We start from the raw sequence: 115,343 nt of genomic DNA on the forward strand, positions 1-115,343 counted from the left end.
GATCTGAATGCTGCAATTAATTTATCGCGTTTGGCTAAAGCGTGAAAGTCTACCGAGGGATAACTGCTCCCATGCTCCCGTTGAAGTAGAAAGTAAAGTCTAGTTTTGTCTAGGTTTTATATAGCAGGTAGTCAAGAAGGATGAATATCACAGGTTGTTTAATCAGGGGTTGCTGAATAAATCTGAAAACTTTACAGGTAAAGGGTTTTAGCTAGGGCTTGCTGAATAAATGTAAAACCCAGATAAATCAAAGAGTTGAGGCTGATACACAGAAAAATAAGTGCAAGGATTTTAAAGGATGTACCATCAAAAGCGTGCATTTTGGGTCTGATAAATCAGGAAATTATAGGATGACAGATAGCTGAAACTGTTCCCTGTTAAGAGTTCCCTGTTCCCTTGCCTTCACAGATAACTTTCTCAGCAAACCTTAGTTAGCTTTTTTGTATCGGTTTTGGCAAAGATTGAATCTAATACAAGATTGTAAATCTATCAAGCCATCACAATAACTACCGTTATGGACTTCAAAAACTACCAGTTCATCCACCCAGTCATAACTTACCCCTGTTTCGGAATGTATACCCACCGTAATCGTATAAACCCCCTTATTCATTAAGCAGGGGACTTGAAACACTACTTGTAATTGTTGATTTTGTTGAATATCCGGTAATTTAATCTGCTGTAAGTGGGTGTTAGTGCCATAAATTACTAAACCCATGAGATTTCTTAAGGATATACCAACAACTAAATCAGAAAGTTCTGCTTGAGCTTGGATTAATATACTAATTTCAAAACTCTTACCTGTCTCTAGTTTGGTGACTGCTTCACCCTGGTAGTCTAGAATAGTCACCTCTTGAATGAGTGCTAACTGATTACCATGTCTACTGATATTTTCATGGTGATTATTTTGACTAATGCTATCAGGCTGGTCAATTAATTGGGCGCTCTGAGTAATTCTGGTTTCGATTTCCGGCTGATCATCTGCGCTTAACAAGGCAATATAATGGTTAACTACATCCTTAGGATTGCCTATTTCTAGCATTCTGCCACAATTCATCAATATAGCGCTATGACATAACATTTTGACACTACTGGCATCATGGGAAACAAATAATATAGTTACGCCCTGTTCTTTGAGTTGACGAATTCGCTTCATACAGCGAGCTTGAAACTTTGCATCCCCCACAGCTAAAGCTTCATCTACTATCAAAATACTCGGTTCTGTATGAGCGACTACCGCAAAAGCTAACCTGACCACCATCCCACTAGAATAAGTCTTCACAGGATGGTCAATAAAATCCCCAATTTCCGCAAAAGCTGCTATGTCATCAAACTTAGCTGTTATTTCTTCTCGACTTAAGCCTAAAATTTGACCGTTAAAAAATACGTTTTGTCTCCCAGTAAACTCTGGGTTAAATCCGCTACCTAGCTCCAGGAGGGCGGATACCCTACCATTAACAAATACTTCACCTGTGGTTGGGGTGAGGGTTCCGGCGATAATTTGTAAAAGTGTGCTTTTACCAGAACCATTTTGACCAATAATTCCTAGAGTTTCCCCCTGGGGAACCTGTAAATTAATATCCCGGAGCGCCCAAAATTCTTGGGCGTAGTTTTTATTTGGTAGTAAAATTTCCTTGAGCTTATCTACTGGACGAGGATAACGCTTGTAAGATTTGGAGATGTTCTTTAGTGAAATGGCAATTTCCTCACCCATACGATCCTAATTAATTGGTAAAAACTTGGCTACAAGACATCAGCAAAAGCCGGACGCAGCTTTTTATAAACGGTAAACCCAAAACCAAATATAATCAAGGCGACTAAACTAGCAACCGCCCATTCTCCCCAATGTTGCACCTTTCCCACTAAAATTAAATCACGATATACTTCGGCGATCGCCGTTAGGGGATTTAACCAAAATACCCAATTGCGCCAATTTTCGGGAATTGCTGATGCGGGATAAATAATTGGTGTTAAATACAACCAGATATTTAAAACTACCCCCAGGGTTTGGGGAACATCACGCAAAAAAACCGTCAACCCAGCAGCTAAATAACCCAAACCGGTGGTTAACAGTAATTGGGTTAACCAAACTAAGGGTAACAACGCCAGGGTAGTATGTAATGTGTGAGTTTGGATAGCCACAAATACAATCAACGCCATCAAACCAAAGGAACTTTCAATGAAAGTAGATAAAATTGGTACTAATGGTAATAAAGCCAGGGGAAAGACTACCTTTTTAACTAAATTTGGCTGTCCTACCACGCAACCGGCAGACTGGAGTAGTCCCCCAGAAAAAGCAATCCAGGGAAGCAAACCCGCAAATAACCACAATCCAAAGGTAAAATTATTTTCCGGTAGACTGGTGATGGTTAACTTGACCCTCAAAACAATGGCAAATACGTAAGTATAAATTAGCAGTTGTGAAAGCTGATTTACCAATGGCCACAAATTCCCCAGTATTGATCCCTTATACCGCGCTTCTAAGTCTCGCCTGACTAGGGTTCTGAGTAAATCCAATTTAGCCCTTAACTGCTGATTTATTGGCAGTATATTCCTCAGCTTTCGAGGGTATCCCATAATTCCCACTAATTATTCCTTACTTATGAATGATTACTAATAGCGTTTTCTGATTATAAAGCCCAACACTGTCTAAACCATAATCTGTTTCCTCCTTTTCATAGACAACTTCTACTACATAATGATCAATTTTGGGAACAATTCTGACTTGATTGAGATCACAATAGTCTACTTTTGTAGGAATGTGAATCTGACTATATATGACTATATTTTTGTTATTCAAACCCAATACTCGATTTCTATAAAAAATTGGGTATATTTTTGAGAAAACGTCAGTGCGATCGCGATCAGTGAGAAGAGTTAACTACTGCCAAAATTTAGCTAAAATTACTGAGATTTTCTCTAGAAATGATATATTTAAACCACACCTATCTTTAAGGTAGAGCTAGAACTAGTTTTTTTTAAACCATGTTAGTCACTGTTCATCTGATGATAGGATAAGGATACATCTTAATTCAATACTGTTCGGTTAAGGATTTTTGTAGGTTGGGTTGAACAAAGTGAAACCCAACAAATGTCTAGGACTTACGCACTGTACAAATTCACCATGATGTGCATGAACGAGAATCCGTCGTTTCAGGCTTTTAGCGATTAACTTCCGATCAATAGCGAACTGCTTGCAGCAGCGCTTCGCTATCGCCCAAAAATAATTAAAAAATCACGTTAAAATGCCCGAAACCCATACATCATATTTGGTTGATGCTGTCAATGCGTAAGTCCTAATGTCTATAAATGTTGGTTTTCGTTCCTCAACCCAACCTACAGAATTTTATTTTTTGGGCTTAACCGAAAAGTATTGCATCTTAATTTAGTTATATCTGTTGAGCCATGATCGGAGAAAACAATCCTGAAATTAACGTTGATGAATTAATGGCTAAGATCCGCGATGAGGTGGCTAAACGAAAAGGTCGCCCTCAAGGAGTCATAAAATCATCTGATGCAGATACAAGTAATCTGACATTACACCTGAGTTATATTGAATCTTTCCTCAAAAATGCTGAGAATAGGGCATATACTCGCACCAAATGGCCTGATAAACTCAACCGCTTTCCTTTTAATCTGAGCAAAAAGTTACAAAAAGCGACTTTAAAGTTATTAAATTTTCTCTTCAAAGACCAAAGAGAAATAAATTTTAATTTGCTCCAAGCTCTCAGAGAATCTGTATTTATTAACGGACAACTAATAGCAGAAATCTCTAGCTTAAAAACACAGATTAATGAAAATTTAAAAACAGTAGACACTAAACTACAAAGTAACCATGAGTATCTACAAACAGTAGACAATAAACTACAAAATAATTATGAGCATCTACGAATAGTAGACACTAAATTACAAACCACCCATGAGCGCCTAGAGACAGTAGATGCTCAAATACAAAGTAACTACGAGCATCTACGAGTATTAGACACTAAACTACAAACTAGCCATGAGCGCCTAGAGACAGTAGATACTCAACTACAAGCCACCCATGAGAACTATATCAGAAATGACAGCTATGTGAAAAATGATCTCTTGCAGCAGAAGTGGTTAATAGGATTATTTTTAGAGGAAGCACGGCGACGATTACCCGCACCTTTTGATCAAGAACAGCTGCAAACCTTTGTCAATGAAGATGAACATTTGTTAGATGCTTTCTATGTGGCTTTTGAAGATTATTTCCGGGGTAGCCGTGAGGATATATTAAATAGATTAAAAGTATATTTACCTCTGATTGAGCAAGCCAATATTGGCACACCAGACGCGCCTATTTTAGATGTAGGCTGTGGGCGGGGTGAATGGTTAGAATTACTCAGGGACTCTGGATATATATCTAAAGGTATAGATATCAATAGAGTGATGATAGAGCAATGTCAAGCTAGAGACTTGGATGTTATGGCCGCAGATGTCATCGATTATTTACAAACTTTACCAGAAAACAGTTTGGGTGCTATCACAGGATTTCATATTATTGAGCATTTACCCTTTAAACTATTGATGCGGTTATTTGCAGAAACAGTTAGGGTGCTGAAACCCCAGGGATTAGTAATTTTTGAAACCCCCAATCCTGAGAATGTTTTAGTAGGTAGCAATAATTTTTATTTAGATCCCACCCATCACCATCCATTACCTAGTGCTACAATTCAGTTTATGGCTGAAATATCTGGTTTATGTAATATCCAAGTGATGAAATTACATCCATATCCAGAGAATCAACAAGTTGCAGGTGAAGATTTAGCCCAACGCTTTAATCATTACTTTTATGGTTGCCAAGATTATGCAATTATAGGTTATAAACATGAGTAGCTATAAAATTGCAGTTGTAGTACCACGTATGCTCAGTGGGGAAACTGGAGGCGCAGAAAGGTTTTTTACAGGTCTTGTCAATTCCCTCAATACCACAACTACATCCGCAGATATGGTTGAGGTCTTAATTAATGAATCTAGCTTTGAAACCATACAAGAATCATATTTACGTTGCTATGATTTAGACCTTTCTGCTTATGATGGGGTAATTTCTACCAAAGCTCCTACTTTTTTGCTGCGTCATCCTAATCATATATGCTATTTGGTTCATACAATCAGAGTATTTTATGATATGTTTGAGCAGGAATTTGGTAAAGGGAATCAAGTTTTAAAAACTCAAAGAGAAACTATTCAACAACTAGACACAGGAGCCTTACGACCTCCAAGAACTAAAAAAGTTTTTACTATTGGTAACGAAGTTAGTCAAAGACTAATGCAGTGGAATGGTGTAAAAAGTGAAGTTTTACATCCAGCACTAGTATTAAACAATTTTAGCAGGGGGAAATATGACCATATATTTTTACCAGGAAGGCTACACCGCTGGAAGCGAGTAGATTTAGTGATTAAAGCAATGACTCACCTCCGGTACCCCATGAACCTGAAAATTGCCGGTACGGGAGAACAGGATCAAGAATTACGCACACTCAGTGAGACAGATAAGCGGATAGAATTTTTAGGTCGAGTTTCCGATGAAGAACTGTTAAACTTATATGCGAATGCTTTAGTAGTACCCTTTGTACCCATCAGAGAAGATTATGGCTATGTAACTTTAGAGGCTTTTTCTCATTTTAAACCAGTGATTACTTGCCAAGATTCTGGAGAATCTTTACAGTTTGTTAAGGACGGTATAAATGGTTTAGTGGTTCCGCCTAAACCCAAGGAAATCGCTAAAGCCATAGAATACTTTATTAAAAACCCAGAACAAGCTAAAATCATGGGGGAGCGAGGAAAAGTTGCCATTAGTCACATTAACTGGTTAAATATATCTCAGAGGTTATTAAGTGTTTTGCAAAATAACAATGAATAAGAAAAGTTAATCAAAATGACGCAAAAACAAATTTTCCGAGTGACTGTTTTAGATATGCAACCCATTGATCCACCTATTGGGGGTGGGAGACTGCGCCTACTAGGACTATATCACGGCATGGGTGACTGTCTTCCTACTACATATATCGGATCCTATGACTGGGAGGGAGAAAAATATCGACATCATCGGTTGAGTAAAAATTTAGAGGAAATTGATATTCCTTTGAGTGAGCAACACTTTGTTGAATGTGCTAAATTGCAGTCCCGCTTGGGTGGTAAAACAATTATAGATTCTTGCTTTAATTTGCTAGGGCATTATTCTAGTGAATTTGTCGAAACAGCAAAAAGCAAAGTCGCTGAATCAGATATTGTAATTTTCTCTCATCCCTGGGTTTACCCATTAGTCAGGGATTCATTACGACACCCTTCCCAGCTTGTCGTTTACGATTCTCACAATGTAGAAGGTTTATTAAGAACAAGTTTATTAGATGATGGTGGATTAGGAACTGAAATTGCTCAAAATGTAGTGAGCATAGAATATGCTCTGTGTCACAACTGCGATTTAATTCTGGCTTGTTCCCAGGAAGATAGAGAATTATTTAATAAATTATATAATATTCCCTTTAGTAAAATAGCTATTGTTCCCAATGGTGTATTTACAGATAAAATTCCCTATGTAAGTGGTAGTCACAAAAAAATAGCCAAGAAAAAATTAAATTTAGGAGATACTCCACTGGCTATTTTTATGGGTAGCTCTTATCTACCCAACATTGAAGCAGCCAGGTTTATTATTGATGAATTAGCTCCAGCTTTACCTAATATACAGTTTGCCATCTGTGGCGGTGTCTGTGATCAATTTAGCAACGGCGAACTAGAAAAAAGAAATATTAGTAATGTTATTCTCACAGGGTTTTTAAAGGAGAGTGAAAAACTTAACTATTTAGCTGCATCTGATATAGCCATTAACCCTATGTTTTCCGGTTCAGGTACAAATATCAAGATGTTTGACTTTATGGCTGCTGGGTTACCTGTCATTTCAACACCAATTGGTGCTAGGGGTATTTTTCAAGGTTCAGAAACAGCCATCCATATTTGCACAGCAGAAGAGTTTAGGAGTAGTATCCCAGCAATTATTGAAGATAAAGTCTATAGCAATGTTCTGGGTACAGTAGCCAGAAGTGTAGTAGAAAGAAAGTATTCTTGGCAAAAAATCTCCCATGATTTAGGTTTTTTGCTTCATAGAACTATGTTAAATATAAGTAACAATATTCCCTTTTTTAGTGTCATTGTTCCTACCTATGAAAGACATGATAAATTAGCAAAATTATTAGAGCTACTACAAAATCAGAGATATAAAGAATTTGAAATTATTATAGTTGACCAAAGTAGAACATCATGGAAAGAAAAAGACAATTATCCTAATTTAGACATTGTTTATATTCATACTAATATTAAAGGAGCAGTAATAGCGAGAAATACAGCAGCCTACTACGCTAGAGGAAAAATTATAGCTTTCACTGATGATGATTGTCAACCCAGATCGGATTGGCTGATAAATAGCATAAAATACTTTGAATCTCAGGATGTAGTTGGCGTAGAAGGACTGATTATTTCTGATAAAGTTTACGATATAAATTACCGTCCTGTAACAAATTTAGGATTTGAAGGAATCGGGTTTATGACAGCAAATTTACTAGTTAGACGCGAAGTATTTATGGCTGTTGATGGATTTGATGAACGTTTTGATAATCCACATTTTCGTGAAGATACTGATTTAGGTTGGAGAATTGCCCAGTATGGTAAAATTCCTTTCGCTCATGATGTTTGTGTGTTTCACCCTCCTCATCTCCGCACTAATAAGGGTGAAAGTCTGGAAGAAAGAAACCGATTTTTTGAGAAAGATGTTTTATTGATGCAAAAACACCCAGAAAGATACCGAGAACTGTTTTTAAGTGAGTCTCACTACAAAAATACTCCGGGTTTCCGGGAAAACTTCCTCAGAGGGATGAAAAAATATAATGTAAAAGTTGATGATTTTTATTTGAAGTTTTTAGGAGTGACTCATGAAATTTACACAAAAGATTAGTAACATTATACGTCACTTATTTTCCGATGATAAGATAAATTTAAATTCATCAAACATGGTAAAAGTTGAAAGAGAGAATAAACGAAATTTTCAGGATTTTACTTTAGTGGAGCAAATTCTTTTACATTCTCAAATTAGTTCCTTATTATCAACAGATATCCCACCAATAATTCAAACACATTTGAGTTCATCTCAAAAGTTATTGAATGAAATCAAAGATATAGTTGGTAGCAAAGGACATGGTGAGTATTTTCAAGCATCAGTGCCTAGATACTTGCATTACTTGGCAGCTGCAATGACACTAAAAGATAAGTCATTAATTTTAGATGTGGGTTCTGCTCCAGGACATGTTGGTATTGCCTTACATTTACTCGGTATGAAGGTTTTCGGTATCAATTTGAATGAAGATTGGCGCCATACATATCCTTCCCTTGAGTGGGTGGAAAAGTTAGGCGTAATAGAACATAATTTTGAGCAAGAAATTCTTCCCTATGATGATAATTCTTTTGATGCAGTGTACTTCACTGAAGTTTTAGAACATATAGCACTAAAAGATCCGTTAGAAGTATTATCAGATTTAAGAAGAGTTCTAAAAAAAGATGGTTTGTTGATTTTATCAACACCAAATGTATGCAATATTTCCAATATATATGCACTTCTGAATGAAGTTAATATTTTTTGGCAGCCTGAAATATTTTATGGTAGTTTAGATAGGCATAACCGTGAGTATACTCCAAAAGAAGTTTACAATGTTGTAGAAAAATCTGGTTTTCGAGATATCCAAATGTATGGGATTAACAGTTATTGTAACTGGCGTTCTGGTACAGAAGATTATCCTTATAAAATAATTGATGCCCTTGGAGATAATCATCCGTTATTAAGAAATACAATAATTGTTTTAGCAAAAAAATAAAAAAATGTATAACCAATAGAGTAAATTACTACGTTTATTATTAATATCAGTTTTAACAAGTGTTGCTGGGTTACTTTATTTTTAAAGAAACAATTCCTCTCACTCGTCTAATAGGTTTGAGTTCTATTATCGCTGGAGTGATTTTAGTAGTTTGGCAAAAATGACCTATTAATTTGATAAGATTTGATAAAATTTGATGCTGAAAATCCTCATTGATGCTACCCCAGTACAACCCCAACCGAGTGGGATTGGGTTTTATGTAGCTAATTTAATATCTGCTCTGAGTGCAATACAAACAGAAGATAATTTTGAGTTAGGAATAGTTTATCAACCAGGTTTAAAAAAGTGGTTACGGGGTGATTTGGGCTTCCCTGATACTCTGAAACATTACCCCCATCGTCATGTATTCCCCTTACCGGTAAGACTATCAAATTTACTCTTAGCTTCAGGGTTTAAACCTGGTTTATCTTACTGGGAAAAATATTTTGACTCTCCAGATATCTTACACGGTACTAATTACTCAGTCTACCCTTGTCAAAATAGCCTCAAGGTGATGAATATATATGATTTGACATTTATCAAATATCCTCAGTATGTAGATTCAGTTGTCACAACATATACAGAAAGAGTGCGGCGCTGTTTACAGTGGACAGATTTAGTATTAACAATTTCCGAAAGCTCTAAACAAGATATTATCGAATATTTGCACGTAGCACCGGAAAAAATTTATGTAACTCCCTTAGCTAGTCGTTATAATCCATCCTTCTTAGATCAAGCAAATATTCATAAATGGGAAAAACAAATTAAATATGATTTTTCTCAACCTTATATTCTGTTTGTCAGCACCATAGAACCCAGAAAAAACATTGAGAATATCATTACTGCATTTAATTTATTAAACCAAAAATATCAAATTCCTCATCAATTAGTCTTAATAGGTAATAAAGGATGGAACTACAAGCCAATATTTGCAGCGATTGAAAATTCACCTTGGCAAAACAAAATTCACCATTTACAATACCTCAATAACCAATTAGTAGGATTATTTTACTCCCAAGCTGATGTATTTGTTTATCCATCCTATTATGAAGGATTTGGTTTACCTGTCTTAGAAGCAATGACTTTAGGCGCACCTGTGGTCACTGGGAATACTTCTTCCCTCCCAGAAGTTGCGGGAGATGCAGCTATATTAATTGACCCCAAAGACCCGATGCAGTTAGCTGAGGCTATTCTACAAGTAATTAGTAATTCTCAGTTACGCCAAGAATTAATTAATAAAGGTAGAGACAGAGCCAAATTATTTTCCTGGGAAAGAACAGCAAAAGCCACATTACAAGCCTATCAAAGTATTATTTAATCATCAATAAGTAGGGGATGCTGAATAAGGGTATACCCTTCAAAACCGTGCATTTTGAAACCAAGAAATCCCAAAATGGGGGGATGACAGATAGCTAAAACTGTTCCCTGTTCCCTGTTCCCTGCCTCCACGAAAAGACTTTCTCAGCAACCCCTAATTATTAACCCCAAATTCAAAATACACCCACCTTATCCAACTTTTCCCAAGGTAATTCTATATCAATTCTACCCACATGACCATAAGCAGCAAGCTTGCGATAAAACCCACCTTTAGTTAAAGAAGGTAAAAACCTTAAATTAAATTGTTTAATAATTCCTGCTAACCGAAAATCAAAATGTTTCTCTAAAATTGCCGTTATTTCCTCATCAGAAATCTTCCCAGTGCCAAAAGTTTCTACCTGTACACTCACAGGTCGAGAAAGTCCGATAGAATAACTTAATTGTACTTCGCACTCATCAGATAATTTAGCAGCAACAACATTTTTAGCTGCATATCTAGCAACATAAGCCCCAATTCTATCTATTCTAATGGGGTCTTTACCACTTAACGCCGAACCGCTATGTTTAGAATATTCACCATAGGTATCAATAGCGTTTTTTCTACCAGTTAAACCTGCATGGGTAGTAGGTCCACCAATAATAAATGGTCCATCAGGATTAATAAATATTCTAGTTTTAGCATCAGGTTTAATTGCTTCATTTGCAAACACAGGAGCAATTACAGTTTCTCTAATATCATCATGTAATTGTTGTAAATTTGGTTTTGCCGATTGATTTTGACTAGCGATAACTGTAATACTGTGAATCCTATAAGGTTGACGATTTTTATATTCAACACCTACCTGAGTTTTACCATCTGGGGTAAGATAAGGGAGAATTTTTTGCTTTCTCACTTCACTAATTTGTCTAGCTAATTTATGTGCTAACCAAATCGGTAAAGGCATAAAATTATAAGTTTGATTGCAAGCAAAACCAAAAACTGTAGCTTGATTTTTGACAGTAATTTTCTCTATTTCCGCATTAGATAAATTCTTTTCATCAAATAAATGATGTTCTTCAGGAGGCAGTTCTGTTAAGCTGGTTAAAATACTGCAATTCTTACCATTAAATTCTGTTTGTTGATAACCAACTTGTTCAATTATCTGCCTAGCAATATTAGTAAAATCCACATTGGCACTAGGTTCAAATCTCGCAGCAATAAAAACAATTCCTGTCGATACCGCACATTCTGTAATAATTCTCCCATAGGGATCTTGTTGTAAAAACCTATCTACAATAGCATCACTAATTTGATCGCAAAGTTTATCAGGATGCCCTTCCGTCACAGATTCCGACGTAAACATAAAATCCTTTTTCATAAAAAAATCCTCTCTTTTCTCTGCGTTCTCTGTGCCTCTGTGGTTCGTTATCAAATATCTTATCAACTGATTTTTTTAGTTCCTTCATTCACTAATAGCGGCAACAAAGCACCACCAGAAATTACAGCAGTATCAACCATATTCAACGGGGCAATTTTCAACAAACTCCGTAACTGTGGCACAACCAAAGCCAAAATTTGAATACCAAAAGAACCAACAACAGCAGTCGTTAAATAAGGATTAGGTGGTAATTTTTCCTGACTAAAAATACTGTGTTTTTCAGAACGACTGCTAATAGTATGTAATAACTGCCCAGAAGTCAAAGTCATAAAAGCCAAGGTACTAGCTTGAGGACTAATTCCATATTTAAAAATACCGTAACCATAAGCAGCTAAGGTACTAATAGAAATGACAGCAGATTCAAACACAATTCTCCCAAAATCGGTATTTTTAATAATTGGTTCATTCGGGTTACGAGGAGGTTGATTTAATACATCTGGTTCTGGTGCTTCCATAGCTAAAGAAAGTCCAGGGAAAATATCAGTTACTAAGTTCAACCATAGCAGTTGAATTGCGTTTAAAGGTTCACCAATACCGACTGCGGTAGCGGTGGTCATGACCATAATTTCGCTGAGATTTGTAGCTAAGAGAAAATGTACAGATTTTCTGATATTGTTGTAAATTGTTCTGCCTCTACTAACCGCAATCATCATTGTTTCTAATCTGTCATCTTCTAAGACAATATCAGCAACTTCACGGGCGACATCTGTACCTTCTTTACCCATTGCTACACCGACTTGGGCAGCTTTTAATGCAGGTGCATCGTTAATACCATCACCGGTCATAGAAACAACTTTGCCCGATGTCTGCAATGCTTGAACAATTTGCAGTTTATTACTAGGACTAATGCGGGCAAAAACGTCTACTTTGTCACTGAGTGCTGCTAATGCTTCCGGGGTGAGATTATTGAGGTTATTAGAGTCAAGAATTTCTAATTGAGGATGTCGATTTAATTCTAATTCTTTGGCGATCGCATAAGCTGTAGGACTTTGATCACCAGTAATCATCACCGTATTAATTCCCGCTTCATGAAAGTCGGCAATTAGTTCTTTTGCACCTTTTCTAATTGGATCAGCCATCCCCACCAAACCCAACCAAATTAAATCTGATTCATGATTATTTTGATAATTATTATTATCTACTTCCTCAATATAACCATAAGCTATACCCAAAACTCTTAAAGCTTTTCCTGCTAAACGATCATTTTCTATTTCTATTTTCTGCCGATCTTCTACTGTCAAAGGTACAACTTCACCATTTTTCATCCACCGATGACAAAGTTGTAAAACTTCCGCAGGATTTCCTTTAACTGCCACCATTTGCTGACAATTATGAGTGGCATGAATTGTACTCATGAGGTTGCGATTTTCTGAACGCAAATTAGTTTGCAGCAAAGGATATTTTTCTTTCAATGCCATTACATCTACACCCGCACTAATCGCTGTGTAAATCAAAGCATTTTCTGTAGCTGAACCTGTAACCAGATATTCACCATCATGATTTTTAATAACTTCACTTTCATTACAAAGAATTGCCACATGAATTAATTTTAATAGTTCATTACAGGTGTATGGGTTGATAGTTTCTTCCCCAGTAATAAATTCACCTTCCCTGACTTGAATATATTTACTGTCAGTGACAATTTCTACTACTGACATTTTATTTTCTGTGAGAGTTCCGGTTTTATCTAAACAAATAGTTTGCACAGAACCCAAAGCTTCTACTGCATTTAAACTGCGAACAATAACTTTATTTTTTCGCATATCACGAATGCCTAAAGCAAGGGTTGTGGTAGCAATTGTTGGTAAACCTTCGGGTACTGCTGCAACTGCTAAAGATATAGAAGATTGCAAAATTGCTAATAAATTATATCCCCGTAAAACTCCCATTCCAAACACTAAACCACATAATCCCATACTAATAAAAACCAGTTGACTACCCACTTGATCTAATTGTTTAGCAAGGGGAGTTTGGGTTATTTTTGCTTCAGTAACTAATTGCTGAATTTTACCCATTTCGGTAAATCTGCCTGTAGCAACTACCGCTGCTAAACCCTGTCCATTAATAACTAATGTACCTTTATAAATCATATTCAAACGATCAGCTAAAGGTACATCTTCACCATGTAATAATGTGGGATTTTTAGTAACGGGAACACTTTCCCCTGTTAAAGCAGATTCATCAATAGTTAAATTATCAACTTCAATAATTCTCGCATCTGCGGCAATATAACTACCAGGTTGAAGAACTAAAATATCTCCTAAAACTACATTTTCTGTAGGTATTTCTTGTAGTTTATTATCTCTAATTACCCAAGTTGATTTTTCTGAGCAATTTTTTAGAGAATTAATAATGCGTTCTGACTGACTTTCTGTAACATAACCAATAGCAGCATTTAAACCAACTACACCCAAAATAACGACAGCATCAATAATTCCCCCAGTGAAAATAGAAATTCCCGCAGCCACACCTAATAAAGCAACTGGTAATGATTTAAACTGCTCAATTAACATACTAATTTCTGAGCGTGTTACTGTTGCTGATAACAGATTTTTACCATATTTATTCAGGTATTTATTGGCAGTTTCATTAGATAATCCTGAGCAATGGGAAGTATTTAATGATTGCAGAACATTATCCGCTGTCATTAAATGCCAATTTTCGGTTTTTTGCTCATACTTGGATACAGTTAACTTATCTTTTTTGGTAGGTTTTGCTAATGTTTTAACATCAGTAAATCCAGCCTTATCTTTATATGCCGATAAAGCTTTATCAATAAAATATGCAATTTTTCTATAGCTAACATCTGGTTGAAAAATAACCAAAATATTGCTAGTTAACACATTAGCAGCAACAGAAATAATTTCTGGGTAATTAGCAAGCGATCGCTCCAAATATATCTTTAATGACTGCGAACGATAAAGTTCATCAATTTTATATCTAGCTCTCCCTTTGACACTGCTGTGTATTATTTGAATCACTACTTTGTTGCTCCTGAAATTCCATTGAAACAGTATTAATTGATAAATTTGTTAATTGAGTTTCATCCTCAAAATTTAGTCTGGTAAAAATATCAAAAGCATACCAAGCCAATATATACCAAGGTATTTCTTCTAATTGAAATCCTTTTCTTAACAATTGTTGCAGCGAAAGTAAACCAATTCCTAAAGGTAATATTACTCGTAAATCAGCAACACCATTAGTCATTCTTGCCACATCTGTATTAATATCAGAGATGACATTGATAAAATCTTTTGCTGCTTCTGATTTACCATTTGTGAAATAATTTCCATAAGTTCTAGATGGAAAACTTTCTGGTTTCTCCTTTCTTGCATCTGCGGTTACTTTTTCCACCGTTTCACCCATTTCGGCAACTGCATCCTTAACTTTTTCTGATAACAGAATACTATCTTTAATAGTATTTTGGACTACAGGTTGTTTCATTGCTGATGCAATCGGTAAAATCACAGGTGAAAAGACAATTGCTGTCAAACCTTCAATAATTGTGTCTAATGTAGATGCCATTTTTACATCTCTCCTATTATCAATTTATCCAGTCAATCACTAAAATAGTATAAAAATTACTAGCTATTGCCATCATCCTCAAGTTACATAATTATTTGTAATTCCTAAACAAAATTATCATTTCTCTCTAATTTTTTATAAAAATATTCCTTTAGTTATACACTAAGTAACTTAATTACTAAGGTGAGAATTACACCTATAGACTAATGTAATAGCAACCTAAAAACATTAATACTAAAAAAGATATGAGCTAACCATTACTAAATAAAAAAATACCTAAATGGCAAATTCACAAGAACACAATCAAAAAACTCAGCAGTTGCGTACACTGATTAAAGACATTGACAATGCCATGTTAACTACAGTCGATGATGATGGTAGTTTGCATAGTCGTCCTATGTCAATTTTTAGCGACATTGATGCAGATGGTAAACTTTGGTTTTTTACCTTTGCTGATTCTCATAAAGTCTTAGAAATTCAACGTCGTCAACAAGTAAATGTGAGTTTTTCTTCACCTGATCAACAGCGATATATTTCTATTTCCGGTACAGCAGAACTGGTGAGAGATAGAAATAAATTACAAGAAAAATGGCAACCCGAATTACAAACTTGGTTTCACCAAGGAATAGATGAACCGAATATTGCCTTGCTAAAAGTCAATATTACCAAAGCAGATTATTGGGAAAGTCCATCAAGTTTTAGACCACAAACAATTAGTTTTTTAGAACTCTCTCACCGTTAAGGTAGAATCTATTAGGGGCGAAGCATTCGGAAAATAGCCTGGGAGAAAAATTGATCATTGTTCGCCTGCATGCTTCGCCATTGGAGAAAAATTAATCATTTTTTTGAACTATTTTTGTCAATCTGCTCAATTAATTTCTCTGCCATTTCTACAGATGCAATAATTAATTTCTGTTCCAAATTTCCATAACCTCCCTCATCACTAACTTGAGGGTAAATGTGAGGATTAGATAGCATTGCTGCCAGTAATTGAGATGCTGTTTTTTTCAATTCATTAATTTGTGTATTCATATCCTTTCCAGCCAATAAGTGATCAATTGATAATTGATATTAACAGTTGATAATTGACTATTGTATTCAAACTTGAAAACCTCTCCTTTGAAGGTGAAAAAATCAAAAAATCTGCTGTTTTTATTCTCTTACAGGGAGAGGCAATAATTAATTATCAATTGTTCATTGTCAATTGTCCATTATTAAATCCTACCAATCTAAAGGAGTTTCCACCAATTTTTCTGAAGATTTACCAGCACGCACACCAGGTTTATCAACTATTTTTACAGTGCTTGCTTGCGGTCCTTCTTCCCCATCTTCTAAGGAAAAATGCACACCAGTACCAATTTCTAAACGGTCAAATTCGTGATGTAAAACACTATTTTGGTGAAAATATATTTCCCGTCCATCTAAAGTTTTCAGAAAACCATAGCCATCTTCTCGAAATAATTTTGTTACCAAACCTGTACTTTCTTGAGCTTCCTCATATCTGCCAGATTGTTCACTTGCACGTTGCAGTTGAGTCAGTTTAACTAACTGCTGACGCATAGCATCAAAAGTTTCTCTCACTACTGCATCTAACGGTTGATATTGAACACCCTCACCAGGATTTTTTTCCGCTGCTAGTTCATGGCCAGGCGGAACAGTCAAATCAATTCTCACTCGATAAGGAGAACCACTACGAGGACGATCATGGATTTTTTCAATAGCAATATGACAGCTATTGATGTAATTACAAATATTCTCTAGTTTGGCAATTTTTTCATGAACTAAATTATCAATTGCCTCTGATTTATCTAAATTACGATAGGTAATTTCTGGTTGAATTTTCATACCTTTCTAATCCAAATACTCTCATCCAAATACAAACAAAATACAAAAATGTCGCAACTTACTGGATAGATCCTCAACTTATTTATTTAAGAAGTCGGGGATCTGGATATTAAGTTCTTTAAGCTTGAGTTACTTATCTTTTTATATTTATTGTACATTAATCAATTCTAAACAAAAAAATAATTATTTTTCTTCAACCCAAGGCTAGATATTTTTCAACTAAGTATATACCAAAAGTATGATTTGACTGGTCAATAGGCAAGAATTTTATTTATAATAAAATTATACTTTATACTAAAATTTGTTGTTAAAATAGGTCAAACATTGCATTTTAATTCCAACTTAATTTGGTACATAATCTGGCTCATTGGCGGATTTATCCTGGTTTTATTGGTACTGGTTTTATTCATCCTGTATTTAAGAATTGCTTGGCATAAAAAAGTTAAGTACAGAATGGTAGATGTTCCCAGTTTGGATGAACCTCATTTTCTGCCAGCAATGATGAGTGTGTCAAATTCACTCATTACATCTGGTTATTTACAACAATTTTGGTTTGATATAGATGCTATTTATAAAGCTAGACTAGAGGCAGTAAAACGCGCTCAAAAAACAATTCATTTTGAAACATTTTTCATGACTCCTGGCCAGCGGACTGATGAATTTGCTACAGCATTAATTGAGCGATCGCAAGCTGGAATAGAAGTGCTATTTATAGCAGATTGTATGGGGGTAAACTCAATTTCTCCGCAATATTGGCAACGTTTAAAAGCTGGAGGTGTTGCAGTCAGATTTTTTCATCAATTTAATTGGCAAGCACCCTTTACTTATAACATCCGCACCCACCGCAAATTATTATTAATTGATGGAGAAATTGCCTTTGTTGGTGGTATGGGAGTTTCTGATCATTGGGATGGCATCATGCCTAAAAAAATTATCCCCCCTTGGTTAGATTTGGAAATTTGTTTTACCGGGCAAATTGTTGTTATCCTAGAAGGAATTTTCATGCAACATTGGTTGTATGAAGGTGGTGTAGCCAGTCTCAGAGCAGAACTATTTAAAACTCCAGATGTCGGTGGTTTAAATAATAGTTTAAATAATAGTTTAAATAATAGTTTAAATAATAGTTTAACTATGCTAGTAACCCCTAGTAGTTCACCATCTCCAAGTTCTTCTATCTGCGCCCTTTTTTATACAGCTTTCCTAGCCGCAAAAAAACGCATTTGGATAGCTAGTCCCTACTTTTTACCTGATAGTAACTCTTGGCGAGCTTTATTACAAGCAAAAAAAAGAGGCGTTGATCTTCGTATTCTCACAATGGGATCAAGAAATGATAAACCCTTAGTCTATTATGCAGTACGTCAAGGTTATGGAGATTTATTAAAAGCAGGAATAGAAATCTATGAATATCAACCCAGCATGATGCACGCCAAAGTTTTACTTATTGATGATAATTTTGTCAGTACAGGTAGCACCAACTTAGATCCCCGCAGTATGTTTCATAATGATGAATTGAATATTTCTTTATCTGAGTCTAAATTAGCTCAATTTGTGGAACAGTTTTTTATGAATGGTTTCTCTCGCAGTCATCAGATTAATATATCAGAATGGAGAAAAAGAAGTATTAAACAAAAGTTGTTAGGTAGATTAATGTTATTTTTGCGTTGGCAATTATAAAAGGTAATAATTCAGTATTCAGGAGTCAGTCGTAGGGGCAACCCCCTGTGGTTGCCCTATTGATTCAGGAGTCAAAAGTTAGAATAATAGTATTGAATATAATTCGCCCTTTTAATAAATCATCAACATTGAGTAAATATGATCAAAATACTTTCAGAACCATTAAGCATAGAATCCTTAAATGTAAAAATAAACGGATTACCTAAATATCTACAAAACACTAAAATTGTACAACTTTCAGATTTTCATTATGATGGTTTATTACTAGCAGAAGATTTACTCGCACAAGCAATAGATTTCACCAATCAACTCAAACCAGATTTAATAGTATTAACAGGCGATTTTGTTACTCATAATCCCCAACCAATTTATCAACTAGCCAAACAGTTAAAACATCTGCAAAGTCGCGCTGGTGTTTATGCTATTTTGGGCAATCATGACCTTTATTATACTCACTCCCAAACAGAAATTACTAAAGCTTTAACAGGTGTAGAAATTGAGGTACTTTGGAATCAAATCGCCTATCCTTTAGGTTCACATTTAGCATTAGTAGGACTCGCTGATTTCTGGTCTCCAGAATTTCATCCAGCACCTGTAATGAATTCCTTAGATATTCATATTCCCCGTATTGTTTTATCACATAATCCTGATAGTGCAGTAGTTTTGCAAAATTGGCGCGTAGATTTACAATTATCAGGACATACTCACGGTGGTCAAATTGTGATTCCCGGTGTAGGTTCTTTACCAAATTGGATTTCTTCTTCCCGTCACAAAATACCTGAATTGTTTTGGCCTTGGATACCTTTTATGAAGGGTAAATGGCCAAAAGTCGTAGAAAATTGGCAATGGAGTCAAGGACTACATCAAATAACGACAAATCTAGGTACAAATCAATTGTATGTCAATCGTGGTTTAGGAACTTTCCCCCCCGGACGTTGGTATTGTCCACCCGAAGTAACAGCTATTACACTGGTTTAAAGGAGTCAGGAGTCAGGAGTCAGGAGGATGAACAAATAATTTTCTGTTCCCAATTCCCTATTCCCAATTCCCAATTACCTTTCCAAAAATTCTTTCTTATGGTATAATTAAAAATCTTAGATTTGGGAAACTCCGGTTAAATTCCGGGACTGTGCCGCAGCTGTAAAGCAATGTCAGATTTTAGATTGCTGATTTTAGATGATTGATACTGAGAAAAACCTTGTAACAAAATAAGGGTAATCAGAAAATCCAAAATCCAAAATCTAAAATCCCAAATTGAACAAGTCAGAATGCCAACTCTAGGAAATTTATCCCTGTTCTGTCTCCGCGTCGCACGGGGAAGGAGTGACCATTTTGTTAAGTCCATTTACAGCTTGTCCAGGTTTATTTTACACCACACCAGCCCAAGATGGGATCTTATCTCGCCTAAGAATACCTGGTGGCATTTTGAATAGTGAACAGCTACACGCGATCGCCAATATAGCGGATAATTATGGAGGCAGCTATGTTGATGTTACCAATCGCGCTAATTTACAAATCAGAGAAATTAAACAAGAAATAAATATTGATATTCTCCAGCAATTACAAAAAATGGGATTAGGTTCTATTAATCCTGCTGTAGACCATATTCGCAATATTATGACGAGTCCCATTGCGGGTATAGACTCTCAAGAATTAATAGATACTCATCCTCTAGTGAAAGCTTGGGATGAATACATCACAAAAAATTCCCATTTAGGTGGACTTTCGGCAAAATTTAGCGTTGGCTTTGATGGTGGTGGTAAACTTTCTCTGCAACATTTCCCCAATGATATCACTTTTACTGCTGTTCAGGTTTATCAGGGGGGTAGGAAAGAACCGAAGTTCTTTCCTACGGGGAAATGGGGACATGAATTAGTATATCTCATTTTGCATTTTTGTGGTGGTGAAAAAGAAAAATTTTTTATAAATACAGAAATTTTATTAACACCCGCACAATGTATACCATTTTTAGGTGCTTTAGCAGAGGTTTACTTACAGCATACAGATCCTAGTAGCCGACGTAAACCACGCTTGCGGGAGGTTATTGATAATTTGGGCTGGGAAAATTATTTACAACAAGCTACAGAGTATTTAACTGCAAATAGTTTCCAGGTAGCCAAAGAAATAGCATCTCAAAATCTCACACAAATAAGCAAACTCGCAAATTTACATGATGAAGCTAAACATAATAATCATAAAATCTACCATATTGGCATACATCAGCAAAAACAATCAGGATTATATTATATCGGTGTTGTTTTACCCTTGGGACGGTTGCAAACTTGGCAAATGCGGGGTTTAGCTGATTTAGCCGCCAAATATGGTAATAGTAATCTCAGACTCACACCTTGGCAGAATTTACTAATCACAGATATTGCCCAAGAACACATTGCACAAGTGCAAAGAGAAATTGCCCATCTAGAACTGAGTTATTCAGCTACCAATATTAAAAGCGGGTTAGTTTCCTGTTCAGGAAAGCGGGGTTGTGCTGCTGCTGCGACAGACACCAAAACTCACGCTTTAACATTAGGAGAATATTTAGAAACTCACATCACCTTAGATTCTGCTATTAATATTCATTTTAGTGGGTGTGTTAAATCTTGCGCTCAACATCATCAAAGTGATATTACATTGCTAGGAGTGAAAATTGAGGCAGAAAATGAATCCAGGGAAGGATATCAAGTGTATCTTGGTGACGATACCTTACAACAATTTGGTCGTCCAATTTATGAAAATGTGACTTTTGCCGAATTACCTCAACTCATGGAACGAATGTTAAAAGTGTATCAAATGAAACGGGTTAGTTCTCAAGAATCATTTAGAGAATTTGCCAATCGTTATGATATATCTGAACTCAAACAATTGTTCACTGTTCAATCCATTTAAGTCTCAAATTCCAAATATCGAAGCTATGTATAATTATATACGCGATGCTGAAGAAATATACAGAAAATCTTTTGCCATTATTCGCTCAGAAGCTAAATTAGATACCTTACCGGATGATGTAGCGCAAATTGCTGTTCGTTTAATTCATGCCTGTGGAATGCCGGATATAGTTCCAGAGTTAGCATATTCACTTAATGCCGTGGATGCAGGTAGAAAAGCCTTAGCATCTGGCGCACCAATTTTATGCGACTGTCACATGGTTGCACAAGGCATTACCAGAAAAAGATTACCCACCAATAATGCAATTATTTGTTCTTTGAATGATCCAGAAGTACCAACAATAGCCAAACGCTTGGGAAATACCCGATCAGCAGCAGCTTTAGAACTGTGGCGGTTTCATTTAGATGGGGCAGTTGTGGCTATTGGTAATGCACCCACAGCCTTATTTAGATTATTGGAAATGCTAGATGAGGGAGTACCACGTCCGGCATTAATTTTAGGTTTTCCCGTAGGGTTTGTCGGTGCGGCCGAATCAAAAGTCGCTTTAGCAGAAGATAGTCGTGGTGTGCCATTTATGACTTTACATGGGCGACGGGGTGGCAGTGCGATCGCCTCTGCTGCCATTAACGCCATAGCAACCGAGGAAGAAATATGAACTCAAAAGGTCGTCTGTATGGAGTTGGTGTTGGTCCTGGAGATCCAGAACTATTGACATTAAAAGCATTACGCTTAATACGTTCGGCCTCTGTTATTGCCTATCAGTCAGCAATAGACCGGGAAAGTATCGCCAGAAAAATCGTGTCGCCATACTTACCCGGTAATCAAATAGAAGTTTTGTATCATCTTCCCCGCGCCCTAGAACCAGAAAAAGCCAAAGCCATTTATGACAAAGAAGTTGAACCCATAGGTGAACATCTAGCTGCCGGTCGGGATGTCGTTGTATTGTGTGAAGGCGATCCGTTTTTTTACGGTTCTTTCATGTATATCTTCACTCGTTTATCTGAGAAATATCAGACGGAAGTTGTCCCTGGCATTTCTTCCTTAATGGCCTGTCCAGTATCCTTGGGTGTACCCTTCACCTACTACAACGATATTCTCACAGTTCTACCTGCCACCCTGCCCACAGAAATGCTAACTGCCCAACTGCTGGCCACAGATGCAGCCGCCATCATGAAACTTGGCCGTCATTTTGTTAAAGTGCGTGATATCCTGCATCAATTAGGACTAGCTTCACGGGCAAAATATATTGAACGGGCAACAACCACACAGCAAAGAATTGTACCTTTACATGAAGTAGATCCCGCAAAAGTCCCCTATTTTTCTATGATAGTTATACCGACGAAGCAAAGACTTTAATGAGTCAGGAGTCAGGAGTCAGGAGTCAGGAGGCTGGGGAAGAAAGGGAGCTTGTCCTAAGTTGACAATTTCATAGACAAAACTATACTTATATTGACAAAAATCAATATATTTTCCGGAAAAAATCAACTACTTGATATATAATACGGTGATATCAAGTATTGAATTGAGACTATTGCCGACGCGAAAACCAAGCAATGATGGTGGTAGTCTTTTTCAGAAACTTAATTGGAACACAATCGCGTTGGGCTACAGCGTGAAGGTCTACAGAGGGATAACCGCTCCCATGCTCCCGTTGAAGTAGAAAGTAAAGTCTAGCTTTGTCTAGGTTTTATATAGCAGGTTAACCCAGTCACCAGTCAATACTTTTTGGTTAAGCCCAAAACAACGAAATAACGTAGGTTGGGTTGAACGAAGAGAAACCCAACAAACCCTTGTAAATGTTGGGTTTCGTTCCTCAACCCAACCTACAAAAATCTTTAAGCAGTCACCAGTAACCGCGCAATAGTAAGTTAAGAGTCTTGACTTCAGCCTGAAAACCTGATATTGTATATCTTGATAAGGAAGAACTATCTTAAAATAAGTAAAAAATAAGTAAATAAGTTTAAATATTAAATGAAAACAAGGTTTCCACCTGCCGTTGTCATACTGGGTCAAAATAGTATCACAGTAGCAAGGCAAATAATAAATATTTTACCAGGTGCAAAATTATACGGTTTAGCAAGTCGTACCTGTGATGTGGATGTAAGTTTTACAAACTTTGGCGATACACTACGCGAGTTGTTCGCCGCTGGCACACCGATAATTGGTATATGTGCGGCTGGGATTATAATTAGAACTTTAGCACCACTGATTACAGAGAAAAGTCAAGAACCACCAGTATTAGCAGTAGCTGAAGATGGTAGTGCTGTTGTCCCGCTTTTGGGTGGACTAAGTGGGGTAAACGAATTAGCACGTCAAATAGCAGCAGCTTTAAAAGTACAACCTGCCATTACAACTACAGGAGATTTGCGTTTTCGGACAGAGTTGTTATCTCCTCCTTTTGGATATCATTTAGCTAACCCAGAAAATGCCAAAAAATTTATATCTGACTTATTAGCAGGGGCAAAAGTTAAATTAGTAGGAACAGCACCTTGGTTGAGTGAAAGTAAGTTACCGATAGATGAAAATGGGGAGTTAACTATTGAGGTGACAGAAAAAAACGTAATTCCTCAACCTGACTGTTTAGTTTATCATCCCAAAAAAGTAGCGATCGCCATTACTTCCCCCAACTCAGGAACACTTAGCGACATTTACGAACTACTAGAAGAAGTGCAGGTTTCACCCAAAGCAGTCGCAGTTATTCTTGCACCTCTTTACCTCGCTGCTGATCCCATAGTTGAAAACATCGCCCACATTTTTCAAGTACCTATTCGGTTTTTTGCAGTCAGTCAACTGACAAAATTTACCACCCAAGGATACTGTTTTCATGAAGCAGTTGTTTGTGCAGGTACAGAACCAAATAACAAATTTTTGTGTTCTGCATTTTCCCAGATTACTCTGAGTATTTCTCCAGAAATTATCAACCCCGAAACCATCGGACAACCACAGGGAAAATTAGCCATTATTGGTACTGGACCTGGTGCATCAAAATGGATGTCACCCGAAGTTAAAGAAATTCTCAATCATGCTACTGACTTAGTAGGTTATAAAACTTATATCAATTTAATTGGTACATTAGCTGACGGTAAAAAAATTCATGAATCTGATAATAGAGAAGAAGAAGCACGGGCAAAAATGGCCTTAGACTTAGCAGCAACAGGTAAATATGTAGCAGTAGTTTCTTCAGGAGATCCCGGTATTTATGCAATGGCCACCGCAGTTTTTGAAGTCATAGATAAATATCAACAACCAGAATGGCAAACAATTGATATTCAAGTATCCCCTGGTATTTCCGCCATGCAAGCCACCGCAGCAGCTATTGGCGCACCTTTAGGACATGACTTTTGTGTAATTTCTCTTTCTGACATTTTAAAACCTTGGGAAATTATCGCCCAACGTATTACAAACGCAGCCCAAGGTGATTTTGTAATTGCATTTTATAATCCTATTTCCAAAGAAAGAACTTGGCAATTAGAAGAAGCGAAAAATATCTTGCTCAAATACAGAAAACCAGATACTCCAGTAATATTAGGGTGGAATATTGGCAGACCAGGACAAACGGTAAAAGTCATTACTTTGGAACAATTAGAACCAACAGATGCTGATATGCGAACCTTGATTATTGTTGGTTCTTCCCAAACTCGGAAAATTGAAAACAGTGATAGTGATAAAGATATACGGGTTTATACACCACGTCGTTATCAATTGATAATTGACAATTGATAATTGACAATTGTTTCATTCCAGGTTCATTGTTAATTGTCCATTATTGCAAATTCGTGATCCTAAATAAAGCCCCAAGAATAACAGATTATTCTCAGGGCTTGTCATACCTGACCACCTTTACCTTTTTAATTTAATTTAATTTATAAAGAGCATAAATATTAAGAAATTAAAGACATAAATATCGGAATTATGTCCTAAAAATAAGTGACTGATTTTAGTAATTTTTGCTATGCTATTAGACAAATTGTTTTATATAAACAACCAAAATATTTATCAGGTGATTTTTCTGTTGATATTTCCTAGAAAATCGTCAAGATTCAGAAGATAGAATATCCTTAACCCAAGTTGTGCTAACAAAAGTCAAAATCATCATCGGTGTTAAAGTCAGACTTGATAATTTATCTACAAAATTGTTTCTCTGTAATTACAAATTTGACAAAAATTACGTACAAACATTCCGGTAAAGGTCTTTAATCACTAATCAAGGCTTATATAAAAAGATAAAATTCAAGTAGTTATGTCTAGTCTAATGCTTGTAAACTCTTGATTTTTTGGTTTTTATCATCAACAATAAAAGCATCATGTTTCATACATGATTGTAGCCAATAAAAGTGACAGAAGCCCTGATATATGTCCGCTCTTGCGGACATTTTATTATTCATTTTTTAATAGTTAATTTTCAGTCAATATCTAAATTGATTGAATAACTAAAACCCGTCTTTCCCAGGGGAAACGCATCTAAATCTTATTGACAAAATACCGTTTTAATGTATAGACCAATAAATCCCTATTTATCGTTTGATTGATTTTTTCAGGATCATGGTAATGGACTAAAATATTGTCAATAAGTGGTCGTTAATGCGAATATTTTGGTCGTTATTGAGATTGAATCGCCCTTATTGATAAGATGCGTTTCCCCTGCCGTCTTTCCTGTTTCCTTATCCTTGCTGTTTCCTGCCTACACAAATAAATAGGGCTATGACTTCCGTCAGGGATACACAAATCAAACCGAATTACTATATTTACTATATTATTTTTGATGATGCAAAATAATTACGCAGTTTCCTGGTGAGGTGAGATTGTCAAAGTCAAAAGACATAACTACTACAATTATGTCCAAAAAATTAAATAACTGGTCAGTGACTAATACTGACACTCTATAGCACCGGAATCAACTATTATTATTCCTGATAGCTGTTCTCTTGAATTGAAAGATTTAATCGTGTATCCTTAGCAGTCAAGAACATTTATCAAGCAAGATGATGAACAAATTTATACTAAGCCTCTTTTCTTCTCCTGTATTGATTAGCTCCTGGTTGACTATGGGAGTGATGCTCAAGCAAGCCCAAGCGATAGAACCAACAGTTAAAAATACATCCCAGAATACAGCCCAAAGTAAAGATAATTTGTCCTGTATTCGCAATAAACATAAAGTTGGTTTAGTATGTGCTAGAGCTTCTGTATTAGCTCAAATTCCAGCTTATCAAGCCCAAGCAGAAGATTTTGATACTCCTGATGATATTAAGATGCTAGAGTTCAATGTTGAAGAAAGCAATATGGCCGTTGATTTATTTGGCTGTGACTGCCCAGCTTGTATAAATTCTTTACGAGCAATGCGTGGTGTAACACCTTTAGTTTATTAAGGAGTGGTGACTGGTGAGTGGGGAAGAAAATTTTAGATTTTAGATTTTAGATTTTAGATTTTAGATTGGAGATGACAAAAACAATCCAAAATCCATGACTCCTATTCCCCATTTCCCCTTTCCCCTTGAAAAATCAATAACTTCCAGCCCATGTGATCCATGTATGGGATAAACCTATATGCAGAACTTCCTCAGTCATCTCTGGTTCAGAAATGATTGCATTAGTTAAATCTGCATCATAGAGTTCTGATTCTTCAATATTGCTACCAATCAAATTGGCTTTTTGAAGATTAGCACTGCTGAAATCAGCACCACTGATATCTGCTTCACTGAGGTTTGCACCCAGTAGATTAGCTGACGTTAAATTTGCGGCTCGCAAGTCTGCACGACTGAGGTTAGTTTCCTGGAAATTAACTCTTGTTAAGTCAGCACCAATCAAATTTACTTCACTCAAGTTTGCACCTTGCAAATTTGCACCATTGAGATCGGCATTGGTCAAATTTGCTCTAGATAGATTAGATTTACTCAAGTTTGCTTCACTTAAATCAGCACCACTCAAGTCAGCTTCAGATAAATTAACACCAGTTAATTCAGCTTGAGTTAGCTGTGCCTGATGCAGAATTGCTCCCTGAAAATTCCGTTTTCCTGATGTATATTGACTCAGGAAGCTATTAGCGTCCATAATTTTACCTCTCTGTGTCTTTAGATAAGTTCAACTCCTCAAACCACAGAAAATACGATTAGGTTATTCTATTCTATTGTGCTAAAGATTTTTAGATTTGGAATCTTTCCTGAGTAGAAAGATAGCAGAAGTCAGGAGTCAGGAGTCGTAGGGGCGAAGCATTCGGAAAATAACCTGGGACAAAAATTGATAATTGGTCGTCCGAATGCTTCGCCCTTATTGTGGTCTAAAGACATGAAAACTGCTATAATCTGCAATCTGCTGTATTCATGCCATCAGCTATCAGACAGATTACCAATTTTGGGAGAAGTTGGGTAGCTTGTTGATCAAGGTTAAAATCTATTTAGACATAGAAAAAACAACTATTAACATGACGGCTGATTTGACATCTACTACCATGCCTGATTTTGTCAGTATCTTAACTCAAACTGCGATCGCCTATCGAGAGGGAAATAAACCTCCCGCTGCGGAAATAGTTGTCAATGCTTTACTAGCAGCAGAAAAATCTGCCAAGCAGCAACGCCTAAATTATCCGTTTGAATTTTTGATGGGTAAATGGCGGCTTTGTTTTGCTACTGGTACTAAGAAAGTTAGACAGCGTGGGGGAATTATTTTGGGTAAGGGTTTTTATTTACCAAAGTTTGCCGCAGTTTATATTTCTTTTAGTGCCAGTTTAGATGATGCCAGTTTACAACAATCGGCGAGTAAGGGTGAAATTGCTAATCAGGTTCAACTGAGTCCGATGTTGTTAAAACTGACGGGACCAGCGCAATATTTAGGGAAGAAAAATCTCTTGGCTTTTGATTTTACCCAGATGCAAGTTAGTTTATTTAATCGTGTTGTTTATCATCAGCGGATTCGTTCTGGTAAAGTTCAATCAGAGGATTTTTATAGTCAATCTATTGCTAAATTACCTTTTTTTGCTTTCTTTTTAGCAACGGAAGATTTTATCGCTGCTCGCGGTAGAGGTGGGGGTTTAGCTATTTGGATTCGAGAAAATTCAAACAATTAAATACAGCACTTTCCGGTCTAATAAGGTACACTATGGGCGGGCAAGACTTGTACTGAGCGGTTAGTGAGCGCAGTCGAACTATGTCGAAGTATGCCCACCCCACAAGAGTTTTATTATTATGATTTGTATCTCATAGCAATGAAATCTGCTGTATTATAGCTGTAAACAAAGTATATAGGACATCTATTGATAATTAAACTCCCGCTAAAATCAGCCTTTACTCCTGAATCATGTAGGGGTTTAGCATTGCTCCCACCCCTACTTTCTATTTGATTTTAAATTATGTGATATAAGCTTTGGGGGTTATCAATTGAGTCTAATTATGGTAAAAAATCTAGATAATTAATTTGCTGTTCTTTGGTAAAATCAGATAAACGTTGACGAGCAAAAATTTCATAATCACGGGGTTTTTGTTTAATTAAATAACGCTGCAAAAATTATATAATTGCTAAAGGCAGTTTATGATCGTTTCCCATTTTGCGAGTGCTTTGATTGGGTGCTAATAAATAACCAATTTGTTCATCACCAATGTAAATGAGAGGATTAGCAAAACCAAACAGCGATACCTTCGGTAAGCTTCGCTAACTCAAACCCAACTCGATCACCGCCAACAACCCCACAAATACCGCCAAAATCACCATCAACACTGTTTTCACCTGCAATACCTTTCATTGAATAGTATTTAATGATACTATACATTCCCCAATCACCAATCACCAATCACCTATTCCCAAAATAATAATGTGAATTTAACATCATTAGGTGAACAGAAGGACTACAATCAAATCGGACAGACTGGGAGTGTAACAAAGGAGGCTTACAAAAGTATGTCCGACTTAAATCGCGGAATTATGAAATTTGAAGGTGCAGATTCACCAAAAGTAGTCACAATCTCTACTGTGCTAGTTTTGGGATCTATAGCAGCACTCATCCTGTGGGCGTTGCAATCTGCCTATGCGTTAAACTAGGATCTAAACTAGGATCATTGATAGGCTTAAAGGACACTGACAACGAAGGTTAACCTAGCTGCTCAGTGTCCACAAACACATAAATCAAACAGTCAAACAAACAGTCAAAAAAAATAATTAGAAATAATTCAAATTTAGATTTGCGATTTGCAATTTTAGATGGAAGATAAATCTAAAATACAAAAACAATAATAAATGTTTCAGCTTTGGGGTTTATTAGTTATTTTAATTACTTGCCCACTCTTAGGGGCAATGCCGCTAATTGCTTGGATTACATACGCTATCAAGCGTCAGCGATTAGGACAAATGGGTACAGGAAATATTAGCGTCTCTGCTGCTTTCTACCACGGTGGTAAACTGGTGGGTATTTTAGCAGTGCTGTCGGAAGCTTTTAAAGGAATTGCAGCAGTATCAATTGCCCGTATTTTTTTTCCTGAAGGTTCATTTTGGGAATTGATAGCTTTGATCGCCTTAGTAATAGGTAGATATTCTTTAGGGAGAGGAGCAGGAACAACAAACGTAGTTTGGGGATTTTTGATGCACGACCCCCTGATCGCCGGATTTGTGAGTTTAGTAGCAGCTATTGGTTTTATCATTTTGCGCTCTAAACAAGCGATTAAATATGGGGTTTTGATTTTATTTCCCGTATTTGTAGCAGTCTTACATTTTAATGATTTGCCAAAAATTCTTGCTGCTTTTGCATTAGCGGGATTAGTCGGTTGGATTTATCAACAAATGCCTGATGACATGGATCTGCCAGTGGCAGCAGCAGACACAGAATCACAACCGATGATGCAATATTTAAGCGGTGGTGAGCAAACGATTATCACTTTAGATGATGACCTAGAACCAGAGGTATTTGGAGCTAAGGCAGCTACATTATCACAAATCAAACGCTGGGGTTATCCCGTGCCAAAAGGCTGGATTTTAGCGCCCTTTGATGATCCTGCCCTGTTGATTGATTTTCTGCAACCATCATCCCTGTCACCCTTAGTAGTGCGTTCTTCTGCGATTGGGGAAGATTCTCAACAAGCGTCTGCGGCTGGACAATACGAAACAGTATTGAATGTTACTAATAAACAAGAGTTAGAACTTGCGATCGCCCAAGTTCAAGCCTCCTATAATCATCCTACGGCTGTAGAGTATCGCCGCAATCTTGGTGCTAAGGATGCGGCCATGGCCGTATTGATTCAACCCCAAGTCCAAAGTGTATATTCTGGTGTGGCCTTTAGTCGTGATCCCATAGCCCAACAAGGTGATGCAGTCATCATTGAAGCAGTATCAGGTAGTCCTACTCAAGTTGTTTCTGGGAAAATTACACCAGAACAATATCGGGTGTTTGTTGCAGGTGAAGATAAATTATCTACAGTGAAATTTGAGGGAGAAGGAAAAATTCCCCAACCATTAATTAAACAAGTAGCATATTTAGCCCGAAGATTAGAAAAACGTTATCATGGCGTTCCCCAAGATGTAGAGTGGAGTTATGACGGACAAACTCTCTGGGTATTGCAAGCAAGACCAATTACCACCTTACTACCAATCTGGACAAGGAAAATCGCCGCTGAAGTCATTCCCGGTGTGATTCATCCCTTAACGTGGTCAATTAATTTACCCTTGACTTGTGGGATGTGGGGAGAACTGTTCACGATAGTCTTAGGTGACAAAACCCGCGAGTTAGATTTCACCAAAATGGCAACGCTGCATTATTCTAGAGCTTACTTTAATGCTTCCTTTTTAGGTGAAGTGTTTCTGGAGATGGGTTTACCGCCAGAAAGTTTGGATTTTTTAACCAGAGGCGCGAAAATGAGTAAACCGCCTCTAGCTTCCACCTTGGAGAACTTACCAGGATTGACAAAGCTGTTACAGCGGGAAATCAGCTTAGAAAAGGAATTTAAGCGAGATTATCGTCAAAGGTTTATTCCGGGGTTGACAAAATTATCACATGAAATAATTGAGGAATTATCAGCACCGCAGTTGTTAACCAGAGTTGACATGATTCTTGATCTGCTCAACCAGGGTACTTACTACAGTATTTTATCTCCCTTGAGTGCTGCTATCCGGCAAGCGGTGTCTGGGGTGAAAGAGGAGCAAATTGATCACAGTATTACTCCTGAAGTAGCATCATTGCGATCGCTGAAACTTTTAGCCGCAGATGCCCAAGAAATCTTACCGGAGATTGAGCCAGAAAGAGTTTTTGAGCAATTGGAACAAATTCCAGAAGGACAGCGAATTTTAGATGATTTTGCCGAAATATTGGAAGATTATGGTTATTTGAGTGAAGTGGGAACTGATATTTCCGTCCCCAGATGGAAAGAACAACCTCACCTAGTCAGACAAATCTTTGTCCAGTTCATCCAAGCACATGAAAGTGCAAATGCGGATGAGTCCAAACAACGTCACCAAGGTTTTGTACAAAGCCGTGTGGATCTTAAAGGAAGAGTCACAGAAGTTTATTCTCGCTTATTGGCGGAATTACGCTGGACGTTTTTAGCTTTAGAAAAGCTTTGGCTCAAAGATGGTTTATTAAAGCAAACAGGGGATATCTTCTTTTTGAAATTGGGAGAAGTGCGACGTTTAGCAGCAAACGCTGATCCAGAACTGAGAGATAAAGTTGCTGAGTTATTGCAAAAGCGGCGATCGCAATTTCTCGAAGATAGCCAAATTACTCAAATTCCGCCTCTCGTTTACGGCAACAATCCCCCCCATCCTATCGCTGCACCCATTGATACCTCTGACCATATTTTACTAGGTATTCCCGCCAGTCAAGGACAGGCCGCAGGACAAGTTAAGGTGGTGAGAAATTTACAGGAAGCAGGGGAAATTAATAAACAGACAATTCTGGTTGTACCTTATACCGATTCTGGTTGGGCGACTATTTTAGTTAGAGCCGGGGGAGTCATAGCCGAAGCTGGTGGTAAACTTTCTCATGGGGCGATTGTTGCTCGTGAATACGGGATTCCCGCAGTTATGGATGTACGCGGTGCTACCTATCTTCTTCAGGATGGTCAACAAGTACGCATTGATGGTTCTAAAGGTATTGTTGAACTGGAGGAATTTTTAGCGTGACAGGTGACAGGTGACAGAAGAAGCAGGGGGGGCAGGGGAGAAGAGTTACTGACTCGTTCCCATGCTCTGCATGGGAATGAAATAAGAAGGCTCTGCCTTAACCTCAAATCGTCACCAGGTAATGGTTAAAAAATGTGTTTCCAAGGAGTAGGTATCTTAATGCGTGTTGGGGAGCGCATTTCGATAGGGTTTGCTGAAAAAGTTATCTGTGAAGGACCAGTGACAGGTGACAGGTGCTACGCCACGGTGACAGTTTCAAGAGTTGGATAGGAACGATTTTTTCTTTAAGTAGGAATTAAATGCAAGGTTTTTAAGTTTCCACCCTGTAAAAGCTTGCACTTTTTTAACTTCCAGCAGGCTAAGACCCTTTACCTGTAATCTTTTCATGTTTATTCAGCAAGCCCTCGATACTTGATAATACCAAGGATGAGTAGATTTGATGGCTGCTACTAACCATTTATGTAAATCTGCTATATAAAACCTAGACAAAGCTAGACTTTACTTTCTACTTCAACGGGAGCATGGGAGCGGTTATTCCTCTGTAGACTTTCACGCTGTAGCCCAACGCGATTGTGTTCCAATTAAGTTTCTGAAAAAGACTACCACCATCATTGCTTGGTTTTCGCGTCGGCAATAGTCTCAATTCAATACTTGATATTACCGTATTATATATCAAGTAGTTGATTTTTTCCGGAAAATATATTGATTTTTGTCAATATAAGTATAGTTTTGTCTATGAAATTGTCAACTTAGGACAAGCTCTACCACTTTTTGTACGGTAGGAATTTACCAGACATGGTAATTTTCACGCGATCGCCTTTGGGGTCTACCTCTTTTTCTACATCTAAGGTAAAGTCAATTGCACTCATAATCCCATCACCAAACTTTTCTTGAATTACTTCCTTGATCGGGAAGCCATAGACCTGCATAATTTCATAGAAGCGGTAAATCAGTGGGTCTGTTGGGACAACAGGCCCCAATCCCTTGACTGGATATTTGGTCAATTCTTGGATATAGATGGGGGCTAAATCCAATGCTTCTACTAATAACTTAGCTTCTTCAGGTGATGCACTAGCTTGACGGTAGAATATAGCCGCAATGTATACTTCATCCAGTCCCAGAATTTTTTCTAAATCAGCAAAGCTTAAACCTTTCTCTTTCTTTGCCTCTAATAAAGTTTGCGTAATTTCAGGAATAGACATCTGGTAAATTTAAAAGTAAATAATTTTGCACGAATAAATCTTACCATGATAACGTAAACTAGGCAAAGTTTTAGATGTTAAATAAGAGGACTTCTGGAATCACTGCAATTACCTCTGGATAAGTGTTTCAAGCAATATGGCGGAATTTTTCTTGAATCGTTGCCATACCCCTGATTCATACTCACTGGTATGGCATGATGCCAGTGGTGTTGTCGATTAAGGCTCTTAAGGTGAAGGCATACTCGAAGCATAAAAAAAGTCTCTGGAGTATTGATTAAATGAAATTCAAATAATAATGACGAATTATGCAAAAGTGGTTATCAATTATCGGCATCGGTGAAGATGGAATTGATGGTTTAAATAACATCGCTATTTCTATTCTTAACCAAGTTCAAATTATCATCGGTGGGGAACGTCATCTAGCTATGTTACCCCCTGAAGATTATAGGGAAAAAATCACTTGGAAATCTCCTTTTAATAATTCTATTCAAGAAATTATAAACCGTCGTGGTGAAGGGAAATCAATATGTATTTTAGCTAGTGGCGATCCAATGTGTTATGGTGTGGGTGCTACTATTATTAAACATATTCCTATTGATGAAATTACTATTATTCCCTCACCTTCCGCTTTTAGTTTAGCTTGTTCTCGGTTAGGTTGGAACTTTACAGAAACAGAAACTTTAAGTTTATGCGGTCGTCCTGTTTCTTTACTGCAATCTTATATTTATTCTGGTGCGAAATTATTAATTTTAAGTGCAGGCAAAAATACACCGGAAACTGTTGCTGAAATATTAACAAAACGCGGTTATGGTAATAGTAAAATTACCGTTTTAGAAAGAATGGGCGGTATGAATGAACGAATTTTCACAGGTGTTGCTAATAGTTGTAAAGAAAGAGATATTGCATCTTTAAATACAATTGCAGTAGAATGTATTGCAGATTTAGGAATAACTGGTTTATCAAGATTTCCTGGTTTACCTGATAATGCTTTTCACCATGATGGACAGTTAACAAAACGAGAAGTCAGGGCGGTGACATTATCAACATTAGCACCTTTACCTGGCGAATTACTTTGGGATATTGGGGCGGGTTGTGGTTCTATTTCTATAGAATGGATGCGAAGTAATATGAGATGTGGGGCGATCGCCATTGAACAGAATACCACAAGATTAAATTATATAGCTGATAATGCAGCAGCTTTAGGTACACCTAATTTACAAATTATTGCTGGAAAATCACCAGAAGTTATCCAAAATTTACCCACACCTGACGCTATTTTTATCGGTGGAGGAGTCACCGCACCAGGATTATTTGATATTTGTTGGAATGCTTTAAAAATAGGGGGAAGAATGGTAGCTAATGTTGTCACCTTAGAAGGGGAAAAAACATTATTTGAATGGTATGAAAAAGTCGGGGGGAATTTTACCAGGATATCTATTCAACGTGCAGAACCCATTGGTAAATTTTTAGGTTGGAAAGGAATGTCTCAAGTTACGCAATGGGTAGGATATAAATAGAATGTGATATATGTGATATAATTTTAATATTACACTCTTTGAAAGATAACTTTACACAATTTATTTAAATAAAAACTTCCCATGAATCAAACCGCTATCAATCTTATTGCTATCTCTGTTTTCCTAATGACGCTTTCTAGTTTATTAGGTCCATTAATTAATCTCTCTCCCACTATCCCAGCTTTAACAATGTTGGGATTTTTAGGAATTGCCACTTTAGATAATTTCAGTTTTCAAGGAAAGGGAGGTACAATAGTTTTAGATTGGTTAGCGCGACTTTCTCCCACTTATAAAGAGAGAATTATTCATCATGAAGCGGGACATTTTTTAGTAGCTCATTTATTAGGAATTAGCGTAACTGGTTATACCCTGAGTGCGTGGGAAGCATGGAGAAAAGGACAACCAGGACAAGGTGGAGTAATATTAGAAGATAATGAAATTGCTCAACAGTTGGAACGGGGTAAAATAGGCGTTTCAATGGTAGAAAAATATGGTAATATTTGGATGGCAGGAATAGCCGCAGAAATGTTAGTTTTTAAATCTGCTGAGGGTGGTGGAGATGATAAAGCTAGGTTAAATCAATTTTTAACAGCTTTGGGTTTTGAGGAGAAAATTTTTGAACAGAAACAGAGATTTCATTTACTGCAAGCGAAAAATTTGATCCAGGAAAATTGGGATAAATATCAAAGTTTAGTGAATGCAATGAGAAAAGGGGTTGATGTGGAAGAATGTAAAAAGGTAATTGGTAAAATTGCGACATAATAGAAATATAGAAATATAGAAATATAAACTATCTATTGAGGACAGGGAAAAATGTATCAAACAGATCCGCCACTTTCCCCGAAAGAAACATTACCCACAATGTATGATCTACCCAGTGAAGATCCAGAGGAGAAAGGTTTGCCAGATCAATTTCATTTATTACAACCACAATTATTATCAGAAACATTTGCTCCTGCTAATTATAAGATGGAGGAAATATTTACAGGCAGTGACATTAATTTGTATTATGATTCTCGTCATACCTTGTGGTATAAACGTCCTGATTGGTTTGCGGCTTTAGGTGTACCATATTTATATGGTGAACAGCAAGATTTAAGATTAAGTTATGTAGTTTGGCAAGAAGGGGTTAATCCTTATATTGTGGTAGAATTACTATCACCAGGAACAGAAAAAGAAGATTTAGGTCAAACATTGCGAGATGTGGAAAAACCACCCGGTAAATGGGAAATTTACGAGCAGATTTTAAGAGTACCTTATTACGCAATTTTTGATCGTTATCAATCTGAATTTAGGATGTTTCAATTAAATGGCGATCGCTATACTGAAACAACTTTAACAAATTACCGGTTCTGGATACCCAGCATAGAATTAGGTTTAGGAGTTTGGGAAGGGAGTTATAAAAATGTGAATATGCCTTGGTTGCGGTGGTATGATCAAAATGGTAATTGGGTATTAACTCCCACAGAATTTGAAAGACAACGTGCAGATCAAGAAAGACAAAAAACAGAAAGATTAATTGCACAATTGCGTGCTTTAGGTGTTGAACCTGAGATAGATTAAAAATTCAAAATTCAGATCCCCGACTTCTATGAAGAAATCATTATTTATTGATAGGATTTAATAAAGAAGTCCGGGATCTTAGCTCTTTTCTAATTGCATAAATTAAGCCACATTAAGTAATTGTTCTAAAGATTTAGCAATAGGTAAAGGTTTACCATCTTCTTGATATTCAGAAACCAACATTTCTATTACTTCCTGAGCATTTTTCACAGCTTCTTCATAAGTGTTACCATGAGTATGATATTTTTGAGTAGGAAATTCAGGTAAATGAACTAAATAACATTGATCTTCATTACTCCAGTGAATAATGATAGTATATGGTAAATTCATTCTTCTGACTCCTCTTTTTGAATTGATTTTAATTTAGCTAATTTTTCCTTAACTTCTTTTTCTATATATAGTTTAGCATCATCTCCATCTTTTCCAGAAATAGTAATAGGATCTTCTGGTAATAAAGGATGATACCAACGAGTATGACTTCCTTTTGCTGAACGGTAAATAAACCCAGCTTTTTTAAGTAGGCTTTTTAATTCTCTGATTTTTTTAGGCATTTTTTTAACTTAAAAATTATCAAAGTATCTCAATAGATGTTAATTTGATACCAAGGAGCAATAGGACACTTTATACAAAAGATGGTGAAAGCTAACTATAGCTCTAATTTTATGGCATAACTAATAAATAGTAATGATGGTTTTCGCAAACCTAACCAACTAATTAAAATTGATTTCGTAAACACTCATGTCATCAACTCCCCAGTATCTTAGCGGTAACGATATTCGCGCTTTATTCCTTGACTTCTACACCCAACGGGGACACCAACCGCTTCCTAGTGCATCCCTCGTACCAGAAGATCCCACCGTACTGCTAACCATAGCGGGGATGCTACCATTTAAACCGATATTTTTAGGACAGCGCACACCGGAATTTAAACGCGCTACCACATCTCAAAAATGTATCCGTACCAATGATATCGAAAATGTGGGACGGACAAAACGCCACCATACATTTTTTGAGATGTTAGGTAATTTTAGCTTTGGTGATTATTTTAAAGAACAAGCGATCGCCTGGGGTTGGGAAATTTCCACCCAAGTTTTTCGTTTACCTCCCGAACGTTTAGTAGTTAGCGTTTTTGAAGAAGACGACGAAGCATTTAACATCTGGAAAGATAAAATTGGAGTTTCAGAAAAACGCATTAAACGCATGGGAGAAGATGATAATTTTTGGGTTTCTGGTCCCACTGGTCCCTGCGGTCCTTGTTCAGAAATTTATTATGATTTTCACCCAGAATTAGGAGATGATCACATTGATTTAGAAGATGATACCCGATTTATCGAGTTTTATAACTTGGTATTTATGCAATATAATCGGGACACAGAAGGAAATCTCACCCCATTACAAAATAAGAACATTGACACCGGAATGGGTTTAGAGAGAATGGCGCAAATTCTCCAAAAAGTTCCTAACAATTATGAAACAGATTTGATTTTCCCCCTAGTAGAAACTGCGGCGAAAATTGCCAAAATTGACTATCATCAAAGTGATGAAAATACCAAAGTTTCTTTAAAAGTCATTGGTGATCATGTTCGTTCTGTTGTAAACATGATCGCCGATCAAATTCGTGCTTCTAATGTGGGTAGAGGTTACATTTTACGGCGTTTAATTCGTCGCGTTGTCAGACATGGAAGATTAATTGGAATTTCTGGGGAATTTATTAACCAAGTTGCAGAAACCGCAATTTCTCTTTCTGAAAATGTTTATCCCAGTTTGCGACAAAGGGAAGCATCTATTAAAGCAGAGTTAGCAAGAGAAGAAGCTAATTTCTTGAAAACCTTAGAAAGAGGTGAAAAGCTCTTAGCGGAAATTATCCAAGAAGTAAAACAAAAAGGTTTAACTTCTATTAGTGGTGAAAGTGCATTTACCTTATATGATACCTACGGTTTCCCATTAGAATTAACACAAGAAATCGCTGAAGAACAGAATTTAACAGTTGATGTTGATGGTTTCAAAGCAGAAATGCAGAAACAGGTAGAACGTGCAAAAGCAGCACACGAAACCATTGATTTAACTGTACAAGGTTCTTTAGATAAACTTGCAGAACATATCCATTCTACAGAGTTTATAGGATATACTCAATTAGCAATAACAGCAAAAATTGAAGTATTGTTAGTTAATGGTATTTCCCAAGAAGAAGCGGAAGCAGGAACAGAAGTACAAATAGTTCTGGATAAAACCCCATTTTATGCGGAATCTGGGGGACAAATCGGAGATAAAGGTTATATTTCCGGTGATGGAATTTTAATCAGAATTGAAGATGTGAAAAAAGAATCTGATTTCTTTGTTCACTTTGGTAAAATTGAACGTGGTACAATTAGAATTGGTGACGATGTAACCGCCCAAATTGATACCGCTTGTCGTCGTCGCGCTCAAGCTAATCATACAGCAACTCATTTATTACAAGCTGCATTAAAGAAAGTTGTTGATGAGGGAATTTCCCAAGCTGGATCATTAGTTTCTTTTGATAGCTTGCGGTTTGATTTTAACTGTCCTCGCGCTTTAACTGCGGATGAAGTTCAACAAGTTGAAGAATTAGTAAATAGTTGGATTTCTGAAGCGCATTCAGCCAAAATAGAAGTATTACCTTTAGCAGAAGCAAAAGCTAGAGGTGCGATCGCAATGTTTGGTGAAAAATACGGTGATGAAGTACGAGTAATTGATTTCCCTGGTGTTTCAATGGAATTATGTGGGGGAACTCATGTTAATAATACTGCGGAAATTGGCGTTTTCAAAATCATTTCTGAAGCGGGAGTTTCTTCAGGAGTGAGAAGAATAGAAGCGGTATCTGGTGCATCGGTTTTAGATTATTTGAATGTGCGAGATCAAGTTACTAAAGATTTGTGTTTCCGCTTTAAAATCAAACCGGAAGAAATACCCGACAGAATCACAACTTTACAAACCGAACTCCGCAACAGCGAAAAAGCAATTCAAACCCTAAAATCACAACTTGCAATAGTTAAATCTGACAGTTTATTAACAACTGCGGAAACACTGGGAGAACATAAAATTATTGTTTCTCAACTGGAAGATGTTGACGCAGAATCATTAAAAGATGCCGCAGAAAGATTACTGCAAAAAATTGGTAATGGTGCTGTGGTTTTAGGTTCTATTCCTGAAGAGGGAAAGGTAAGTATTGTTGCTGCTTTTAGTTCCCAAGTGAATAAAAAAGGATTACAAGCGGGTAAATTTGTAGGTGCTGTAGCTAAAATTTGTGGTGGTGGTGGTGGTGGAAAACCCAATCTCGCGCAAGCTGGGGGAAGGGATGCAAGTAAGTTACCGCAAGCTTTGGAAACTGCGAAAAATGATTTATTAGCAGGGTTGAAATAGGAGTTTAAAGAATAATGTAGAGGCGTTTTCTGTAGCGTCTCTACATCATTATCAAGATTTTATGTGAAGTTGTAAACAATTGTTAAATAAACTGACTTCTTAATTTTTATCTACATTGAATTGCATAAAATATAAAACTTACCGTAAAAAATTATTATATGCCAAATTACGCTAGAGACATCAAGACATTACAGTCTTACGCCGCAATGTGGTGGCCTACAAATCTCAAGGATAAAAATGCTACGGTCAGCATTATTCCTAGATTACTGGAAACCCAAGATGATTTCATTTCCATTTTACAATTGAGCAAAAAAAATCCTACACAAATTTTCGACCTTGTAGAAGCAGCGAAATTTCCAGCAAACTTATTCCTAAAGCACTTGGTTGTCATTTCAGACTATGGTGGTGAACCGATGAAAAAGCTAGGAAAAAGTTTCACAAATATTTTTACTAAAAAAGATCAGACAGGTAAACCAATCATGGATTATGTCTGGAGAGGGAGAAATTATCAATATGTGTTTGAATCTATGCCCGTTAAAGGCATATTAGATAATAAAAAGCTTAATATTGATGGAGAAGGGTTGCAATCCGAGAAACCTTTTGACAGTCTTAAACGTGATATGACTATGATTTTACTTTATGCCAGTACATCTGAAGTTTCAGACTATGCTGGCTTAGATGTCTGTATTTTGGGTTCTTTACTTGGTGATGAAATTGCATTAGAGCATCATATAAAGCAAATATATATAGTGGTTAGTCGCATAACTGGGGGAGCTAATGCTAATTCTTTAGGACAATTAGCACAACGTTATATAGTTGAGTACCTCAAAGAAAAATTGGGAAGTGAATTTGAAATTACCAGCAATGGGTCAATTATTTTACCAGGTTATGCTAAAAAAACTGGAATACCTTTTGATATAGTTGTCACAAAAGCAGGTAAAAAAGTGGGTATTGAAATCAGTTTTCAAGTAACAACCAATAGCACAATAGAAAGAAAAGCAGCACAGGCATCTGAAAGGCAAACTCTGATGAAAAATGCGGGTTATAAAATAGCCTATGTCATTGATGGGGCTGGAAATTTTGAACGTTCTGCGGCTATCTCTCAAATTTGTTTGTATAGTGATTGCACAATTGCTTATTCTGATAGTGAGTTTGATGTTTTAATTGATTTTTTACATGAGAGTTTGTCATGATTCGTTTTATTGATCTTTTTGCAGGTATTGGTGGAATGAGACTTGGTTTTCAGCAAGCGTGTGATTCTTTGGGAATAAAATCTCAATGTGTACTTAGCTCGGAAATTGATAAAAAAGCTATTGAAACTTATAAACTAAACTTTAATGATCAACCTACAGGAGACATTAGAGAAATTAATATTATACCTGAATTTGATTTTATGCTTGCTGGCTTTCCCTGCCAACCTTTCTCTTATGCAGGTAAACAACAAGGTTTTGGAGATACAAGAGGTACACTATTTTTTGAAATTGAAAGACTCCTGAAAATTTATCAACCACAGGCTTTCATCCTGGAAAATGTTCGTGGTTTAACGACACATGATCAGGGAAGAACATTTAAAACAATTATTAATTCATTAGAAAATCTTGGTTATGGTATTCATTATCTTTTACTTAACAGTAGTAACTTTGGTGTACCACAAAATCGTGTCCGTATATATATAATTGGATTACTTGGAAAAAAACCAAAAATTACACTTAATTCAGATAGAGGTGCTATTGACTCCCATAGTTTTAAGGAAAAACTATATCAACTGAGTCTTTTTAGTGATATTTATTCAGTTGTTAAGGTTAAAGATATTCTGGAAGACAAAGTTTCAGATAATTATTATCTTTCTAAAAAATTTGAACAACAACTATTTGATGCTGTTGATGGTGAATTTGAAAAACTTCATGGTGTTCGTCTAATTGATTTTCGTGGTGGCAATTCTATCCATTCTTGGGATTTAGGTATTAAAGGAAAATGTACCAGAGATGAACGTGATTTTATGACTGCTTTAATATCACATAGAAGACATAAAGAATTTGGTGAACATCAAGATGGTAAAAGTTTAACGATAGAACAAATTAAAACATTTTTTGATCATGAGAATATCGAAAATATTATTTATTCACTGATTGAGAAAAAATATCTTAAAGAAATAAATGGAAAATATAATCCTGTCAGCGGAAATATGTCTTTTGAGGTGTTTAAATTTCTTGATCCTGAAAGTATTTCTATAACCCTAACATCATCAGATGCTAATAAATTGGGTGTAGTCCAAAATGGGAAACCGAGAAGAATAACCCCTCGTGAATGTGCAAGATTACAAGGTTTTCCAGATTCTTATATTCTCCATCCTAACGATAATGCAGCATATAAACAGTTTGGTAATGCTGTGACAGTCACCGTAATTCAAGCAATTGTAGAAAATTTTATTAAGCATAATAGTATTAAAGAAACCACTTTATTTCCTAGAGTTATTCCTATACTGAAATGATTATATTTTATTTATACAGCAGTTTCGAGGTTGATGAGGTACAGTAACCGATTGAACTTCAAGTTTTAAAACTATCCTCCAAAATTGGTGTACCTCATTTACTCCAAAATTGCTGTATATTCACTGCAACTTTACCAACTTCTGTAGAAGGTTTAGGTATAGGTTTTCCATCTTCTTTCAATACTTCCAAATACAATTCTATAGCTTCTTTAATTAGTTCTTCTGTTTCTTGTAAGGTATCACCACAAGCAACACATCCCGGTAAATCTGGAACATAAGCACCCCAGTTTTTATCACCACATTCATAAATTACTGCATATTCAATTATTTTTGTTTTCATTTTTCAGATATACAATCTGGTAAACTATAATTCTAATTATAAATTTATTCGAGAATTTCCCCATCATATTAACCATGCAAAAACTTACAAGAATTACCCGCAACCCTGAAGTAATGGATGGTAAACCCTGCATCCGAGGAATGCGTGTCACCGTTGGTACTATCGTTGGTTTAATGGCATCTGGACATAGTTTAAATGACATTCTCAAAGCCTATCCTTACCTGGAAGAAGGGGATATTTATGAAGCATTAGCTTATGCTGCTTGGCGGGCTGAATAAAATGATATAAATTTCATCAAACTTTCCATTTATATCGTCGAATTATTGAATAATTCAGGAATATGATATAATCAACTTAGTCATTATTTCTCTATTATCATTCATATTTAAAACTATGCTGAAAAGTATAAAAATAGAGAACTTTCGCTGCTTCAAATCCTTAGAACTTCAACAACTAGGAAGAATTAACTTATTAGTTGGTGAAAATAATAGCGGCAAAACTTCTATATTAGAAGCTATTCAACTTTTCTGCTCACGGTGTAATTTAGAAATACTGCGTGAAACAATGAATCAACGTAGTGAATATTCTTATGATGATGAATTGAGGAGAGAAGGTGAAATTGTAAGAGATGGAGAACTTGATATTCGTCACTTGTTTTATGGTCACGAAATTGAACCAGGAAGTCAATTATCTATCATAGATCATCATCAAAATCAACTGACTTTATCCATAGAATTATCAAAAATACCAGATGAACTACAAGAACTTCAATTTAAAGTTTCTTGGACTCCTGAATCAGAAAATGAAACTTTCATATTACCTTTATCATCTCATGCTGGACTTCCTGTATATCATATACGTAAATTTCGCACAAATACTAAAAACCCACCACCAAAAACACTATTTATTACATCATCATCTTTAAAAACAGATCAAATGATAGAGTTATTTAATCAAGTGGTACTAACACCTGATGAAAAAATTATTGAAGAAACACTTAATAAAATAGATTCCAAAATTCAACGAATTGCTGTAGTTAATCCTCAAAGATTAAGATATTCACCATATTCACGCACTGGTTTTGTTTTACTTCTAAGTGATAAACAACAGCGTGTACCAATTGGCAGTATGGGAGATGGAATTTGGCGAATTTTAGGACTCGCATTAGCAATAGTATCAGTAAAAAATGGTTATTTATTTGTAGATGAAATTGATACTGGACTTCATTTTACTGCAATGTCTGATATGTGGAAAATGATTTGGGATACAGCCAAAAAATTAAATGTCCAGGTTTTTGCAACTACCCATAATAGCGATTGTTGGAAAAGTTTAGCCGAAATTGCCAAGCAAGAAAATGTCACAGATGATGGTATCAGGATTCATAGAATTGAAAAAGATAAATCAAAAAGTATAGTTTTCAATGAATCTCAAATTGTCATTGCTGCGGAAAGAGAACTGGAGGTACGTTAGCAATGGCAAAAAATTATAAACCTAAAAAATTATTAGTTGAAGGTCAAGATGATTTACGAGTAATACCCGAATTAATTGAAAAAAATGGGATTTTTTGGGGTAATAAGAAAGAAGAAGCAATTATATCAATTCAAGAATGTGGAGGTTATGAAAATATTACTTATGATCTCATATATACAGAATTGCAAACTAGAGGACGTACACATTTAGGTTTAATGGTAGATGCTGATGATGATGCGTTTTTACGTTGGCAAAGTATCAGAAATGCTTGTTTACCAAATATTCCTCATCTTCCTGAAACTATACCAGAAAATGGGTTAATTATTAATACACCAGATAATCAAAAATTTGGTGTTTGGATTATGCCCAATAATATCATAGAAGGAATGTTAGAAACATTTTTAGGTTATATGATTCCAGAACAGGGAGAACATCTTTGGGAATATGCACAGGAAGTAGTCAGAGAAGCAAAAAATAAAGGTGCAACATTTAAAGAATCTTATATTGATAAAGCAGAAATTTACACCTGGTTAGCATGGCAAAATAAACCAGGTAGACAAATACATCAAGCTATCAAATATAATATTTTAAATCCCAACAATCCTAAAGTGCAGGGGTTTATTAATTGGTTTAAAGAGTTATATGATTTGTGATCAAAAAGATCCCCAACTAATTTAATCAGTCAGGGATCTAAAAATACATATTTAAAAGTAAGTGAAAATTAAGATTCCTGTTCAGGAGGACGATTTTGTAAAATATCAAGAATCCGCCGATTTTCAGTTTGCAAACCCCGCACATCCATCTGTATTTCTCTAATCTCAGACTGCATTTGCACCATATCAGAACGCATATCTCTAATTTCTGCAATCACCATTTCAAAATTACGCTGAATCGTATCAAAATTACGCTGATAAACAGCCGTAGTTTCCAATAAAGCACTTACCGCTAATCGCATATCAATAAGCTGATTTTCCATTTTATCCATCCTTGCTTTATCTTCATTACTCATATTTTGAAAACTTCACAACCTGGTAAACTATGATCTTCATTATAACGGAATGTGATATAATTATTTTCTAATTAGTTTTCTAGTGGGAGTGCAAATTGCGTATAATCTATTTGTCAAGTTACACACCAATTATATAGAATCCCAAATCCTTATGAAACTTAACTTATTAAAACCACTGGCGTTTATTGATTTAGAAACCACAGGAGTAGATATCATCAAAGATAGAATTGTACAAATTGCTATCCTCAAAGTATTTCCCGATGGAAGGGAAGAACTTAAAAACCAGATAATTAATCCCACAATTCCTATTCCTCCTACTGTTTCATTAGTACATGGAATTTATGATGAAGATGTAAAAGATGCGCCGACATTTTCAGAAATTGCTGTTGACTATTTAAATTTCCTTGATGATAGTGACTTGGCTGGTTTTAATTCCAATAAATTTGATATTCCTCTGCTGGTAGAAGAATTTTTACGTGCAGGACTTTGTTTAAAATTATCAGGTAGAAATTTAGTAGATGTGCAAAGTATTTTTCACACAATGGAAAGACGCAATTTAAGAGCAGCTTATAGGTTTTATTGTGGTCAAGATTTAGAAGGAGCGCATGATGCAGCAGTTGATATTCGTGCTACCTATCAAGTTTTTAAAGCACAAATTCAACGTTATGAAAATGTAGAATATAGTAATGATGGTTCTCCTGTTCCTGTACCAATTACTAATGATATTAAAGTTTTAAGTCAACTGACTACATTTAATTTTTTAGATCCTAGTAATAAATTGATTTATGATGAACAGAAGCAAGCTATTTTGTTTAACTTTGGTAAATATAAAGGTCAGAGTTTGTTAGAAGTTTTTTCCAAAGATCCCGGTTATTACGACTGGATGATGAATAAAGGCGATTTTTCATTATCTACTAAGAAAGTTTTGAAAAGAGCTTGGAAAGCAATTCATAATTCAGACAACAGGAAACAATTGTCAATTATCAATTGATAAAATCAGGTTTTAGAGGATGTTTGAAAAGTTTTTAATGTACAAATAAACCCCTCTCCAAACCTCTCCCCGCTTCGGGGAGAGGCTTTGAAACTCCCATTACCTTGTAGGGAAGGGGGGTTAGGTTTCTAGAGATTATTAGCAATAACCCAGTAATCAACTTATGATACATCATACTCAATATTAATCTAACAATCAAGGGCGGGAAAACCCGCCCCTAAAATCAATGGTAACTAACTAAAAACAACTTACTTCTTAGCTTCAGCAATGGGGACCCACTCAGTATGGAAAGTTCCTTCCTTATCAATACGTTTGTAAGTATGAGCGCCGAAGTAATCCCGTTGTGCTTGAGTCAAGTTTTGAGGTAAACGAGCGCGACGGTAGCTATCAAAATAATCGAGAGAAGCACTAAAAGCAGGAACAGGAATTCCCATTTTAGCAGCAGTCACAATAATTTCCCGCCAAGCAGCTTGTCTATCCAGAATTGTTTGCTTAAATTCAGGTGCTAACAATAAGTTAGGTAATGCTGGATTTTCGTCAAATGCTTTCTTAATCTTATTCAAGAAACCAGCGCGAATAATACAACCACCTTTCCAAATTCGAGCCATTTCACCCAAATTCAGACCCCAATTATAGGCTTGAGAAGCGGTAGAAATTAACGCCATACCTTGAGCATAAGAACAGATTTTGGAACAATAAAGTGCATCCCGCACCATGTTCACAAAAGTTTTTGTATCTTTAAAGATTGTGGGAGCAGGACCAGTTAATTGTTGAGATGCGGCAATCCGTTCTTCTCTAATTGAAGAAAGAATCCGGGAATTAACAGCAGCAGTAATTGTAGGAATAGCAACGCCTAATTCCAAAGCAGTTTGTACAGTCCAACGACCAGTTCCTTTTTGTCCCGCAGCGTCCACAATTAAATCAACCAAAGGTATCTTGGTTTCTGGATCAACGTAGGGGAAAATATTCGCGGTAATCTCAATCAAAAATGAATTGAGTTCGTCGGTTTTATTCCACTCTGCAAATACTTGATGTAGCTGTGCAGCATTTAAACCACCGACATTTTTCAGCAAATCGTAAGCTTCTGCAATTAACTGCATATCGCCGTACTCAATGCCGTTGTGAACCATTTTTACATAGTGACCAGATCCACCAGGTCCAATATAGGTAACACAGGGACCATCATCAACTTGTGCAGCGATTCTGTTGAAAATGGGGGATAGATACTCATAAGAGCTTTTTGTACCACCGGGCATGAGAGAAGGACCATTTAACGCGCCTTCTTCACCACCACTCACACCCATACCGATATAGCGTAAACCAGTGGGTTCTAATTCTTGAGTGCGTCTTTCGGTATCTTCAAACCAAGAGTTACCACCATCAATAATGATGTCACCTTCTTGCAGTAAGGGTTTAAGCTGTTGAATTACCGCATCAACAGGTTTACCAGCTTGCACCATGACTAAGATTTTGCGGGGACGTTCTAATGCAGCGACAAATTCTTCCAGGGTATAAGCTGCTTTAACATTCCGTCCTCCAGCACGGTTGGCCATGAAGGCATCGGTTTTTTCACGGGAACGGTTGTAAACTGCAATTGGGAAGCCATTACGCTCAACGTTTAGAGCGATATTTTCGCCCATAACGGCTAATCCAATCACACCAAAGCTTTGTAGTGTCATAGTTCAAATGTTTTTTGGGTTTGGCTAACTCTTGCAGATGCTTTCATCTTTAAGGGTAATCCGAGATTTTGGGTTCACTCCTAAAGAAGACATTAAGAGTTGAGGTAAATGGCAAAAATCACATCTAACACCAAGAATTGGTTTTGATTTGTATCTGAGTCAACAATTCAATGACAAATCAATAACAAAATTCGCAAAATGGAAATACGGCAGATGAGAAACTGTAAGGAGTTTAAAAAATGCTCGCCTATATCCTAGCGTTAGTAGTGGGAATTGGCAGTGTAGCTATTTACATAGCTGCTTTCTTTTTCCCGGAAATTCACCGCAAGAATGATTTTATTTGGAGTGGTGTGGGTTTATTTTACGCTTTGGTGTTATGGATTTTTGCATCACGCATTACAGGGGGTTTATTACTGGGTCATATAGCTAGTGTGGCGCTTTTGGTGTGGTTTGGTTGGCAAACTCTTTCTCTGCGTCGTCAACTTACACCAGAGGTACAACAAACACCTGTTCCCAGTCCTGAGTTAGTTAAAGTGAGTATTCAAGAACAGGTATCTAAGTTTTCTTTACAGGAAAAGCTGGGACAGTTATCATCGTTAATTGCTAATGTTTTTAGTGGTGTTAAAGGTAAGGTACAGCAGACTGGGAGTAAAAAACCCGTTGCACCTCCAGAAAAACCTGTTGTGACAATTGTTGATCAGACTACTCTTGTTGCAGAACAACCAAGCCAAACAACATCTGCAACGCAAGCGGTAACTGTTCCCGCACCTGAAACGGCTGCATCAACAGCAGAAGTAACTGAGGAAGTTATTTTTGAGGGTGAGACTGTTTCTGCTGTGACTGAGACAGAAACACCAGAAGTTGCACAGGTGAGTGAAGAAGTTATTTCTCAAGGTGAAACTGAAACTAAAATTAAAACTGTTTCAGAAGTGACACCTCCAACTCCTCCGACTCCTGAGTTAGTCGCACAAGCGCAAGAGGAAACCGAGGAAAAACCACCTATTTCTGTTGAGGAAGTCGCCCCAGATGCTGTACTTGCTCCCCCAGCAGAAGCACCACCGGAAAAATTACCACCCAGTGAAGGAACTGGGAGTTAGGTATTGGCAGGGAGTGGGGACTGGGGAAGAAAATTTTAGATTTTAGATTTTAGATTTTAGATTGGAGTTAAGTAGGTAGGCGTTAAAAATTATCGTTGTGGCAAGGCAAGAGGCAAGAGGCACTCATGCAAGAGGGAAGAGACTTTTAGCAAGTTTATATTTTGTTACATACATCCGTTTTTTCAGACCGACTTACTTAACAAAAACAATCCAAAATCCAAAATCCAAAATCCAAAATCCAAAATAAAAAACTCCTGAATACTGAATAGTGAATTATTACAAATTTAGTTACTTTAACTACTTTTATTATTTTGTCAAGTGTTTTCTAAGAAACGGCAAACTATCTTATAACTTTGTTACATATTTGTTAAGAAAAGTTACACGCTTGTTAACAAAAGGGAATATTTTCTTATGGTTGTTTCACTTGAAAAGAATAAACAACATGAGGTTGTCATCATTGGTGGTGGTTTTGGTGGACTGTATGCGGCAAAATCTCTTGCTAATAGAAATGTAAAAGTTACTCTCATTGATAAACGGAACTTTCACTTATTTCAGCCTCTTTTATATCAAGTTGCCACTGGTACATTATCTCCTGCTGATATTTCTTCTCCTTTGCGTGCTGTTCTCAGAAAAAGTAAAAATACAAAAGTTTTGCTGGGAGAAGTAAATAATATTGATCCGAAGACACAAAAGGTATTTGTGGGTGATAAAATCGTACCTTATGATACTTTAATTGTGGCTACAGGTGCTAACCATTCTTATTTTGGGAAAGATAATTGGAAAGACTTAGCTCCTGGTTTGAAAACTGTAGAAGATGCGATAGAAATGCGTCGGCGGATTTTTTCTGCATTTGAAGCAGCAGAAAATGAAACTGACCCTGAAAAACGCCGTGCTTTGTTGACTTTTGTGATTGTGGGTGGTGGTCCTACTGGGGTAGAATTAGCGGGTGCGATCGCTGAGTTGGCATATAAAACCCTGCAAGAAGATTTCCGCAATATCGACACTTCAGAAGCGAAAATTTTATTATTGCAAGGTGGCGATCGCATTCTTCCTCATATTTCACCAGAATTATCGCAATCAGCAACAGAATCTTTACAAAAATTGGGTGTGATGGTTCAAACCCAAACCAGGGTAACAAATATTGAAAATGAAGTTGTTACTTTCAAACAAGGTGATAAAGTAAAACAAGTTAGCGCCAAAACTGTATTATGGGCAGCTGGTGTGGAAGCATCTGGAATGGCAAAAGTTTTAGCGGATCGTACAGGTGTAGAATGCGATCGCTCTGGTAGAGTAGTTGTAGAACCAGACTTAACTGTTAAAGGTTACAAAAACATTTTTGTGATTGGAGATTTAGCTAATTTCTCCCATCAAACTGGTAAACCTTTACCCGGTGTTGCACCTGTAGCTAAACAACAAGGAGAATATGTTGCTGGGTTGATTTTACTACGGCTTCATGGTCATACTTTGCCACCATTTCATTACACCGATGTTGGTAGTTTAGCAATGATTGGGCAAAATTTAGCGGTAGTAGATTTAGGTTTTCTGAAACTTACAGGTTTTATTGCTTGGGTATTTTGGCTAGTAATTCACATCTATTTCTTAATTGAGTTTGATACTAAGATGGTAGTGGTAATTCAGTGGGCATGGAATTATATTACTCGTAATCGTCGTTCTCGATTGATTACAGGTAAGGAAGCTTTCTTAGGACCACAACCTATTAACAATTCTCATCCTTATCAGGCGACAGAAACCGTCAAACAGCCAGTTAAGGTTTAGGTTTTTTTGTAGTTATTAGCAGTACCTTGAAGCCGATAGAGAAACCCGTCATTAATCTCAACACTTGATCTATTAGTGTGAGACTTATGGCGGGTTTAACTTGTAAATAATGCCGTGTCATTAAATAAACAATGCTGGAGAAACATTAAACAATTCTCCTAATGCTTTAGCTTGAGCTTTACTAATAGCTCTTTTTCTATTTACAACTTCAGAAACTACACCTTTAGAACCAATAATTCCTACTAAATCAGATTGTTTAATTCCCCTAGCATCCATTAAATGTTCTAGCATTGCGTGGGGTGATGATGGTTCAAGAGGATAGTGTTTATTTTCAAATTCTTCAATGAGAGTAACTAATAATTGTAAAATCGCAGTTTGTTCTGGTGTACGCTGTTTATTAGCTATTAATTTTTCTACAGTTTCTAATGCTTGATCATATTCTGCTTCTGTGGTGATAATTTTGGGTTGATATTCTACTAATAATTGACTGTAGGTGATTTTATCTAAGGAAATGGTCATGGTTAACTCCTGTTAAAAGAAAGGGTCAATAAAAATCTTCATTACAAGTATCAACAAATTCTGTTAAACTGCTTTCTGTTTCATAATAGGAACGCATCATTTCCGCAGCAGCAGTTAAGCTCAGTTTTTGAGGATTTTGCATTTCTTCACGCATGAGTTTTAAGGCAAATTCAATTATCTCTAGTCTTTCAACATTAGGCATTTGTTTAATAGCTTCTAAAATTTGTGGGTTAATCATAATTTGGGCAATTGTTAGTAGTTTCTATTTTAAGGTAGGATATACTGACACTGCAACATCCGTAGGTTGGGTTGAGAAAACCCAACAATACTGATTGCTTTATCGCTGTAAGTCAATCTAGGTTGTTCTGGCATATAAATTTCTTGTGTACTTTATACTATAATCAGTATTGTATATAATTTCATTCGCTTAAATAACTTGATTTAGTATCAGAATTAGAAAGTATTGATGAACAATTGACGCTGAGTTTATATTTTGATATACAGCACTTTGCACGTCTATCTAGTACAGTTCATATCCTATTTTCTAGCTTGATGTAATAATTCTGTCTTATGTTTTTGTACCTAAACGTTACGCAAAGTGCTGTAAATTTCTATTTTTTTATTCAATATCTTCTAATTGCTGTTTTGTAATATCACTTAAAATACCATCATGAAAGTGATACTGTTCTACAGGAAATAATTCTAAAATATATTCTAAAATATCTGGTTGTGGGTGTTTTTGCAAAACTTTATAACACCAATAAAATAGAGTTCTCAATGATGCACAAGTATCAGGACGAGATAAAATATGTTCAAATCTCAATAGCTTGACTATTTTCCCTCCATCTTGTTTTTCATTAAATCCAGGGTATAACTTTTTTAATATATTTTTAGGATGGGGAATTTTTTCTACATCTTCTGGATGATCTTCTAAAGAAGTTCCTAAAACTGTATTAATAGCTTGTGCATCAGCAAAATAATAAGTTTCTATCATGTTTACCAAAAAATGAAAAGCAGCGCGATGTTTTTTATCTTTTAATATGGTGTCTAAAGCATTGTGATATCTTTGAAAAATTAGTTCTGCTTGACTGACTCTATCATTTTCTAAATCATCTACTACTAATACATATCTACATGGATTTTCCGCTAAATATTCTCTAGCTGGAAAACCTATCTTTTCTGCATCTTTATCAGGAATAATTTTACCAGTACCCACCATTTTTAAATTCTTTTTCTGGGAAGTTATCGGGTTAAGTTGTCCGATACGACGTATAACTTTAAATGTACATATACCAGTTTCCATGAAACTTCTAAATAAATCTGGTAGGTGCTGTTCTTCAGTTTCTCCTGTTACAAATAATCCAAATTCAAAAAAATAGCAAGGTTGGTTATTATCAATATTTTCCTGATTCATTATTTTAACTCCTCAGTAAAAGCTTTACTTTGAGGTGCTATAGCTTCAGCCATATACAAAGAACCTGTGGCATAATCTTCTAATAAATCTTGTATTTCTTCTATTTCGCTAACCCGTTTCATCATAGTTTGTCCATTTTCATCAAGTTCCATCGCCCATATATGTTCTGGTGCAAACTGACTAATTAATACAGGAGAATGGGTTGATATAAAAACCTGTTTATTCCATTTTTCGGTAGCCAGTTTAACCGCTTTAGCTAACACTGCTAACGCCCAAGGATGTAAAGATATATCAGGTTCATCTAATAAAATTAATGAATAACCATTAGGTTTTTCAGAAAATAAAGCAGCGAGATTAATTAACATTTGAATATGTCCATCAGATACTCCTGATGCTTGAATTGGTTTGCGTCTTTTTCTATCTAAAAAGTTGGCATAGACAGCATTTCTTCCAGTTTGTTCAAAATATAAACCATCAAAACTAGGGAAACTTTCTTTCATAAAATTGATGATAGTATCATACCTTTCATCAATTACTCTTCTATCATGTAAGTTTCTCAAAACAGACCATAAATTTTCACATCTATCTTGTAATCTATCCCCTGCTTCTGATTCTGAACCTGATCTTCTCAGATTAAATAAAGAAGCGCCTCTTAAATGATAGGAACGAGCAGCACGCAACAATTTATCTAACTCTAATGCAGCTATATCACTTGTCCCAAAAGCTACGTAGCTAGTGAGGGCTAATTTTTCTGGTTCTCTGAGTGTAATGGTAGTTTTATCTTGTCCCATACCAAGATGATAAAATATAGCTTTATCACTACCTATAGTTCTATCAATTAGTAATTCATTATTAATTTTCTTAACTAATTTTTCACCAACAAAAGGTTCTATCCTACCAGCAGATAAGCCAAATAAGACTTCATATTTAGTTGATTCATCTTCTATGGAAATTAATATATTATCAGTTGTATTAGCTCCATCCCAAAGAATACCAATACCATGATCTCTAAAAGAAGCAGCAGAGTCCACACCTCTAATTGCACAATCTCTAATAAACCAAATGGTATCTAAAAATGTTGATTTTCCTGCTCCATTGGGACCAAAGAGAATATTAAGAGAATCAGGTGTAATATGAATATCAGCAAGGGAGCGAAAATTTTTAATATGTAAATGATTAATTTTATTAGGCATTAATAACACCATCCGTTAATAATTGTAAAATTTTACCGTATTATTCAATGTAGGTTAGTTTGAAGTACAAAACTTAACATTGTTAATTATATCTGAATATCTGGTGTTGGTTTTTCACAACTTTTGCTGTATTTTACCTGGAGATGATCGCAGTGTTACTATTTTTCTTTCCGTCTTTGCTCCTTTGCGCCTTTGCGTGAAAATTAAAACTCTAGTACACCTACCCCATCCCACAATCATACCATCTCTTATAATTGATCAAATAACTGCAAACATATCTTAGGCATGAAACTGTGACCGAAACTGGAAAATACAAAGATACCGTTAACCTCCCCAAAACTAACTTTGATATGCGGGCAAACGCAATTAAACGCGAACCCGAAATCCAAAAATTCTGGGAAGAAAACAACATTTATTCTCGCCTCTCTCAAGAAAACCCAGGCGAATTATTTATACTGCATGATGGACCACCCTACGCTAACGGTCAGTTGCATATTGGTCACGCTTTAAATAAGATTCTCAAAGATATTATTAACCGTTACCATCTCCTCCAAGGTCGTAAAATTCGTTACATTGCAGGATGGGATTGTCACGGATTACCGATTGAGTTAAAAGTTCTGCAAAATATGAAACAAGCAGAACGGCAAAACCTCACTCCTATACAACTACGTCAAAAAGCAAAGCAGTTTGCTCTTGATGCTGTTAATGACCAACGCAATAGTTTTAAACGCTATGGGGTGTGGGGTGACTGGGATAATCCTTATTTAACCTTAAAACCAGAATACGAAGCGGCGCAAATTGGCGTATTCGGGCAAATGTACTTAAAAGGTTATATCTATCGTGGTTTAAAGCCTGTACACTGGAGTCCTAGTTCTAAAACCGCTTTAGCAGAAGCTGAGTTAGAATATCCTGAAGGCCACGTTTCTCGGAGTATTTACGCCGCTTTCCCGGTGGTGAAGGTGTCGGAAAAACTAAAATCAGTTTTAGAGCCATTCCTGCCTGATTTGGGCGTGGCTGTGTGGACAACTACTCCCTGGACGATACCGGGTAATTTAGCGGTTGCTGTGAATGGGGCGTTAAATTATGCGGTTGTTGAGGTGGCACGCAGAGACGCAGAGGCGCAGAGAGGATGCAAGTATCTGATAGTTGCGGCGGAGTTGGTGGAAAGTTTGACTGCAACTTTGGATGTTGAGTTGACTGTGAAGGCGACTTTTGCGGGTCAGGATTTGGAACACTGCACTTATCGTCATCCGCTTTTTGACCGTGAAAGTCCGGTGGTGGTTGGTGGTGATTATATCACTACTGATTCTGGTACTGGGTTGGTGCATACTGCTCCTGGTCATGGTCAAGAAGATTACATTGTGGGTCAGCGTTATGGTTTGCCGATTCTCGCCCCTGTGGATGATAATGGTAATTTCACGGATGAAGCTGGTAAGTTTGCTGGCTTGAATGTTTTGGGCGATGGTAATCAAGCGATTATTGATGCTTTGATGGAAGCGGGTTCTCTGTTGAAAGAGGAAGCATACTCTCATAAATATCCTTATGATTGGAGAACCAAGAAACCGACGATTTTCCGCGCTACTGAACAATGGTTTGCTTCTGTGGCAGGATTTAGGGAGGAAGCTTTAAAGGCGATCGCATCTGTGCGTTGGATTCCCGCCCAAGGTGAAAACCGCATTACACCGATGGTTGCGGAACGTTCTGACTGGTGTATCTCTCGTCAGCGTTCTTGGGGTGTTCCCATTCCTGTGTTCTATGATGAGGAAACTGGGGAAGCGTTGCTGAATGCAGATACCATTAACCATGTTCAAGCTATCATTGCAGAAAAGGGTTCTGACGCTTGGTGGGAGTTGTCGGTTGAGGAGTTGTTACCCGAACCTTATCGCAGTAATGGGCGTAATTACCGCCGGGGTACAGATACGATGGATGTGTGGTTTGATTCTGGTTCATCTTGGGCAGCTGTGGCGAAGCAAAGACCAGAATTAGGTTATCCTGTTGATATGTATTTGGAAGGTTCTGATCAACATCGGGGATGGTTTCAATCTTCGCTATTAACCAGTGTTGCGGTAAATGGAATTGCACCTTATAAAACGGTTTTAACTCATGGTTTTGTATTAGATGAAAATGGCCGAAAAATGAGTAAATCGGTAGGAAATGTGGTTGATCCACAGGTTATTATTAACGGTGGTAGTAATCAAAAACAACAACCTGCTTATGGTGCTGATGTTTTGCGTTTGTGGGTTTCTTCTGTAGATTATTCTGGTGATGTGCGTCTGGGAAGTAACATCATTAAACAATTAGCTGATGTGAGGAATAAAATCCGCAATACTGCACGGTTTTTGTTGGGTAGTTTACATGATTTTGATCCTCAAAAAGATGCGGTTGATTTTGATAAGTTACCTGATTTGGATCGGTATATGTTACACCGTATCCGTGAGGTATTTAATGAGGTGACAACTGCTTTTGATAGTTTCCAATTTTTCCGCTTTTTCCAAACTGTGCAGAATTTCTGTGTTGTTGATTTGTCTAATTTTTATTTAGACATTGCCAAGGATAGATTATATATCAGTGCTGCTGATAGTTTTCGTCGTCGCAGTTGTCAAACTGTTTTGCAGATTGCATTGGAAAATTTAGCTAGGGCGATCGCACCAGTTTTGTGTCATACTGCGGAAGATATTTGGCAATTTATCCCCTATCAAACTCCTTATAAATCAGTGTTTGAAGCTGGTTGGGTAAAGGTTAGTGATGAATGGGAAAATGCAGAATTAGCAGAATTTTGGGATACCCTGCGAACACTCCGCACTGATGTTAATAAGGTGATGGAACAAGCGCGGATCGAAAAAATGATTGGTTCATCTTTGGAATCAAAGGTGTTAGTAAATATTCCCCATCAACAGTTATGTGAAGCTATCAAAGGTTTCAATTCTGCAAAGGGTAATGGTGTGGATGAGTTGCGATATTTATTATTAGCATCTCAGGTAGAAATAGTAGATGAAGCTGCCAAAATTGCCGATGTGAAATACACCGCAACTACCGAAAATTGGACTATTGGGGTGGTAAATGCAGACGGTGAAAAATGCGATCGCTGTTGGAATTATTCTACTCATGTAGGAGAATCTGAAGAACATCCTTTACTGTGTGAACGTTGTGTTCCCGCATTAGCTGGGGAGTTTTAGTAAAACCGATAACCCGACTGGGAATTAATTCCCAGTCTCATAGCTGAAGTCATCTAAAGATAACTAAATAAATTAAAAGAAAATTTTTTAGTATAGTAAACCTTGGTTGACTTTAGCTATTAGGGAGGGTGTAAAAAATGCGATATTATAAATTAATAAAAATAATTAAAATTAATTGACAATCAATATTAATTTGATTATAATTATACAATAAATTATTAATAGTAATTAGTAAATATGAGCAAATTAATCTTAGAGATTCCTGATCAAATAACCGAAGAATTACGCATACCTCCTGATGAACGTCTTGATAGAGTAAAGATTGAATTAGCAATTAGACTTTATCAAAAAAGGATTCTTTCTTTTGGTAAAGCGCGTGAATTATCTGTTTAGCATTGCTAAACCCTTACCAAAGAGTCAGTTTTTCCGATTATACATAGTGTGAAGATCAAAACTATGAACACACAAACACCCGTAGTTACAGAAACCTTACCAATGGTGCTAAAAATGCAACCAGATATCATCATGACCGATGATCAATTTTTTGATTTCTGTAAATTAAACCGTGATTTTAGAATTGAACGTAACCAATTTGGAGATTTATTAATTATGTCACCTACCGGATCAGAAACAGATGAACGCAATTTTAATTTAATTGTGCAATTAGGTATTTGGACAAAAAAAGATGGTACAGGAGTAGGTTTTGGTTCTAGTGGTGGTTTTACCTTACCTAATGGTGCTGTACGTTCTCCTGATGCAGCATGGATCAAAAAGGAAAAATGGGAAGCAATACCCACAGAACAAAGAAAGAAATTTGCGCCAATTTGTCCTGATTTCGTAGTAGAGTTGCGTTCCGAAACTGATAACTTAAAAACACTACAAGAAAAGATGGAAGAATATATAGAAAATGGTGTGAAATTAGCTTGGTTAATTGATAGAAAACAACAAAAAGTATATATTTATCGTCCTAGTCAACCTGTGGAAGAATTAGACCATCCTCAAACATTAAATGGTGAAGATATTTTACCTGGATTTATTTTAGATTTAAGAGAAATATGGTAATTTTTAATAAAATAACCGCAGATCCCCGACTTCTTTTTTAATCTTGTAAATAAATGATAAATTGATGTCAGAAGTCGGGGATCTATATGCACGAAAATTTTACAACTTCCGCAATAATTCCTCAGTTAACTGCATAAATGACTTCGCGCCAGCAGAACCCGGACTCATTAACGTTACCGGCATAAAACTATCAACAGCTTTGGCTACATTTACATCAACGGGAATTTGTGCCTGACAAATAGTTTCTACACCAAAATCTTCCACAACTCGGTGCATTACTTGTTTATAATATCTGCCAGTCAACAAGTTAGTATTGCACATACTAAAGACAATTCCTAACATTTTGATATTGATTTTTGCTTCATGTTCATGACTGTCTTTCAACTGAGCAATGCGTCTTTCTAATAATTGAATACCCACCACAGATAAAGGTTCTGGTTTAGCAGGTAAAAGATAAAAATCGCTAGTTGCTAAAGCACTACGAGTCATGAGATTATAACCAGGGGCGCAATCTAAAAGAATAAAATCATATTGATCACGCACTGGTTTTAAAATGTCTCTAATTAGCACTCTTTCAAAACGATTCCAAATAGTCTCAAAATCTTGTTCACCCAAAGCTAAAGCTTGATTATGCAGCATTTCTGAAACGACAAATTCATCATATAAGTCGATATCTCCAGGCAATAAATCTAATCCCGGCAGCTTACATAATTCACCTTGAATGATATCCTGAATCTTGTATTCAGCATTGGGATATGGGTTAATAACTTCATCTATCAAATATCTAAAAGTCTTTCTTTGTTTGCGACGTTTAGCAAACTCCACTGGCGACATTAAACTGAGGGTAGCACTAATTTGACTATCTAAATCGAGAACCAATACCTTTTTCCCGTGATTTTTTGCTAAACAAGTGGCTAAATTAACAGTAACCGTAGTTTTACCCACTCCACCTTTCATGTTTGCAGTTGCAATTACATATCCCATTTTTATTTCCTCTGCTGACGCATTCCCATTAATGTAGCGTACATATTATCTAATAGATTTTCACTTTTTCTACTTAGATCCCCGACTTCTGGAAAAAGTCGAGTATTTAGTTAAGAGAGTTTCATATTTTTTACTAATAAACTTTGTAAACGATGTAACTGAGAACCAACTTGATAAAGTAAATCACCTTTACCTAATAGATATGCTGCTGCTGTTTGTGTTCCACCAAGAACAATTTTAGAATCAGCTTCGCTAGAGGTTCTTAAAGCAATTCTTCCCGGTAAATTTGAGCGAATAATAGGGGTGACTATCCCCGCTTCTGGACGTTGGGTAGCAATAATTAAATGTATTCCTGCTGCTCTTGCCATTGCACCTAAACGTTTGATACTTTGTTCTAATGCAGTACGAATTTCTTTTTCTGCCATAAAATCGGCATATTCATCAAAAATACATACTATCCGGGGTAAAGGTGAGGCAGATTTTTGATTATAAACGGTTAAATCTGCACATTTAGCTTTTTCAAATTTTTGATAGCGAGATTCCATTTCTATCAATAATTCTTCCATTAATTCGATCGCGCGATCGCTATCTTTAACTACTGGTGAATATAACCAGGGAATTTGTTCAAACTCTGGAAATGTTACTCTTTTCGGATCAACTAAGGCAATTTTCAGATGTTGGGGAGAATAACGGTATAGTAAACTGAGAAGTAAGGATCTTAAAAATTCACTTTTACCGCTTCCTGTTGTTCCTCCTACTAAAAAATGGCAAGTATTCGGATCAGATAAATCAGCTTCCAATAAATTACCATCAATACCTATTCCCACCGCAATTTTAACAGGTGTATTTGCTGGTAAAAACTGCTTGGGAATATAATCCTCAAATTTAGCAATTTGTCTATCTTTGCGTGGTAAATCAACACTGACATAACCAGCTTGGGGAGCAATTAAAGGGGGATTTTCTAACCCTAATTGTACTTGTAAATCAGCAGATAATTTTAAAATTGAAGGCACTTTTACCCCTAAATGGGGTTTAATTTTCACCCGAATAAATGCTGGACTTACATCAGCACCATGATAATCTACATTAACCTTAAAGGATGCTAGAGTTGTAACTAAAGATTCTCCCATTTCATTAGCATTAATATTTGGTAAACTCTCCCTACTTTTTAAGTGAGGGGTATCAGATTCTCCAATTTCATCAGAGTTAATAATAGGTAAACTCTCCCCCCTTTTTAAGGGTTGGGGGGGATCAAATTCCCCAATAAAAAAACTTTGACACTTTTGTTGTTGAGGACAAATTTCACATAAATGGGGTTGAGTCGTTGCAGGTGGTGGGTTAGGGTTAGGAGACTCCCATTTTAACCATTTCTGCATTTGTAATAGTTTGTAGGGAATTAATTGATGAACTGTATTTTCTAATTGTTCCCAGGAATATTGATAATCTTTAAACTCAGGTAAAACACAATAAACCGCAGAATCTACCGATGTTTTTTTCTTTTGAAATAACATATAACTATACAGAGAAACCTGTGCTAACTGTGCTGCTGGATCTACAGGGTGATAGGTTTTAAACTCTATCATACACAGGCGTTTAACTTCAAAATTAAAAACTAAACAATCAAATTCACCTCTCACTAATTGTTGTGTACCATCAGGTAAATTAAAATAATATTCTAAAGTTCTTTCTTCCTGAATAAAAGTATTTTTAATTACCGTCTCAGCACTACAATAACGCCGATTAATAATTAATAATTCCGTGATTTTTTTAATTAGTCCTTGTATTCCCTGCCAAACTTGTAATAAAGTAGTTGCCTTACTATCATCTTGACTGATACTATTTTGTAAATAAGGGAAGAATTTAATTTGATAAAATATTTTTTGAATTTCTGAGGATATTTGTTCTAAATTTAATCTACTGACATCGGCGATTAATAAAGATTTAATTTGGGGATTAATCTTGATTAATTCTATCAGATCATCAGCTAATTTATGAAAAACATTACCAACACCGGAAATATAATTTTTAGGCAAGAATATTGCTTTATTATCAAAATGATGATTCAGATAAAATAAACGCGGACATTCAAACGCTACTCTAACTTTAGTCGGTGTTAAAGATGAATTTTCAGATTTATTATTTACCATATTAAAAATCTCATTAATAGCTTCAGGTTGAGATATTTGTAGTAAGCGACGGTGGACAGCAGCTAAATAAACTGTATCCATTGCTGCATAGTTTAACTGTTTTTGAGTAAGAGGACGTTTTCCCCAATCACTTGTTCCTTCTTCTGCATCTACATCATAAAATTGACAAAGTTCTACAGCTAAAGTTTTGAGTTTTAAATTACTAACTTGCAGTTTTTCACGGGTAATTTTTCTAGATAATTGGTATGTACAAATAATATTTTGGGCTAGTTTTCCCCCTAAATATTTAACATCAAATCCAGAGTTATGAAAAACCTTACTAATTTCTGATTTTACCATGATTTGATTGATAAAATAATTTACCAAATCAGGTTTATCTAAGACATCTAAAATTAAAGCAGACTCACCAGTTAAGTCTGTGGTATCAGCCAAAACTTGAATTAATGATAATCTAGGGTAAGGAGTATTCCAATCAGCAATTTCTGTATCTATCCATAGAGTTTTTGATCGGGATATTTGGTAAATTTGCTGATATATTTCGCCATCTTTTGTTAGGTAGTGCATTGGCTGATATATAGATTATATTTGAGGATTCCAAGAAATTAATTGGTCTTGTAATTTAGCTTTTGGGTTCATAATCTTAGTTTTATTTTCTTGACATAATAGGTCAATTAACATTTTAATGTCAGTTTCTTGAACATCAGCAAATTGACTAGATGTTTGGGAAATTAATGTAGGTAATCCCATAAATCCTTGAGTTTTGACGAGATTTAAAAGAAAATCTTTTACAGGTCTGTAATCTCTTCTAACTTTACCATTTGTATCTTTTTCTGTTGCAGCAACAAGACCTAAATCATGTAACAAAGTACATTTGTTATGCAAGATTTGAGATTCACGCACTAAAGATTCTAATCCTTGTACATTAATCGTTTTCCCACCAATGACTAATTCTTGAGATTTTGCAGAATTGACAAAACTTTGGTATGTTGCTAAATAATGAACTGCTGTTAGACTTGGTTTGATATGTTGGTGATGAGTGTGTGTAAAAAGTTCCCTATAAAGTTGATTTCCTGCAAGATTTGGTTTTCCTACATTTCCAGCACGGACTAAATAAAGAGTTTTACAGCTATTGTTATGAATTACATTTTTGCAAGCATTCATAACATGAAAAAAAGTAGTCATGTTAGAATCTTCTGTCCAGACTATTCCTACTCTTTCTTGTTTTTGAGACTGTTGATAACTCAAGGAATAAGTAGCATATTTTCCAGTTAAAAGTTTAGGCTTAATTCCCTGGATTTGTAAAGCTGATAAAGATTGTTGTAACATCTGAATTAAGTCAGATGATGATAACAGAGATAATTTTGTAATTTTACCCTGAATTTTCTTATATTCTTTTTGCCATAGTAATTCAAATTCTGCTTGAGTTGTTTCTGGATCACTTACAGATAAAGAAATAGTAATTATGGGATCAGGAGTGATTTTTTGTTGGGGTATGGTAACTTTTGTTTGTGCTACAGGTTCAGGTTTGATATGACCACTGATGATATCAATTTTATATTTTTGATATTCGTCACGTCCCAGAGTTAATGTATTTCTCGGTTTGGTTCTACCACCGGGGTAATTTGTTTCTAAAATTTGCCGAGTGAGAGGAAAAAGAGAGGATTCTGGTTGAGGATATGCTAATTGATGTAATGGTTTGAGATGATAAGCCCAAAGTGCTTCCGCTTGTTCTATAGTAATGTCTTTTAGCTGAATTGTTTTATGTATTCCGGCTTTGTCCGCTGGCAGTACCCGATCCCAATGGCGTTTTAAAGTATTTGTAATCACACTGATAATGACTAAGAAATTTTTTAAATTATCCCCATGAATTGTTGTATTAACATTAAAAAAAGGTTGGATATCCAAAAAACCTTCTGGTGATTGAGGCATAGTATCTAAATTATCAAAACATAAAACTATTGGTTGGGTTTGTGTGGAAATTCTGCCAAAATTAGCTAAAATATTTTTGGCTGCATCTTCTGTATCAATACAGTGTTTAACCTTTATTTCTTTCATTGATTCTTCACTTAAATCATCTCCTCGCAACCATTCACAAGCTATATCATATAATTCGGGATTTGCTAAATCGTGCAGCACACCAAAAAAGATATCTGGGTTATAAATACCTGCTGTTTTATAGGTATTCCTGAGATGTTTAATAAATTTTTGGCGATCACTTTGTAATGCTTCCCAAAAATTATCATTAAATATTCGTTTTTTGATATCACTTTTTGTAAAAGCTGATAAACTTTTTAGCCATAACATTAATTGTGATTCTTTCTCACCTTCAGGTATTTGAATTAAACTATCAACTGTATAGCGTAAAATATGCCGCCAAATATTACTACTATCAGCCCAGTTACAAAGAATATAAGCGAAAAAAGCTTTAGGGTTAAGAGTGCGTTTGAGACGACCTAATAAATAACTTTTACCTGCACCAGACTCACCAACTAATAAAACTGTACGACTACGATGATCTTTACCTACTAAATTTAGTAAATATTCTATCTCTGTGATTGCTTCTTTATGAATTGAATCAACCATTAATGTTGCGTCTTGTTGATCCGCCCAAAAATTAGTAGGCTTTAAATTGATAACATCAAAAGGGTTGACTTCACGTTTGATAATATCGTTAATGTTTGTCATTGCTAAATCTAAAAATCGGTGTGAGGAGGAATTAAGGAAAAAAGCAAATAATCAGAAAATAATCAGAAAATAATCAAACTATGTGGATGAATTGATAACTGTTAGTTGACGATGATAAAAAACAGTTGACCACCAATATTTTGAGGGATACCCGCATCAATTTGTTCTGGGGTATAAGCACTAACTTCTTGTAAAGAACTCAAATCAATTAGATCATTTCTTTGCAACCTATATAAAGCGTGATCTAATTCATCCCTTGATAAAGGTGGTTGTAACTTTTCTCGCAGATGAAAGATGGGTAAATAATTCTCTGTACCCAGTTCTCGATCTAATTTTTTAATAGTCTCTAAAACCTGTTCATCACTAGGTTTACTGATAGTTTCTATTTCCGAATTTTCACTGGTAGATAATAGGGAAACAACTGCTTGTGAATGACGTAAATTCTTCCGCAAAAACCGGATATAATTACCCAATAAGTCTAAACTTATAACAGGATTGTTACCTTGATTGGGGATAAATTCATCCTGCAAAAATTCCATCCCCCTTGGAGTTAACCACACTTCAGCTTTAAGTCTTTTCATCTTGATTTCTATTTCAATCAAACCCCTTCCAGTTAATACGTTTAATATCGTCTCTCGTTCATCTGACTTCAAACCAGAAACTTTAATTTCACTGGGGGCGATTTTTTTAGAACTTTTACCGATCTTTTCCAATACTTTCAGTTCTTTATCACTGATGGGTAATTGACTGGAATCTAATTTTAACAAAGCCTGTCCAGCATCCTTGATTTTTACTGTGGCAATCTCTTGGGAATAGTCTACCAGTTCTAGTGCTTTCAAATCTCGGCAAATTTTGTTTTTATCTTTTTTAAAAGAATCAAAAACACTGGAACTTAACCCAGCGCGGTAGTTGGGACATCCTAAAAGTTTTAATACAAATTTTAACTGGTTAGTATCCATGTGCTTAATGTTGCTGGCTGCGAACTATGACTAATCTAGGTTAAACAGAGAAAAATTGACACACTTTTATTATGTTAACTCTAATGTGTACCATTTTTCACTAAATCTTATGCAAATTTCTAGTCATTCCTTCCTGAATAAGCTATTGTTAGATTTGGTTGTGTAAAGATTAATCTACTCCCGGAGCGATCGCGGGTTAGAAGGACTTACTGTAAATAGTATCAACACACCACGACGAGCATTAAAAGCAAAATAACCCGCAGAATACATAAAAGCTATTAGTCAAATTTTTAAAGTTTCACAACTTAGATATCAACTCTCTCATAATGCCAGATAATTTATATAAACTTATAGAAACTAACTTTACTTGGGAAATTGCTAGAAAGCTTTATAAACAAATTTACTTATAATGTGAGTAATAAAAATAATTTAATTAGGACTTACGCAAGATTTGACTGAAAACCTGATTATTGTGTAGGGGTAATTCATGAATTACCCCTACTTTCTTTCCCGTTTGCGTAAGTCCTGTTAATAAAGCTGTTGTTTTCATTTAAAAAAGGAGTTAACACCAATGAGTAATTATATTCACTGTCCTCATAATAGCGTCAAACCTGTATCCAACGGAGAGCAAATAGCAGATTCCAACTTATGTGATTTTTGTTGGCATGAATACTGCTTTTGTTGGTCAGAATATTGCATGAGTGAATGGTATGAAATACAAACCCAGCATGATCAGCAAAATGGCAACAAAGTTCACAAAAAATCAGGCGATCGCCAATTTCAGTATCCCACAAATTCGCACAATCTATAGACAAATATAGTTATCAGTGGACGACTTACGCAACTGGCACATTGGTAGGGTACGTCAGATATCAACAATTTGGTTATTCGCATAAATTAAGCCTTATAATGCCAACTACAAGTAAACATAGAAAAGCTAAAAAATAAACGATTTTAATATAATTAACTTATTCATATATATATATATATATGAATAATAAAACATTAAAAACAATTACCACATGATTAATTAAGACTTAAAATATAATAAATTTTCATTTTTTAACACCTTAAAAAGGATATAAAAAAAGTTTCCCAAATTTAAAGTAATGGAATTTTTCACTCAATATCCATATAAAGGCGGGAATTAAAAGTGAACATACAACTATTTATCCAACGAGCAGAAGCATTACACCAGCATTTAGCAGATTTATACCAAACTGCTACCGTATTACCCTGGATTCCCTCTGATCTACTACCCCAAGCATTTAAAGAACTACATAGCACCTCAAAAATGTTGCAATTAGCAGTTGAGGAACTTTACCAGCAAAACGAAGAACTCATGCAAAATTGCACCTTGCTGGAAACACAACGCCAACATTACCAAGAATTATTTGAATTTGCACCAGCAGCTTATTTAGTAACTGATCAACAAGGTATTATCCAAGAAGCCAACCGATTAGCATCACAATTACTAAACATCGACCAAAATTTTCTAGTTGGAAAACCAATAACAAATTTCATTTCACAAGAACAACACTCCTACTTTTTCAGCACAATTAACCAGATATCTCCATCTGAGCAAATCCGAGAAATATTATTACGATTAAAGCCACGTCATGATGATTCATTTGATGCCTCTTTGAAAGTCAAATCTGTTGCCAATCAGCATGATAAACGGACGAAATTACACTGGTTAATACATAAAAGTGTTGCCTCTCAGCCAGTAGAATCAACAGATGTTAAACATTTGACTGACCTAATTGAAAATCGGCCTATACATAAACATTCCAAAGGAGAAATTATCACCCTCAATCCTGTATTAATTTGGTTAGTTCGTCAGGGTTTAGTTAAACTCAGTGCATTTAGTGAAACAGGTGCAGAAATAATCACAGGGTTAGCAAAACCAGGCATGATGTTTGGCTCTAGTATGACATCTCTACCCATTTACCAAGCCACAGCCATTGCAGATGTCGAATTAGTACCAATTTACCTCTCAGAAATTGCAGCTACACGCAACCTCAATGAAATCCTATTATCTAAAATTCAACAGCGATTACAACAAACACAATCTTTTTTATTTATTGCTGGTCAGCGAAAAGTACCAGCAAGATTACAGCATTTATTAGATCTTTTAAAACAGCAAATGGGAGAACCAGTACCTGAAGGAACACGCCTCTGTTTTCGCCTCACTCATGAAGATATTGCCAATATCTGTGGTACTACCAGAGTCACAATTACACGCTTACTGAGTCAGTTCCAACAACAAGGTCAAATTCAATTTGATCATAAAAAACATATCATCATAATTCATAATTCGCAATTACAATTTATGTAGGCTTGAACCTATTAAATACTGATTACGAATTACGAATTAGTAAAAATTTCCTCAATTTGAACTTGCTGCACAGCTAGTAAAGAATTGTGCCAACATTATGATCATGAGCGAGGCAAGAGGCAGGAGGCAGGAGGTAAATATTTCTCCCCAACTCCTCAACTTCCCCTGCCCCCTACAATGAGGAAAATAGGAAAAGGGGCGCTCCTCAACGCCCCATCTATGCAATCAAAATCCTCATTTCCACCGTCAGCCAAACAATTCAAGGTTTTGGCAATTTGGCAGACAAAATTTTTTAGTTACCGTTTTAATAGAAATATCAACAAAAAGAACAGGACAGTTAAAAATAGTTCCAAGGGAAGGATGGCAGCCAACCCTCAGAACTTACAGCCACTCGCCAGTTGTTGATGAAGCACTGTACAACACCCCTATATGTTGTAGCAGTCCCTTAACTTTTTAGTCGCTTCACTACAACTGGCTAAATATCTCACAGGAAACATATAACTCTTTTATCAGTTTTATCAGTTCATCCATTGTTTGGTTGAGCATTTTTTGATTTGGCATGAGCCGTCTAAAAAAAACATTGGTTAGTCATTAGCTATTAGTCGCGCAGCATTTGGGAAATGATTTTGTCAGCTTGCAATCTCTGATAAGTCAAGCGGAGCAAACTAGCAGTATCGAACAAACCACAAACATAGCAGGCAAAACCCAAAGCATCCAACAGCATCAAGCTACTAACCCCTTCTTTGGACAGGGATAATACAAACCCAGTCACCCCTGGCGCACTTGTATCTAGTGGCATTGTCGACAACAGGAAACGTATACAATCGGCTGAGACAATCGTGCCTTCTAATTCTTTGCTATCCGTCGCTAGACGAACAATACCAACCAAAATTTGATTTGGTGTCATTCCTTCTTCCATGAGAAGGACAAATAAAGATGCCAGACTATCTGGAGTGTGTTTATCGAGTTTGATATTCATCGTGCTTACATATTTACGTGTAACAATAAACTCAAAATTTTTTGTAGATCCGGAAAATTTAAGCCAATTTTTTTACTTTCTAGATGTGAAACAATCGTTACCGAGCCAACCGTAATTATTGAGTGAAGGCAAGTTAGTAATATATACCAACAGTCAGTAGAAACATTCCAACACAATATTTGTACAGCATTAAAACCTCTTGCTGTATAGCAGAATGAGTTACATTTTGTACTTAATTTACCAACAATATTTAGTATTCAGTAAATCATAAAGTTATTTGTGTAGGCTGGCTGTGGAGAACTGTTAGTTGTGGTAAAAATAATTTCAGAGTTAATGAGACAGAGCCAATCAAATCTCTCATCTAACAAACCCTACCATTTACCTAAATATCTCAAGAGAATTTCCGAAACCTCAGAAATTTCCTCTCTGCACCCTGCACTTTCTTACTTGACTAACACAGCAGATTAAAAGTTCCTGAAACTACAAAATCTACTGACAAATTGATGCACCATGACCATTAGACCACTAATCACGGTAGCAGTTTCCGAATCTTAAACCACAAGGCAACATCTTGGCTGTGATCTGAGTCATATCTGTTAGGTTAGGGAATAGGGAATAGGGAAAATTTCTGAGGTGGAATGTGCGTCAAAGGATTAAATTGTATTTCTAGCTGTGTGTTTTTTTCTGGTTGCAGTTTTTGCGTCATGTCACGTATTGTATAGTGCTTTGTCTCCCTTGCTCACTTTGAGCGTTTTTTTCTTTTTCCCCTACTTATTGAGCCGATACTTCCCAATCACCAATCACCAATTACCAAGTAACGATAAAATGGGAAAGTAGCTTGTTTTGCTTATTGGGTACTATCTAGATGCTATCTACACTGCGTGCCGACTTTCGCATCATTTTTGAACGTGATCCAGCAGCCCGGAATTGGTTAGAAGTCTTGTTTTGCTACCCTGGTTTACAGGCTTTAATCTTTCACAGGCTGGCTCACTGGTTGCGTGCTGTTGGTATTCCCTTTATTCCCCGTTTCATTTCTCATATTGCTCGGTTTTTAACGGGTATTGAAATTCACCCTGGTGCTGTTATTGGCAGAGGCGTATTTATTGACCACGGTATGGGCGTTGTCATTGGCGAAACCGCCATTATTGGAGACTACGCCCTCATTTATCAAGGCGTTACCCTGGGTGGTACAGGTAAAGAAAGCGGTAAACGTCACCCCACATTAGGTGAAAACGTCGTTGTTGGTGCAGGGGCAAAAGTTTTAGGAAATCTGCAAATAGGTAATAACGTCCGTATCGGTGCAGGTTCAGTAGTTTTAAGAGATGTTCCCTCTGATTGTACCGTTGTCGGGATTCCTGGACGTATTGTTTACCGTTCTGGAGTGAAAGTTTCACCATTGGAACACAACAACCTACCAGACTCAGAAGCTCAAGTAATTCGTACTTTATTAGATCGTATTGAAGCACTGGAAGAAAAAATAGAAACTCTGCAAAATCCCGTCAAAGTTCCGGTTTTAGTAGGTAAATACATTCAAGTAGATGAATTACCAAAAGAACATAATTTCTGTAATCTTCGAGATAAAACAATACAGGAATTTTTAGACGGTGCAGGGATTTAACTAATGTAATAATTCAGGAATCAGGAGTCAGGAGTCACAATATTTGTTTCTGGAAAATTTAAACAAATATACAAATCATGAATACAGAATCAATAACCAAATATCTCAAACAACAGAGAATCCTATTAAACATTATTTTGTTTTTTGTTACTGGTTCTGTATTTTATGGGTTACTCTTGCGCGTAGGTTTGATATTTCCACTTACAGAAATTCCCGAATTTAAGATGTGAATGAATTATATAAATTTGTCCAGAAAGGTACAATTGTTGAGATTATTCCTTAATTTCTAAGGATTAACTTCTTTAAAGTCCCATTCTTGATTTTCATTCAATTTATGAATAGTTCTATTTTGTGGTTCACCCCGCAATTCTAAATGGTCTACTTCTGTAGGTTCAAGTAATAATAAACAAAAGGTTTCTAATGGTTCTAAAAGGTTGGGTGCTGATGGTGTAAACGCTTCTGGTGTTCTTACTCTTTCTTTACCAGGAGTAGGCCAAGCAAATTGTAAACGTGCAGCATTACTTAATTCTTGCCACATTTTAATTCTCGCTGGTTGTAAATGTAGATGAGAATTAGCAGTAATTAGAATTAATTTTCCAGCAATACGAAATTGTTCTCTAGAGTTGGGGAAATACCAACAAATTTCTGCTGCTGGTTGTTGAGGTATTTGTTCAGCTTTTGCACTACGAAGATCGGTGATAAATTTAAGTTGGTTGGTATCTTCCAGAAAACCACGAAAAACGACAGTGCGGTTAGCAGGTAAACCATTTTCTCGCACTGTTGCAAGTTGTACATAACGGGAATAAACCAGACTGCGGTTTTTGTGTAAAGCGCGAGTTATTAAACTTCTCCAAGGTGCTAGGGACATTTTAAAAATTGTTACAAATTATACAAAATATTCTAGACCACAAAGTGGCAAATTTAGCAATCTTCCATACTACAACTACTTGGCGTTATATTCTTAGTTCGTAATTAAGTAACAAAACTAATTATGGTTCAAGAACTGGAACGTAAACGCCAGAATGCATCTTTTCCCGAAACTGCCCCAGCAGCCAATCCTGTACTTTTTAGAACTTACAGCCGTTGTACACCAGTAGGTTTAAGAGAATCCTGGGATGAGGTTTGCGATCGCACTAAGCGCAATTTATCTAGACACAACTTATCCCCAACTCAAGGAGATATGTAAATGAATAATGATGAAAAATCAGCCTTACTTGCTGAACTTGCCCAACTTGGCGACATTAAACACAACCCTGCAAAAATAGTGAGGATCGCAAAACAAGCAGATGGTAAAATCGTATTTCTAGAAGAAGGAAACACTGAAGCAGGACTCCAACATATACTAGAAAAACATTCCTTGGAGTTTGCAGAGCAGGGAATCACGCAAAATCAGATACCAGATATAGTTATTAAAGCAGTAACCGAGGGTAAAGCGATTCGATATCAAAATAAAAAACAAACTCGCACTATTTATGAAGTTAACTTTAATAGCAAAACTCACTACATCGCTGTTACCGTAAGCGATAATGGGTATATAGTGGGAGCTAACCCTAGAACTTCCCCATAAGTTGGTAAATTGATTATGGCAGAAAAAATCAAACTCATGGCTGATTATGGATGCTACCCATTATGGTGGGCTAGTTCTGATAAAGCTGGAGATATTGACCCAGAAACTATGCCATTAAGTGAAGAAACTATCAGCCGTTTGGCGAAATGGGCAGATATTTATGATGCAAAGTTGAATTGGGAAGATCCTAGTTCATCAGGTTTTTCAGATTTAAAAGCAGAAACAGCTTTTGAACAAGAAGGTATTAGTTTGTGGAAACAACTACAAAAAGAACTAGCACCTAACTATGAAGTTGTATATTTTAGTGAGCAATTACGTAAACTTGTAACAGATATCAATGAATTAGAATCTTTACTGCCTATAATTGCTTAGTAATAGATAATAACCTTTACTAACCCTGTCACATAGTCAGGGTTTTACGATAAAAATACAAAACTGTTACATATTATACAAAATATTTTAAATCACAAAGTGGTAAATTTAGCAACCTTCCATAATATAACGAGTTGGCGTTATAGTCTTAATCTGTTAGTCAGAAACAAAACCGAACTATGGTTCAAGAACTGCAACGTCAACGCCAGAGTGCATCTTTTCCCGAAACTGCCCCAGCAGCTAATCCTGTGTTTTTCAGAACTTACAGCCGTCGTACACCAGCAGGTTTAAGAGAATCCTGGGATGAGGTATGCGATCGCACTTTACAAGGTTTAGTTGAATTGGGCAAACTTACCCCCGAAGAAGCCGCCCTCTTAGATAAAATGCAACGCAACATGAAAGCCCTACCTAGTGGCCGCTGGTTGTGGGTTGGTGGCACAGAATGGTTAAAAAAATCTAAAAACTTTTCTGGTGCTTATAATTGTACTTCTACAAACTTAACTGATTGGAAAGCCTTTGGTTTGATGATGGACTTGGCCATGATGGGTTGTGGTACAGGTGCTATTATTGAACCTAAGTATATTAATCAACTGCCCCCTATCCGTAACCGTTTAAATGTCACCATTACAGGTGAAGTCGGTAACACACCTGTAGAACAACGTCGAGAATTTACAGAGGTAGTTGTTAAAGATAATACTGTAAATATTCACGTTGGCGACAGTCGGGAAGGTTGGGTACAGTCCTATCAAACCCTGTTAGAACTATCCACCGATGAACGCTTTACCGATGAAGTTCAGGTAATTGTAGATATTAGTGATGTACGTCAGTCCGGGGAAACCCTGAAAGGCTTTGGTGGTGTTGCTAACCCAGTAAAATTATCTGGTTTATATGAACGTTGCGCCTCTATCCTGAATAAAGCGATTGGTAGAAAGTTAACCTCTGTTGAGTGCTGTTTATTAATTGATGAAGCTGCTGTCAGTATAGTAGCTGGGAATATCCGTCGCTGTCTGCCTGATAATGCCTTAGTACATACAGAAGCAGGTCTAGTTCCCATTGCTAAAGTGAGAATAGGCGATCGCGTCCTCACTAGCAAAGGTTTCTATCCTGTTACTAACTTCTTCATTCAAGGAGAACAATCACTTTGTCGCATTCAAACCCAAGATGGTAGTTTTGAATGTACCGCAGATCATAAAGTTGCTGTATTGACCGATGTGTATGGCAATTACAAAATGGTCAAAGCTAAAGACTTGCAACCAGGCGATCGCCTAATATTCGTACCACAAGCCATCCCCGGAACAGCCACCGAACTACCAGAATTTCGCGGTAAAATCACAGGCAAAACCAAACCCATCACGATACCCGCTTTAACTCCCGATGTCGCTTACTTCATCGGTTATTTACACGGTGACGGTTCAGTTAGCAGTGATGGTTCAAGAGTCAGATTTAGGGTACATGAAGACAGTCCCCAAATTTTAGAACATTTAATTGCAGTTGGGCGAGAATTTGGTTTAGACACACATACCCTGATAACTCCTGAACAATGTCAAACCAAAGCCTACGAACTGCAATTTAATTCAGCAGCTTTAAATCAATATCTGGGATTATTCAAACAACCATCTCAACCCTTAAACGTCCCCGACTGTATTCTCTTAGGTAAAGCAGACATTCGCCAAGCTTACCTAGCCGGTCTTGCTGATGCTGATGGATGTCATTCTCAAGGCGTTTTGGTTGCTTCTGTTCAACAGCGATTTTTACAGCAAGTTCAAGCCCTGTACGCATCCTTGGGAATTACCACCCGTGTATGTAGTTCAATTCGTAAACGTACAGGCAAATGGGAAGGGGAATTAGTTACAGTTGGTGAAACAGCATATCAAGCAGTAGAAAACAGCTTTGAAAAATATTCCCTGCAATATTCCAGCCAAAAACGCCAAACACCCACATCATTTCAAGATCATGGTTTCCCAAAAACTATGGTACGTCCCATTATTAACTCCTATCAATATCACTGGAGTAATAACCAGGAACAAATGATAATCCCAACATTGAAAAAAAACCTTCCCGAAACCACCGACTTAGTACCAGTCAAAGTTTTAGGGGTTGATTTTGATGTACGGACTGCACCCACCTATGATATAGAAGTTGCCACCGTTCATGAATTTGTCTGTGAAGGTATTTTAGTTTCTAACAGTGCTGGCATGAGACAATTTGTTGCAGAAGATCAACAAGGCGCAACAGCAAAGGATAACCTCTGGCAACAAGACGTGGAAGGCAACTGGCACATAGATCCTGATCGTGATGCTTTACGTATGTCCAACCACACAAGAGTATTTCACCGCAAACCAACATTAGAGGAATCTATTGCCGCCGTACAAAAGCAATATTACAGTGGTGAAGGTGCAATTCAATGGGCTGGTGAAGCAGTAGCAAGAGCTAATATTGATATACTCAACACCCCAGAACTGAAAAAAGACTTCCTGCAAGCTTACGAACAAGGAAAAGCTAAAGCATGGATACAAGAACATCACCCAAATATTGATGATCAAGAATTAGAACATCGTTTAGGCAGATATGGCTTAAATCCCTGTCATGCAGGAGATACATTAGTATCTACAAATCAGGGATTAGTACCCATTAAAGAATTAGTAGGTAAACCATTTCAAGCCTTAATTGATTTGCGTGCTGTAGGGTTAGATGGAGTTAGATTAACAGATGCGATCGCCTTTCCCACAGGAGTACAAACAACCTATCTCATTACCCTAGCAAATGGCCAGCAAATGAGATGTACTGCTGACCATCAACACTTTACCAATCATGGATGGGTAGCAACCAAAGACTTAACACCTGATCATCATATCTACATCCAAAAAGGTGCAGGATATTTTGGAGAAGGTACGATCACTGTTGAACAAGCGCAAATGCTGGGATGGTGGTATGGAGATGGTTCAATCTATAAAGGTTATAAAGGATTAGACGCTGTATTCTACATCAATCAAAATGAGTACGAAACCGCTTTTCCTGTTTTGACTGCTGCTGTGGAATCTTTGACAGGTTATAGTCACAAGCCCAGCCTAGTTAAAGGTGTTTATACCTTCCATAGTGGCTCACCTTTCATGGATTCGTTTTTCAATAAACTAGGTGTAAAGTCTAAAGACTATTTACCAGATCAGTTTTTATCTCAATCACAAGAGGTAATTCTTGGTTTCTTACAGGGATTATTTTCCGCAGATGGTTGTGTCAATGTCAAAGGTAGAAATATCGAACTTCGTAACCGCTCACGACAATTACTGGCTCAAATTCAGATCATCCTACTTAATTTAGGAATTAAAAGCAGTCTCCTGATCAAAGAAAAACCAGGAAGTAGGGGAGTTCCATACACATTAAAAGATGGAACTGAGAAAGTCAGCCAAAATAGGGGTAGTTGGAGACTGATAATTTATTCAGGAGCGGAAGCAAGAAAATTTTGGCAATTAATAGGTTTTCCTCTCACACCTGATAAGCAAGAACGTCTAGCAACACTAGCTACTAAGGAGTCATCCAGAAAATATAGTGAAGCTATTATTAGTCAAAGGTTCAGTTCAAAAGTTAAAAGCATTGAAGAATTTGGTGAAGAACCAGTCTATGATCTTCATGTTCCCCTAACTCACTCTTTCATTGCCAATGGTTGTATCACACACAATTGTGGCGAAATCATAGGTGCTAATTTTCACTGTGTTAGTGGTGATACACTACTGATCACCAAAGATGGAATGCACAAAATTAAAGACGTTGTAGGATGCGATATTGAGATTTGGAATGGTAAAAACTGGAGTCAGGTTCAACCATTCAAAACTGGCAGTTCTCGCGTTCTCTATCGTGTGCGTTTTGCAGATGGTACATATTTAGATGCCACTGAGTATCACCGCTTCTTTGTTAAAGACAGATTCGGCAAAAATTACAAAGAAGTGCAAACAAAAGACCTAATGAATACAAGTAACTATGCTATCCACACAGAACCATTTACTATTGAGTACGAAGATGGATTAGATGTTGATGTCAACTATGCCTATACTTTAGGGGTAGCAGTAGGAGACGGTACAACAGATAAAAACCACAATGCCAAGGTGAGACTATACGAGCAAAAAGCCGTTTTATCTCTAGTAGGAAATAAATCTCCCATCAGAGAATATGACTACTTACCAGCATTTACAGACGTTACAGATTTAGGTTTTTCTGGAGAATTTCTTAAAAGCCTCAAAACTAACCCAGAAGCATTAAACGTCATAGCAAGTTGGAAACGTCAAGCCATTTTACATTTTATTGCTGGTTTAGCAGATACAGATGGTTCAAATACCAGCAGCAATGGTATTAGAATCTATATCTCTGACTATGACCGAGCTTACCGAGTGCAATTACTACTGACTAAATGCGGTATTCGTTCATCTCTTAACCTTTGCGCTCACAAAGGAGCAGTCACAAACTACGGTATCAGAAGCAGAGATTTATACTACTTACAAATAACTGACTGTGGCGAAATTCCTTGTCAGCGTTTGGATGTGAGCAAAGGTAAACCAGCCAAACATAAAGGTAAATGGCAAGTTGTGAAAAGTGTGGAACAACTACCAGGATTACATGATACCTACTGCTTTAATGAGCCGGAATATCATAAAGGTGTGTTTGGTAATACCTTAACTGGAAACTGTAACTTGGCAGAGGTACACTTAAATCAACTCGATCCCGACAACTACAAAGAACAAGAGGAAGCATTTAAAGCCAGTGCTTTATCTGTGGCCACATTATTAAACCATCACTTCCAAGAACCCCGCTATCAATATAGTCGGGAACTTGATCCCATTGTCGGTGTTTCCTTTACCGGTTTATTTGACTTCTTTGTTCATGCTTTTGGTGTGGACTGGTTGCGCTGGTGGGAACAAGGACGACCTGAAACTGAGGAAGGATTAATATTTAAACGTGGTGAGCAAAAATGCCTGAGCAAGTGGAGAGAAATAGTCCATAAAGCTGTTTGGGAATATTGCGACAAACACGGAATTAAACGCCCCAACCGTTGTACTACGGTGCAACCAGCAGGGACAAAATCTCTTTTAAGTGGTGCTTCTCCCGGTTGGCATCCTCCCAAAGCCCAAAGGTTTATCCGGCGGATCACTTTCCGTAAAAATGACCCAGTGGCATTGGCTTGTATAGATTATGGGTATAATGTCATACCTTCTCAATCGGATAAAGATGAAAACGGTAACTTGTTAAATGATCCGTTTGATCCTCGTTGTACAGAATGGTTGGTAGAAATACCCGTTGCTGTCTCTTGGGCAGATTTAACAGGAGCAGATGAAATTGATGTATCTAAGTTTTCTGTATTGGCGCAGTTAGATTTTGTCATGCAGGTGCAAAAATACTACACCACTCATAACACCTCAGCGACTTTAGAGTTACGTTCTGAGGAAGTTGAAACTTTGGGAACACGCATTTATGAAGCAATCCAAAAAGATGAAGGTTACATTTCTGCGGCTTTATTAGCGCGGTTTGATGACATTCAAACTTTCCCCCGTTTACCCTTTGAACCCATAGATAAAGAGACTTATGAGCGTTTATCTGCTGAGGTGAAAGCAAGACGGAAAACCGATGATTTTTGTGGTGCTTTGAGTCGTTATGATTTAGGGGAGATGCCAGAAGCAGGACCTAGCGGTTGTGACTCTGATAAATGTATGTTCCCTGAACAAGCGCCCACATAAGGAGATCAAGGAGTCAGGAGATCGAGGAGTTTGAGGAGTTAGGAAAAATAAGAATTTATCCTTCCACATTGCATTCTCACCGTGGAGACTGGAAACTAGAGAATTTTACTGTACTATCTTCTTCTTGAACTCCTGACTCCTGACTCCTTGATCTCCTAGCTCTTTTAATTTTTAATTTCAATCACATGGGTTGAACTTACCCATTCTCCTGTTTGGTTGTAAGTACGAATTAATCTTTGTCTTTCGTTGTCTCTCACTAACCAACCTGCTTCTACAAAAAGGGGTTTTCTTAGTTCTAGTTTTACGGGAACATTACTAGAAATTCCATCGGGTAATAATAAGATTTCTCTGATATTTCTCTCTTGTTCAAATATCAGTTTATTACCTGCTATCTTGGCTTTTGAACTAATATTTTGACCTGCAAATGAAAGTTGATGTTCTAAATATCCGTTGTCTATTTCTTTGATTTCTAAATAACTGGTATTTGTTTCTGAGGGTCTGAGGTCTGAATATACTGTGTGCGCTTGACCTTCCCATTTACCAATTAGTTGTTCTACTGTTAATGGTGCTCTTTCTTTGGCTTCTGTACCAGTTCTAAATTCTCTAATTAAGGTTAAATTACTAAAGTTTCCTTGTTTGTCATATAATTGCACTAAACGCGATCGCCTATTTTCATCTATAAAGCCATATTCTGCACCAAATTCTGTAAACGGTGCTAGTTGTAATGTACCTTTGGAAAATGCACCTGTGTTAAAAAATATGTTTTCTTTGGCTAAAGAACGGTATTCCTGTTGATAATCTTGAATGGGAGAACTATCATAATTATTACTATCAAAACGACGTAATCTAAACAGTACAGCTTGGTTATTATCAATGGCTTCTAAGTTTAAAATGCTAGGCGTAGATTTTAATATTTCTCCCTGGGGGGATATTTGAGTAAATGAACCCCTCCACTCACCTATATTTTTGATAAAGTTTTCCCAGTTGCTTGTCATAGCTTAATAAATTTCAATTCAATTAATTTGTTGTGGATTGAAAAAATCATAACTATTATACATCTTAATATTATTAAATTTGTTTATTGTCACTTATTAGCCAGGATCTGTTAAGATTGATGAAGAATTAATAATTTTTTTACGGCAATACTTGGAGAGTGTAATGTTTATTAGTGAATTGTCTCCTCTATTTAAAGAACTTGCCCAGCATCCAGTGTCATTTATGGGTGGGTTTGTTTCTGGTGTCCTCCGACTTAACCTAGCTGATGATCCTGTAAAAACTTGGCTAGATCAACATATTACTTCAGCCAACTTCCCCAAAACAGCCACTGAAGTCCAGAATGGCAAAGCCTCTGGTCCTCAACAAATTTCCATTGATTAATCAATTATAAACCGTTAACATTGAAATGTTAACGGTTTTTACTTGCTAAAATGTAATTAGATTACCGCAGCTTGTTAGCAATAAATTCTGTTAAATTATCCAATATATCAAAGCATATAATTTTATATTATAATTCTTTGTAAATTCTCATACTTTGGAAAATGTCATGATCAGTTATCATAATGAACAAATGGGTATGTTCAGTCTGGTGGCAGGTTGAGTAGTGGACTAGTATAATTGATGACTAATCTCCTACAATTTGTGTCATACATGAATCCAAGGCAACGGGAGCAATGCTTAAAATTTGCTGAGTTCCAGTTTCCATCTGAACTATCGCTTCTTGTTGAAAATTACGTGACTCATAATGACTATCTACGTTGGAAATCTCTCTTACCGCGCAACCGAAGCAGACTTAAGAGCCGTGTTTGCTGATTATGGCGAGGTCAAAAGAGTTGTTTTACCTACTGACCGCGAAACCGGAAGGATGCGCGGATTTGCTTTTGTTGACATGATCGAAGATGCACAAGAAGATGCTGCTATCACAGAATTGGATGGTGCAGAATGGATGGGTCGTCAACTAAGAGTGAATAAAGCAAAACCACGAGAGGATGATCGACGAGGTAGTTGGTCTAAAAAAGAATATTAATAATATAGAAGTTTTATCTTAGCAGATTGTTTCTATTTATGCAAGTAAGCGATCGCTAAAATCCAGCTAGAAACAATTGCCAATCACACAACGCTATATAATTATGCCCGACTAGAGATTCATTGGAGACAAATGTTAAGACTAGTCGGTTTTTTTATAGAAGATTCAGTGTTGATAATTCCCGCAAAAATTTCCGCATAAAGTCTCTGAAATTGTTTGATATTTGTGACAAATCCTAACATATTTTTAGCATTTGTGGAAAAGTGATTTTTTTATAGGTACTATATATATAGTCATCCTCAATGATTTCTCAACACTTTCTATTACCTCTTTCCTGTTTATTGCCCTCATGAGTCAGTATGGCTACTTCATGCAAGGTATAAAGACTCAAACTTTTGATGTTGCTACATTTATGTTGGCAAAATTCGGATGCTCCCAATATAAATGCTATCGGTAGCATTATTATATTGATCAATTTGAGGTCACTAAAATAGTTAATATATTTGAGATTTTAGTTTTAATAATTGTATTTATTTTTGTATTTTTCTTAAATAAATTTTCGCCAAATACAAATTAAATCTTCCAACTAAGTACAAATAACTCAAAACTATGGATATTCAAGAACTATTAACTAGGTATGCCAGAGGAGAAAGAAGCTTTAACGGTATTGCATTACCTTCCGCAAACCTACAAGGAGCTAACTTGGGTGGTATAGACTTTGGTAGAGCAGACCTCAGAGGTGCAAACCTCACCGCAGCATCTTTGAGTGGAGCAAATTTAAGTAAAGCAAATCTCAGAGGTGCAACACTAGAAAACGCACATTTATCGGAAGTGATTCTCTGTGGTGCTGATTTAACTCAAGCTATACTAACAAATGCCCATTTGAATGAATCAGACCTCAGTGGAGCTTTATTAAGTGGTGCAGATTTATGTGATGCTAATTTACATCAAGCATCAATCACAGCCGCCAACTTACAAGGTGCAAACTTAAGTGGTGCAAAAATGGGAGGTGTGCGGATGTGGAAAGCAGATTTACAAGGCGCAAATTTAACCGGTGCTGACTTAAGTGAAGCTAATCTGTGTGAGGTAAATTTGACCAGAGCTAATTTAAACGCCACAGATATGAGTGAAGCTTTTTTAACAGGTGCTATTATGCCCGATGGCAGTATTCATAGTTAATGAAGAGATAAGAGGCAGAATTTTGGATTTTGGATTGTTTTTGCAAATTCTAATCTAAAATCTAAAATCTAAAATTTTCTTTCCCTATTCCCTGCTCAAACCGATATGATAAGCTGTGACGCAGCTAAATTGTATAATCCTAATATTCTTAGCTCTTGTGGAACAGGCATACTTCGACTGCGCTCAGTACAAGTCTTGCCTGTTAAACTTATGCAAATTAAAGGCACAACAGCTTAACTATCTGTACAGAAAAACATGGGTGCAAAAATGTCAGAATTACAACAAAAACGGGTAGTAGTTATCGGTGCTGGTTGGGCGGGTTTAGGAGCAACCTATCATTTAGCTAAACAAGGTTATGATGTCACCCTTCTAGAAGCAGGACCATATCCAGGTGGACTGGTTGCAGGTTGGCAAACCTCAGCAGGAAAATCTGTAGAAGCAGGTATTCATGGCTTTTGGTATCCTTACAGAAATATATTTTCTCTCATCAATGAATTAGAAATAAACCCCTTTACAACTTGGACTCGTTCTGCTCAATATTCCCCCGCAGGTTTAGAAGTTGAATCACCAATTTTTCAAGATTTACCCAGACTACCCACACCATTAGGAACTTTTATTTATCCGCAATTTCAAAGATTACCATTAATTGATCGTTTGAGTGCCTTACCTTTACTTTATAGCTTAATTGATTTTGATAATTCTCATGATGCTTGGCAAAGATATGATTATATAACCGCCCGTGAATTATTCAAAACTTTTGGTGTTTCCGCCAGACTTTATAAAGAAGCATTTGAACCAATGTTATTAGTAGGTTTATTTGCCCCCGGTGAACAATGTTCAGCAGCAGCAACTTTAGGAATGTTATATTATTTTATCCTCGCTCACCAACCAGATTTTGATGTAGTTTGGTGTCGGGGAACAGTAGGCGAAAAAATCTTTCGTCCTTGGGTGCAGAAGATAGAAAAATTAGGCGCGAAAGTTTTAGCTAAACATCGAGTTACAGATGTAATTGTCGGTGGTAATAATCAGGTTAAAGGTGTAGTTTGTGGTGATCAAGTTTTTGATGCTGATGCCGTGATTTTTTCTGTAGGAATTACAGGCATGAAAAAAATTGTTGCTAATAGTCCTAGTTTACAAAATTATGCAGAATTTAGAAATATCAGCAATTTAGGAGCAATAGATGTATTAGCGACTCGGTTATGGTTTGACAGAAAAATCAATATTCCTCGTCCTTCTAATGCTTGTTTTGGATTTGATAATACAACCGGATGGACATTTTTTGATTTGAATGCTTTGCATGATGAATATAAAAATCAAACCGCAACAGTTGTAGAAGTTGACTTTTATCATGCCAATCAATTTTTACATTTAAGTGATGAAGAAATTGTCAAAATAGTTCAAGGATATTTAGCAACTTGTGTACCAGGATTTAAAGAAGGAAAAGTAATTGATAGTAGCGTCATTCGTTTAGCAAATGCAGTTACACATTTTTCACCTGGTAGTTATCAGAATATGTTACCAGCTAAAACCAGTTTAAATAATGTATTTATGAGTGGTGATTGGATTATTAACCGTCACGGTTCATGGTCACAGGAAAAAGCCTTTGTGACAGGTTTGGAAGCTGCAAATTTAGCAATTAATTATTTAGGAACAGGAAAAAAATCCCATATTTTACCAGTGGAAACAGACGAAAGTCATATACAGATGATGAGAAATATCAATCAAAATATCCGCTATCTTGGTAAATCAATTTTACCTGATTTTTGGTTGCCTTAATGCAAGTATTCAGCTATCAGTTATCAACTCAGTTATTTTATTATCTCGTTCCCAGTCTGGAGACTGGGAATGTTTTGATAGAGTCTTTCTAAATATCAATTATAGCTGTAGACAAGACAGTTAGGACATGAAATAAAACTAAAACCTAAACAATGAAAGGCTTTTAGCACTGTCACCTGTCACCTGTCACCTGTCACCTGCTATATCATCCTTGAATTGATTTTTGTATTTCCTCAACTTGCTCAATAGATAACTCTGTAACTTGAGCAATTTGTGGTAAACTCATACCAATTCTTAGTAAATTGATTGCTACATTCCTAGCATTTTCAGCTTTACCTTTAGCTCTACCTTCTTCTAGAATTTCTTGGTAAATTACAGACTCGCGCATAATTTCACTCCTGAAAATCTTGCTGATCACTTGTTTATCTAATACTAACCCTGCTAACACGCTACTAGCAGCAGCTATATTTCTTTGTAACCTTTGATCTGTAATGGTTTCAACAGCTTTTGCTACTTCGTTTAATACCATTGTAGGTTCTTTTGTCTGACTTAGCACCGCAAAGGGTAATAAACCGGGAAGATTCATAAATTTCTCAGTTGGTTGTTCCCAAAGTCGAATTACTTCAAATTCGTGGTATGTTTTACTGAGTCTAAAACTGTTTTGGTACACTAATTCTGAATCTGTTTTTCTCAGATATACCACTATTTGACGCATTTCTTTATCAGGAAAACGCCGATAACCTCTGATCCGGTAATCTGTCATTCTAAAAGGAATATCTTTATCTGGATCTGTTTGAAATTCACTGTGCAGAATTAATTGATTAGATTGTAGTAAAATTAATGAATCTGCTCTAATCGGTTCGTTTGATAATTCAGTAGGACTAAGTTTTGTGAGTTCTATGGGTGAACCAAGTAACCATGTCACTAAATCATCTTTGTAGTTTTCAGCAAGAAATTTGCAGATATTGTCATACATAAAGTAGGGTTATTTTATATTTATAATTATGATATGCTAATTTGGTAAATTTTCAGAAGCAGGATATCCAGGATTTAAGGAGACTTCAAAGCATGAGTGAAACTGCGGAAAAACTTAAAATCGAACTTTCTCAGCTTTCTGCTAAAGAACGTGCTGAAATTGCCTACTTTTTAATTCATTCTCTAGATGATCCTATAGATGATAATCTAGAAACTGCTTGGGATACTGAATTAACCCAAAGGTTAGAGGATATTCATCGTCAAACAGCTATTGGAGAACCATCATCTCAAGTTTTTTCTGAGTTAAGAGAAAAGTATTCGTGAAGTTTATTGTTATCCATACAGAAGCAAGAAAAGAGCTTGATGCTGCAATAGCATACTATGAAGCTCAAAAAGTAGGCTTAGGACTAGATTTATTGTCTGAAGTTGAAAAAGTCATACTGAAAATTCAACAAAATCCCAATTTAGGAACACCACACAAAATTGAAGGAATACGTCGTTATAATATTCAACGGTTTCCTTATCTGGTTTTTTATACAGAACTTGAAGAAGTTATTTGGGTAATTGCGATCGCACATGGTAAGCGCAAACCAAATTACTGGAAACAAAGAAACCTGGAAACTTAATCTATTACCATAAACTCAGTTGATTACTATTACTAAGATTATTCCAAGGTAAAGGCGGAACTTCTACACCATTTTCCTCTAATAATTGTTGAAAATAACGCGCATTATTAGGAGACATATCTTCTGTAGGACAATGAACAAATAAATAAACTTTAATTCCTTTTTTTAACCATTGTTTAATTTGCGTTACCCATTCATTCATAAATTGCTCATTCATAGATAAACGGGGATGAGAAATAAACCGAATTAAAGTAAAATTGGTAGTAACAGAAAATTGTACTGGTAATTGTGGTTTACGCCTTTCTGATGTTAATTGTGGATCATCTTCCCCAGAATAAACCGGACGAGTATCTAACAAAACGCTACCAACTCCCAACCTAGTTAATAACTCTGTCAAATTACTTAAATGAGGTTCTTTAAACCAGTCACCATGTCTCACCTCTAATGCTAAAGGTACGTCTTGACGTGGCCATGCTTCCAGGAATGTCTGCAAATCATCCAGTAACGCAGGTGAGTAAGTAGGTGGTAGTTGGGCAAACATAGGACCCAAACGCTTACCTAATGGTTGCATCCTCTCTAAAAATGCCAAAGCTTTAGGAATATGAGGTTGCAGTAATTTTTGATGGGTAATATCTCGCGGTAACTTTAAGCAAAACTCAAACCCCGGAGGTGTTTCTGTCACCCAACGGGTAACAGTTTCCGGGTTAGGAACAGCGTAAAAAGTGGTATTACCTTCTACCGTGGTAAAACGACGACTGTAAAGATGTAAAAAGTCCGTGGTGCGAGTTCCAGGGGGATAAAGTTCGCCCACCCAACCTTTATAAGCCCAAACTGCACAACCGATGAAAAATCTCACAAAACCAGTTCACAAAACCAAATAATATCTTATTTTCTTTAATTCTATAACTAGGTATGGGATTTAATGATGTTTGATGATGTTTGATGATTAATTTTTGCCACTACCTGCTAGGATTGTATCAAGATTCTATAATAATGAGTACCAAATAAATTGGTATATTTTTGGTAAACTTATGCCCAGAAAAGAACAAGGTTGGATAACATTCCAAACCTCAGAGGAAGAACGGAAGATTTTAGAAGAGTTCTGTCAGCATTCTCAGCGCACTAAAACTGAGATTTTGCGGGAACTGGTGCGGGGGTTAAATCAAAAACCTGCTGCATCTGCACCCACAATATCACAACCAACCCCCCAACAGAAAGTAGAAACCCAGAATGTTGAGATAGAAAATATTATTCCCAAGAAACCATTAAAAGTTAGTTCTCGTAATGTTTTAAAAGGAGTAGTTAAACGAGTCACTACGGGAACGGTTAACAGTGAAATAACTTTAGAAATTGTGCATAAAGTTGAATTAACTTCAATCATTACTAAAGTATCCGCAGAGGAATTAGGATTAGTTGAAGGTGCAGAAGCTTATGCTGTAATTAAGTCTAATGATATTGTGATTGCTAAGGATTAAATGTAAGCCTTCAGCAATCAGCTATCAGTAATCAGCTTAAACCTATAATGTGGGTAGGTTCTGCATGAAAACAATATCATTTTATTCTGTAGTTAGGGCTTTAGCCCTAATAATTTGGAGGACTAAAGTCCTCACTACAATATTATTTTACTCTGTCACCTTCACACCTTTCCAAAAGCCAATATAACCTTCTATATTTTTCGCTTTCTCTTTGGTGCTGGGATAGTACCAAGCTGCATCTTTGTTAACTTGTCCATCTACTTCAATGGTGTAGTAACTCGCAACTCCTTTCCAAGAACAAGTGGTGTGAGTATCACTGTCTTTGAAATATTGTTTGTTAATAGCGTCAGCAGGAAAGTAATGGTTTCCTTCTACGACTACGGTTTTATCGCTTTCGGCTAAAATAGCGCCATTCCAAGTTGCTTTCATAGTGAGGATTGAAAAAAAAGTTAACAATTCTTATTGTGACATTTTTAGGTAACTAGGGTTTGCTGAAAAAGTCGAAAAAAACCTTGAGGAAAATTGAGTGGGTAGTCAAGCAGAAATAAATATAAGTTTTTGTTGTCTAAACATCACCAAACCATCAATTTCACTAATGAACCAAGGGAAAAAAGACGTAATTCTGAAAAATTGACAAAAAAATCCCCAAAAAAGCCATGACGACATGAACAGATTCAGGATAATATCCAGTGAAATTTTTATAAGCTTCCACCTGTGATTTTAAGTCTCCTGATTCATTAAAATTATCCCAACTAATAAGGATTTTTACCTATTTTACCCTTTTTTCTTGCACTTTGTTTCTCTTTTCTGACCCTGAAAATATTGATTTATCCAGGTTTTGCCTTTCTTCAGCAACCCCTAAGTAAAGCATTTACCTATTCTCAATCAAAATGATTTTATTAACACTCCTTTATTAACAGAAACAGGTCAAGATTTCATGGTAAAGGTGTTAAGGAAAGCACCATAACCAGTTACTTTGATGCTAAAAAGACCTTTAACAACTGTAGCGATCGCATTAGAAAAAGCACCAGAAATTGAAAAGAAAATTGCAAAAATAGTTTGGATGGGGGGAGCATTAAATGTTCCCGGAAATGTCGAAAAAGGAATAGAACCAATACAAGATGGTTCAGCAGAATGGAATGTGTATTGGGATGCGGTTTCTGCTGCAAAAGTTTGGGAAACGCAAATTGAAATTATGATGTGTCCTTTAGATTTAACCAACCAAGTTCCGGTAACATCAGATTTAGTACAGAAATATCCCCGATTTCTGATATAAATTTTATCATGCAAGGAATAATTAAAAATAGAAGTCGGGGATCGGGTTGTTGATTACTCTGTTAATTTACCTTTCAATCTACGAATTTCTTTCAGTTGTTCAAAGTCTTTGTTTTTTATGCCACCATCATATTTCCAAGCATATCCTTCGGCAACCATCAGATCATTAAGACATACATCGTCAACGTATAACCTCCCCAGTATTCTCCCATATTTTTCTGTGCTGTTTGGAAGTTTTGTTTTAACAAGAATTTGATGTTTATTGTCTAGTTGTTTTTTTAGCCATTCTTTAGCTTCAAGACCAAGTTTTTTTTCATCAGTATTGGTTGTTCTGCTTTCTGGGGTATCAATACCATCAAGACGAATGCGCTTAGTCAGGGAGATATCAAAACCAAGGTCAATATCAGCATCAATAGTGTCGCCATCTACGATTTTTTGAACTGATTTGATTCTATAAATGTATGGATCTCTGTCTGTCATTGCTAAGGTAATCCTAAGTTGGTTGAGGTTTCGATTAATTACAGCAGGAGTCAGCAGTCAAGAGTAGAGACATTTCCTGCAATGTCTCTACTTGCTGTATGGGTTTGAATTTAGATTCTGTATCTTATTGATCTGGAATCTACTCTATTTTTATTCCCTATGGAGGAAGCGATCACTTTATTTTAAGTTCTTTTCCCCTCTGGTGTCTAGAGTTATTTTGTGAAGGTTAATAACAAAACTTAGGAAACTGACACAAGAGATATCTGGTGAAAATTATCTAGTGACAATTAATGAATTGTCCTGACAATAGTTTCATACAATAGTTTCAGGTTAGACAGTTAATTACCACCAGATATCTATTTACCTTACAGTATTTATATTGTTTGACCTAACTGACAATTATTATTATTTAAATTTCTTTATAAATCAAATATAGATAATATTCAGATACCGAATTTCTTCAAACAATCCGGGATCTAATAAATTATAATCTTGTTTATTTAGTGTATTATGGTTGATAAGTATAAGTTGCTAAAATGAAAACACAAATCAACCTATTCACAGTCAACAAAAGATTCCCCTTAACAATAAGTAGAGGAACAACAGCACAAACGACAAATATCAGCGTCAAAATCATCGAAAACGACATCGAAGGATGGGGAGAAGCATCACCATTTGGTGTGGGTAATCACCGTCAAACCACCGAAATGATAACAGATGCCTTGCAAAAAATCGCCCCTGTGTTAGAATCATACAACCCTTGGCAACGTCAGGAAATTGAAGCAGTTTTAACACAGTATCAAATTCCTTCCGCAGCCAGAGCAGCAATAGATATGGCGTTGTATGATTGGATGGGGAAAAGTGTAAATTTACCATTGTGGAAAATGTGGGGACTAAATATCAAGAATATAGTACCCACATCCGTAACCATAGGTATTAACTCCCCAGAAGGTGCAGCAACCAGAACCAAAGACTGGTTAGAATATATGGATGTACAATTATTAAAAGTGAAATTAGGAACAAAAGAGGGAATAGAAGCAGACAGAAAAATGCTCTTAGCAGTGAAAGAAACAGCACCAGAAATAGATTTATTTGTAGATGCTAACGGAGGTTGGAGTTTAGCAGATGCAATTTCTATGTCTCTGTGGTTAGCAGATTTAGGAATAAAATATATAGAACAGCCATTACCACGAGGTGAAGAAAATAAATTAGCCACCCTGAAAGAACATTCACCTTTACCCATATTTGTGGATGAAAGTTGCTTTACCAGTGTGGATATTCCCCCATTAGCAGATTATGTAGATGGAATTAATATTAAACTTATGAAATCTGGGGGTTTAAGTGAAGCATGGAGAATGGTAAATACAGCCAAAGCACATAATTTACAAGTGATGTTTGGCTGTTATTCTGATAGTTCATTAGCGAATACAGCAGCTTCCCAACTTGCACCATTAGCTGATTATTTAGACTTAGATAGTCATTTAAATTTAATAGATGATCCTTTTGTGGGTGCGTCAGTTGAAAAAGGACGAATTTTACCTAATAATTTACCAGGTTTAGGAGTACAATACAGTGCGTTTGCCACTTAATAAAAAGATAGCAATTTTATTGCATGAAGGACTGAGTGGAACTCAGGGAAAAACTGGTTTATCAATTTTACGCTATAGTGAATCACCGATAGTTGCAGTGATAGATCGGGAATGTGTAGGTAAATCTTTAGCAGAGTTAACAGGGATAAAACGTGATGTTCCTGTTGTGGGTTCAGTGAGTGCAGCTTTACAGTATCAACCGGAAGTTTTAGTTATTGGTATTGCTCCCAAAGGTGGAATAATTCCTGATCATTATTGGCCGGATATCAAAGATGCACTCAAAGGGGGAATGTCTTTGGTGAATGGGTTACACACTCCCCTGGGAAATATACCGGATTTAAACGCACTTTTAAAACCAGGTCAGTTAATTTGGGATGTGCGGAAAGAACCTGCTAACTTAGAAATAGCTTCCGGGTTAGCGCGGACTCTTCCCTGTCGTCGAGTCTTGACGGTGGGTACGGATATGGCTATCGGTAAAATGTCCACCAGTTTAGAATTACATCGTTCAGCAAAATTACGGAGTTGGCGTTCTAAATTTTTAGCTACTGGTCAAACTGGGTTAATGTTAGAAGGTGACGGTGTAGCTTTGGATGCGGTGCGGGTGGACTTTGCTGCGGGTGCAGTGGAACAGTTAGTGATGCGGTTTGGTAAACATTACGATATTTTGCAGATTGAAGGACAGGGTTCTTTATTACATCCTGGTTCGACTGCAACTTTACCTTTAATTCGCGGTTCGCAACCGACACATTTAATTTTAGTGCATCGAGCCGGACAAACTCACAATCATAATAATCCTCATGTTCCGATTCCTCCTTTACCGGAGGTAATTAAAATGTATGAAATTGTTGCTAGTGGTGCGGGTGCTTTTGCGAAAGTTCCGGTAGCTGGGATAGCTTTAAATACTAGAGATTTAGATGAAGTTGCTGCTAAAGATGCGATCGCTCAAATTACAGATCAAACAAGTTTACCTTGTACAGATCCGGTGCGGTTTGGTGGTGGTTTGTTGTTAGATGCAGTGATGGGAAGTTAGTTTAGAGATAATTATGAGGTGATTTAGATCCCCGACTTCTATAATCATTGATCCCTGAATAGGATCGTATTTAACAGAAGGCGGGGATATGAATATTTATTTGTCTGAATCAGGATATCCAGGATTTCAGGATTTACAGGATGAAACTTTCTCTTTCAAATTTGAACTGTTTTGGTGTACAAGCTGTTGTTACTTGGGTCATACTTTATAACTGTTGAAATGCTTTCTAAATATAGATTTTCTCAGTTTTTGACCCTTTTTTCTTTTTCTTTGTGAGAAATCCGGGTTAAAGAGGTGCAACTTCCTGGAAGGAAAGTTAGATGTAATAGAAAATGGTTTTTCAGTATTTGACGACTGTTCAATTATTGGATATTCACTATATATTTTTCCATTTTTAGTATTATAAACTACTATTTTTTGTGCGTTAGCTATAATGTACTTTGTTCCTGTCAAGTATGTTATATCTTTAACATTGGTATGTGCTTTGTAGATGTCGGACGTAAAACGATTAACGAAATTGTCTCCAGTAAACAAGCTATGAAAGTCGCTTTTTTCGTCTACAAATGGTGGAATAAATTTACAAACTATAGCCACGCCTAAAATATTATTAGAGATAAGTTTTCTTGCTTCATTTCTACCTAATGAAAATGATAATATTTCCTCGCGCCTACTATTTATATTTCCTATTAATAACTTGTATTCTTCAGTTAAAATATTTTTAAGAATACCTCTTCCAGCTTGAAAATATTGAGTAGTAGAAGTGCTTTCAACTTCTAATGCTAAAAAATCTTGGTATTTATTACTCAGGGAAATTCCAGGTTCAATTCTTATGGTTACTATTTCTTTATCTGCATCATAGCTCACTTTGTAGCCACCGTTGCCTGTGGATTTTTTGTTAATCTTAATATTGTAAGCGTTATTTATATTAATACCTTTAGATTTTAACTGACCATAAAAAAAAGTATAAGCTTGCTGTAATCTTTTATTATACTCATCGGTAGTTTCAAATTCGTCTTTTTTAACCTTTGCAACAATAGGTAAGGTCTGTGAAAACGAATTAAAAATATATTTATGATTACTCACTGAGTAATTTTGTGTTTGAACTAATTTATTGTTCAATTGAATTTCGATAGGATTTTTGGCTTGTGATATTTCCTTATTTACCAAAAAGTGTAATGCTATAAGCATAATTCCACTGGCTACGCTAATTATGTTTAGACTTGGGAACATGGTTGATTGTATTTAATAATGCAGTTATTGGCATAATACACCCAAACCCGGATTTCTCACAAAGAAAAATAAAAAAAGGGTCAAAAACTGAGAAAATGTATCGCAATAAGCTCCCATTTTATCAGCAAGGTCTGAGGGCTATGATGCTTATCCAACAACAACCTCTTTAGCTTCTTTGTCGCCCCCTCAACTTTACAGCACATTCCATCTACATGAGGTACGCTATAAGCAGGCAAGATGCCTGCGCTACAAGGGCTTTATTATTAATAATCTGTACCTCAGAATAACGGAAACTCAGGGGAAACGCATCTTATCAATAAGGGCGATTCAATCTCAATAACGACCAAAATATTCGCATTAACGACCACTTATTGACAATATTTTAGTCCATCACCATGATCCTGAAAAAATCAATCAAACGATAAATAGGGATTTATTGGTCTATACATTAAAACGGTATTTTGTCAATAAGATTTAGATGCGTTTCCCCTGAACGGAAACTGCTGTATATTTTTTATATCACTCGTTCCCATTCTCCAGACTGGGAATGCAAACCTAGAGGTTCTACCTCTCTAAAACCTAAATTCTCAAACCATAGGAATTAAGAGAAGTTTTCTTACCAAATATCCAATCTAATTGTTTTGGTAATAATGCTGCTAAATTATAATTATTGACTATTGTTTTTCTTGCTGCTGTACGAATAACTTTCATATCTTGGGGATTATCCAAAGCTAAATTTACCTTTTCGGCAATTTGTGCAGGAGAAAAGAAATCTGCTAAAAGTCCATTTTTACCATCTTCAATGATCTCTACAACTGGGGGAGTATTGGAAGCTATGAGTAAACATCCTACAGACATTGCTTCTAACATTGACCAGGATAAAACAAAAGGACGGGTTAAGTAAATATGGGCTGAGGAAGCTTGTAAAAGTTGTAGATATTCATGGGTAGGCAGTCTACCTGTAAAATGTAATCTGGATAAATCTAAATCTAGACTTTCTAACATTAACTGTTTATAGGTTTTCCCATCAGCAAGATGTTTACTATAAAATACTTTATCTTCGCCATCAACTACAATATGACAATTTGGGCGCTGTTGTTGAATTAATGCTACTGCTTCCATAAACTGAGGAAAACCCCGATAAGGTTCTAAACCTCTTGCTGAATAGGTAACTAATTCTGTGACGTGGGAAAGATCCAAATTGATGCTAGGTAAAAATAATTTAGTATCTGGTTGAGGAATAAAGTAATTAGTATCAATACCATCGTGACAAACAGTGATTTTATGATGATATTCTTGGGGAAATTGTTGACGCTGCCAGTTAGTAGGAGAAAGTCCGCGATCGCAATGGTATAAATCGAGTAAAATTGGTGAATTTTTTACCCTAATACGACATATATCATCTGCACTTAATGGATCACAAGGATCAAAACCCGCATCTGAACCGCGACTATGATAAAACCATTCAAAGAAACATAATAATTCTGCTTGGGGAAAAACTTCTTTTATAAATAAAGTTAGTCCCCAACCAGAATGACCATAAATGATATCTGGAATAAAACCTTGATTTTTTAATCGTTCTGCCATCCGATATACTGCTTGTCCGGTGAGAACTGCGTTTTCTAAATTGCGAATATAATGATGTGTTTGACTTGCTACTGTGCGGGAAGGTTGATAAATTACTTTCTGTACACCTGGTATATTTCCTTGTTGATTATTTGTGGCAAATACCACTTGATAATTCTGATCTTGTCCTAAAGTTTTAACTAAGTAGCGAAATTGTCCGGGAAAATTGGGATGTAAAAATAAAATACTTTTCATATTTCCAGTAGCATTTTTCATACAATTTGAATATGCTTGTTTTAGCCATACAATTATGATTTCCAAAAATATTTTATTTTAGATTTTTTAATATGGAGTTTCTGAGGCGTTTTTTGAGGATATTTAAATCATATTTTCATAATTCGATTACAAGTTCTTTATTAACAGACAGGAAGCATGGCAAGTATGGGTGGTAGGGGTAGCATGGGAGTCACCCATCACCCATCACCCATCACCATTTATCTAACTTCTTTCAAACTATCAACTTGCTTAGTAAACATCTCCGTAAACAAACTCATCACACTCCGTTCCTCACGCACCTTAATATTAGCAGTAATAGACATCCCAGACTGTAAAGGAATGTTTCTACCATGAGCATTAATCGTCTGACTATCTAAACTCACTCTCGCTGGAAATCTATAGTATTGATAAGTCTGATCAGGAGGTAAAGCATCCGATCCGATATTAATGACTTTACCTTTAATATCTCCAAACTCACTAAACGGAAAAGAATCAACTCTCACATCTACATTCATTCCTTCCCGCACAAAACCAATATCTTGATTGGTGATAAATACCTCTGCTACATATTTATCATTAGGTACAATCTGTAATAATTTCTGCGTCGGATTAGCTACAAAACCAGGATTTTTTGCTTGCATATCAAATACTATCCCACTTACAGGAGCGCGAAGTTCTTGATATTTGACATTTAACTGCGTCTGGGAAATTCTACTATTAATATCTGCTAATCTTTGCTCATTTTCCAGAACTATCCTCATAAATTGGCTGTCAATTTCCGCAATCCGCTTTTTGTTATTAGCTATCTGATCTAAAACATTTTTATCTGTCACCGCTACAGTATTTGTTACTTCCTCCTGTCCTCTTTGAATATCAAACTCTAGACGTTTTTCTTCTTCCCTTAATTGCTCTATTTCTGCCCTCAGAGTCTGTACTTGTTGTTGCTGATTCAGATATTGTAATTGAGAAATTCCGCCTTCTTCTGCTAGGATTTTGATTTTATCTAAAATCCGCTGTTGAATCGCTAAACTATTTTGAGTATCTTTGAGTTTGACTTTAGTTTGCGATAGTTGCTTTCTGATTTTTTCAACTTCTAATTGTGCTGCATTAGACCGAGATTCTAATTCTTTTCTGGCAGCTAGGAGGCGTTGTTGTTCATCAATTCCACCACTTATTCCTGGTGTAGAATTTCTTAATTGAGAACGCAATAAATCATTGTCAGCGACTAATGAGGCTCGACTTTTAAGGAGAAAAGCTGTTTCTGGTGGCAAGTTACTGCTTAAAAAATTCAATTCTGATGTGATACCGTTACTTACACTCATCAAGCGACGATAAATATTGTTTTCTTTGATTAAAGCAGCGCGAATCTTGTTTAAGGAATTTAACTCAGCTAAGGTGGCCACAGATTCAAATGTTAAGAGCAAGTCTCCTGTTTTTACTTCTTGTCCATCTTTTACATAAACAGATTTGACAACACCACTAATAGGAGCTTGTACTTCTTTTACTGTTCCCTCTGGTTTTAATTGACCGGTCGCGGGAACTACTTGTTCAATTTTGGCATAATAAGCCCAACCCACTCCAAAACAAGCTACAACCATCAGAGTGATCATGATTGTACGTGACCAAACTGGTGATTGACGTAAAATTATAGATTGATCAAAACTATCTTGATAAGCTACACGAGTCAAAGAGTCTGTTCTAGCTTTCTTGGCAGGTGTCAGCAACTGTACACTACTTTGTTTTTTGCCGTTGCCGTTACCGTTACCGTTACCGTTGATATGATTGCCATTATGTTGAGTCATAACAATTTTGGATTTTGGATTTTAGATTTTAGAGTCAGGAGTTATTAATTTTGGATTTTGGATTTTGGATTTTGGATTGTTTTTCTTAACTCCAAATGTAAAATCTAAAATCTAAAATTTTCTTCCCCTATTTCCACTGATAACTGACAACTGATAACTGATAACTGATTACAAATTAACTTCTTGTTGTTGATATAGGTAGAAATAATGACCTTTAGCAGTCATTAATTCTTGATGATTACCTTGTTCTATTACCCTACCGCCATCCATAACAACGATGGTATCTGCATTACTAACAGTATTGAGACGGTGAGTAATAAAGAAGACTGTTTTACCTTGAAAAGCTCTAGCTAAATTCAGACATATTTGTCTTTCCGTGGGATAATCTAAGGCGCTGGTAGCTTCGTCCAAAACTAATAATTTCGGTTTTTGTAAAATGGAACGAGCGATCGCTATCCTCTGTCTTTGTCCTCCTGAAAGATTAGAACCTTTTTCCCCTACTCTGGTGTTATACCCATTGGGTAAATTCATGATAAATTCATGGGCAACTGCTATCCTGGCCGCTTCGATAATTTCTTCTGTGGTGGCTTCAGGATTAGTCAATGCAATATTTTCTTCCACAGTACCATCAAACAAAAGCGGATCTTGAGGCACAACCCCAATTTGTCGCCTTACTGAATAAAGTTCTACTTTGCTGATGTCGTAACCATCAATCAAAATTCTGCCAGACTCAACGTTATAAAGTCTCAGCAGTAATTTCATCATTGTGCTTTTACCTGAACCACTTTGTCCGACAATACCGACAAATGTACCAGAAGGAAAATCAAGACTCACATTGTTGAGTTGTAGTGGTCCACTGGGAGCAAAGCTGAAGGAAACATTTTCATATTTGACAGCACCCATGATCCCAGGTAAGGGAATATTATCTTTGTCCGTTTCTGCTTCTTGGGGTGTATCCACAATATCACTTAATCGCTCTAAAGATAAACCCGTTTCTTGGAAGTTTTGCCAAAGTTGTGCTAACCGCAAAATAGGACTAGTCACATAACTGGAGATAATTCTAAAGGCGATTAATTCCCCTAATGTTAATTCTCCTTTTAATACTAAATAAGCTCCTACCCACAAAACTAATAAGCTGCTGATTTTGTTGAGAAACTGACTGGTAGAATTAGCTAAAGTGGAAGTGATGACTGTTTTAAAACCTGCGGATACAAACCGAGCATAACGTTCTTGCCAGGAAAAACGCGATCGCAATTCTATATTTTGCGCCTTTACTGTTTGAATACCTGACATTACCTCCACTAAATAAGATTGAGTTGCTGCATTACGTTCTGCTTTGGTACGTAATTGTCGGCTCACCGTGGGAGCAGCAATTAATGTAATCACCACAAATAGGGGAATTGTTCCTAAACCCACTAAAGTTAATTGCCAACTATAAAACAGCATCACGATGATATAAACCACCGAGAATACTGCATCTAATACTACTGTTAAAGCTGTCCCTGTGAGAAACTGACGGATATTTTCTAATTCATTGATGCGAGTTGCTAGTTCACCCACAGGTCTACGTTCAAAATAACGTAAAGGTAATCTGAGTAAATGGTCAATAATTTGTGACCCCAAACTCATATCAATGCGGTTGGTTGTATCCACAAATAAATATGTTCGCAATGTAGTTAACACTGCTTCAAATACACCCACTGCTAATAATAACACCCCTAAAACATTCAGGGTATCAATACTATTTTGAACGATGACTTTATCAATAATTAATTGAATCACCAAAGGATTAGCTAAAGCAGCCAGTTGGACAAAAAAGGAAGCGATAAAGACTTCTATTAATACCCGACGGTGACGTGATAGATAAGGTAAAAACCAACTTAACCCAAAGCGTTGTTGGGGTGTTTCTTGGGTAGCACCGATAAGTAATACCCGCATTTGTGGTTGCAGTTTGGTTTCATCAGTTGCTATTTCTTCTAGTAGTTTGCTTGGTTTGCAATTAATTATTCCTTTTGATGGCACAGCTAAAACTACTGTATTTTCATCTACTGCATAGATGACAGCATAGCTATCTTGATATTGAATTAGTGCTGGTGTAGGAATGCGTGTAATTGCAGTGGCGGGAATATCTACTAATTGGGATCTCAGTCCAATTAATTCTCCCACATAAGCACAAAGTTGAAGGGATATATTACCATGACGTTTAATATTGTCATTTAAAATCCGACGTACTACTTCTTTACGCAAGGGAACTTGTAAATGCTTGGCCAGCATTTGCAAACAAGCCAAGGTAGAATTTATTTCTCCCTGTCCACGAAAAAATGGGTATTGTTGGTGGTGTTTTTTCTCTGATGGTGTTTGGCGTTGGGAAGGAATAACTTCTTCTACTGTGGCGTAGGGAATTTCTATTTCATCTATGCTTTGTTGTTGATTATATGTTAGTTCTGCCTCTACTAGTTCTGGATTGAGGAATGATAAATCTGGGGGATTGATACCTAATAACCGTGCTGGACTGCTCCCTGTTACTTCGATCATTCCTCTAGGATGACTAGATTCTAACGGAGAATTAGGGGGAAAATTAGCTACTTTACCGCCACTAACAAACCAAATTTTATCACTTTCTAGTTGTGTAAAAGAGGATTTTCCTGGTGGTAGGTAATGAATTTTTGCCTCTGATAAAATTTCTTGACTGATGTCTTTGAGATTTAAATTGGCATTAGCTTGTGGTGCTAACAGTGGGCTGAGAATATCAAATACTTCTGAGATGTCACTACAGTTTTGACGATCATTAGCAAAGCCCTGATTTTGGCTTAGTAGACTTAAATAATCTGCTGTACTCAAGGTTAAACAAATCACTTCTGTGGATGCGATCGCTGTTTCACAAGCAATCTGCCGCATCAAACTAATTTCCCCAATTATTGCTCCTGGTTCTAGGATTTTCAGGGTAATTGGTAATTGGGTTTGGGGGTGATATCCCAACAGTCTCACTTTTCCCTCGTACAGAATTGCTATTCTATCTGGTAGTTTTTCTTTACCAATGATTTTTTGTCCTATGCGATAGCGTAGAGCTTGTTGTTGTGATAGTAAATTGCGTCTTTCCTGGGCTGATAGTTGATCAAATCCTGCAATACTCTGGAGAAATTGATCAAAGGATTCGTTATTATAAGTCATATTTATTCGATTTAATAATCTGCTGTTTGTTATTTATCCGGGATTCATGGATTAGAAAAATCTCCACAAACTCTTTCTAGAATTTTTACACCTTGGATATTGTTTGTGCTAGGAGCTTTCCCAAATGTGTAAGTTGGCTTTTTACTGATCCCTGACTTATATGATTAGGTATCTTTATCATGCAAATGATCGAATCAAGGACGTTTCCATCTTTCACCTATTACCTGTTGTTATTGCATATCTTCTGATAGTTTAATTTGCCAGTTTTGTGGAGCTACTTGCCCTTGCAGCCAAGTCTGAAACCGCTCATTCAGCAATCTTTGACGCATTTGCCGATCCAACTGAGCCGGTAGTAGTTTTTCTAGCCTGACAATTACTATCCATTCTCCTATTTGATTCGGTGGTGAAAGTTGCTGTGGTTGGCTTACAGACAAGACTCTCGCCAACATCGGATGAAGAGATTGTAATTCCACAGGACCGACTAAACCATCTGTTTGGGCTTCTGGACCTTGGGCATATTCTCTTGCTGCTTGAGCAAAAGATTGTTCTCCTTCTTGGATGCGGAAGTAGATTTCTTGGGCTATTCCAATATCAGAAGTAGTGATCAGGGAATATATGACTCGATCCAACTGGGGTTTGCGCTGGTAAAAGTAAGAGTCTAAATCTTGTCCCCAAGTGGCTTCTTTGAACTTTTCCAGTTTCAGTTGGCGAATAGCTATACTATTCAACTGTTCGATACTGATTCCCTGCTCTTGTTTTCCTTGATATTGTTGCGCTAACTGTTCACAGGCTTGTTTTTCTTCCTGTGGTGTACATTCAATTTCTGCGATCGCTTGATCAATGACTACCTCTTTCAGTAATGGTGGTACTAATTGGTGTTTCCCCAGTAGTTGTAGAACTTCTGGGGCTGTTAGTATGCGATCGCCAAATTTCAGAACTGGATTCATATCACTTGCCAGTAAATTTACCACCTTTCTCAATTGTTGTTACAACTACATTAAAACTAGATTATATTCAGTTTATCTCTGGTTTAAAACAATGTTCTTTTTATCACTGGTTTTTCTACTTTAGTCCTTTTTCTATAGGTTCATAGCACATATAGCCAATAAATACTCCTACAGTAAGCTAATACACTTTTGTATCGCTCACTAATAGAGGTACTAGTATTTAAGGATATCGTACCAAGCTATCACAATTTTGGGAAATTGCAACCTCAAACTGGCATTTAAGTCAAAAAACTTATAAATTTTACCTGATTATGGAAAAAATAAATTGTCAATCCCAGTGTCAGGAACAGATGCAGTAATTAGGGCTGGCTGAGTAGATTTGTCTCAGCCAACCCTAATTAAACCTATAAATAATCCAATAAATAATCCAAAAGGGAACGAAAGTAGGGGTAATTCATGAATTACCCCTACACAAGAATAAGGTTTTAAGTCACATCTTGCGTAAGTCCTATAAGTATTGAACCGGACATGATATAACTAAATATTTTACTAAATCACAAAGATATCAGAGTGACTCAAACTAGCAGAATTACTCAGAGTTGCGATCTTCACACTAGCTCCAGCACCATCACCATCGGCATCAAAGAATAAATCACCATTGGTAGTGTTGAAAATAAATCTATGGGTGCTGCTAGTAGCTGAAGTCACACCTACGCCAAAAGTAAAAGCTTCTGCGCTTAATTGACCAATTGCTAAACCAGTAAAACCATTGCTATCTATTTGGATTTTATCTGTTCCAGATTCAAAATCCGTAATTGTATCAATTCCTCCATCTAAACTAGTGAAACGGAAAGCGTCCATACCAACGCCACCTGTGAGAGTGTCATTACCCTCACCACCTATGAGAGTGTCATTACCTCCTTGTCCAGACAGATTATCATTACCACTGTCACCATCTAAGACATTATTATCATCATTACCCAACAGCACATTATTCAGGTCGTTACCTGTAACGTTGATATTCACAAAGATATCAGAGTGACTCAAACTAGCAGAATTACTCAGAGTTGCGATCTTCACACTAGCTCCAGCACCATCACCATCGGCATCAAAGAATAAATCACCATTGGTAGTGTTGAAAATAAATCTATGGGTGCTGCTAGTAGCTGAAGTCACACCTGCGCCAGAAGTAAAAGCTTCTGCGCTTAATTGACCAATTGCTAAACCAGTAAAACCATTGCTATCTATTTGAATTTGATCTGTTCCAGATTCAAAATCCGTAATTGTATCAATTCCTCCATCTAAACTAGTGAAACGGAAAGCGTCCATACCAACGCCACCTGTGAGAGTGTCATTACCCTCACCACCTATGAGAGTGTCATTACCTCCCTGTCCAGACAGATTATCGTTACCACTGCCACCATCTAGGAAGTTATTACCATCATTACCCAATATGGCATTATTCAGTTCGTTACCTGCACCGTTGATATTGTTCTCACCTATCAAAGACAGACGTTCTAAATGATCTCCTAAGTGATAACTGATAAATGATACGACTGTATCTATGCCTTCATCAGCATTTTCAATGACTACGTCCTCTAAGTTATCAACAACATAGGTATCGTTACCATTTCCACCGATGAGACTATCAGCTCCTGTACCACCTATGAGAGTGTCATTACCCTCACCACCTATGAGAGTGTCATTACCTGCTTGTCCATAGATAGTATCATCACCAAGTCCACCATCTAGGACATTATTAACACCATTCCCAAAGAGTGTATTATTTAAGTCGTTACCTGTTCCGTTGAGATTGCTCTCACCTATTAAAATGAGGCTTTCTAAATTATCTCCCAGGGTATAACTGATAGATGATATGACTGCATCTATGCCTTCATCAGCATTTTCAATGACTACGTCCTCTAAGTTATCAACAACATAAGTATCGTTACCATTTCCACCGATGAGACTATCAGCTCCTGTACCACCATCGAGGTAGTCATTACCCTCACCACCTATGAGAGTGTCATTACCTCCCTGTCCGTACAGACTATCGTTACCAAGTCCACCATCTAGGACATTATTAGCATCATTACCCAAGAATGCATTATTCAGTTCGTTACCTGTAGCGTTGATATTTTCGTTACCTATTAAAGCAAGGTTTTCTAAATTATTTCCCAGGGTATAACTGATAAATGATACGACTGTATCTGTGCCTTCATTAGCATTTTCAATGACTTGATCCCCTGAGTTATCAACAACATAGGTATCGTTACCATTTCCACCGATGAGACTATCAGCACCTGTACCACCTATGAGAGTGTCATTACCCTCACCACCTATGAGAGTGTCATTACCTGCTTGTCCATAGATAGTATCGTTACCACTGCCACCATATAGGACATTATTGGCATTATCCCCAAAGATTTTATCTGACATTGTCTATACCTTAATAAAATGGTAAAGTGAAATTGAAACAAATTCAAATTGCAGTATTTGTCCAGCCCATTGTCATTGTGGTTAAATCCTTTGACTGTGAGCTTTCGACAAATATTGCTTTCCTGTTTCTAGTTCTTTCATTTAAGCTAAAAACTTTTTATGGACAACAACTAATATGAAACTTTTACAAGAATTTCATATTTTTCTTATCCATTTTTTATATAGTTTTTTTGAATTTTAAGCTAGTCAAAATAATAGATGTCACTAATGTAAACAAGAATTTATTGATGTTGATTAAAAATACTTTTAAACTGTTATATTAGTTGCACATTCTCAATTTATACAGCAATTCTCATAGTGAGAAGGTACAAAATTACAGGTTTTAAGGAACTATTAACAGCAAATAGGGAAAATAAAATAAAGAATCAAGGTATACTGATTTATTCTGCAAAATCAAATATGATTGTTATATATAGCAATCCTATATTCTCCTTGAGAGTTAATAAAGCCTCAAATCCTTATAAGACAAGGATTTTTACTACATATTGTCTCAAAAATGGGGTAGGATTACCATAGCAGAATTGAGGAATAAAACTCTATTTTACTAAGACTTGTATTATAAATTGATGTGATCATCCTGCCTACGAATATATATAATAAATTGAGATATTTTGTTTATATAACTAAATTATATTCACATTTGTTTTACAAAGTTCGGAAGCGAAAATCCATTGTTTTAAACGTTATTGTATACACACCATCAAAAAAATAGCAGTAACATTTGAGGTCGTAATCGCCATTTTTAGGCTCAAAAAGTGCATACTTTTAGAGTATAGTAATTTAAGTTTCTCTGTGTCTAAATATGCAAAATTTTATGATTTTTGCATATTTAAGTGTCACTCAATAAACCTCTGGAGAAAATGAATTTAGGGACAATTCATGAATTGTCCCTAGAACGGGTTTCAAATCATGCACATTGAATTACCAACAGATGTATATAGCGTTTCCCAGTCTCATGAGGTACACCCTAATTTATTTACTTTTCCCAATTCCCAATTCCCAATTACCTAAGATAAAAAACTCTGTACCTCACTAGCTTGGTAAATGCTATAGTGATGTTGATCAACGGAATAAACGAGGATTTAAGATGGTCTGTTTTTGTGGTTGAGATGGACTACCAATTGATACTCCATTTCGTAATTGTGTAGCTGTACCACCATCTTCAGGAGCTAAAAAAGGTTTTAAATTAATGCCATTGTTTGAAGAATTAACAGTATTTTTATCTCCTAAAAGTCTACGTCCTAAATTGTACAGTTCGTTGACTCTTCCTGGATGACGATTAGTGTAGGTGTTAACGGCTACAGTTTGCTGTCCGTTGTCTGCGGTAGTTAAGTTGCTGAAGATACTACTGCGGATAGCGTAGGGGTCTTTATCTCTTGGTACTGTCAGAACAATGCGACAACCGGGTTTAGCTTCGGTGGTGACACAAATAATATTTTCGTTATTTTCTCTGGCTATTTGCAGTTCTTGTAGTCCATCTGGGCGGTATAATTCTAAGCGTTGGGCGATCGCCTGACAACGATTTTGCGGACTCCAACCACCTCCTAATGCTTGAGGTGCTGCCCAAGCAAAAAATTGACCGGGTTGGCTTTGGGGTTGATACATGACTGTATATCTACCATTGTAATATTGACAGCTAAATCTGGTGCTAGTATTAACGGGGGTAGAAGTGGGTATATTGGTGGATGAACCTGATGGTACTGTTGTGGATGAACCAGATGGTACTGTGGGAACAACAACACTATCAGTTTGAGCAAAGGCCACGGAGTTACAGATAAATAAGGATAAACTCAAACCACTTAAAAATAAATACCGCAGCGGTTGTGATGACATAACTTTACCTCTACAAATACTGATATTTTCCTTGACGAAGGATTTGATTTTTAGTTCATCTGATGGCTTAATTTTTTGATCAGTGATCAGTTATCCTGATCACTGATAACTAATAACTATTCTTAATCTTGCACGTATTCCTGACCTGTCACTAAAGCAATTTCAGCGCGAACAAATTCCCTTCCTAAATAAGCAGCATGGTCTAAAAAAGTCACAGGAGAGGGTTGAGTTTCTTCAAAAATCTTCACACACAATTCTTTAGCAGTGCGGCCGCTAAATACCGTTGTGTGAGTTCTTTCCACCTTACCCCGTGCCGGAATCACCTTACCAGTTTCTGGATCTACAGCCAAACCACGTTCATCAATTATATTTGTAAAATGTTTGGCATAAATTAACCGTTCATTGCGGTCAATGTAAATAATGAAATAGCCATTGGGATCAAGATCAATATGACGTTGGGAAAGTTTATCATCAATTGCCGTTAAATCATCAAGTATTAAATCCATAGTCATGCTAAAAAAAAGAAATTATTGCCAGAGTTTTTTTACATTACATTTCCAGTGTAATTCTTTAACCTGATTTTTTAACGATTATTTTGACTAAAAGGTAACTCTGCATTAATCGCCTTCATTTCCTCCTCTTCCATTTGATTCACTTCTAGAATGTAAGGACGCAGGATTTGTCCTAAACGATTATTGTAAAATCGGTGTAGACTGTGATTAGGTTTAGCTGGAAAACCGCGCCGTTTCTTATGTCTTCCCCCCGCACCGGGATCAAAAGTTTGGATACCGTGAGCGATCGCCCACTCAATCGGTGCATAATAACAAGCATCAAAATGTAAGCAATCTATTTCTTGAAAACTTCCCCAATAGCGTCCATATAGTTTATCATCCTTAAATAGACAAAAAGACATCCCCACCGGTTGACGCTGGTCTTCATCATTATAAGCAGCAAAAAATACCACCCGATGACGATAATTATGATATAAACTTTCAAAAAATCGCTTGGTCAAATACTTACTACCCCACCAACCAAACTTATCACAGGTATCTGCATAAAATTCATACATTAACGGAAACAGCGACTTAGGAATTTCTTCACCAGTGACAGCTTGCAGTCGTAAACCAGCCTTTTCTACTGCCTTACGTTCTCTTTTAATATTCCGCCTTTGATTAGCATTGAATACTTTTAAATAATCATCAAAACCGTGAAAATCAGCATTTTCCCAAATATAGCTATGGTGTAACCAAGCCGTGAAACCTTGTTTTTCCAACACAGGCCGCCATTGGGGATCAACATACAGAAAATGACAGCCAGAAATATTATTTTGGATGCAAAAAGCATCAATTTCATGTACCATCATTGCCGTAATTTCTGCTTCATCTTCACCAGGAGCAATTAAAAAGCGATAGCCTTCAGCCGGGGTAAATGGCGACATTCCCAACATTTTGGGGTAATATTCTACACCAATACGATAAGCTAAATCAGCCCATTGATGATCAAAAACAAATTCCCCCTGACTATGCCCTTTAAGATAAAGTGGAGCAGCAGCAATTAATGTTCTATCTCGCCATAAAGTCAGGTGATTTGGCAACCAACCAGCGTTAGCTGTAGCACTATGGGAGGTTTCCATATTATTCAACCAATCCCATTCTAAAAACGGAGTTTTTAGTGGCATAGCCAAAGCATCCCAGGCTGTTTGAGGAACTTCGGCAATTTTATGAGTCCAAACTACAGAATAGTTAGATTTGAGTGGTTTTACCATCGTGTGGTTGTGAATATCTATTTTGATTACAGCAGAAGGCAGGAGAATTTTAGATTTTAGATTTTAGATTTTAGATTGGATTCATGAAATACAATCCAAAATCCAAAATCCAAAATCCAAAATTGTATCACCAGTCCCCAGTCACCAGTTCCCTCTCCTAACTATAAAATTTATTTTGTATAACTTACTTAATCATCCTTATGATCCTTGCTAAAAATTCGCCCCTGCTGTAGTTGTCAGTAACCAGGGTTGAACTGGTTGTGGAAAGAATTTAATATCCGGATTCAGGTTTCCAGAACTTGAAAGCACTATATGAATCAGCTGGAGAGATTTATTTTCTGTTTTTCTCTGTTGCAGCAGTGTTGGATGCGAGACAGTAAGTGTTGTACCGTAGGCACAAAGAGTACCCGCACCAAATAAAACGGCATCAGAGATGGCAATTTGTTTTTCCAGGTGTGCCTGATCAACCCTTGAGCTAAACCGAGCAGACGAGCGCACAAACTCAGCTATCTTGCTTGCCATCTGCACTCATGGACAAAACTACTGAGGAGGATGTTGCACCATGTTTGATCAATTTTACCTTGATAACAATATGCCACACCCATCTTTACTACATATACCATTTCCAAAATTTGGTATATCTAGTTTGTTTTTCCAAAATTACAATTTGATATTTTTAACAAGTTATAATCAGATTTTTATCACATTATTGAAACAATTGGGTTTAACCCCTCGCCTTTTCATGCGAAAAGTTATTGCAGCGGGGTATAAATTCCCATGACAAAAATAGCCTTCTGTCTTCTGCCTTCTGCCTTCTGTTCCATGCCTCCTATATTCGTTCAAAAATGTCTCATTTATCCCATCTAATGACATATTTTTATTCTTGTGGTTTGCAGATACGGAGTGAGACAAGCGATGGCTAAGTACCGTCAATCTTCCTTTAGACGAATTTTAGTAACCAGGATATTGCTGGTATTTGTCCCAGTTTTATTAATTGGGGAAATGGCAGCACTCAATAAGGCACGTTCCAGCCTTTTGAACACTGCACGGCAAAACTTAACAGACAGTGCTATTAATAAAGGTGAAAAAATAACTGATGCGATCGCCACATTAAAGACAAATTTACTCAGTGCTAGTCAGACAAAAGTAATTCAGTCAGGTTCAGCTACTCAAGCTGAAAAATTCATCACCAAATTAGCCCAGCAATTACCGAATAAGATTGATTGTATTCAACTCAAACATCTGCAAAAAAACACTCGCAAAAATCAGATTATTGCTAGTAGCTGTGGTGATCAGACCATTATTGAACAGCCATTGTCATTTACAAATGATGAAATCCAAATTACATTAATTTCCCCACCGAAACCAGGAACAACTGGCAAACGTGAGCCAGAAAATCAATTACAATTGCTTTTATCAGCCCCAGTTTATAACCAACGAGGAAATTTAGCTTACGCCTTAATTATCAAAACTACATTGCACCGACAAATTGAAAATCAGCAAGGTTCTTTAATCGGTTCTTTGGTAGTTATCACTGAAGATGGGAATATTTTGGCACATCCATCACCGGAAACAATAGGAACTAATATTAAAAAATACTCAGACTCTCAACAACTACAAACTGTAATTAAAAATGCCATTAAGGGAAATAATGATTCCCTAAATTTTAATTTTAGCGACGGTAATGAATCAGTTGCAGGGTATACAGCAATTCCTAATCCTATTACACAACAGCAACAACAAAAATGGATTATTTTAGCTGTCGTTAGTGTTCAAGATGCACTGCTAGGTTTAGATGAAATCAAACTTATTCTTATTGTCTTAACAGTTGGTTTAATAGGTGCGAGTTTGTTAGCATCTTTCTATTTAGCACCCTATTTAGCAGGTCCTGTGGAAGAACTCAGAGATTACGCTTTAAATATTCATAGTCACCATGCCGTACAACCCATACCCCGTAACTTTAAAATCAAGGAATTTAATCAACTTGCTCAAGCATTAGATCAAATGGTAGAACGACTCAAAGCATGGGCTGAAGAATTAGAAATAGCTTGGAAAGAAGCCAAATCAGCTAATGTTGTTAAAAGTCAGTTTTTAGCTACAACTTCCCATGAATTGCGGAATCCATTGAATATTATTATTAACTGTGTGCGTTTAGTGAGAGATGGTTTATGTGATGATCGAGAAGAAGAATTAGAATTTCTCAAGCGAGCCGATGATACAGCTATTCATTTATTAGGTATTATTAATGATTTACTCGATATTTCTAAAATTGAAGCTGGCAAACTATCGGTAGTAATTGCTCCTTTAGAATTGCGTCAATTATTATTAGAAGTTATTAATTTACAATCAGTGAATATCCAACAAAAGGGACTGCAATTAAAATGTGATATAGGTAATGAAATCATTCCTGTTAAGGCAGATGAGGTTAAACTCAAACAAGTGCTAATTAATATTATTGGTAATGCGACAAAATTCACCGATAAAGGTAGCATTATTATCAGTACCAAGATTCAGCAGCAAGGTGGTAAATCTCATGTTATTGTTGCGGTTCAAGATACAGGTATAGGTATTGATCCAGACCAACAACATAAATTATTTCGTCCCTTTGTCATGGTGGATGGAACAACTACACGCAAGTTTGAAGGTACTGGACTAGGATTAGCAATTTCCCGTAACTTAATCGAACTCATGGGGGGAAAAATTACCCTTGAGAGTTTGGGTTTGCACCAAGGTACAACTATAAAAATTATCTTACCTTTGATTGACACCTCTTTATTATCTGCCTCGGAGAAAACAGAGGAGAAAAAAGAAACTGCAAACATGGATAAATTTCTGCAAACAAAATAAATAAACAAAATAAATCTAGAAAAGCATATAGCAGCAAGTTAACGAAGGCAAGAGGCTGGAGTAAAACCCTGCTGCGCTAACACATATATGTCCTAACTCAATACTTTTCGGTTAAGCCCAAAACAACGAAATAACGTAGGTTGGGTTGAGGAACGTTCACGCAGTGTGCCGAAGGCATAACCCAAAATTTACAAGGGTTTGTTGGGTTTCCACACGGTAAACCCAACGTACACAGGACTTACGCAGAACAGAAGGAAAGTAGGGGTAATTCATGAATTACCCCTACGCAAGAATCAGGTTTTGAGTCTTATCTTGCGTAAGTCCTACTACAAACATCCTTAACCGAACAGTATTGTGTCCTAACTAGGACTTGCTGAAAAAGTTATTTGTGAAGTGTGATGGGCAATATTTCCTAAAATCAACAATAATAAAAAATACTGTTACATCAACCCAGTCAGACAGCAGTATAGAATTTTTTAAGTAACTCAAATTACTGGGTATAAAGATAATAAGGATGTATAATTAGCCCGTCTCCTCTACAAAAACCGTATTTTGATAACTGGACTGCTTGATTATTTATTTTACCTTGATAAAGTGTGTATGTGGAAACAAGAGAAAAACGATAGTATCATCCTTCATCTGGCCTTATCACTGGCCTTAGCTACCACCCCACTGGCAGCAAATGTCTTGGGATCATTGCCTGTACTAGCAGAATCAACAACTGATGTTTCTACTTTCCCATTACCGCAAACAGTAGAAAATGGCACTAAAGTGCGGATTGATGGCTCAATGAGTTTGGTAATGATCAACCAAAGCCTGAAAGAAAGCTTTGAGAAACAATTTTCTGGTACAGAGGTAGAAATTAGAGTTAATGGTACTGATGCGGCACTCAAAGCGTTGCTAGATGGTGAAATTGATATAGCAGCGATCGCTCGTGGGCTAACCCCAGAAGAAAAATCCCAAGGTTTAGAACAAATTCGCTTACACAGAGAAAAAATTGCTATTATTGTTGGTGCAAACAATCCTTTCCAGGGTGGTTTGACTATTGAACAATTTGCCAAGATTTTTCGCGGTGAAATTACTGATTGGTCAGAACTAGGAGGCGCACCTGGTAAAATTCGGTTTATTGATCGCCCCCTAAATGGCGATATTCGTAATTCTTTTCGCAATTATCCCGTCTTTAAATCTGCTGAATTTGGGACTGGTGCTAACGCTACACAAATAGCTGAAGATAAAACTGCCCTTATTGTCAAAGAATTAGGCACTGATGGTATTAGTTATGCGAGGGCTAATCAGGTATCAAAATTACCAAATGTGCGAACTCTCAAAATCCAGGGATTTACAGCGGATGAATCTCAATATCCCTTTTCCCAGCCTTTGGTTTATGTTTACAAGCAAAATCCTAGCCCGGCAGTAGCTAGTTTTTTGGGTTTTACCACTGCATCTGTCGGCAAAAAAGCGATCGCAACAGCTAGAGATGCAGAAGCATCTGCGATCGCTGCCAGTGCATTACAAAGTTTTACTTTAGAAACTGCAACCAATTCCACACCAGCGGCTCAATCTGTAGATACTGTAGATACTACTGTATTCTCTGAAGATTCTCCTGTAGCCAATTCTTTCCAAACAGAATCTTTACCTACTACAAATAATTCCGATAATCAGCAGTTTATCAATCCTTTGGCAAATAGAAATGCAGGATTTTTGATGGTTTTTTCTTTATTACCAATTGCTGGTTTAGGAAGCTTTGTTGCCTGGTGGTTAAAGAGAAAACAACAATCAGCAAAGAAACAAATATCTTCATTAGAAACATCAAATGGTGGTGCATCAATTACTGAAACCATACTCACAATACCTGACGAATACAGCACTACTACCCCGGTTAATCACACCACACTCACTAACGGTACATCACAATCTCATCAAAACACAAACTCAATCATCTCCCAGGCAGAAAACAATTCCACTGTCACTGAATCAGAAACCTTAACTGGTAGTTTAAACATAGTAACGGCAAAATCCACAAACACAACAACAAAGGTAACAAAACCTGTTACAGATAAAAAATTTGCTTTAGATTGTGGCGAAGTGGTATGGGATACAGAAGCACCAGTAGCTGTTGTGAATACTCCCTATCCCGCAGTTACAAATCTTCCAGAAACGGCATTTAATAATTTACAATTACCAACAGATGAGTTAACTAGTTCTCTATTAGAATTACTAGACGAGCCAGCAGAATCATCTGTTCAAGAATCCAATATTTCCCTGACAGAAGCACTCGGTATTACCGCAAATTCATCTGTGGAAAATTCCACCATTTCCCTATCAGAATTATTAGATGATATCACAGAATCATCTGCAAAAGAAGCCAGCATTTCTCTGTCAGAAGCACTTGGTATTAGCGCAAATTCACCTGTGGAAAATTCCACCATTTCCCTATCAGAATTATTAGATGATATCACAGAATCATCTGCAAAAGAAGCCAGCATTTCTCTGTCAGAAGCACTTGGTATTACCGCAAATGCACCTGTGGAAAATTCCACCATTTCCCTATCAGAATTATTAGATGATATCACAGAATCATCTGCAAAAGAAGCCAGCATTTCTCTGTCAGAAGCACTTGGTATTACCGCAAATTCAGAGGATGCTAATTCTAACTCTTCCCTAGCGGAATTACTCGGTGTTACCGCAAATTCAGAGGATGCTGATTCTAACTTTTCCCTAGTAGAATCACCGCCTGTTTCGACAACAAATTCTGATCCAAAATCTATAACTTCTCTAACTTCTCTATCAGAATTATTAGGCTTGAAACCAGAAGCAGAAGGATTAGATTTAGGTCCGATTGCAGAGGAAATAAAAAAATCACTATCTGATTTATCAAATGAGTTAGGAGAAGTATTTAATACCTTGGAAAATCAAGCTGAAATCAAGGCTGATTTGGCAGAAGAAACAATAAATGATCCAGCATTGGAGATAGATGCAGATACAGCAAACATAGCCAGTGGTGAGAATATTGTAGAAGATTCCTCATCAGATTCAAAAGCGCAAACTTACACCACAGAAATTGTTAGTTTGTCAGATATAAGTGGAGAAAGTAGCATTGTCTTCACACCTCGCACTCCCCAGTGGGCTTATGTTTCTTGGTATGTTTCGGAAACTCAAAAAGAAGCAGCACGAAAAATAGGCGGTACTATTTTGGCAGTGCGACTTTATGATGCGACGGATATTGATCTCAGTTATCAATTTCCTCAACTGGTCCAGCAGTATGAATGTGAGGAAGTAATTTGTGATTGTTATGTAGCCATTCCCACAAGCAATCGTGACTATATGACTGAAATTGGTTATGTTACCAATAATAATGATTGGTTGTGCCTAGCTCGTTCTAGTAAAATTCGTATTTTCAGTCGTCCTGGTACAGACTTTTGGTTTGTAGCAGATACGGAATTAGTTATTCATGGTTCAACAGAACCAGGTGCAACTGTGACTATTGATGGTCATAAAATTCAACTCCACTCTGATGGTACTTTCCATTTGCGTGTTCCATTTTCAGATAGATTATTTAATTATCTGATGACAGCTACTACTGATGATGGAGAACACAGTATTACTATCCTCAAGAAATTTTTCCAAGAAAGTTCAGAGTCATCCTAAACGCAGGATAGCGGAGTGGAGTGAAGCATTTCAGTATGTCTTGCTGACTGCTGAATGCTGACAATTTTCCAATTCAATTTTCCAGAAGTTTTTGATAATTTTGTGGTGTATCAATATCAATTGCACCTAAAGGAAAGCGAATACTAAAAACATCATTTTTATAGATTTTAATTAGTTTTCTTGCGCCCATATCCTGAGTTAAATTGGTTAATTCTGAAAAGTATTTTCTACTAAATAAAACAGGTACTCCTAAAGTATCTGCATATTCACAAGCAATAATTTGTTTATTTGTAGAATGATATGATTCCACTAAATTATTAATGATTTCCGCATTTAAAAAAGGTTGATCACAAACAGTAATTACTACCGCTTCTATTGTAGGATAATTATCTAGAAGTGCAGTCATTCCCCAACAAATAGAAGAACTCATTCCTAACTGCCAATCTGGATTTTCAACTATTATAAGATTAGGTTGTTGAATTTGATCAAGTTGAGAAAGTATACTTGGTGAATTTGCTCCCAATACTAATATTACAGGATGACAAACTGAGGCGATCGCCTGTTTTATAGTTTTGTTAACTAAACTTTCTCCTTGATAGGATAACAATTGTTTTGGTGAACCCATACGAGTTGATGCACCAGCAGCTAAAATAATAATACCAACGTTTGGTAATTGGTAATTGCTCATATTTATCCTCACACCTGTCCTAATCGTGAATATTACTAATTTTGAATTGCTATTTCCTGGATTTTATTTCTTTTATTTATGGGTTTTGTACGATATTTCAAAAAACCACCAGTGCGATTTTTAAGTATAGTTTGAATTTCCGCAATAATAGATAAAGCTATAGTTTCTGGTGTATCTGCACCAATATCTAAACCTACAGGAGCATAAAATTTAGCTAATTTTTCAGGGTTAAATTCTACCATCGCTTCCTGTACATCTGTCAGTAATTTAGCAATTCTCTGTTTTGAACCCAAACAACCTAAATATTTAATATCAGATGGTATTAAAACGTTGAGAATTTCCAAATCATCAAAATAATTATGAGTCATTACCACAGCTATTGTATATTCATTAATAGATATTTGTTGATGCAGAATTTCCCGACGAGTGAGAATAATTTCATCAGCCATGCTAAAACGTTCTTTAGTTATTTCTAAAGCACGACAATCAAAAATTGTCACTTTCCAACCTAAAGATTTAGCAAACTCCGCTAATGGAATTGCATCACGGCCAGCACCAAAAATAATTAAATTTGGTGGTGGTTGAATCAACTCAATAAAAACACTCACTTCACCTGAAGAAAGTTGATATTTGTGAAAACTAGAACATTGATTTTTTAATACTAATTCTGCATCTTTGATTAAAGCATTATTGATTACAGATTCAGCAATATTACTATTTACTAAACCATCAGAATTAATTGTGAAATGCGCTCCCAAAGAAACATTAATATTACCAGAAACACTAAAAACAGTAGCAATAATTCCTGGTTTTTGATTCAATAAACATTGATGAATAAAACCCAAAGGATTCAAAGGATCATCGTGATCAATACGCTCAATTAAAATATCTACCACACCATTACAACCTAAACCAAAACCCCAAATAATATCTTCTTCAGCACTGGTATCATAAGTAATGATCTTTGCTTTTTCATCTGTCATTAAGCGAGTATGTTCAATGACATCATTTTCTAAACAACCACCGCTAATAGTTCCCACTATTTTACCTGATGTTGTCATCAACATTCGCGCACCTGGTTGACGATAGGTAGAACCTTGAACATTGACAACAGTTGCGAGAAATAATTCTTCGTTATTATGTTTATTTTCTACAAATGATGTAATAATAGAATTTATCTCTTTCATATTTCCTGTTTGAGAATCCTTTGATTAACAAAATATCATGAATAGAATGAATAGTTAACATTTAGTATAACAGTTTAGTGCCAATTACTGAAGATGCAATACAATGAATAATCATCACAAACAAAACGTTATTATTATCGGTGGTGGTCCTGGAGGATTAGGTGCAGCTTTAATGTTAGCTAAACGTGGCTGGAAAAATATTACAGTCATTGAAAAACGACCATCAGCAGATTATTATGAACCTGATAAATCATTTAATTATCAAATTGATGGGAGAGGACAAAAATTAACAGATTTTTTAGGAATAACTCATAAACTTGCGGATTTAAGTGTTCCTAACACTGAATTTTACTTAACTGTCATTCAAAACGACGGTACAAGCAAAACCACAAAACTACCTATTGCTGATTCTAAACGTAAAACAGCTTATTGGCTACCGAGAGCAGCTTTTGTAGACTTACTTTACCAAGAAATTCAGCACAATTGGCAAGATTCAATTCAAGTTTTATTTAATACTGAATGTGTGGAAATTAAACCCCATTATCAAAACTCAGAACAGTTAGAAATTATTACCCAATCTCAAAATCAAGAATCATTAACTTTTACACCTAATTTAATCTTAGGTTGTGATGGTTTAAATTCTATTGTGAGAAAAACATTGTCTGAAATATCAGGAGAATCAAATTTATTTGAGATGCAAAAATTTCCTTCTCCTAGTGCAGGGTTAAAATACAAAGTTTTGACTTTACCTCCTCAATTTCCCTTATCAGAAAAAGAAGGAGATTTATCACAATCTACAATGGCTTATGCAATTCGGTCAAGTTTTAAAGAACCTAACAAAGCAATTTCTTTAGGTTTATTACCTTTCAAAAATCCCCAAAAACCCAGAACAGCGAATATAATTACCTACCCAGATCATGAAATCTGGAAATTATCAACACCAGCAGAAGTTGAGGAATTTTTTAAACAAGCATTTCCCCAACTTCCTGTAGAAAAAATAATCTCTTCAGAAGAAATTGTCAGATTTACAGCAAGTGAAGGTGGTAAATTTCCTATTCCTCAATATTGTTCAGGACTATATCAAATTTTTGGTAAACCTGAAGATAACCAAGGAACAGCAGTAGTTTTATTAGGGGATGCGGTGCATTGTTTTCCCCCTGATATTGGACAAGGTGTTAATTCTGCGTTGGAAGATATTTATATTTTCCAGGAAATTTTACAGGAAACTCAAGATAATCTGACTTCTGCACTTCTAAGTTATCAAAACCTACGTGAACCGGATATTAAAGCTTTAATTCGTTTGGTGCAAATAGGTTATCCTTGGCAGTATAATCAGGATCAATTACAAAAAAAATTATGGAGTATTAATTTCTTTGTGCGGTTAATTTTAAATCGGTTATTTCCATTTTTATTCTCTTCCCATTCCTTCATTTTGATTCAAAATCATGAGTTATCGTATTCAGAAATATTGAATAAAAGTAATCGAACTACTCAGAATTTATCAATTTTAGGAGTATTGATAAT

At 36.4% G+C, this 115,343-nt stretch carries 90 protein-coding genes and 3 pseudogenes (1 of these 93 running past the window's edge); 51 read left to right on the plus strand and 42 right to left on the minus strand.

Annotated features, from left to right (window positions below; all coding sequences use genetic code 11):
- Positions 1-427: 427 nt before the first annotated feature.
- Together IQ237_RS03210 and IQ237_RS03215 are read right to left on the minus strand one after the other, a co-directional pair.
- Entirely contained in the window at positions 428-1,711 is a 1,284-nt protein-coding gene (locus IQ237_RS03210; protein ID WP_194052246.1) for an ABC transporter ATP-binding protein, read from the minus strand.
- A gap of 29 nt (positions 1,712-1,740) precedes the next feature.
- Entirely contained in the window at positions 1,741-2,574 is an 834-nt protein-coding gene (locus tag IQ237_RS03215) for an ABC transporter permease (RefSeq protein ID WP_194052248.1), read from the minus strand.
- 828 nt (positions 2,575-3,402) lie between these two features.
- On the opposite strand from IQ237_RS03215, the gene IQ237_RS03220 reads away from it, so the two are divergent.
- The 5 genes from IQ237_RS03220 to IQ237_RS03240 all read left to right on the plus strand — a co-directional run bounded on the left by IQ237_RS03220 (position 3,403) and on the right by IQ237_RS03240 (position 10,239).
- Positions 3,403-4,857 carry a bifunctional 2-polyprenyl-6-hydroxyphenol methylase/3-demethylubiquinol 3-O-methyltransferase UbiG gene (locus tag IQ237_RS03220; protein ID WP_194052250.1) on the plus strand — a complete coding sequence of 485 codons (1,455 nt, stop codon included), beginning with the start codon at positions 3,403-3,405 and terminating at the stop codon, positions 4,855-4,857.
- Positions 4,850-5,884: a glycosyltransferase family 4 protein gene (locus tag IQ237_RS03225; protein ID WP_194052252.1), complete on the plus strand. Its 1,035-nt coding sequence runs from the start codon at positions 4,850-4,852 to the stop codon at positions 5,882-5,884. The genes IQ237_RS03220 and IQ237_RS03225 overlap by 8 nt, the downstream gene beginning before the upstream one ends.
- A gap of 15 nt (positions 5,885-5,899) precedes the next feature.
- Positions 5,900-7,969, plus strand: coding sequence for a glycosyltransferase (locus IQ237_RS03230; protein ID WP_194052254.1), 2,070 nt, complete (start codon positions 5,900-5,902; stop codon positions 7,967-7,969).
- Positions 7,947-8,882 (plus strand): bifunctional 2-polyprenyl-6-hydroxyphenol methylase/3-demethylubiquinol 3-O-methyltransferase UbiG, encoded by a 936-nt coding sequence (locus IQ237_RS03235; RefSeq protein WP_194052256.1) that lies wholly within the window; start codon positions 7,947-7,949, stop codon positions 8,880-8,882. The genes IQ237_RS03230 and IQ237_RS03235 overlap by 23 nt, the downstream gene beginning before the upstream one ends.
- A 196-nt stretch (positions 8,883-9,078) precedes the next feature.
- Positions 9,079-10,239 carry a glycosyltransferase family 1 protein gene (locus IQ237_RS03240; RefSeq protein WP_194052258.1) on the plus strand — a complete coding sequence of 387 codons (1,161 nt, stop codon included), beginning with the start codon at positions 9,079-9,081 and terminating at the stop codon, positions 10,237-10,239.
- A 172-nt stretch (positions 10,240-10,411) separates the two neighbouring features.
- Here IQ237_RS03240 and metK read toward each other — a convergent pair whose 3' ends face one another.
- From metK to IQ237_RS03255, 3 genes are all read right to left on the minus strand, one after another.
- The gene (gene metK, locus IQ237_RS03245; protein WP_194052260.1) at positions 10,412-11,596 is read right to left on the minus strand and encodes a methionine adenosyltransferase; all 1,185 of its coding nucleotides are present in this window, start codon (positions 11,594-11,596) and stop codon (positions 10,412-10,414) included.
- A 62-nt stretch (positions 11,597-11,658) separates the two neighbouring features.
- Positions 11,659-14,637, minus strand: coding sequence for a cation-translocating P-type ATPase (locus tag IQ237_RS03250; protein ID WP_194052262.1), 2,979 nt, complete (start codon positions 14,635-14,637; stop codon positions 11,659-11,661).
- Positions 14,597-15,181, minus strand: coding sequence for a DUF5132 domain-containing protein (locus IQ237_RS03255; protein WP_194052264.1), 585 nt, complete (start codon positions 15,179-15,181; stop codon positions 14,597-14,599). The genes IQ237_RS03250 and IQ237_RS03255 overlap by 41 nt, the downstream gene beginning before the upstream one ends.
- Positions 15,182-15,461: 280 nt before the next feature.
- Here IQ237_RS03255 and IQ237_RS03260 point away from each other — a divergent pair, with 280 nt between their 5' ends.
- Positions 15,462-15,923 (plus strand): pyridoxamine 5'-phosphate oxidase family protein, encoded by a 462-nt coding sequence (locus tag IQ237_RS03260; protein ID WP_194052266.1) that lies wholly within the window; start codon positions 15,462-15,464, stop codon positions 15,921-15,923.
- A gap of 95 nt (positions 15,924-16,018) precedes the next feature.
- Here the strand turns inward: IQ237_RS03260 and IQ237_RS03265 are convergent, their stop codons facing one another.
- Positions 16,019-16,213 carry a hypothetical protein gene (locus IQ237_RS03265; RefSeq protein ID WP_194052268.1) on the minus strand — a complete coding sequence of 65 codons (195 nt, stop codon included), beginning with the start codon at positions 16,211-16,213 and terminating at the stop codon, positions 16,019-16,021.
- 189 nt (positions 16,214-16,402) lie between these two features.
- Positions 16,403-17,026: an HPF/RaiA family ribosome-associated protein gene (locus IQ237_RS03270; RefSeq protein ID WP_194052276.1), complete on the minus strand. Its 624-nt coding sequence runs from the start codon at positions 17,024-17,026 to the stop codon at positions 16,403-16,405.
- 453 nt (positions 17,027-17,479) lie between these two features.
- Between IQ237_RS03270 and IQ237_RS03275 the strand changes: the two genes are divergently transcribed.
- The 7 genes from IQ237_RS03275 (at position 17,480) to IQ237_RS03305 (ending at position 26,952) form a co-directional block, all read left to right on the plus strand.
- Positions 17,480-18,700 (plus strand): phosphatidylserine/phosphatidylglycerophosphate/cardiolipin synthase family protein, encoded by a 1,221-nt coding sequence (locus IQ237_RS03275; protein WP_228019601.1) that lies wholly within the window; start codon positions 17,480-17,482, stop codon positions 18,698-18,700.
- Between the two features lie 138 nt (positions 18,701-18,838).
- A complete protein-coding gene (locus IQ237_RS03280; protein ID WP_194052281.1) occupies positions 18,839-19,678 on the plus strand; it encodes a metallophosphoesterase in 840 nt (279 codons plus the stop codon).
- Between the two features lie 354 nt (positions 19,679-20,032).
- Positions 20,033-21,586 carry a precorrin-3B synthase gene (gene cobG / locus IQ237_RS03285; protein ID WP_194052283.1) on the plus strand — a complete coding sequence of 518 codons (1,554 nt, stop codon included), beginning with the start codon at positions 20,033-20,035 and terminating at the stop codon, positions 21,584-21,586.
- Positions 21,587-21,611: 25 nt separating this feature from the next.
- Positions 21,612-22,241 (plus strand): precorrin-8X methylmutase, encoded by a 630-nt coding sequence (locus IQ237_RS03290; protein WP_194052286.1) that lies wholly within the window; start codon positions 21,612-21,614, stop codon positions 22,239-22,241.
- Entirely contained in the window at positions 22,238-22,942 is a 705-nt protein-coding gene (locus IQ237_RS03295) for a precorrin-2 C(20)-methyltransferase (RefSeq protein WP_194052288.1), read from the plus strand. Before IQ237_RS03290 ends, IQ237_RS03295 begins: the two co-directional genes overlap by 4 nt.
- 615 nt (positions 22,943-23,557) lie before the next feature.
- Positions 23,558-25,306 carry a precorrin-3B C(17)-methyltransferase gene (cobJ, locus tag IQ237_RS03300; protein WP_194052290.1) on the plus strand — a complete coding sequence of 583 codons (1,749 nt, stop codon included), beginning with the start codon at positions 23,558-23,560 and terminating at the stop codon, positions 25,304-25,306.
- A 1,265-nt stretch (positions 25,307-26,571) separates the two neighbouring features.
- Positions 26,572-26,952, plus strand: a complete 381-nt coding sequence (locus IQ237_RS03305; RefSeq protein WP_194052292.1) for a hypothetical protein — start codon at positions 26,572-26,574, stop codon at positions 26,950-26,952.
- 133 nt (positions 26,953-27,085) lie between these two features.
- Here IQ237_RS03305 and IQ237_RS03310 read toward each other — a convergent pair whose 3' ends face one another.
- Positions 27,086-27,634 carry a pentapeptide repeat-containing protein gene (locus IQ237_RS03310; protein ID WP_194052294.1) on the minus strand — a complete coding sequence of 183 codons (549 nt, stop codon included), beginning with the start codon at positions 27,632-27,634 and terminating at the stop codon, positions 27,086-27,088.
- Between the two features lie 370 nt (positions 27,635-28,004).
- On the opposite strand from IQ237_RS03310, the gene IQ237_RS03315 reads away from it, so the two are divergent.
- Positions 28,005-28,646, plus strand: coding sequence for a hypothetical protein (locus tag IQ237_RS03315; protein WP_194052504.1), 642 nt, complete (start codon positions 28,005-28,007; stop codon positions 28,644-28,646).
- A 467-nt stretch (positions 28,647-29,113) separates the two neighbouring features.
- Here IQ237_RS03315 and IQ237_RS26980 read toward each other — a convergent pair.
- Positions 29,114-29,302: pseudogene (locus IQ237_RS26980) on the minus strand (hypothetical protein); the annotation flags it as partial.
- Positions 29,303-29,473: 171 nt separating this feature from the next.
- Between IQ237_RS26980 and IQ237_RS03325 the strand changes: the two are divergent.
- Positions 29,474-29,614: a hypothetical protein gene (locus tag IQ237_RS03325; protein WP_190347629.1), complete on the plus strand. Its 141-nt coding sequence runs from the start codon at positions 29,474-29,476 to the stop codon at positions 29,612-29,614.
- 195 nt (positions 29,615-29,809) lie between these two features.
- On the plus strand, positions 29,810-32,680 hold the full coding sequence (locus IQ237_RS03330; RefSeq protein ID WP_194052296.1) for a glycerol-3-phosphate acyltransferase: 2,871 nt from the start codon (positions 29,810-29,812) through the stop codon (positions 32,678-32,680).
- A 761-nt stretch (positions 32,681-33,441) separates the two neighbouring features.
- Here IQ237_RS03330 and cynS read toward each other — a convergent pair.
- The gene (gene cynS / locus IQ237_RS03335; RefSeq protein WP_015214273.1) at positions 33,442-33,882 is read right to left on the minus strand and encodes a cyanase; all 441 of its coding nucleotides are present in this window, start codon (positions 33,880-33,882) and stop codon (positions 33,442-33,444) included.
- A 305-nt stretch (positions 33,883-34,187) separates the two neighbouring features.
- Between cynS and cbiE the strand changes: the two genes are divergently transcribed.
- From cbiE to IQ237_RS03350, 3 genes are all read left to right on the plus strand, one after another.
- Positions 34,188-35,399, plus strand: a complete 1,212-nt coding sequence (cbiE, locus tag IQ237_RS03340) for a precorrin-6y C5,15-methyltransferase (decarboxylating) subunit CbiE (RefSeq protein WP_194052298.1) — start codon at positions 34,188-34,190, stop codon at positions 35,397-35,399.
- Between the two features lie 81 nt (positions 35,400-35,480).
- Complete coding sequence (locus IQ237_RS03345) at positions 35,481-36,161, plus strand: ATP-dependent Zn protease (protein ID WP_194052300.1); 681 nt, start codon at positions 35,481-35,483, stop codon at positions 36,159-36,161.
- A gap of 51 nt (positions 36,162-36,212) precedes the next feature.
- On the plus strand, positions 36,213-36,962 hold the full coding sequence (locus IQ237_RS03350) for a Uma2 family endonuclease (protein WP_194052302.1): 750 nt from the start codon (positions 36,213-36,215) through the stop codon (positions 36,960-36,962).
- Positions 36,963-37,064: 102 nt separating this feature from the next.
- Here the strand turns inward: IQ237_RS03350 and IQ237_RS03355 are convergent, their stop codons facing one another.
- Both IQ237_RS03355 and IQ237_RS03360 read right to left on the minus strand, forming a co-directional pair.
- Complete coding sequence (locus IQ237_RS03355) at positions 37,065-37,292, minus strand: type II toxin-antitoxin system HicB family antitoxin (RefSeq protein ID WP_194052304.1); 228 nt, start codon at positions 37,290-37,292, stop codon at positions 37,065-37,067.
- Entirely contained in the window at positions 37,289-37,513 is a 225-nt protein-coding gene (locus IQ237_RS03360; RefSeq protein ID WP_194052306.1) for a type II toxin-antitoxin system HicA family toxin, read from the minus strand. Before IQ237_RS03360 ends, IQ237_RS03355 begins: the two co-directional genes overlap by 4 nt.
- 187 nt (positions 37,514-37,700) lie before the next feature.
- Between IQ237_RS03360 and alaS the strand changes: the two genes are divergently transcribed.
- From alaS to IQ237_RS03375, 3 genes are all read left to right on the plus strand, one after another.
- Positions 37,701-40,343 (plus strand): alanine--tRNA ligase, encoded by a 2,643-nt coding sequence (alaS, locus tag IQ237_RS03365; protein WP_194052308.1) that lies wholly within the window; start codon positions 37,701-37,703, stop codon positions 40,341-40,343.
- A gap of 158 nt (positions 40,344-40,501) precedes the next feature.
- The gene (locus IQ237_RS03370; protein WP_194052310.1) at positions 40,502-41,536 is read left to right on the plus strand and encodes a restriction endonuclease; all 1,035 of its coding nucleotides are present in this window, start codon (positions 40,502-40,504) and stop codon (positions 41,534-41,536) included.
- A complete protein-coding gene (locus IQ237_RS03375) occupies positions 41,533-42,834 on the plus strand; it encodes a DNA cytosine methyltransferase (RefSeq protein WP_194052312.1) in 1,302 nt (433 codons plus the stop codon). The genes IQ237_RS03370 and IQ237_RS03375 overlap by 4 nt, the downstream gene beginning before the upstream one ends.
- Positions 42,835-42,928: 94 nt before the next feature.
- Here IQ237_RS03375 and IQ237_RS03380 read toward each other — a convergent pair whose 3' ends face one another.
- Positions 42,929-43,174: a type II toxin-antitoxin system HicB family antitoxin gene (locus IQ237_RS03380; protein WP_228019605.1), complete on the minus strand. Its 246-nt coding sequence runs from the start codon at positions 43,172-43,174 to the stop codon at positions 42,929-42,931.
- A gap of 74 nt (positions 43,175-43,248) precedes the next feature.
- Here IQ237_RS03380 and IQ237_RS03385 point away from each other — a divergent pair, with 74 nt between their 5' ends.
- The 3 genes from IQ237_RS03385 to IQ237_RS03395 all read left to right on the plus strand — a co-directional run bounded on the left by IQ237_RS03385 (position 43,249) and on the right by IQ237_RS03395 (position 45,297).
- Entirely contained in the window at positions 43,249-43,452 is a 204-nt protein-coding gene (locus tag IQ237_RS03385) for a DUF433 domain-containing protein (protein WP_194052314.1), read from the plus strand.
- A 115-nt stretch (positions 43,453-43,567) separates the two neighbouring features.
- The gene (locus tag IQ237_RS03390; RefSeq protein ID WP_194052316.1) at positions 43,568-44,644 is read left to right on the plus strand and encodes an ATP/GTP-binding protein; all 1,077 of its coding nucleotides are present in this window, start codon (positions 43,568-43,570) and stop codon (positions 44,642-44,644) included.
- Between the two features lie 2 nt (positions 44,645-44,646).
- Positions 44,647-45,297: a DUF3226 domain-containing protein gene (locus IQ237_RS03395; protein ID WP_194052318.1), complete on the plus strand. Its 651-nt coding sequence runs from the start codon at positions 44,647-44,649 to the stop codon at positions 45,295-45,297.
- A gap of 68 nt (positions 45,298-45,365) precedes the next feature.
- Here the strand turns inward: IQ237_RS03395 and IQ237_RS03400 are convergent, their stop codons facing one another.
- Positions 45,366-45,653 carry a hypothetical protein gene (locus IQ237_RS03400; RefSeq protein WP_194052320.1) on the minus strand — a complete coding sequence of 96 codons (288 nt, stop codon included), beginning with the start codon at positions 45,651-45,653 and terminating at the stop codon, positions 45,366-45,368.
- 151 nt (positions 45,654-45,804) lie between these two features.
- Here IQ237_RS03400 and IQ237_RS03405 point away from each other — a divergent pair, with 151 nt between their 5' ends.
- Positions 45,805-46,644: a 3'-5' exonuclease gene (locus IQ237_RS03405; RefSeq protein ID WP_194052322.1), complete on the plus strand. Its 840-nt coding sequence runs from the start codon at positions 45,805-45,807 to the stop codon at positions 46,642-46,644.
- A 248-nt stretch (positions 46,645-46,892) separates the two neighbouring features.
- Here IQ237_RS03405 and gndA read toward each other — a convergent pair whose 3' ends face one another.
- Positions 46,893-48,323 carry an NADP-dependent phosphogluconate dehydrogenase gene (gndA, locus tag IQ237_RS03410; protein ID WP_194052324.1) on the minus strand — a complete coding sequence of 477 codons (1,431 nt, stop codon included), beginning with the start codon at positions 48,321-48,323 and terminating at the stop codon, positions 46,893-46,895.
- Between the two features lie 239 nt (positions 48,324-48,562).
- Here gndA and IQ237_RS03415 point away from each other — a divergent pair, with 239 nt between their 5' ends.
- Entirely contained in the window at positions 48,563-49,420 is an 858-nt protein-coding gene (locus tag IQ237_RS03415) for a Ycf66 family protein (protein WP_194052326.1), read from the plus strand.
- A 411-nt stretch (positions 49,421-49,831) separates the two neighbouring features.
- Positions 49,832-51,196 carry an NAD(P)/FAD-dependent oxidoreductase gene (locus IQ237_RS03420; protein WP_194052328.1) on the plus strand — a complete coding sequence of 455 codons (1,365 nt, stop codon included), beginning with the start codon at positions 49,832-49,834 and terminating at the stop codon, positions 51,194-51,196.
- Between the two features lie 120 nt (positions 51,197-51,316).
- Here IQ237_RS03420 and IQ237_RS03425 read toward each other — a convergent pair whose 3' ends face one another.
- The 4 genes from IQ237_RS03425 to IQ237_RS03440 all read right to left on the minus strand — a co-directional run bounded on the left by IQ237_RS03425 (position 51,317) and on the right by IQ237_RS03440 (position 54,322).
- Complete coding sequence (locus tag IQ237_RS03425) at positions 51,317-51,715, minus strand: type II toxin-antitoxin system HigA family antitoxin (protein ID WP_194052330.1); 399 nt, start codon at positions 51,713-51,715, stop codon at positions 51,317-51,319.
- 25 nt (positions 51,716-51,740) lie between these two features.
- Positions 51,741-51,953, minus strand: a complete 213-nt coding sequence (locus IQ237_RS03430; protein ID WP_194052332.1) for a hypothetical protein — start codon at positions 51,951-51,953, stop codon at positions 51,741-51,743.
- Between the two features lie 381 nt (positions 51,954-52,334).
- Positions 52,335-53,129: a DUF4276 family protein gene (locus IQ237_RS03435; protein ID WP_194052334.1), complete on the minus strand. Its 795-nt coding sequence runs from the start codon at positions 53,127-53,129 to the stop codon at positions 52,335-52,337.
- The gene (locus IQ237_RS03440) at positions 53,129-54,322 is read right to left on the minus strand and encodes an AAA family ATPase (RefSeq protein WP_194052337.1); all 1,194 of its coding nucleotides are present in this window, start codon (positions 54,320-54,322) and stop codon (positions 53,129-53,131) included. The genes IQ237_RS03435 and IQ237_RS03440 overlap by 1 nt, the downstream gene beginning before the upstream one ends.
- A gap of 293 nt (positions 54,323-54,615) precedes the next feature.
- Here IQ237_RS03440 and ileS point away from each other — a divergent pair, with 293 nt between their 5' ends.
- From ileS to IQ237_RS03455, 3 genes are all read left to right on the plus strand, one after another.
- Positions 54,616-57,498: an isoleucine--tRNA ligase gene (ileS, locus tag IQ237_RS03445; RefSeq protein WP_194052346.1), complete on the plus strand. Its 2,883-nt coding sequence runs from the start codon at positions 54,616-54,618 to the stop codon at positions 57,496-57,498.
- Between the two features lie 237 nt (positions 57,499-57,735).
- Positions 57,736-57,891: a UPF0175 family protein gene (locus IQ237_RS03450; RefSeq protein ID WP_194052348.1), complete on the plus strand. Its 156-nt coding sequence runs from the start codon at positions 57,736-57,738 to the stop codon at positions 57,889-57,891.
- Between the two features lie 63 nt (positions 57,892-57,954).
- A complete protein-coding gene (locus IQ237_RS03455; protein WP_194052350.1) occupies positions 57,955-58,560 on the plus strand; it encodes a Uma2 family endonuclease in 606 nt (201 codons plus the stop codon).
- A gap of 99 nt (positions 58,561-58,659) precedes the next feature.
- On the opposite strand, the gene IQ237_RS03460 is transcribed toward IQ237_RS03455, so the two are convergent.
- From IQ237_RS03460 to IQ237_RS03475, 4 genes are all read right to left on the minus strand, one after another.
- On the minus strand, positions 58,660-59,544 hold the full coding sequence (locus IQ237_RS03460) for a ParA family protein (protein ID WP_194052351.1): 885 nt from the start codon (positions 59,542-59,544) through the stop codon (positions 58,660-58,662).
- Between the two features lie 110 nt (positions 59,545-59,654).
- Positions 59,655-62,255, minus strand: a complete 2,601-nt coding sequence (locus IQ237_RS03465) for a DNA translocase FtsK (protein WP_194052353.1) — start codon at positions 62,253-62,255, stop codon at positions 59,655-59,657.
- Positions 62,256-62,270: 15 nt separating this feature from the next.
- Positions 62,271-64,376, minus strand: a complete 2,106-nt coding sequence (locus IQ237_RS03470) for an ATP-binding protein (protein WP_194052355.1) — start codon at positions 64,374-64,376, stop codon at positions 62,271-62,273.
- Between the two features lie 101 nt (positions 64,377-64,477).
- On the minus strand, positions 64,478-65,335 hold the full coding sequence (locus tag IQ237_RS03475; RefSeq protein WP_194052357.1) for a transcription factor RcaD: 858 nt from the start codon (positions 65,333-65,335) through the stop codon (positions 64,478-64,480).
- A gap of 571 nt (positions 65,336-65,906) precedes the next feature.
- Between IQ237_RS03475 and IQ237_RS03480 the strand changes: the two genes are divergently transcribed.
- Together IQ237_RS03480 and IQ237_RS03485 are read left to right on the plus strand one after the other, a co-directional pair.
- Positions 65,907-66,146, plus strand: a complete 240-nt coding sequence (locus IQ237_RS03480) for a hypothetical protein (protein WP_194052359.1) — start codon at positions 65,907-65,909, stop codon at positions 66,144-66,146.
- A gap of 342 nt (positions 66,147-66,488) precedes the next feature.
- On the plus strand, positions 66,489-67,673 hold the full coding sequence (locus IQ237_RS03485) for a helix-turn-helix domain-containing protein (RefSeq protein ID WP_194052361.1): 1,185 nt from the start codon (positions 66,489-66,491) through the stop codon (positions 67,671-67,673).
- A 598-nt stretch (positions 67,674-68,271) separates the two neighbouring features.
- On the opposite strand, the gene IQ237_RS03490 is transcribed toward IQ237_RS03485, so the two are convergent.
- Positions 68,272-68,652 (minus strand): hypothetical protein, encoded by a 381-nt coding sequence (locus tag IQ237_RS03490; protein WP_194052363.1) that lies wholly within the window; start codon positions 68,650-68,652, stop codon positions 68,272-68,274.
- Positions 68,653-69,517: 865 nt separating this feature from the next.
- Here IQ237_RS03490 and cysE point away from each other — a divergent pair.
- Positions 69,518-70,270, plus strand: a complete 753-nt coding sequence (gene cysE / locus IQ237_RS03495) for a serine O-acetyltransferase (protein ID WP_194052365.1) — start codon at positions 69,518-69,520, stop codon at positions 70,268-70,270.
- Positions 70,271-70,556: 286 nt separating this feature from the next.
- Here cysE and IQ237_RS03500 read toward each other — a convergent pair whose 3' ends face one another.
- Complete coding sequence (locus tag IQ237_RS03500) at positions 70,557-71,138, minus strand: Npun_F5749 family FMN-dependent PPOX-type flavoprotein (protein ID WP_194052367.1); 582 nt, start codon at positions 71,136-71,138, stop codon at positions 70,557-70,559.
- Between the two features lie 123 nt (positions 71,139-71,261).
- Between IQ237_RS03500 and IQ237_RS03505 the strand changes: the two genes are divergently transcribed.
- The 4 genes from IQ237_RS03505 to nrdJ all read left to right on the plus strand — a co-directional run bounded on the left by IQ237_RS03505 (position 71,262) and on the right by nrdJ (position 77,932).
- Complete coding sequence (locus tag IQ237_RS03505) at positions 71,262-71,456, plus strand: hypothetical protein (RefSeq protein ID WP_228019607.1); 195 nt, start codon at positions 71,262-71,264, stop codon at positions 71,454-71,456.
- The gene (locus IQ237_RS03510; RefSeq protein ID WP_194052369.1) at positions 71,457-71,837 is read left to right on the plus strand and encodes a hypothetical protein; all 381 of its coding nucleotides are present in this window, start codon (positions 71,457-71,459) and stop codon (positions 71,835-71,837) included.
- A 15-nt stretch (positions 71,838-71,852) separates the two neighbouring features.
- Positions 71,853-72,209, plus strand: coding sequence for a hypothetical protein (locus IQ237_RS03515; protein WP_194052371.1), 357 nt, complete (start codon positions 71,853-71,855; stop codon positions 72,207-72,209).
- Between the two features lie 179 nt (positions 72,210-72,388).
- Entirely contained in the window at positions 72,389-77,932 is a 5,544-nt protein-coding gene (gene nrdJ, locus IQ237_RS03520; RefSeq protein WP_194052379.1) for a ribonucleoside-triphosphate reductase, adenosylcobalamin-dependent, read from the plus strand.
- A gap of 164 nt (positions 77,933-78,096) precedes the next feature.
- Here the strand turns inward: nrdJ and IQ237_RS03525 are convergent, their stop codons facing one another.
- Positions 78,097-78,927, minus strand: a complete 831-nt coding sequence (locus IQ237_RS03525) for a DUF3598 family protein (RefSeq protein ID WP_194052381.1) — start codon at positions 78,925-78,927, stop codon at positions 78,097-78,099.
- A gap of 163 nt (positions 78,928-79,090) precedes the next feature.
- On the opposite strand from IQ237_RS03525, the gene IQ237_RS03530 reads away from it, so the two are divergent.
- The 4 genes from IQ237_RS03530 to IQ237_RS03545 all read left to right on the plus strand — a co-directional run bounded on the left by IQ237_RS03530 (position 79,091) and on the right by IQ237_RS03545 (position 82,910).
- Entirely contained in the window at positions 79,091-79,309 is a 219-nt protein-coding gene (locus IQ237_RS03530; protein ID WP_194052383.1) for a hypothetical protein, read from the plus strand.
- A gap of 364 nt (positions 79,310-79,673) precedes the next feature.
- Positions 79,674-79,955, plus strand: a complete 282-nt coding sequence (locus IQ237_RS03535; protein ID WP_194052385.1) for an RNA-binding protein — start codon at positions 79,674-79,676, stop codon at positions 79,953-79,955.
- 609 nt (positions 79,956-80,564) lie between these two features.
- The gene (locus tag IQ237_RS03540) at positions 80,565-81,134 is read left to right on the plus strand and encodes a pentapeptide repeat-containing protein (RefSeq protein ID WP_194052387.1); all 570 of its coding nucleotides are present in this window, start codon (positions 80,565-80,567) and stop codon (positions 81,132-81,134) included.
- A 267-nt stretch (positions 81,135-81,401) separates the two neighbouring features.
- Positions 81,402-82,910: an FAD-dependent oxidoreductase gene (locus IQ237_RS03545; protein WP_194052389.1), complete on the plus strand. Its 1,509-nt coding sequence runs from the start codon at positions 81,402-81,404 to the stop codon at positions 82,908-82,910.
- Between the two features lie 205 nt (positions 82,911-83,115).
- Here IQ237_RS03545 and IQ237_RS03550 read toward each other — a convergent pair whose 3' ends face one another.
- Entirely contained in the window at positions 83,116-83,886 is a 771-nt protein-coding gene (locus tag IQ237_RS03550; protein ID WP_194052391.1) for an Rpn family recombination-promoting nuclease/putative transposase, read from the minus strand.
- Between the two features lie 92 nt (positions 83,887-83,978).
- Between IQ237_RS03550 and IQ237_RS03555 the strand changes: the two genes are divergently transcribed.
- A complete protein-coding gene (locus tag IQ237_RS03555) occupies positions 83,979-84,209 on the plus strand; it encodes an addiction module protein (RefSeq protein ID WP_194052393.1) in 231 nt (76 codons plus the stop codon).
- The gene (locus IQ237_RS03560; protein WP_194052395.1) at positions 84,206-84,511 is read left to right on the plus strand and encodes a type II toxin-antitoxin system RelE/ParE family toxin; all 306 of its coding nucleotides are present in this window, start codon (positions 84,206-84,208) and stop codon (positions 84,509-84,511) included. The genes IQ237_RS03555 and IQ237_RS03560 overlap by 4 nt, the downstream gene beginning before the upstream one ends.
- A gap of 4 nt (positions 84,512-84,515) precedes the next feature.
- Here IQ237_RS03560 and IQ237_RS03565 read toward each other — a convergent pair whose 3' ends face one another.
- Positions 84,516-85,367, minus strand: a complete 852-nt coding sequence (locus IQ237_RS03565; protein WP_194052397.1) for a DUF72 domain-containing protein — start codon at positions 85,365-85,367, stop codon at positions 84,516-84,518.
- A gap of 175 nt (positions 85,368-85,542) precedes the next feature.
- Between IQ237_RS03565 and IQ237_RS03570 the strand changes: the two genes are divergently transcribed.
- Positions 85,543-85,986, plus strand: coding sequence for a molybdopterin-binding protein (locus tag IQ237_RS03570; RefSeq protein WP_194052399.1), 444 nt, complete (start codon positions 85,543-85,545; stop codon positions 85,984-85,986).
- A 147-nt stretch (positions 85,987-86,133) separates the two neighbouring features.
- Here IQ237_RS03570 and IQ237_RS03575 read toward each other — a convergent pair whose 3' ends face one another.
- A complete protein-coding gene (locus IQ237_RS03575; RefSeq protein WP_194052401.1) occupies positions 86,134-86,415 on the minus strand; it encodes a DUF427 domain-containing protein in 282 nt (93 codons plus the stop codon).
- A gap of 433 nt (positions 86,416-86,848) precedes the next feature.
- Between IQ237_RS03575 and IQ237_RS03580 the strand changes: the two are divergent.
- Positions 86,849-87,241, plus strand: a pseudogene (locus IQ237_RS03580) (nucleoside hydrolase); the annotation flags it as partial.
- A 74-nt stretch (positions 87,242-87,315) separates the two neighbouring features.
- On the opposite strand, the gene IQ237_RS03585 reads toward IQ237_RS03580, so the two are convergent.
- Positions 87,316-87,741 carry a thermonuclease family protein gene (locus tag IQ237_RS03585; RefSeq protein ID WP_194052403.1) on the minus strand — a complete coding sequence of 142 codons (426 nt, stop codon included), beginning with the start codon at positions 87,739-87,741 and terminating at the stop codon, positions 87,316-87,318.
- Positions 87,742-88,277: 536 nt separating this feature from the next.
- On the opposite strand from IQ237_RS03585, the gene IQ237_RS03590 reads away from it, so the two are divergent.
- Entirely contained in the window at positions 88,278-89,330 is a 1,053-nt protein-coding gene (locus tag IQ237_RS03590; protein ID WP_194052406.1) for a dipeptide epimerase, read from the plus strand.
- Positions 89,314-90,360: a DUF1611 domain-containing protein gene (locus tag IQ237_RS03595; RefSeq protein WP_194052408.1), complete on the plus strand. Its 1,047-nt coding sequence runs from the start codon at positions 89,314-89,316 to the stop codon at positions 90,358-90,360. Before IQ237_RS03590 ends, IQ237_RS03595 begins: the two co-directional genes overlap by 17 nt.
- Positions 90,361-90,558: 198 nt before the next feature.
- Here the strand turns inward: IQ237_RS03595 and IQ237_RS03600 are convergent, their stop codons facing one another.
- The 10 genes and pseudogenes from IQ237_RS03600 to IQ237_RS03645 form a co-directional block, all read right to left on the minus strand.
- The gene (locus IQ237_RS03600; RefSeq protein ID WP_194052410.1) at positions 90,559-91,590 is read right to left on the minus strand and encodes a hypothetical protein; all 1,032 of its coding nucleotides are present in this window, start codon (positions 91,588-91,590) and stop codon (positions 90,559-90,561) included.
- Between the two features lie 579 nt (positions 91,591-92,169).
- Complete coding sequence (locus IQ237_RS03605; RefSeq protein WP_194052508.1) at positions 92,170-93,411, minus strand: glycosyltransferase family 4 protein; 1,242 nt, start codon at positions 93,409-93,411, stop codon at positions 92,170-92,172.
- Between the two features lie 239 nt (positions 93,412-93,650).
- Positions 93,651-95,234, minus strand: a complete 1,584-nt coding sequence (locus IQ237_RS03610) for an HlyD family efflux transporter periplasmic adaptor subunit (protein WP_194052411.1) — start codon at positions 95,232-95,234, stop codon at positions 93,651-93,653.
- A 168-nt stretch (positions 95,235-95,402) separates the two neighbouring features.
- Positions 95,403-98,405, minus strand: coding sequence for a peptidase domain-containing ABC transporter (locus tag IQ237_RS03615; protein WP_194052413.1), 3,003 nt, complete (start codon positions 98,403-98,405; stop codon positions 95,403-95,405).
- 230 nt (positions 98,406-98,635) lie between these two features.
- Positions 98,636-99,352, minus strand: a complete 717-nt coding sequence (locus tag IQ237_RS03620) for a peptidylprolyl isomerase (protein ID WP_194052415.1) — start codon at positions 99,350-99,352, stop codon at positions 98,636-98,638.
- Between the two features lie 549 nt (positions 99,353-99,901).
- Positions 99,902-101,791 (minus strand): calcium-binding protein, encoded by a 1,890-nt coding sequence (locus tag IQ237_RS26800; protein WP_194052417.1) that lies wholly within the window; start codon positions 101,789-101,791, stop codon positions 99,902-99,904.
- 1,122 nt (positions 101,792-102,913) lie between these two features.
- Positions 102,914-103,684 carry a COP23 domain-containing protein gene (locus IQ237_RS03630; RefSeq protein WP_194052419.1) on the minus strand — a complete coding sequence of 257 codons (771 nt, stop codon included), beginning with the start codon at positions 103,682-103,684 and terminating at the stop codon, positions 102,914-102,916.
- A 122-nt stretch (positions 103,685-103,806) separates the two neighbouring features.
- On the minus strand, positions 103,807-104,190 hold the full coding sequence (locus IQ237_RS03635; protein WP_194052421.1) for a DUF4346 domain-containing protein: 384 nt from the start codon (positions 104,188-104,190) through the stop codon (positions 103,807-103,809).
- 77 nt (positions 104,191-104,267) lie between these two features.
- Positions 104,268-105,449: a GNAT family N-acetyltransferase gene (locus tag IQ237_RS03640; protein WP_194052423.1), complete on the minus strand. Its 1,182-nt coding sequence runs from the start codon at positions 105,447-105,449 to the stop codon at positions 104,268-104,270.
- 213 nt (positions 105,450-105,662) lie between these two features.
- Positions 105,663-105,981, minus strand: a pseudogene (locus IQ237_RS03645) (RibD family protein); the annotation flags it as partial.
- A 383-nt stretch (positions 105,982-106,364) separates the two neighbouring features.
- Here IQ237_RS03645 and IQ237_RS03650 point away from each other — a divergent pair.
- Together IQ237_RS03650 and IQ237_RS03655 are read left to right on the plus strand one after the other, a co-directional pair.
- A complete protein-coding gene (locus IQ237_RS03650; RefSeq protein WP_194052425.1) occupies positions 106,365-108,296 on the plus strand; it encodes a sensor histidine kinase in 1,932 nt (643 codons plus the stop codon).
- A gap of 600 nt (positions 108,297-108,896) precedes the next feature.
- Entirely contained in the window at positions 108,897-111,944 is a 3,048-nt protein-coding gene (locus IQ237_RS03655; protein ID WP_194052427.1) for a substrate-binding domain-containing protein, read from the plus strand.
- Positions 111,945-112,017: 73 nt separating this feature from the next.
- On the opposite strand, the gene IQ237_RS03660 is transcribed toward IQ237_RS03655, so the two are convergent.
- Positions 112,018-112,632 (minus strand): NTP transferase domain-containing protein, encoded by a 615-nt coding sequence (locus IQ237_RS03660; RefSeq protein WP_194052429.1) that lies wholly within the window; start codon positions 112,630-112,632, stop codon positions 112,018-112,020.
- A gap of 35 nt (positions 112,633-112,667) precedes the next feature.
- Complete coding sequence (locus IQ237_RS03665; protein ID WP_194052431.1) at positions 112,668-113,819, minus strand: XdhC family protein; 1,152 nt, start codon at positions 113,817-113,819, stop codon at positions 112,668-112,670.
- 103 nt (positions 113,820-113,922) lie between these two features.
- Between IQ237_RS03665 and IQ237_RS03670 the strand changes: the two genes are divergently transcribed.
- On the plus strand, positions 113,923-115,343 hold the 5' portion of the coding sequence (locus IQ237_RS03670; RefSeq protein WP_194052433.1) for an NAD(P)/FAD-dependent oxidoreductase. It continues 31 nt past the right edge of the window; only the first 1,421 of its 1,452 coding nucleotides appear in the window; the start codon lies at positions 113,923-113,925; its stop codon lies off the right edge, out of view.

The organism is Sphaerospermopsis sp. LEGE 08334 (assembly GCF_015207205.1).
Classification (GTDB): domain Bacteria; phylum Cyanobacteriota; class Cyanobacteriia; order Cyanobacteriales; family Nostocaceae; genus Sphaerospermopsis.

What these genes read in the sequence shown, in the direction of transcription:
- IQ237_RS03545 (WP_194052389.1), top strand. Translation starts at nt 81,402, where the DNA reads ATGTCAGAATTACAACAAAAACGGGTAGTAGTTATCGGTGCTGGTTGG.
- IQ237_RS03405 (WP_194052322.1), top strand. Translation starts at nt 45,805, where the DNA reads ATGAAACTTAACTTATTAAAACCACTGGCGTTTATTGATTTAGAAACC.
- IQ237_RS03460 (WP_194052351.1), bottom strand. Translation starts at nt 59,544, where the DNA reads ATGGGATATGTAATTGCAACTGCAAACATGAAAGGTGGAGTGGGTAAA.
- IQ237_RS03265 (WP_194052268.1), bottom strand. Translation starts at nt 16,213, where the DNA reads ATGAATACACAAATTAATGAATTGAAAAAAACAGCATCTCAATTACTG.
- IQ237_RS03425 (WP_194052330.1), bottom strand. Translation starts at nt 51,715, where the DNA reads ATGACCATTTCCTTAGATAAAATCACCTACAGTCAATTATTAGTAGAA.
- cbiE (WP_194052298.1), top strand. Translation starts at nt 34,188, where the DNA reads ATGCAAAAGTGGTTATCAATTATCGGCATCGGTGAAGATGGAATTGAT.
- IQ237_RS03350 (WP_194052302.1), top strand. Translation starts at nt 36,213, where the DNA reads ATGTATCAAACAGATCCGCCACTTTCCCCGAAAGAAACATTACCCACA.
- IQ237_RS03470 (WP_194052355.1), bottom strand. Translation starts at nt 64,376, where the DNA reads ATGACAAACATTAACGATATTATCAAACGTGAAGTCAACCCTTTTGAT.
- IQ237_RS03615 (WP_194052413.1), bottom strand. Translation starts at nt 98,405, where the DNA reads ATGACTTATAATAACGAATCCTTTGATCAATTTCTCCAGAGTATTGCA.
- IQ237_RS03640 (WP_194052423.1), bottom strand. Translation starts at nt 105,449, where the DNA reads ATGGTAAAACCACTCAAATCTAACTATTCTGTAGTTTGGACTCATAAA.
- IQ237_RS03360 (WP_194052306.1), bottom strand. Translation starts at nt 37,513, where the DNA reads ATGCCTAAAAAAATCAGAGAATTAAAAAGCCTACTTAAAAAAGCTGGG.
- IQ237_RS03315 (WP_194052504.1), top strand. Translation starts at nt 28,005, where the DNA reads ATGACGGCTGATTTGACATCTACTACCATGCCTGATTTTGTCAGTATC.
- IQ237_RS03325 (WP_190347629.1), top strand. Translation starts at nt 29,474, where the DNA reads ATGTCCGACTTAAATCGCGGAATTATGAAATTTGAAGGTGCAGATTCA.
- IQ237_RS03610 (WP_194052411.1), bottom strand. Translation starts at nt 95,234, where the DNA reads ATGACTCAACATAATGGCAATCATATCAACGGTAACGGTAACGGTAAC.
- IQ237_RS03650 (WP_194052425.1), top strand. Translation starts at nt 106,365, where the DNA reads ATGGCTAAGTACCGTCAATCTTCCTTTAGACGAATTTTAGTAACCAGG.
- IQ237_RS03655 (WP_194052427.1), top strand. Translation starts at nt 108,897, where the DNA reads ATGTGGAAACAAGAGAAAAACGATAGTATCATCCTTCATCTGGCCTTA.
- IQ237_RS03260 (WP_194052266.1), top strand. Translation starts at nt 15,462, where the DNA reads ATGGCAAATTCACAAGAACACAATCAAAAAACTCAGCAGTTGCGTACA.
- IQ237_RS26800 (WP_194052417.1), bottom strand. Translation starts at nt 101,791, where the DNA reads ATGTCAGATAAAATCTTTGGGGATAATGCCAATAATGTCCTATATGGT.
- IQ237_RS03275 (WP_228019601.1), top strand. Translation starts at nt 17,480, where the DNA reads ATGGTAGATGTTCCCAGTTTGGATGAACCTCATTTTCTGCCAGCAATG.
- IQ237_RS03555 (WP_194052393.1), top strand. Translation starts at nt 83,979, where the DNA reads ATGAGTGAAACTGCGGAAAAACTTAAAATCGAACTTTCTCAGCTTTCT.
- IQ237_RS03530 (WP_194052383.1), top strand. Translation starts at nt 79,091, where the DNA reads ATGTTTATTAGTGAATTGTCTCCTCTATTTAAAGAACTTGCCCAGCAT.
- IQ237_RS03575 (WP_194052401.1), bottom strand. Translation starts at nt 86,415, where the DNA reads ATGAAAGCAACTTGGAATGGCGCTATTTTAGCCGAAAGCGATAAAACC.
- IQ237_RS03370 (WP_194052310.1), top strand. Translation starts at nt 40,502, where the DNA reads ATGCCAAATTACGCTAGAGACATCAAGACATTACAGTCTTACGCCGCA.
- IQ237_RS03400 (WP_194052320.1), bottom strand. Translation starts at nt 45,653, where the DNA reads ATGAGTAATGAAGATAAAGCAAGGATGGATAAAATGGAAAATCAGCTT.
- IQ237_RS03225 (WP_194052252.1), top strand. Translation starts at nt 4,850, where the DNA reads ATGAGTAGCTATAAAATTGCAGTTGTAGTACCACGTATGCTCAGTGGG.
- IQ237_RS03665 (WP_194052431.1), bottom strand. Translation starts at nt 113,819, where the DNA reads ATGAAAGAGATAAATTCTATTATTACATCATTTGTAGAAAATAAACAT.
- IQ237_RS03220 (WP_194052250.1), top strand. Translation starts at nt 3,403, where the DNA reads ATGATCGGAGAAAACAATCCTGAAATTAACGTTGATGAATTAATGGCT.
- IQ237_RS03330 (WP_194052296.1), top strand. Translation starts at nt 29,810, where the DNA reads ATGTTTCAGCTTTGGGGTTTATTAGTTATTTTAATTACTTGCCCACTC.
- IQ237_RS03430 (WP_194052332.1), bottom strand. Translation starts at nt 51,953, where the DNA reads ATGATTAACCCACAAATTTTAGAAGCTATTAAACAAATGCCTAATGTT.
- IQ237_RS03235 (WP_194052256.1), top strand. Translation starts at nt 7,947, where the DNA reads ATGAAATTTACACAAAAGATTAGTAACATTATACGTCACTTATTTTCC.
- IQ237_RS03465 (WP_194052353.1), bottom strand. Translation starts at nt 62,255, where the DNA reads ATGCACTACCTAACAAAAGATGGCGAAATATATCAGCAAATTTACCAA.
- IQ237_RS03310 (WP_194052294.1), bottom strand. Translation starts at nt 27,634, where the DNA reads ATGGACGCTAATAGCTTCCTGAGTCAATATACATCAGGAAAACGGAAT.
- IQ237_RS03230 (WP_194052254.1), top strand. Translation starts at nt 5,900, where the DNA reads ATGACGCAAAAACAAATTTTCCGAGTGACTGTTTTAGATATGCAACCC.
- IQ237_RS03570 (WP_194052399.1), top strand. Translation starts at nt 85,543, where the DNA reads ATGCCCAGAAAAGAACAAGGTTGGATAACATTCCAAACCTCAGAGGAA.
- IQ237_RS03420 (WP_194052328.1), top strand. Translation starts at nt 49,832, where the DNA reads ATGGTTGTTTCACTTGAAAAGAATAAACAACATGAGGTTGTCATCATT.
- IQ237_RS03475 (WP_194052357.1), bottom strand. Translation starts at nt 65,335, where the DNA reads ATGGATACTAACCAGTTAAAATTTGTATTAAAACTTTTAGGATGTCCC.
- metK (WP_194052260.1), bottom strand. Translation starts at nt 11,596, where the DNA reads ATGAAAAAGGATTTTATGTTTACGTCGGAATCTGTGACGGAAGGGCAT.
- IQ237_RS03280 (WP_194052281.1), top strand. Translation starts at nt 18,839, where the DNA reads ATGATCAAAATACTTTCAGAACCATTAAGCATAGAATCCTTAAATGTA.
- IQ237_RS03390 (WP_194052316.1), top strand. Translation starts at nt 43,568, where the DNA reads ATGCTGAAAAGTATAAAAATAGAGAACTTTCGCTGCTTCAAATCCTTA.
- cynS (WP_015214273.1), bottom strand. Translation starts at nt 33,882, where the DNA reads ATGTCTATTCCTGAAATTACGCAAACTTTATTAGAGGCAAAGAAAGAG.
- IQ237_RS03630 (WP_194052419.1), bottom strand. Translation starts at nt 103,684, where the DNA reads ATGTCATCACAACCGCTGCGGTATTTATTTTTAAGTGGTTTGAGTTTA.
- IQ237_RS03600 (WP_194052410.1), bottom strand. Translation starts at nt 91,590, where the DNA reads ATGTTCCCAAGTCTAAACATAATTAGCGTAGCCAGTGGAATTATGCTT.
- cysE (WP_194052365.1), top strand. Translation starts at nt 69,518, where the DNA reads ATGCTATCTACACTGCGTGCCGACTTTCGCATCATTTTTGAACGTGAT.
- IQ237_RS03550 (WP_194052391.1), bottom strand. Translation starts at nt 83,886, where the DNA reads ATGTATGACAATATCTGCAAATTTCTTGCTGAAAACTACAAAGATGAT.
- IQ237_RS03440 (WP_194052337.1), bottom strand. Translation starts at nt 54,322, where the DNA reads ATGCCTAATAAAATTAATCATTTACATATTAAAAATTTTCGCTCCCTT.
- IQ237_RS03270 (WP_194052276.1), bottom strand. Translation starts at nt 17,026, where the DNA reads ATGAAAATTCAACCAGAAATTACCTATCGTAATTTAGATAAATCAGAG.
- IQ237_RS03510 (WP_194052369.1), top strand. Translation starts at nt 71,457, where the DNA reads ATGAATAATGATGAAAAATCAGCCTTACTTGCTGAACTTGCCCAACTT.
- gndA (WP_194052324.1), bottom strand. Translation starts at nt 48,323, where the DNA reads ATGACACTACAAAGCTTTGGTGTGATTGGATTAGCCGTTATGGGCGAA.
- IQ237_RS03415 (WP_194052326.1), top strand. Translation starts at nt 48,563, where the DNA reads ATGCTCGCCTATATCCTAGCGTTAGTAGTGGGAATTGGCAGTGTAGCT.
- IQ237_RS03345 (WP_194052300.1), top strand. Translation starts at nt 35,481, where the DNA reads ATGAATCAAACCGCTATCAATCTTATTGCTATCTCTGTTTTCCTAATG.
- IQ237_RS03380 (WP_228019605.1), bottom strand. Translation starts at nt 43,174, where the DNA reads ATGAAAACAAAAATAATTGAATATGCAGTAATTTATGAATGTGGTGAT.
- IQ237_RS03620 (WP_194052415.1), bottom strand. Translation starts at nt 99,352, where the DNA reads ATGAATCCAGTTCTGAAATTTGGCGATCGCATACTAACAGCCCCAGAA.
- IQ237_RS03435 (WP_194052334.1), bottom strand. Translation starts at nt 53,129, where the DNA reads ATGAATCAGGAAAATATTGATAATAACCAACCTTGCTATTTTTTTGAA.
- IQ237_RS03290 (WP_194052286.1), top strand. Translation starts at nt 21,612, where the DNA reads ATGTATAATTATATACGCGATGCTGAAGAAATATACAGAAAATCTTTT.
- IQ237_RS03375 (WP_194052312.1), top strand. Translation starts at nt 41,533, where the DNA reads ATGATTCGTTTTATTGATCTTTTTGCAGGTATTGGTGGAATGAGACTT.
- IQ237_RS03585 (WP_194052403.1), bottom strand. Translation starts at nt 87,741, where the DNA reads ATGACAGACAGAGATCCATACATTTATAGAATCAAATCAGTTCAAAAA.
- IQ237_RS03455 (WP_194052350.1), top strand. Translation starts at nt 57,955, where the DNA reads ATGAACACACAAACACCCGTAGTTACAGAAACCTTACCAATGGTGCTA.
- IQ237_RS03490 (WP_194052363.1), bottom strand. Translation starts at nt 68,652, where the DNA reads ATGAATATCAAACTCGATAAACACACTCCAGATAGTCTGGCATCTTTA.
- IQ237_RS03635 (WP_194052421.1), bottom strand. Translation starts at nt 104,190, where the DNA reads ATGGATTTAATACTTGATGATTTAACGGCAATTGATGATAAACTTTCC.
- IQ237_RS03385 (WP_194052314.1), top strand. Translation starts at nt 43,249, where the DNA reads ATGCAAAAACTTACAAGAATTACCCGCAACCCTGAAGTAATGGATGGT.
- IQ237_RS03500 (WP_194052367.1), bottom strand. Translation starts at nt 71,138, where the DNA reads ATGTCCCTAGCACCTTGGAGAAGTTTAATAACTCGCGCTTTACACAAA.
- IQ237_RS03605 (WP_194052508.1), bottom strand. Translation starts at nt 93,411, where the DNA reads ATGAAAAGTATTTTATTTTTACATCCCAATTTTCCCGGACAATTTCGC.
- IQ237_RS03540 (WP_194052387.1), top strand. Translation starts at nt 80,565, where the DNA reads ATGGATATTCAAGAACTATTAACTAGGTATGCCAGAGGAGAAAGAAGC.
- IQ237_RS03515 (WP_194052371.1), top strand. Translation starts at nt 71,853, where the DNA reads ATGGCAGAAAAAATCAAACTCATGGCTGATTATGGATGCTACCCATTA.
- IQ237_RS03535 (WP_194052385.1), top strand. Translation starts at nt 79,674, where the DNA reads ATGACTATCTACGTTGGAAATCTCTCTTACCGCGCAACCGAAGCAGAC.
- IQ237_RS03240 (WP_194052258.1), top strand. Translation starts at nt 9,079, where the DNA reads ATGCTGAAAATCCTCATTGATGCTACCCCAGTACAACCCCAACCGAGT.
- IQ237_RS03525 (WP_194052381.1), bottom strand. Translation starts at nt 78,927, where the DNA reads ATGACAAGCAACTGGGAAAACTTTATCAAAAATATAGGTGAGTGGAGG.
- IQ237_RS03355 (WP_194052304.1), bottom strand. Translation starts at nt 37,292, where the DNA reads ATGAATTTACCATATACTATCATTATTCACTGGAGTAATGAAGATCAA.
- IQ237_RS03215 (WP_194052248.1), bottom strand. Translation starts at nt 2,574, where the DNA reads ATGGGATACCCTCGAAAGCTGAGGAATATACTGCCAATAAATCAGCAG.
- IQ237_RS03210 (WP_194052246.1), bottom strand. Translation starts at nt 1,711, where the DNA reads ATGGGTGAGGAAATTGCCATTTCACTAAAGAACATCTCCAAATCTTAC.
- IQ237_RS03395 (WP_194052318.1), top strand. Translation starts at nt 44,647, where the DNA reads ATGGCAAAAAATTATAAACCTAAAAAATTATTAGTTGAAGGTCAAGAT.
- nrdJ (WP_194052379.1), top strand. Translation starts at nt 72,389, where the DNA reads ATGGTTCAAGAACTGCAACGTCAACGCCAGAGTGCATCTTTTCCCGAA.
- alaS (WP_194052308.1), top strand. Translation starts at nt 37,701, where the DNA reads ATGTCATCAACTCCCCAGTATCTTAGCGGTAACGATATTCGCGCTTTA.
- IQ237_RS03450 (WP_194052348.1), top strand. Translation starts at nt 57,736, where the DNA reads ATGAGCAAATTAATCTTAGAGATTCCTGATCAAATAACCGAAGAATTA.
- IQ237_RS03660 (WP_194052429.1), bottom strand. Translation starts at nt 112,632, where the DNA reads ATGAGCAATTACCAATTACCAAACGTTGGTATTATTATTTTAGCTGCT.
- IQ237_RS03505 (WP_228019607.1), top strand. Translation starts at nt 71,262, where the DNA reads ATGGTTCAAGAACTGGAACGTAAACGCCAGAATGCATCTTTTCCCGAA.
- IQ237_RS03295 (WP_194052288.1), top strand. Translation starts at nt 22,238, where the DNA reads ATGAACTCAAAAGGTCGTCTGTATGGAGTTGGTGTTGGTCCTGGAGAT.
- IQ237_RS03480 (WP_194052359.1), top strand. Translation starts at nt 65,907, where the DNA reads ATGAGTAATTATATTCACTGTCCTCATAATAGCGTCAAACCTGTATCC.
- cobJ (WP_194052290.1), top strand. Translation starts at nt 23,558, where the DNA reads ATGAAAACAAGGTTTCCACCTGCCGTTGTCATACTGGGTCAAAATAGT.
- IQ237_RS03255 (WP_194052264.1), bottom strand. Translation starts at nt 15,181, where the DNA reads ATGGCATCTACATTAGACACAATTATTGAAGGTTTGACAGCAATTGTC.
- IQ237_RS03590 (WP_194052406.1), top strand. Translation starts at nt 88,278, where the DNA reads ATGAAAACACAAATCAACCTATTCACAGTCAACAAAAGATTCCCCTTA.
- IQ237_RS03305 (WP_194052292.1), top strand. Translation starts at nt 26,572, where the DNA reads ATGAACAAATTTATACTAAGCCTCTTTTCTTCTCCTGTATTGATTAGC.